Origin of the sequence: Aeromonas sp. R5-3, assembly GCF_040908225.1 — a bacterium.
Taxonomy (GTDB): Bacteria; Pseudomonadota; Gammaproteobacteria; order Enterobacterales; family Aeromonadaceae; genus Aeromonas; species Aeromonas dhakensis.
In genome coordinates, this window is the sequence record NZ_JBFODH010000029.1 from 1 (window position 1) to 112,213 (window position 112,213).

Annotated in this window: 103 protein-coding genes, 1 rRNA gene and 1 riboswitch (1 of these 105 cut by a window edge); of the genes, 55 read left to right on the forward strand and 49 right to left on the reverse strand. The window is 62.7% G+C overall.

Annotated elements, in window-relative coordinates:
* Positions 1 to 5: 5 nt before the first annotated feature.
* From rrf to AB5Y95_RS19330, 5 genes are all read left to right on the forward strand, one after another.
* Positions 6 to 120 (forward strand): 5S ribosomal RNA (gene rrf / locus AB5Y95_RS19310).
* Positions 121 to 407: 287 nt separating this feature from the next.
* A complete protein-coding gene (locus AB5Y95_RS19315; protein ID WP_005304399.1) occupies positions 408 to 857 on the forward strand; it encodes a pullulanase in 450 nt (149 codons plus the stop codon).
* 213 nt (positions 858 to 1,070) lie between these two features.
* A complete protein-coding gene (locus AB5Y95_RS19320) occupies positions 1,071 to 3,218 on the forward strand; it encodes an adenosylcobalamin-dependent ribonucleoside-diphosphate reductase (RefSeq protein WP_368161845.1) in 2,148 nt (715 codons plus the stop codon).
* A gap of 10 nt (positions 3,219 to 3,228) precedes the next feature.
* The gene (locus AB5Y95_RS19325) at positions 3,229 to 3,912 is read left to right on the forward strand and encodes an NrdJb (RefSeq protein WP_368161846.1); all 684 of its coding nucleotides are present in this window, start codon (positions 3,229 to 3,231) and stop codon (positions 3,910 to 3,912) included.
* 186 nt (positions 3,913 to 4,098) lie between these two features.
* Entirely contained in the window at positions 4,099 to 5,469 is a 1,371-nt protein-coding gene (locus AB5Y95_RS19330) for a PhoH family protein (protein WP_017763817.1), read from the forward strand.
* Between the two features lie 67 nt (positions 5,470 to 5,536).
* Here the strand turns inward: AB5Y95_RS19330 and AB5Y95_RS19335 are convergent, their stop codons facing one another.
* The 4 genes from AB5Y95_RS19335 to thiB form a co-directional block, all read right to left on the reverse strand.
* Complete coding sequence (locus AB5Y95_RS19335) at positions 5,537 to 5,713, reverse strand: hypothetical protein (RefSeq protein WP_211028098.1); 177 nt, start codon at positions 5,711 to 5,713, stop codon at positions 5,537 to 5,539.
* A 3-nt stretch (positions 5,714 to 5,716) separates the two neighbouring features.
* Positions 5,717 to 6,424: a thiamine ABC transporter ATP-binding protein gene (gene thiQ / locus AB5Y95_RS19340; protein WP_368161847.1), complete on the reverse strand. Its 708-nt coding sequence runs from the start codon at positions 6,422 to 6,424 to the stop codon at positions 5,717 to 5,719.
* Positions 6,425 to 6,496: 72 nt separating this feature from the next.
* Positions 6,497 to 8,119, reverse strand: a complete 1,623-nt coding sequence (gene thiP / locus AB5Y95_RS19345; RefSeq protein WP_368162110.1) for a thiamine/thiamine pyrophosphate ABC transporter permease — start codon at positions 8,117 to 8,119, stop codon at positions 6,497 to 6,499.
* Positions 8,116 to 9,096 (reverse strand): thiamine ABC transporter substrate binding subunit, encoded by a 981-nt coding sequence (thiB, locus tag AB5Y95_RS19350; protein WP_368161848.1) that lies wholly within the window; start codon positions 9,094 to 9,096, stop codon positions 8,116 to 8,118. The genes thiP and thiB overlap by 4 nt, the downstream gene beginning before the upstream one ends.
* A 52-nt stretch (positions 9,097 to 9,148) precedes the next feature.
* A riboswitch (TPP riboswitch) is annotated at positions 9,149 to 9,239 on the reverse strand.
* Between the two features lie 91 nt (positions 9,240 to 9,330).
* On the opposite strand from thiB, the gene AB5Y95_RS19355 reads away from it, so the two are divergent.
* Entirely contained in the window at positions 9,331 to 9,621 is a 291-nt protein-coding gene (locus tag AB5Y95_RS19355) for a PilZ domain-containing protein (RefSeq protein ID WP_005304376.1), read from the forward strand.
* A gap of 89 nt (positions 9,622 to 9,710) precedes the next feature.
* Here the strand turns inward: AB5Y95_RS19355 and AB5Y95_RS19360 are convergent, their stop codons facing one another.
* The 5 genes from AB5Y95_RS19360 to leuA form a co-directional block, all read right to left on the reverse strand.
* Positions 9,711 to 10,640, reverse strand: a complete 930-nt coding sequence (locus AB5Y95_RS19360) for a transglutaminase domain-containing protein (RefSeq protein WP_201892903.1) — start codon at positions 10,638 to 10,640, stop codon at positions 9,711 to 9,713.
* Positions 10,641 to 10,756: 116 nt separating this feature from the next.
* A complete protein-coding gene (gene leuD / locus AB5Y95_RS19365) occupies positions 10,757 to 11,356 on the reverse strand; it encodes a 3-isopropylmalate dehydratase small subunit (RefSeq protein ID WP_010634978.1) in 600 nt (199 codons plus the stop codon).
* 99 nt (positions 11,357 to 11,455) lie between these two features.
* Complete coding sequence (gene leuC, locus AB5Y95_RS19370) at positions 11,456 to 12,853, reverse strand: 3-isopropylmalate dehydratase large subunit (RefSeq protein ID WP_368161849.1); 1,398 nt, start codon at positions 12,851 to 12,853, stop codon at positions 11,456 to 11,458.
* Between the two features lie 32 nt (positions 12,854 to 12,885).
* The gene (gene leuB, locus AB5Y95_RS19375; RefSeq protein ID WP_017782132.1) at positions 12,886 to 13,971 is read right to left on the reverse strand and encodes a 3-isopropylmalate dehydrogenase; all 1,086 of its coding nucleotides are present in this window, start codon (positions 13,969 to 13,971) and stop codon (positions 12,886 to 12,888) included.
* A gap of 2 nt (positions 13,972 to 13,973) precedes the next feature.
* Complete coding sequence (gene leuA, locus AB5Y95_RS19380; RefSeq protein ID WP_268010248.1) at positions 13,974 to 15,548, reverse strand: 2-isopropylmalate synthase; 1,575 nt, start codon at positions 15,546 to 15,548, stop codon at positions 13,974 to 13,976.
* 407 nt (positions 15,549 to 15,955) lie between these two features.
* Between leuA and AB5Y95_RS19385 the strand changes: the two genes are divergently transcribed.
* From AB5Y95_RS19385 to ilvN, 6 genes are all read left to right on the forward strand, one after another.
* Positions 15,956 to 16,579, forward strand: coding sequence for a TetR/AcrR family transcriptional regulator (locus AB5Y95_RS19385; RefSeq protein WP_017787656.1), 624 nt, complete (start codon positions 15,956 to 15,958; stop codon positions 16,577 to 16,579).
* A gap of 125 nt (positions 16,580 to 16,704) precedes the next feature.
* Positions 16,705 to 17,208 (forward strand): phosphatase PAP2 family protein, encoded by a 504-nt coding sequence (locus tag AB5Y95_RS19390; RefSeq protein ID WP_010634973.1) that lies wholly within the window; start codon positions 16,705 to 16,707, stop codon positions 17,206 to 17,208.
* Positions 17,205 to 18,314 carry an MJ1255/VC2487 family glycosyltransferase gene (locus tag AB5Y95_RS19395; RefSeq protein WP_017782130.1) on the forward strand — a complete coding sequence of 370 codons (1,110 nt, stop codon included), beginning with the start codon at positions 17,205 to 17,207 and terminating at the stop codon, positions 18,312 to 18,314. Before AB5Y95_RS19390 ends, AB5Y95_RS19395 begins: the two co-directional genes overlap by 4 nt.
* Positions 18,315 to 18,350: 36 nt before the next feature.
* Entirely contained in the window at positions 18,351 to 18,503 is a 153-nt protein-coding gene (locus tag AB5Y95_RS19400; protein ID WP_005304348.1) for a hypothetical protein, read from the forward strand.
* A gap of 387 nt (positions 18,504 to 18,890) precedes the next feature.
* Complete coding sequence (locus tag AB5Y95_RS19405; RefSeq protein WP_368161850.1) at positions 18,891 to 20,609, forward strand: acetolactate synthase 3 large subunit; 1,719 nt, start codon at positions 18,891 to 18,893, stop codon at positions 20,607 to 20,609.
* Positions 20,609 to 21,103: an acetolactate synthase small subunit gene (gene ilvN, locus AB5Y95_RS19410; protein WP_005304342.1), complete on the forward strand. Its 495-nt coding sequence runs from the start codon at positions 20,609 to 20,611 to the stop codon at positions 21,101 to 21,103. The genes AB5Y95_RS19405 and ilvN overlap by 1 nt, the downstream gene beginning before the upstream one ends.
* Before the next feature lie 406 nt (positions 21,104 to 21,509).
* Here the strand turns inward: ilvN and pta are convergent, their stop codons facing one another.
* Positions 21,510 to 23,681: a phosphate acetyltransferase gene (gene pta, locus AB5Y95_RS19415; protein WP_017763828.1), complete on the reverse strand. Its 2,172-nt coding sequence runs from the start codon at positions 23,679 to 23,681 to the stop codon at positions 21,510 to 21,512.
* A 51-nt stretch (positions 23,682 to 23,732) separates the two neighbouring features.
* Entirely contained in the window at positions 23,733 to 24,935 is a 1,203-nt protein-coding gene (locus AB5Y95_RS19420; protein WP_024942264.1) for an acetate kinase, read from the reverse strand.
* 302 nt (positions 24,936 to 25,237) lie between these two features.
* Between AB5Y95_RS19420 and yfbV the strand changes: the two genes are divergently transcribed.
* Complete coding sequence (gene yfbV / locus AB5Y95_RS19425; RefSeq protein WP_017763829.1) at positions 25,238 to 25,678, forward strand: terminus macrodomain insulation protein YfbV; 441 nt, start codon at positions 25,238 to 25,240, stop codon at positions 25,676 to 25,678.
* A 62-nt stretch (positions 25,679 to 25,740) separates the two neighbouring features.
* On the opposite strand, the gene AB5Y95_RS19430 is transcribed toward yfbV, so the two are convergent.
* The 3 genes from AB5Y95_RS19430 to AB5Y95_RS19440 form a co-directional block, all read right to left on the reverse strand.
* Positions 25,741 to 26,241 carry a YfbU family protein gene (locus AB5Y95_RS19430; RefSeq protein WP_005304330.1) on the reverse strand — a complete coding sequence of 167 codons (501 nt, stop codon included), beginning with the start codon at positions 26,239 to 26,241 and terminating at the stop codon, positions 25,741 to 25,743.
* Between the two features lie 407 nt (positions 26,242 to 26,648).
* Positions 26,649 to 27,113 (reverse strand): thioredoxin-dependent thiol peroxidase, encoded by a 465-nt coding sequence (gene bcp, locus AB5Y95_RS19435; RefSeq protein WP_010634967.1) that lies wholly within the window; start codon positions 27,111 to 27,113, stop codon positions 26,649 to 26,651.
* 20 nt (positions 27,114 to 27,133) lie between these two features.
* Complete coding sequence (locus tag AB5Y95_RS19440; protein WP_005304323.1) at positions 27,134 to 27,667, reverse strand: glycine cleavage system protein R; 534 nt, start codon at positions 27,665 to 27,667, stop codon at positions 27,134 to 27,136.
* A 273-nt stretch (positions 27,668 to 27,940) separates the two neighbouring features.
* On the opposite strand from AB5Y95_RS19440, the gene dapA reads away from it, so the two are divergent.
* The 3 genes from dapA to AB5Y95_RS19455 all read left to right on the forward strand — a co-directional run bounded on the left by dapA (position 27,941) and on the right by AB5Y95_RS19455 (position 31,115).
* On the forward strand, positions 27,941 to 28,828 hold the full coding sequence (gene dapA, locus AB5Y95_RS19445; RefSeq protein WP_005304320.1) for a 4-hydroxy-tetrahydrodipicolinate synthase: 888 nt from the start codon (positions 27,941 to 27,943) through the stop codon (positions 28,826 to 28,828).
* A complete protein-coding gene (bamC, locus tag AB5Y95_RS19450) occupies positions 28,821 to 29,945 on the forward strand; it encodes an outer membrane protein assembly factor BamC (RefSeq protein ID WP_017779109.1) in 1,125 nt (374 codons plus the stop codon). The genes dapA and bamC overlap by 8 nt, the downstream gene beginning before the upstream one ends.
* A 66-nt stretch (positions 29,946 to 30,011) precedes the next feature.
* The gene (locus tag AB5Y95_RS19455) at positions 30,012 to 31,115 is read left to right on the forward strand and encodes a phosphoribosylaminoimidazolesuccinocarboxamide synthase (protein ID WP_368161851.1); all 1,104 of its coding nucleotides are present in this window, start codon (positions 30,012 to 30,014) and stop codon (positions 31,113 to 31,115) included.
* A gap of 131 nt (positions 31,116 to 31,246) precedes the next feature.
* On the opposite strand, the gene AB5Y95_RS19460 is transcribed toward AB5Y95_RS19455, so the two are convergent.
* The gene (locus tag AB5Y95_RS19460; protein WP_368161852.1) at positions 31,247 to 31,849 is read right to left on the reverse strand and encodes a short chain dehydrogenase; all 603 of its coding nucleotides are present in this window, start codon (positions 31,847 to 31,849) and stop codon (positions 31,247 to 31,249) included.
* Between the two features lie 97 nt (positions 31,850 to 31,946).
* On the opposite strand from AB5Y95_RS19460, the gene AB5Y95_RS19465 reads away from it, so the two are divergent.
* The 4 genes from AB5Y95_RS19465 (at position 31,947) to AB5Y95_RS19480 (ending at position 34,882) form a co-directional block, all read left to right on the forward strand.
* Positions 31,947 to 32,846, forward strand: coding sequence for a LysR family transcriptional regulator (locus AB5Y95_RS19465; protein WP_017782125.1), 900 nt, complete (start codon positions 31,947 to 31,949; stop codon positions 32,844 to 32,846).
* 72 nt (positions 32,847 to 32,918) lie between these two features.
* Entirely contained in the window at positions 32,919 to 33,575 is a 657-nt protein-coding gene (locus AB5Y95_RS19470) for a DUF2057 domain-containing protein (protein ID WP_368161853.1), read from the forward strand.
* 72 nt (positions 33,576 to 33,647) lie between these two features.
* Positions 33,648 to 34,085, forward strand: coding sequence for an HIT domain-containing protein (locus AB5Y95_RS19475; protein WP_368161854.1), 438 nt, complete (start codon positions 33,648 to 33,650; stop codon positions 34,083 to 34,085).
* Between the two features lie 98 nt (positions 34,086 to 34,183).
* Complete coding sequence (locus tag AB5Y95_RS19480; RefSeq protein ID WP_010634960.1) at positions 34,184 to 34,882, forward strand: DUF3334 family protein; 699 nt, start codon at positions 34,184 to 34,186, stop codon at positions 34,880 to 34,882.
* 68 nt (positions 34,883 to 34,950) lie between these two features.
* On the opposite strand, the gene AB5Y95_RS19485 is transcribed toward AB5Y95_RS19480, so the two are convergent.
* Positions 34,951 to 35,949, reverse strand: coding sequence for a DUF2860 family protein (locus tag AB5Y95_RS19485; RefSeq protein ID WP_368161855.1), 999 nt, complete (start codon positions 35,947 to 35,949; stop codon positions 34,951 to 34,953).
* A gap of 207 nt (positions 35,950 to 36,156) precedes the next feature.
* Here AB5Y95_RS19485 and arcB point away from each other — a divergent pair, with 207 nt between their 5' ends.
* The 6 genes from arcB to AB5Y95_RS19515 all read left to right on the forward strand — a co-directional run bounded on the left by arcB (position 36,157) and on the right by AB5Y95_RS19515 (position 48,031).
* The gene (arcB, locus tag AB5Y95_RS19490) at positions 36,157 to 38,469 is read left to right on the forward strand and encodes an aerobic respiration two-component sensor histidine kinase ArcB (RefSeq protein WP_368161856.1); all 2,313 of its coding nucleotides are present in this window, start codon (positions 36,157 to 36,159) and stop codon (positions 38,467 to 38,469) included.
* Positions 38,470 to 38,497: 28 nt separating this feature from the next.
* Positions 38,498 to 39,874, forward strand: coding sequence for a dGTPase (gene dgt, locus AB5Y95_RS19495; protein ID WP_368161857.1), 1,377 nt, complete (start codon positions 38,498 to 38,500; stop codon positions 39,872 to 39,874).
* Between the two features lie 320 nt (positions 39,875 to 40,194).
* On the forward strand, positions 40,195 to 40,398 hold the full coding sequence (locus tag AB5Y95_RS19500; RefSeq protein WP_208200492.1) for a hypothetical protein: 204 nt from the start codon (positions 40,195 to 40,197) through the stop codon (positions 40,396 to 40,398).
* A 148-nt stretch (positions 40,399 to 40,546) separates the two neighbouring features.
* Positions 40,547 to 44,824 carry a transporter substrate-binding domain-containing protein gene (locus AB5Y95_RS19505; RefSeq protein ID WP_368161858.1) on the forward strand — a complete coding sequence of 1,426 codons (4,278 nt, stop codon included), beginning with the start codon at positions 40,547 to 40,549 and terminating at the stop codon, positions 44,822 to 44,824.
* Positions 44,805 to 46,016 (forward strand): EAL domain-containing protein, encoded by a 1,212-nt coding sequence (locus AB5Y95_RS19510; RefSeq protein WP_368161859.1) that lies wholly within the window; start codon positions 44,805 to 44,807, stop codon positions 46,014 to 46,016. The genes AB5Y95_RS19505 and AB5Y95_RS19510 overlap by 20 nt, the downstream gene beginning before the upstream one ends.
* A gap of 38 nt (positions 46,017 to 46,054) precedes the next feature.
* Entirely contained in the window at positions 46,055 to 48,031 is a 1,977-nt protein-coding gene (locus AB5Y95_RS19515) for a methyl-accepting chemotaxis protein (RefSeq protein WP_368161860.1), read from the forward strand.
* An 84-nt stretch (positions 48,032 to 48,115) separates the two neighbouring features.
* Here the strand turns inward: AB5Y95_RS19515 and rfaH are convergent, their stop codons facing one another.
* The 4 genes from rfaH to metN all read right to left on the reverse strand — a co-directional run bounded on the left by rfaH (position 48,116) and on the right by metN (position 51,216).
* Complete coding sequence (gene rfaH / locus AB5Y95_RS19520; RefSeq protein WP_005304273.1) at positions 48,116 to 48,616, reverse strand: transcription/translation regulatory transformer protein RfaH; 501 nt, start codon at positions 48,614 to 48,616, stop codon at positions 48,116 to 48,118.
* A 96-nt stretch (positions 48,617 to 48,712) separates the two neighbouring features.
* Positions 48,713 to 49,513, reverse strand: coding sequence for a methionine ABC transporter substrate-binding lipoprotein MetQ (gene metQ, locus AB5Y95_RS19525; RefSeq protein ID WP_005304269.1), 801 nt, complete (start codon positions 49,511 to 49,513; stop codon positions 48,713 to 48,715).
* A 25-nt stretch (positions 49,514 to 49,538) separates the two neighbouring features.
* Entirely contained in the window at positions 49,539 to 50,192 is a 654-nt protein-coding gene (locus tag AB5Y95_RS19530) for a methionine ABC transporter permease (protein ID WP_011704854.1), read from the reverse strand.
* Entirely contained in the window at positions 50,173 to 51,216 is a 1,044-nt protein-coding gene (gene metN, locus AB5Y95_RS19535; protein WP_368161861.1) for a methionine ABC transporter ATP-binding protein MetN, read from the reverse strand. The genes AB5Y95_RS19530 and metN overlap by 20 nt, the downstream gene beginning before the upstream one ends.
* Positions 51,217 to 51,687: 471 nt before the next feature.
* Here metN and AB5Y95_RS19540 point away from each other — a divergent pair, with 471 nt between their 5' ends.
* Complete coding sequence (locus AB5Y95_RS19540) at positions 51,688 to 52,143, forward strand: hypothetical protein (RefSeq protein ID WP_026139000.1); 456 nt, start codon at positions 51,688 to 51,690, stop codon at positions 52,141 to 52,143.
* A 109-nt stretch (positions 52,144 to 52,252) separates the two neighbouring features.
* Here the strand turns inward: AB5Y95_RS19540 and ppgK are convergent, their stop codons facing one another.
* Positions 52,253 to 53,008: a polyphosphate--glucose phosphotransferase gene (ppgK, locus tag AB5Y95_RS19545; protein ID WP_005304254.1), complete on the reverse strand. Its 756-nt coding sequence runs from the start codon at positions 53,006 to 53,008 to the stop codon at positions 52,253 to 52,255.
* Between the two features lie 83 nt (positions 53,009 to 53,091).
* Positions 53,092 to 54,219: a tRNA epoxyqueuosine(34) reductase QueG gene (queG, locus tag AB5Y95_RS19550; RefSeq protein ID WP_368161862.1), complete on the reverse strand. Its 1,128-nt coding sequence runs from the start codon at positions 54,217 to 54,219 to the stop codon at positions 53,092 to 53,094.
* Positions 54,220 to 54,405: 186 nt separating this feature from the next.
* On the opposite strand from queG, the gene AB5Y95_RS19555 reads away from it, so the two are divergent.
* The 10 genes from AB5Y95_RS19555 (at position 54,406) to AB5Y95_RS19600 (ending at position 65,191) form a co-directional block, all read left to right on the forward strand.
* Positions 54,406 to 55,917, forward strand: a complete 1,512-nt coding sequence (locus AB5Y95_RS19555) for an NAD(P)H-hydrate dehydratase (protein WP_368161863.1) — start codon at positions 54,406 to 54,408, stop codon at positions 55,915 to 55,917.
* Positions 55,918 to 55,925: 8 nt separating this feature from the next.
* The gene (gene tsaE / locus AB5Y95_RS19560; protein WP_005304245.1) at positions 55,926 to 56,399 is read left to right on the forward strand and encodes a tRNA (adenosine(37)-N6)-threonylcarbamoyltransferase complex ATPase subunit type 1 TsaE; all 474 of its coding nucleotides are present in this window, start codon (positions 55,926 to 55,928) and stop codon (positions 56,397 to 56,399) included.
* Complete coding sequence (locus AB5Y95_RS19565; RefSeq protein WP_368161864.1) at positions 56,390 to 57,946, forward strand: N-acetylmuramoyl-L-alanine amidase; 1,557 nt, start codon at positions 56,390 to 56,392, stop codon at positions 57,944 to 57,946. The genes tsaE and AB5Y95_RS19565 overlap by 10 nt, the downstream gene beginning before the upstream one ends.
* 229 nt (positions 57,947 to 58,175) lie before the next feature.
* Positions 58,176 to 60,050, forward strand: coding sequence for a DNA mismatch repair endonuclease MutL (gene mutL, locus AB5Y95_RS19570; protein WP_368161865.1), 1,875 nt, complete (start codon positions 58,176 to 58,178; stop codon positions 60,048 to 60,050).
* Positions 60,051 to 60,141: 91 nt separating this feature from the next.
* The gene (miaA, locus tag AB5Y95_RS19575; RefSeq protein WP_368162112.1) at positions 60,142 to 61,059 is read left to right on the forward strand and encodes a tRNA (adenosine(37)-N6)-dimethylallyltransferase MiaA; all 918 of its coding nucleotides are present in this window, start codon (positions 60,142 to 60,144) and stop codon (positions 61,057 to 61,059) included.
* A 70-nt stretch (positions 61,060 to 61,129) separates the two neighbouring features.
* The gene (gene hfq / locus AB5Y95_RS19580) at positions 61,130 to 61,393 is read left to right on the forward strand and encodes an RNA chaperone Hfq (protein WP_005304228.1); all 264 of its coding nucleotides are present in this window, start codon (positions 61,130 to 61,132) and stop codon (positions 61,391 to 61,393) included.
* A gap of 63 nt (positions 61,394 to 61,456) precedes the next feature.
* Entirely contained in the window at positions 61,457 to 62,743 is a 1,287-nt protein-coding gene (hflX, locus tag AB5Y95_RS19585; RefSeq protein WP_005304225.1) for a ribosome rescue GTPase HflX, read from the forward strand.
* A gap of 91 nt (positions 62,744 to 62,834) precedes the next feature.
* Positions 62,835 to 63,986: an FtsH protease activity modulator HflK gene (gene hflK, locus AB5Y95_RS19590; RefSeq protein ID WP_005304223.1), complete on the forward strand. Its 1,152-nt coding sequence runs from the start codon at positions 62,835 to 62,837 to the stop codon at positions 63,984 to 63,986.
* A gap of 3 nt (positions 63,987 to 63,989) precedes the next feature.
* Complete coding sequence (gene hflC, locus AB5Y95_RS19595) at positions 63,990 to 64,874, forward strand: protease modulator HflC (RefSeq protein ID WP_005304220.1); 885 nt, start codon at positions 63,990 to 63,992, stop codon at positions 64,872 to 64,874.
* A 128-nt stretch (positions 64,875 to 65,002) separates the two neighbouring features.
* The gene (locus tag AB5Y95_RS19600; protein ID WP_005304217.1) at positions 65,003 to 65,191 is read left to right on the forward strand and encodes a DUF2065 family protein; all 189 of its coding nucleotides are present in this window, start codon (positions 65,003 to 65,005) and stop codon (positions 65,189 to 65,191) included.
* Between the two features lie 73 nt (positions 65,192 to 65,264).
* Here the strand turns inward: AB5Y95_RS19600 and ispB are convergent, their stop codons facing one another.
* Entirely contained in the window at positions 65,265 to 66,236 is a 972-nt protein-coding gene (ispB, locus tag AB5Y95_RS19605) for an octaprenyl diphosphate synthase (RefSeq protein ID WP_010634945.1), read from the reverse strand.
* A 242-nt stretch (positions 66,237 to 66,478) separates the two neighbouring features.
* Between ispB and rplU the strand changes: the two genes are divergently transcribed.
* The 5 genes from rplU (at position 66,479) to AB5Y95_RS19630 (ending at position 72,084) form a co-directional block, all read left to right on the forward strand.
* Positions 66,479 to 66,790: a 50S ribosomal protein L21 gene (gene rplU / locus AB5Y95_RS19610; RefSeq protein ID WP_005304210.1), complete on the forward strand. Its 312-nt coding sequence runs from the start codon at positions 66,479 to 66,481 to the stop codon at positions 66,788 to 66,790.
* Between the two features lie 17 nt (positions 66,791 to 66,807).
* Positions 66,808 to 67,065, forward strand: a complete 258-nt coding sequence (gene rpmA / locus AB5Y95_RS19615) for a 50S ribosomal protein L27 (RefSeq protein WP_005304202.1) — start codon at positions 66,808 to 66,810, stop codon at positions 67,063 to 67,065.
* A 188-nt stretch (positions 67,066 to 67,253) separates the two neighbouring features.
* On the forward strand, positions 67,254 to 68,456 hold the full coding sequence (cgtA, locus tag AB5Y95_RS19620) for an Obg family GTPase CgtA (protein ID WP_017763857.1): 1,203 nt from the start codon (positions 67,254 to 67,256) through the stop codon (positions 68,454 to 68,456).
* A 393-nt stretch (positions 68,457 to 68,849) separates the two neighbouring features.
* The gene (locus AB5Y95_RS19625) at positions 68,850 to 70,220 is read left to right on the forward strand and encodes a YjiH family protein (RefSeq protein WP_005304191.1); all 1,371 of its coding nucleotides are present in this window, start codon (positions 68,850 to 68,852) and stop codon (positions 70,218 to 70,220) included.
* A 169-nt stretch (positions 70,221 to 70,389) separates the two neighbouring features.
* A complete protein-coding gene (locus AB5Y95_RS19630) occupies positions 70,390 to 72,084 on the forward strand; it encodes an AMP-binding protein (RefSeq protein WP_368161866.1) in 1,695 nt (564 codons plus the stop codon).
* Between the two features lie 42 nt (positions 72,085 to 72,126).
* Here the strand turns inward: AB5Y95_RS19630 and AB5Y95_RS19635 are convergent, their stop codons facing one another.
* The 3 genes from AB5Y95_RS19635 to AB5Y95_RS19645 all read right to left on the reverse strand — a co-directional run bounded on the left by AB5Y95_RS19635 (position 72,127) and on the right by AB5Y95_RS19645 (position 76,022).
* The gene (locus tag AB5Y95_RS19635; RefSeq protein WP_005304185.1) at positions 72,127 to 72,480 is read right to left on the reverse strand and encodes a hypothetical protein; all 354 of its coding nucleotides are present in this window, start codon (positions 72,478 to 72,480) and stop codon (positions 72,127 to 72,129) included.
* A gap of 85 nt (positions 72,481 to 72,565) precedes the next feature.
* Positions 72,566 to 72,916: a hypothetical protein gene (locus AB5Y95_RS19640; protein ID WP_005304182.1), complete on the reverse strand. Its 351-nt coding sequence runs from the start codon at positions 72,914 to 72,916 to the stop codon at positions 72,566 to 72,568.
* Positions 72,917 to 73,049: 133 nt separating this feature from the next.
* A complete protein-coding gene (locus AB5Y95_RS19645) occupies positions 73,050 to 76,022 on the reverse strand; it encodes an HD domain-containing phosphohydrolase (protein WP_368161867.1) in 2,973 nt (990 codons plus the stop codon).
* A 155-nt stretch (positions 76,023 to 76,177) separates the two neighbouring features.
* On the opposite strand from AB5Y95_RS19645, the gene AB5Y95_RS19650 reads away from it, so the two are divergent.
* Positions 76,178 to 77,167, forward strand: a complete 990-nt coding sequence (locus AB5Y95_RS19650) for a luciferase-like monooxygenase (RefSeq protein ID WP_368161868.1) — start codon at positions 76,178 to 76,180, stop codon at positions 77,165 to 77,167.
* Positions 77,168 to 77,401: 234 nt separating this feature from the next.
* Positions 77,402 to 77,902, forward strand: a complete 501-nt coding sequence (locus AB5Y95_RS19655) for a 2TM domain-containing protein (protein ID WP_017763864.1) — start codon at positions 77,402 to 77,404, stop codon at positions 77,900 to 77,902.
* 249 nt (positions 77,903 to 78,151) lie between these two features.
* On the opposite strand, the gene AB5Y95_RS19660 is transcribed toward AB5Y95_RS19655, so the two are convergent.
* From AB5Y95_RS19660 to lptD, 6 genes are read right to left on the reverse strand one after another with little or no spacing between them, the layout of a single operon-like run.
* Positions 78,152 to 78,973, reverse strand: coding sequence for a symmetrical bis(5'-nucleosyl)-tetraphosphatase (locus AB5Y95_RS19660; RefSeq protein WP_005304169.1), 822 nt, complete (start codon positions 78,971 to 78,973; stop codon positions 78,152 to 78,154).
* Between the two features lie 6 nt (positions 78,974 to 78,979).
* Positions 78,980 to 79,342 (reverse strand): Co2+/Mg2+ efflux protein ApaG, encoded by a 363-nt coding sequence (gene apaG / locus AB5Y95_RS19665; RefSeq protein ID WP_005304166.1) that lies wholly within the window; start codon positions 79,340 to 79,342, stop codon positions 78,980 to 78,982.
* Between the two features lie 4 nt (positions 79,343 to 79,346).
* On the reverse strand, positions 79,347 to 80,159 hold the full coding sequence (rsmA, locus tag AB5Y95_RS19670) for a 16S rRNA (adenine(1518)-N(6)/adenine(1519)-N(6))-dimethyltransferase RsmA (protein ID WP_005304162.1): 813 nt from the start codon (positions 80,157 to 80,159) through the stop codon (positions 79,347 to 79,349).
* Positions 80,149 to 81,144, reverse strand: a complete 996-nt coding sequence (gene pdxA, locus AB5Y95_RS19675; RefSeq protein WP_368161869.1) for a 4-hydroxythreonine-4-phosphate dehydrogenase PdxA — start codon at positions 81,142 to 81,144, stop codon at positions 80,149 to 80,151. Before pdxA ends, rsmA begins: the two co-directional genes overlap by 11 nt.
* A complete protein-coding gene (gene surA, locus AB5Y95_RS19680; RefSeq protein ID WP_005304159.1) occupies positions 81,144 to 82,442 on the reverse strand; it encodes a peptidylprolyl isomerase SurA in 1,299 nt (432 codons plus the stop codon). Before surA ends, pdxA begins: the two co-directional genes overlap by 1 nt.
* 30 nt (positions 82,443 to 82,472) lie before the next feature.
* Positions 82,473 to 84,905 (reverse strand): LPS assembly protein LptD, encoded by a 2,433-nt coding sequence (gene lptD, locus AB5Y95_RS19685; RefSeq protein ID WP_095593351.1) that lies wholly within the window; start codon positions 84,903 to 84,905, stop codon positions 82,473 to 82,475.
* A 174-nt stretch (positions 84,906 to 85,079) separates the two neighbouring features.
* Between lptD and AB5Y95_RS19690 the strand changes: the two genes are divergently transcribed.
* Genes AB5Y95_RS19690 through djlA form a run of 3 tightly spaced genes read left to right on the forward strand, consistent with a single transcriptional unit; the run spans position 85,080 to position 87,605 of the window.
* On the forward strand, positions 85,080 to 86,090 hold the full coding sequence (locus AB5Y95_RS19690) for an aminoglycoside phosphotransferase family protein (RefSeq protein ID WP_252601848.1): 1,011 nt from the start codon (positions 85,080 to 85,082) through the stop codon (positions 86,088 to 86,090).
* The gene (murU, locus tag AB5Y95_RS19695) at positions 86,087 to 86,755 is read left to right on the forward strand and encodes an N-acetylmuramate alpha-1-phosphate uridylyltransferase MurU (RefSeq protein WP_279973602.1); all 669 of its coding nucleotides are present in this window, start codon (positions 86,087 to 86,089) and stop codon (positions 86,753 to 86,755) included. Before AB5Y95_RS19690 ends, murU begins: the two co-directional genes overlap by 4 nt.
* A gap of 19 nt (positions 86,756 to 86,774) precedes the next feature.
* Entirely contained in the window at positions 86,775 to 87,605 is an 831-nt protein-coding gene (gene djlA, locus AB5Y95_RS19700; RefSeq protein ID WP_117404721.1) for a co-chaperone DjlA, read from the forward strand.
* Between the two features lie 77 nt (positions 87,606 to 87,682).
* Here the strand turns inward: djlA and AB5Y95_RS19705 are convergent, their stop codons facing one another.
* The 3 genes from AB5Y95_RS19705 to ettA form a co-directional block, all read right to left on the reverse strand.
* Complete coding sequence (locus AB5Y95_RS19705) at positions 87,683 to 89,026, reverse strand: NCS2 family permease (protein WP_005304142.1); 1,344 nt, start codon at positions 89,024 to 89,026, stop codon at positions 87,683 to 87,685.
* A gap of 260 nt (positions 89,027 to 89,286) precedes the next feature.
* Positions 89,287 to 89,622, reverse strand: coding sequence for a hypothetical protein (locus tag AB5Y95_RS19710; protein WP_005304138.1), 336 nt, complete (start codon positions 89,620 to 89,622; stop codon positions 89,287 to 89,289).
* Between the two features lie 96 nt (positions 89,623 to 89,718).
* The gene (gene ettA / locus AB5Y95_RS19715) at positions 89,719 to 91,386 is read right to left on the reverse strand and encodes an energy-dependent translational throttle protein EttA (protein WP_010634931.1); all 1,668 of its coding nucleotides are present in this window, start codon (positions 91,384 to 91,386) and stop codon (positions 89,719 to 89,721) included.
* A gap of 241 nt (positions 91,387 to 91,627) precedes the next feature.
* Here ettA and AB5Y95_RS19720 point away from each other — a divergent pair, with 241 nt between their 5' ends.
* Both AB5Y95_RS19720 and AB5Y95_RS19725 read left to right on the forward strand, forming a co-directional pair.
* Positions 91,628 to 92,203: a Crp/Fnr family transcriptional regulator gene (locus AB5Y95_RS19720; protein WP_368161870.1), complete on the forward strand. Its 576-nt coding sequence runs from the start codon at positions 91,628 to 91,630 to the stop codon at positions 92,201 to 92,203.
* 57 nt (positions 92,204 to 92,260) lie between these two features.
* Positions 92,261 to 92,770 (forward strand): YgjV family protein, encoded by a 510-nt coding sequence (locus AB5Y95_RS19725; protein WP_368161871.1) that lies wholly within the window; start codon positions 92,261 to 92,263, stop codon positions 92,768 to 92,770.
* Between the two features lie 90 nt (positions 92,771 to 92,860).
* Here AB5Y95_RS19725 and mtnN read toward each other — a convergent pair whose 3' ends face one another.
* From mtnN to AB5Y95_RS19745, 4 genes are all read right to left on the reverse strand, one after another.
* The gene (gene mtnN / locus AB5Y95_RS19730; protein ID WP_368161872.1) at positions 92,861 to 93,697 is read right to left on the reverse strand and encodes a 5'-methylthioadenosine/S-adenosylhomocysteine nucleosidase; all 837 of its coding nucleotides are present in this window, start codon (positions 93,695 to 93,697) and stop codon (positions 92,861 to 92,863) included.
* A gap of 101 nt (positions 93,698 to 93,798) precedes the next feature.
* The gene (locus AB5Y95_RS19735; protein ID WP_005304122.1) at positions 93,799 to 94,653 is read right to left on the reverse strand and encodes a lytic transglycosylase domain-containing protein; all 855 of its coding nucleotides are present in this window, start codon (positions 94,651 to 94,653) and stop codon (positions 93,799 to 93,801) included.
* A gap of 208 nt (positions 94,654 to 94,861) precedes the next feature.
* Positions 94,862 to 95,050 carry a hypothetical protein gene (locus AB5Y95_RS19740; RefSeq protein WP_011704892.1) on the reverse strand — a complete coding sequence of 63 codons (189 nt, stop codon included), beginning with the start codon at positions 95,048 to 95,050 and terminating at the stop codon, positions 94,862 to 94,864.
* A gap of 220 nt (positions 95,051 to 95,270) precedes the next feature.
* Complete coding sequence (locus tag AB5Y95_RS19745) at positions 95,271 to 96,284, reverse strand: NAD-dependent epimerase (protein ID WP_324043800.1); 1,014 nt, start codon at positions 96,282 to 96,284, stop codon at positions 95,271 to 95,273.
* A 322-nt stretch (positions 96,285 to 96,606) separates the two neighbouring features.
* Here AB5Y95_RS19745 and AB5Y95_RS19750 point away from each other — a divergent pair, with 322 nt between their 5' ends.
* Entirely contained in the window at positions 96,607 to 97,233 is a 627-nt protein-coding gene (locus AB5Y95_RS19750; RefSeq protein WP_005304112.1) for a YitT family protein, read from the forward strand.
* Here AB5Y95_RS19750 and AB5Y95_RS19755 read toward each other — a convergent pair.
* From AB5Y95_RS19755 to AB5Y95_RS19770, 4 genes are read right to left on the reverse strand one after another with little or no spacing between them, the layout of a single operon-like run.
* Positions 97,221 to 98,036, reverse strand: coding sequence for a substrate-binding periplasmic protein (locus AB5Y95_RS19755; RefSeq protein ID WP_368161873.1), 816 nt, complete (start codon positions 98,034 to 98,036; stop codon positions 97,221 to 97,223). The genes AB5Y95_RS19750 and AB5Y95_RS19755 overlap by 13 nt on opposite strands.
* Before the next feature lie 50 nt (positions 98,037 to 98,086).
* Positions 98,087 to 98,875: a heme ABC transporter ATP-binding protein gene (locus AB5Y95_RS19760; RefSeq protein ID WP_368161874.1), complete on the reverse strand. Its 789-nt coding sequence runs from the start codon at positions 98,873 to 98,875 to the stop codon at positions 98,087 to 98,089.
* 14 nt (positions 98,876 to 98,889) lie between these two features.
* On the reverse strand, positions 98,890 to 99,921 hold the full coding sequence (locus AB5Y95_RS19765) for an iron ABC transporter permease (protein ID WP_005304101.1): 1,032 nt from the start codon (positions 99,919 to 99,921) through the stop codon (positions 98,890 to 98,892).
* Positions 99,918 to 100,757, reverse strand: a complete 840-nt coding sequence (locus AB5Y95_RS19770) for a hemin ABC transporter substrate-binding protein (RefSeq protein WP_139431511.1) — start codon at positions 100,755 to 100,757, stop codon at positions 99,918 to 99,920. Before AB5Y95_RS19770 ends, AB5Y95_RS19765 begins: the two co-directional genes overlap by 4 nt.
* Before the next feature lie 168 nt (positions 100,758 to 100,925).
* Here AB5Y95_RS19770 and hutX point away from each other — a divergent pair, with 168 nt between their 5' ends.
* On the forward strand, positions 100,926 to 101,438 hold the full coding sequence (gene hutX / locus AB5Y95_RS19775) for a heme utilization cystosolic carrier protein HutX (protein WP_005304096.1): 513 nt from the start codon (positions 100,926 to 100,928) through the stop codon (positions 101,436 to 101,438).
* A complete protein-coding gene (hutZ, locus tag AB5Y95_RS19780; protein WP_368161875.1) occupies positions 101,435 to 101,992 on the forward strand; it encodes a heme utilization protein HutZ in 558 nt (185 codons plus the stop codon). Before hutX ends, hutZ begins: the two co-directional genes overlap by 4 nt.
* 71 nt (positions 101,993 to 102,063) lie before the next feature.
* Here hutZ and AB5Y95_RS19785 read toward each other — a convergent pair whose 3' ends face one another.
* Genes AB5Y95_RS19785 through AB5Y95_RS19795 form a run of 3 tightly spaced genes read right to left on the reverse strand, consistent with a single transcriptional unit; the run spans position 102,064 to position 104,103 of the window.
* On the reverse strand, positions 102,064 to 102,468 hold the full coding sequence (locus AB5Y95_RS19785) for a hypothetical protein (protein WP_017779150.1): 405 nt from the start codon (positions 102,466 to 102,468) through the stop codon (positions 102,064 to 102,066).
* A gap of 39 nt (positions 102,469 to 102,507) precedes the next feature.
* Positions 102,508 to 103,059, reverse strand: a complete 552-nt coding sequence (locus AB5Y95_RS19790; protein WP_017784347.1) for a cysteine hydrolase family protein — start codon at positions 103,057 to 103,059, stop codon at positions 102,508 to 102,510.
* Between the two features lie 60 nt (positions 103,060 to 103,119).
* The gene (locus tag AB5Y95_RS19795; RefSeq protein WP_042009122.1) at positions 103,120 to 104,103 is read right to left on the reverse strand and encodes a ChaN family lipoprotein; all 984 of its coding nucleotides are present in this window, start codon (positions 104,101 to 104,103) and stop codon (positions 103,120 to 103,122) included.
* A gap of 188 nt (positions 104,104 to 104,291) precedes the next feature.
* Here AB5Y95_RS19795 and AB5Y95_RS19800 point away from each other — a divergent pair, with 188 nt between their 5' ends.
* Both AB5Y95_RS19800 and AB5Y95_RS19805 read left to right on the forward strand, forming a co-directional pair.
* Positions 104,292 to 106,385: a TonB-dependent hemoglobin/transferrin/lactoferrin family receptor gene (locus AB5Y95_RS19800; RefSeq protein WP_368161876.1), complete on the forward strand. Its 2,094-nt coding sequence runs from the start codon at positions 104,292 to 104,294 to the stop codon at positions 106,383 to 106,385.
* A gap of 289 nt (positions 106,386 to 106,674) precedes the next feature.
* The gene (locus AB5Y95_RS19805; protein ID WP_139431508.1) at positions 106,675 to 107,829 is read left to right on the forward strand and encodes a 3-phenylpropionate MFS transporter; all 1,155 of its coding nucleotides are present in this window, start codon (positions 106,675 to 106,677) and stop codon (positions 107,827 to 107,829) included.
* Between the two features lie 74 nt (positions 107,830 to 107,903).
* Here the strand turns inward: AB5Y95_RS19805 and AB5Y95_RS19810 are convergent, their stop codons facing one another.
* The 3 genes from AB5Y95_RS19810 to AB5Y95_RS19820 are packed head-to-tail and all read right to left on the reverse strand — an operon-like array spanning position 107,904 to position 109,947.
* The gene (locus AB5Y95_RS19810; RefSeq protein ID WP_368161877.1) at positions 107,904 to 109,112 is read right to left on the reverse strand and encodes a hypothetical protein; all 1,209 of its coding nucleotides are present in this window, start codon (positions 109,110 to 109,112) and stop codon (positions 107,904 to 107,906) included.
* A gap of 6 nt (positions 109,113 to 109,118) precedes the next feature.
* The gene (locus AB5Y95_RS19815) at positions 109,119 to 109,328 is read right to left on the reverse strand and encodes a helix-turn-helix transcriptional regulator (RefSeq protein ID WP_005304071.1); all 210 of its coding nucleotides are present in this window, start codon (positions 109,326 to 109,328) and stop codon (positions 109,119 to 109,121) included.
* A 7-nt stretch (positions 109,329 to 109,335) separates the two neighbouring features.
* On the reverse strand, positions 109,336 to 109,947 hold the full coding sequence (locus AB5Y95_RS19820) for a DUF2975 domain-containing protein (protein WP_211051815.1): 612 nt from the start codon (positions 109,945 to 109,947) through the stop codon (positions 109,336 to 109,338).
* A gap of 219 nt (positions 109,948 to 110,166) precedes the next feature.
* Here AB5Y95_RS19820 and AB5Y95_RS19825 point away from each other — a divergent pair, with 219 nt between their 5' ends.
* Positions 110,167 to 112,213, forward strand: partial view of a NahK/ErcS family hybrid sensor histidine kinase/response regulator gene (locus tag AB5Y95_RS19825; protein WP_368161878.1) — the 5' portion only. Its footprint extends 1,454 nt past the window's final position; the window shows 2,047 of its 3,501 coding nt (coding positions 1-2,047); it begins with the start codon at positions 110,167 to 110,169; its stop codon lies beyond the right edge, outside the window.

The window sequence follows — 112,213 nt, forward strand, 5'->3', positions numbered from 1 at the left end:
TTTTGCCTGGCGGCAATAGCGCAGTGGAACCACCTGACCCCATGCCGAACTCAGAAGTGAAACGCTGTAGCGCCGATGGTAGTGTGGCATTCGCCATGCGAGAGTAGGACACTGCCAGGCACCCAATTGAAGAAGCCCGCTCATCTGAGCGGGCTTTTTTATTGCCTGAAATTCAGTCATTTCTCCCCTAAGTGCAGTTCAGCTGTTCGATCTGCAACCACCTTACTCACATTGCTTCTTGTGCGGTTTGCCCATTACGGGGTTGATATTTGTCCATCAATTCAATTGTTGAGCAGAAAAAGCACGGAATGTGATGCCTCTACCTTTCTTGCGATGCCCGCTCTGCTTTAATTCGTCAGCCCACGTTCGATGGGCCAAGGAATCACAATAATCTGAGGAATGGACACATGTTCAAAAGAACAGTAACGATGATGCTGGCGGCGGGAACCCTGGTATTAGGCGGTTGCGCATCCAATGGCGGTGCAGAGCAGGCGGCGGACAACAGCGATTTCGGTGGCAAGTCCATCTACCTGCGCGGGGAGATGAACGACTGGATGGCAACCGACGCGAGCAAGGTGGTCAAGGTGGCCGACAAGCTCTATATGGCCAAGGGAACGCTCAAGAAAGAGTGGGCTCCTTACAAGTTCAAATTCGCCGACTCCGGCTGGAGCTGTGGCACCAACTTCGGCTACAAGAGCCCAAGCGATGGCGTTGCCGTGCTGGGTGGCGAAGCCGTACCGGTCAATCCCTGCTCCAAGTATGAGGACATGAAGTTCTCACCGGATGCGGATGGTGTCTATGAGTTCTATCTGAATATGGCTGGTGACACCCCGACCGTATACGTCAAGAAGCCCTGAGCTGCGACGGGAAGCAAGCTTCCCGGGCAATTAAATGACGCGATGTAATGCCCCGGACCAGTACCCTGCTGGCCGGGGCATTTGCTTGTGGCAGGCATGACCAGAAAGCGCAAATAATTACTATATATTGTGATTTTATCTTTCACGTTGGCTATATGTAGTAATGGCTGTTACTGTCATGAGGTCGCGGCATATCCAGGAGGTTGATTGAACATGGCTAAATCACATCCGGTGCGAGAGAGCGAAAGCGGCTTTCGTCAGATCCCTCTGCAGGAGACTTCCCTCGAGATCTGGGACAGCAAGTACCGGCTCAAGAGCAAGGACGGCACTCCCATCGATGGTGCCATCGATGACACCTACCGGCGGGTTGCCCGTGCTCTCGCCGCGCAGGAGCATGACTCTGATGCTTGGTATGAGCCCTTCCTGTGGGCCCTGCGCCATGGTGCCATTCCTGCTGGTCGCATCACCTCCAATGCCGGCGCATTCGAGCACAAGCCCGCTACCTCCACCATCAACTGCACCGTGTCCGGCACCATCGAGGATTCGATGGACGATATCCTCGGCAAGGTGCACGAGGCAGGGCTGACCCTGAAGGCCGGTTGCGGCATCGGCTATGACTTCTCGACCCTGCGCCCGCGCGGGGCCTTCGTCTCCGGCGCCGGGGCCCATACTTCTGGCCCGCTCTCCTTCATGGATATCTACGACAAGATGTGTTTCACCATCTCGTCGGCGGGAGGGCGTCGTGGCGCCCAGATGGGCACCATGGATATCCGTCACCCCGATGTGGTCGAGTTTATCCAGGCCAAACGAGAGGATGGCCGCCTGCGCCAGTTCAATCTCTCCCTGCTCATCACCGAAGAGTTCGTCAAGGCGGTGAAAGAGGATGCCTCCTGGCAGCTTATCTTCCCCTACACCGCCAGGGAGGTGGGGCAGGATGGTATTGCGCTGGATGATCCCGCTCAGGTGGTCTGGGCCGACTGGCCCAACAAGGAGGGGGTTGTCGTCAACGCCTTGGGACAGGTCGCCTGCAAGGTCTACAAGACCCTGCCGGCCCGCAGGCTCTGGAACGTCATCATGACTTCCACCTACGACTATGCGGAGCCCGGTTTCATCCTGATCGACAAGGTCAACGAGATGAACAACAACTGGTTCTGCGAGGAGATCCGGGCCACCAACCCCTGTGGCGAGCAACCGCTGCCTCCCTATGGGGCCTGCCTGCTGGGATCCGTCAACCTGACCCGCTTCGTGCGCGATCCTTTCACCGAACAGGCGGCCTTCGACTGGCCCACATTTTGCAAAGTGGTGGCCATTTTCACCCGCATGCTCGACAACGTGGTGGCGATCAACCAGCTGCCGCTGGCCAAGCAGCGCGAGGAGATCATCAGCAAACGCCGTCATGGCATGGGCTTTCTCGGCCTCGGCTCTGCCCTCACCATGCTGCGGATAAAATATGGCTCTGCTGCCGCAATCGCTTTTACCGAACAGGTATCCCAGGAGCTGGCCATGACCGGCTGGCGCGAGTCCCTGGCCTTGGCGAAGGAGAAGGGCCCGGCCCCCATCATGGAGCAGGAGTTCGAAGTGACCGGCAAGCTGCTGCGATTGCGCCCCGAGATGGCGGCGGATGGCATCAAGCCGGGCGACAAGGTAAAGGGCAAGGTGCTGCACGCGCGCTACAGCCGCTACATGCAGCAGGTGGCCGAGGTGGATCCTGCCCTGGTTGCCGAGCTGGCCGAAGTGGGGGGGCGTTTCACCCACCACAGCAGCATAGCGCCGACCGGCACTATCTCGCTCTCGCTCGCCAACAACGCCAGCAACGGTATCGAACCGAGCTTTGCCCACCACTACAGCCGCAACGTCATCAAGCCGGGCAAGAAGAGCAAAGAGAGCGTGGATGTCTACTCCTACGAGTTGCTTGCCTACCGCGAGCTGGTCAATCCGGCGGCCATGCCCTATGCCGAGGATGAGGCGACCCGGTTGCCGGACTACTTCATCACCGCCGACGACATCACGCCGGCGCAGCATGTGGACATTCAGGCGGCAGCTCAGCGCTGGATTGACTCATCCATCTCCAAGACCGCCAACGTGCCGACCGACTTTCCGTTCGAACAGTTCAAGGACATCTACCTCTACGCCTCGGATTCGGGGCTCAAGGGCTGCACCACCTTCCGATTCAATCCGGTAGCCTTCCAGGGCGTGCTGGTGAAGGAGCAGGATCTGGAGAAAACTCTGTACGAGTTCACTCTGGAGGATGGCTCCGTCATCACGGCGAAAGGGAATGAGGAGATCGAATACGATGGCGAGCTGCATACCGCCGCCAACCTCTACGACGCCTTGAAAGAAGGCTATTACGGCAAATTTTGAGGACGAGTTCATGGTCAAGAAGATCGACGGGAAAATCGTCGCCTACCGGGTGAAAACCCGGGACGAGCCGCAAGCAGAGCCGGCCCAGCAGGAAGCCGTGGTACAGATGCACGAGACCGTGCTGCGGCCGGAGCGGCTGATGGGCACCACCTACAAGCTGAAGACACCGGAGCATGTCTCCGAGCATTCTCTGTTCATCACCATCAACGACATAGTGCTCAATGAGGGGACGGTGCACGAGACCCGCCGGCCATTCGAGATCTTCATCAACTCCAAGAGCCTGGAACACTACCAGTGGATCGTGGCGCTGACCCGCATCATCTCGGCGGTGTTTCGCAAGGGGGGTGATGTCACCTTTCTGGTGGAGGAGTTGCGCTCCGTGTTCGATCCCAAGGGCGGCTACTGGAACAAGGGCAAGTACGTACCGTCCCTTATCGCCGAAATTGGCAACGTGATCGAGACCCACCTCACCGAGATCGGCATGCTCAAGGTGGCCGGGCTGGATGAGCACCAGCAGGCGTTTCTGGCCGGCAAGCAGGCGGAGATCCAAGCCGCGCAAGAAGCCGACGGGCAGCAGGCTGGGAGTGGTTTTCCCCCCGGTACGGCGCTCTGCTACAAGTGCCACAGCAAGGCGCTGGTGCAGAAAGATGGTTGCATGACCTGCCTCAACTGCGGCGACTCCAAGTGCGGCTGAGCCCTGGAGTGTCGGCAAAGGGCTACTGCTGTTTTTCTGCGCAAACAAGCGGGGTGCCCAAGTGATTTGTTGCGTGATGGTAAAATCGGGCGTAGCGTTGGAGGTAATAAAACTGTCACGGCCGTGTGGTTTCAATGACATCTGAGATTCACACACGTGGCACCTTCAGTGCCAAGGAGGATGCTTATGGACAATACGGACCGAAAGCTGTTTATCCTGGATACCAACGTTCTGCTTCACGAACCCCTCGCCATCTACTCCTTCAAAGAGCACGACGTGCTCATCCCCATGACGGTGCTGGAAGAGCTAGACAACATCAAGGATCGCCACAAGGATGTCAGCCGTGATGCGCGCATCGCCATCCGGGCGCTGGAGGACGTGTTCCGCGACGCGACACCCGAGCAGATAGTGCAGGGGGTGGCGCTGGCCGGCGAGGCGAGCGGCCACATCTCCATCTTCAGTGACCACCATCTGCCCCAGGATGCCGAGGTGTTCACCGACAAGGAGGCCGACAACCGCATCATCAACGCGGCCCTCTACCTGCAAAAGCATGAGCTGAAGCGGCAGGTGGTGCTGGTCACCAAAGACATCAACATGCGGCTCAAGGCCAAGGGGGCCGGGCTTGCCCACGTCGAGGATTATCGCAGCGACCAGCTGATCGATGACATCCGGCTGCTCGCCAAGGGCTTCCAGACGGTGCCAGGCAGCTTCTGGGAGCGGGTCGGCGAGTGTGACAGCGAGACCCATGGCCGCGATACCGTCCACGTCATCGATGCCAAGCTGCTGGAGGGGGTTCACGTCAACCAGTACCTGATCGATGAAGAGAACTTCTTCGCCGCCCGGGTGCTCAGCCACGACAACCAGAAGATCCGCATCAAGGATCTGGGGCGCGAGCGACTGATGTCCCGCAAGGCGTGGGGGGTTCATCCGAAGAACGTCTATCAGGGCATGGCGCTCGATGCGCTGCTCGACCCGCACATCGATCTGGTGATCCTGACCGGCCCGGCGGGCTGCGGCAAGACACTGCTGGCCATGGCCGCCGCCCTGGAGCTGGTGATCGAGAAGGGGATCTACGAGAAAGTCATCGTAACCCGTAATACTCCGGAAATTGCCGAGAGCATCGGCTTCCTGCCCGGCACCGAAGAAGAGAAGATGATGCCTTGGCTGGCTGCGGTCACCGACACCCTGGAGGTGCTGCACAAGCAGGACGAGAACATGAGCGGGTCGCTGAGCTACATCATGGAGAAGGCCAACATCCAGTTCAAATCGGTCAACTTCATGCGCGGGCGCAGCATCCAGAACACCTTCGTGCTGCTGGATGAGTGCCAGAACCTGACCGCGTCCCAGATCAAGACCATCATCACCCGCTGCGGCGAGGGCACCAAGATTGTCTGCTCCGGCAACCTGGCCCAGATCGACTCGAACTACCTGAGCCCGGTGACCTCGGGTCTGACCTACATAGTCGAGCGTTTCAAGGACTTCGACGGCAGTGCCAACATTTTCCTGAACGGGGTGGTGCGCAGCAAGCTCGCCTCCTTCGCCGAGGAAAATCTCTGATCTGACTATCCATCCTCATATGGAAAAGGGAAGCCGACCGGCTTCCCTTTTTTGATCCCGTTGCCGGTCACTGCTCCTTTGTGCGGCCAAGGTAGCGCAGCAGTCCGGGGTGATCGCTGTTTTGCAGTATGTCGGGTTTGCCTTGCAGGGCGATGCGCCCCTCGTCGACGAACAACACCTGGTCGGCGAAATCAGCAGGGCATCCTCCGGCCTGATAGTGGGAGACCATCAGTTTGTTAGCCATTCACTATGGCACTAGAGCGCGGCCAAGGTAGCGCAGCAGCCCGGGGTGATCGCTGTTTTGCAGTATGTCGGGTTTACCTTGCAGGGCGATGCGCCCCTCGTCGATGAACAATACCTGGTCGGCGATGAGCTGGGCATCTTCCGGGTTGTGAGAGACCATCAGCACGGTAATACCTTGCTCGCAGGCGAGCCTGGCCACCTCCGCCAGCATCTCCCGGCGCAGGGCCGGATCGAGCGCCGAGAAGGGCTCATCCAGCAGCAGCAGCGGCTTGCCGCGTACCAGGGCGCGGGCCAGCCCGACCCGTTGCTGCTGGCCACCGGAGAGCTGTTCCGGCAGGCGCGTGAGCATCTCGCCGAGGCCGACCCGGTTCGCGGCATCCTTCACCTGAGCCCGCTGAGCGGCGTTCAGGCGCAGGCCGGGGTGCAAGCCGATGGCGATATTGTCGAATACCGACAGGTGCAGGAACAGGTTGTGATCCTGAAACAGGGTAGTGACCGGCCGTGCGGCTGGGCCCTGCGGCAGCAGATCTTCACCATCGAAGCTGAGGGTGCCGGATTCTATCGGCACGAAACCGGCGATCATGCCGAGCAGGGTCGACTTGCCTGCCCCGCTCGGACCGATCAGCGCGGTGATCTCCCCCTTGGGCAGGATGGCGCTGAAGCTGACGCGCCAGTCCGGGTAGCTGGTCACCAGCGTATCAATGTTCAGCATGTTTTCCTCTCAAGGGGGGCGTTTGAGCGGCCAGCACAGCCGCCGAGACGGTAGCGCCGGGTCTTTTGTCTCTCAATGGTCGGCATGCTTTCCTCCAAGCCCCCGCTCTACCAGCCAGAACAAGGAGAAGCAGAGGGTGAGCAGCAGCAGGGCGGTGGCGGCCGCCTCGGTCAGCCGGTAGCTGCCGAGCTGCTGATAGAGCAGCCAGGGCAGGGTGGTGAGCTCCTGGCTGCCGAACATGGCGATGGCGCCGAGATCCCCGAGCGACAAGATCATGGCCAGCGCTGCTGCCTGGCCCAACGGACGGCGCAGCAGGGGCCACTCCACCAGTCGCAGGCGATGCAGGCCGTGTACCCCCAGGCTGTCGGCCAGCCGGTCGTACTGGCGCACCACCAGCTGCATGGGGGCGGAGAGGGTACGCAGCACATAGGGCAGCGCCATCAGGGCGTTGACCAGCACCACCAGCCAGGGGCCGAGGGCAAAGACATCGGCAAACGGCATGCACAGGATGAAGAGGCCGGTGGAGAGCACCACCGCCGGGATCATCAGGATCACCGAGCCACTGGTCTCCCACAGGGCGGCGGCCCGCCGCTTGTGCTCCCGAACCCGCAGATGGCGGCTGGTGAGCAGCAGGGCGCTGCCGAGCAGGGTGGCCAGGCTGCCCGCCGCCAGCGCAATCAGCAGCGACTGGCCGCTGGCCAGCCACAACTTGCCTGAGGTCAGGGCATCCGGCAGGCCGGGATTGAGGCCGGCCACCACGATGGCCAGCAAGGGGGGCAGGAATACCGCCAGCCCGATGGCAAGGGCGAGGGCGTCCACCAGGCCGCTGCCCGGCTGATGACGATCCGGTCGCAGACAGGGGCGATGAGAGGTGATCCGGCTGGCCGGGCTACTCTGCAGCTTGTGCTGCAGCATCAGCAGGGCGGCGGTCAGGATGAGCTGGACCAGCGCCAGTCCGCCGGCGGTGGCGAGATCGAAGTCAAAGCGCAGCGCCTGATAGACGGCCACCTCCAGGGTGGTGGACTTGGGGCCGCCCCCCAGCGCCAGCACGGTGGCGAAGCTGGTGAAGCAGAGCATGAAGATGAGGCTGGCCAGCCCTGGCAGCTGGGCCCGGATCAGCGGCCACTCCAGCAGCTGGAAGATATGGGAGGAGCGCATGCCGAGCTGGCTGGCGAGGCGCCAGGAGGATTCGGGGATTCTCTCCAGGCTCTGCAGCAAGAGACGCGCGGCCAGCGGCATGTTGAAGAAGACGTGGGCCAGCAGGATGCCGAACAGGCCGTAGAGGTAGTTGCCGGGAGCGAGCCCGAACCCGTGCAGCAGTTGCGGCAACCAGCCCTGCTTGCCATGCACCGCGACGATGCCGAAGACGGCGATGATGACCGGCAGTACCAGTGAGAGGCCGAACAGCTTGATGAGCAGGGTGCGCCCCGGAAAGCGGCGCCGCGCCAGGGCGCGGGCCACCGGAATGGCCAGTCCCAGGCTCAGCAGGGTGGAGAGCAGCGCCTGCCAGAGGCTGAAGCCCAGCACGTGGCGCAGGTAGGGATCGGCCAGCAGGGTGCGAGGTGCTAGCCCCCCGGCCTGCCACAACAGGGCCGCTAGCGGCCCCAGCGACAACAGCAGGATCAGGACGGTGGCGGCACTGCCCGGCAGCCACCAGAGCAGACGCGTCTCTGGTTTCACGAAGAGACGACTCACTGGGTAACGGCTTGCAGCCACTCGCGGATCCAGCCCTTGCGATTGGCTGCCACCTCGTCAGAGCTGAAGGCGAGCGGCTTAGCTACGGTGATCATCTGCTCGAAGCCCTTGGGCAGCGGCGTGTCGATCACCGGATACATCCAGTTGCCGGTCGCCATCTCGTTCTGGAAGGCGGGGCTTATCATGAACTGCAGGAACTGATCCGCCAGCTTGCCCTGCTTGGCATTTTTGATCTTGGCGGCCACTTCCACCTGACGGTAGTGCCCCTCTTCAAACGCCGCGGCCTGATACTGGGACTTGTGCTCGGCAATCAGGTGATAGGCGGGTGAGCTGGTGTAGGAGAGCACCATGTCCGCCTCGCCATCGAGGAACATGCCGTAGGCCTCTGACCACCCCTTGGTGACGGTGACCGTCTTTTTGGCCAGTTGCGCCCAGGCGGCGGGAGCCTGGTCACCGTAGACCGACTTCATCCACAGCATCAGCCCCTGGCCCGGGGTGGAGGTGCGGGGATCCTGATAGATGATCTTGAGGTCGGGCCGCGCTACCAGCTCTTTCAGGCTCTTGGGGGGCTGCTTGAGCTTCTCCTTGTCGTAGACGAAGGCGAAGTAGCCGTAGTCGTAGGGGACGAAGGTGTCATCCTGCCAGCCGCCGGGCACCTTGAGGCCATCCAGCTTGGTGGCGTGAGCGGCGAACAGGCCGCTCTGCTTGGCTTCACTGACGAGGGCATCGTCCAGCCCCAGCACCAGGTCGGCCTTGCTGTGTTTGCCCTCCAGTCGCAACCGGTTGAGGATGGCCACGCCATCTTCGAGCGGTACCAGATTGAGGGTGCAGCCGCACTCCTTCTCGAAGGCCTGTTTGATCTTGGGACCCGGGCCCCACTCGGCAGTGAAGGAGCTGTAGGTGTAGACGGTGAGGGTATCCGCCGCGAAGGCCTGAGCGGAGAGCAGGCCGGTGGCGACCAGCAGCAGGGTTTTCATGGGTGGCACTCCCTTTAGCAATGAGGTGCCAGCGGATGAGGGCGCATAAAATGAGCGCCATGCCTCAAATTCCTCCGCCAGCATTATCTGGATCAGGTTCACGGGTATAATCTCAGCGGTAGACCGCACCCCGTTTGAGAAACGCACCGCATTGTATTAACGTTCTTGGGGGGAGGCCAGCACAATTGTTTCTGCGGGCCAGCGAGACGGATCAGCTCAACAGAGGATGTTTGCGTGATCACCAGCACCAAGGAAAGACGCGCCTTCCAGCGCATGATAATCAATGCTCCCGTCACCATCTTCCAGCAGCAGCAGGTGCTGGAGGGGGTCTGTCGGGATCTCAGCGCCAACGGCATGGGCATCTCGGTGCCGGAGCACCAGCTCGATACGACCCAGCCCATCCGGGTGAGCCTGGCCACCAACAACAACCTGTTGCCCCCCTTCGAGGCGCAGGCCCGCATCATCAGGGTGCTGGAAGAGGAGGACGGGCTCTTGTTGGCCATCGAGTTCCAGTCCCTCGCCTGAGCCATCCACCTCCTTGCCTCCATCGACCAGCCCTGCGCTGGTCGCTTTCATTTTGGCCTGTCCCCCCTCGTTTTCATGACGTCCACCACCTATTTGTCGGCGCGAACCGGCTGCACGCTGAGCTGCTTGCTGTCGATGAAGGTCTTGCTGGTCGGCGCCAGCTGACCCATCGCCAGCTGGGCCGGGCCGGTGGGCTCCATCAGCAGGTAGGTTTCCCCTTCCCAGCTCAAGGTAGTCTCGCCCGGCTTGGCCGGCAGCGCCACTCCGAGCAGGGCGTGACCCGGTACGAACACCATGGCCTGTTTCAATTCGGGAAAGAGCTGGGCCAGCATGGCGGCCATCAGGGTCACCTTGCTGTCACAGTCGCCCTGATTTTGCTCCAGTACCTGGCGCGGGCTGAGAAAGCCCTTGCCCTGGCGGCCCGACTGGCTGTCGAGCAGTTGATAGGGGATGGCCTGAATGAAGCCGAGCATCTGGGCCGTGGTCTTCTGGCGCGCCTCGGTTTCCGTGCTGCCCTGCTGCTTGAGTTGTTCGGCCAGCGGTGCCAGTTCGCTGCGGCTCTCCAGCGCGATGCGCACGTGATCCTGCTTGATGGCGGCGGCACCGTCGGGGGCGGTGAACGGCTGAAAATAGTGCAGCTTGAGCCACGCAGCCTCCTGCTTGTCGCGCTCCCGGGTGAGCCAGCTCATGGCCTTGGCGACCTGTTCGGGCTGACGGCCCTTGAGCCTGAGCTCCATCTCGGGGCGGAAGAGGGAGAACTGCACGGCGGGGAACTCGGCCACTCCCTGCTGCAGCAGGCTCTGCAGCACGTCCTCCTGCATGCGGGCCGACCGATAGGCGATGAGCGGCGGCAGCTTGCCTGCTTCCAGCCGATAGGTGAGTTGCTGCACCTTGCCATCCTTGTCCTGCCAGCCGACGTTGAGCTGACCGCCACTGCTGTTGAAATAGGTCTGCCCGGCGCAGACCGGCAGCGCCAGCCAGAGGCCGCAGAGCAGGGGGAGGGCGAGTGTCATCTTCATCCAGGTGTCTCGTCGGGTATGCAGAAGTGGCGGGCCATGGTGTGCACCTAGGCCTGACAATAAAACAGGGAGCCAAGGCTCCCTGTTGATTCTACTCGTTTTTTGCAACTGGCTGATTAAATCCAGCTCGGCTGTTTCGCCTCGAAGGCGCTGATGGCGGCCTCGTGCTGCAGGGTCAGGCCGATGGCATCCAGCCCGTTGAGCAGGCAGTAGCGACGGAACTCATCGATCTCGAAGCCGAACGTGAGGCTGCCTGCCCGCACCTGATTGGCTTCCAGGTCCACTTCGATCTCGATGCCAGGCTGGGCGGCGACCAGCTGGAACAGGGCGTCGACCTCCTCCTCCTTCAGGCGTACCGGCACCATGCCGTTGTTGATGGCGTTGCCGTAGAAGATGTCTGCAAAGCTCGGGGCAATGATGGTCTTGAAGCCGTAATCCGCCAGCGCCCAGGGGGCGTGCTCGCGGCTCGAACCGCAGCCGAAGTTCTCGCGGGCCAGCAGGATGCTGGCGCCGGCGAACTGCGGCTGGTTGAGCACGAACTCGGGGTTGGGCTGCTCCCCCGCATCGTCCAGGAAGCGCCAGTCGTGGAACAGGTGCTTGCCAAAACCGATGCGATTGACCTTCTGCAGAAACTGCTTGGGAATGATGGCGTCGGTGTCGACGTTGGCACTGTCGAGGGGGACAACGATCCCTTTATGCTGTTTGAAACCTGTCATGTACGTTCCCTCTTACAGTGCACGAATGTCGGCGAAGATGATGTCGGTGACGGCGAAGGGCCATCCGTGTTGTTTGAATGCTTTCATCCTCAACCCCTCTTACAGCGCGCGAATGTCGGCGAAGCGGCCGGTGACGGCGGCGGCGGCGGCCATGGCCGGGCTCACCAGGTGGGTGCGGCCGGCGCGGCCCTGACGCCCTTCGAAGTTGCGGTTGCTGGTGGAGGCGCAGCGCTCCCCCGGTTGCAGCCGGTCGTTGTTCATGGCGAGACACATGGAGCAGCCGGGCAGACGCCACTCAAAGCCAGCCTCTATGAAGATCTTGTCGAGCCCCTCGGCCTCGGCCTGGGCCTTCACCTGCTCGGAGCCCGGCACCACCAGCGCCTGCACGCCAGCGGCGACCTTGCGACCGCGGGCGATGGCGGCGGCAGCGCGCAGGTCCTCGATGCGGCTGTTGGTGCAGGAACCGATAAACACCTTGTCGATGGCGACGTCGGAGAGCTTCTGACCCGGTTGCAGATCCATGTAGGCGAGGGCCTTGCGGGCGGATTGCTGCTCCATCAGATCGCTGAAGGATTCCGGCGCCGGAATGGGTTCATTGACGGCGATCACCTGACCCGGGTTCGTGCCCCAGGTGACCTGAGGGGCGATGTCGGCTGCGTCCAGCACCACTTCGGCATCGAATTTGGCATCGGCATCGCTCTTGAGGCTCTGCCAGTAGGTGATGGCCTGCTCCAGCACCTCGCCCTTGGGGGCGAACTCCTTGCCGCGGATGTAGTCGATGGTGGTCTGGTCGGGGGCGATCATGCCCGCCTTGGCACCAAGCTCGATGGCCATGTTGCACACCGTCATGCGCCCTTCCATGGTGAGCCCTTCGATGGCCTCGCCGGCGAACTCCACCACATAGCCGGTACCGCCGGCGTGGCCGACCTTGCCAATGATGGCCAGCACCACGTCTTTGGCGCTGATACCTTCAGCCAGTTTGCCGTTGACCGAAATGCGCATTGTCTTGGCACGGCCCTGTTTCAGGGTCTGGGTGGCCATCACATGCTCCACCTCGGAGGTACCGATGCCGAATGCGAGCGAGCCGAAGGCACCGTGGGTGGCGGTGTGGGAGTCACCGCAGACGATGGTGGTGCCGGGCAGGGTAATGCCGAGCTCGGGACCCATCACGTGGACGATACCCTGATACTTGTGGTTCAGGTCATAGAGGCGAACCCCGAACTCCTTGCAGTTATGAGCCAGCGTTTCCATCTGGATGCGGGCCATCTCGCCGGAGGCGGCGATGTCCTTGGTGGTGGTGGAGACATTGTGATCCATGGTGGCCCAGGTCAGATCCGGGCGACGCAGCTGGCGGTTCATGGCGCGCAGGCCGTCGAATGCCTGCGGACTGGTCACTTCATGCACCAGGTGGCGGTCGATGTAGATGAGGGGGGTTTCCCCTTCCACTTCCCGCACCACGTGGGCGTCGAATACTTTCTGATAGAGGGTCTTGGCCATTGCTCGGTTTCCTTGTTATCGATGCCGTGGGGTCAGATGCGCGCGGCGATCTGGCTGCCCATCTCGGCCGTGCTCTGCACCGGGTGCTTGGCGCTCGCCTGATGCAGGTCGGCGGTGAAGTAGCCTTCGGCCAGGGTCTGGGCCACGGCCTGCTCGATGGCCTGGGCGGCGGCTTCCTGGCCGAGGCTATAGCGCAGCATCAGGGCGGCGGAGAGGATCTGGGCGATGGGGTTCGCGATCCCCTTGCCGGCGATATCCGGCGCCGAGCCACCGGCCGGCTCGAACAGCCCGAAACCGGATTCGTTCAGGCTGGCGGAGGGGAGCAGCCCCATGGAGCCGGTGATCATGGCGCACTCGTCGGAGAGGATGTCGCCGAACAGGTTGGAGCAGAGCAGCACGTCGAACTGGGACGGATCCTTGATGAGCTGCATGGTGGCGTTGTCGATGTACATGTGATTCAGCGCCACGTCCGGATAGGACTTGGCGACTTGCGTCACCACTTCGCGCCACAGGATGGAGGAGGCGAGCACGTTGGCCTTGTCGATGGAGGTGACCTTGGCCTTGCGCACCCGGGCCGATTCAAACGCTATCTTGGCGATGCGCTCTATCTCGAAGCGGTGGTACACCTCGGTGTCGAATGCCTTCTCGGTGGGGCCTTCCCCTTCACGCCCCTTGGGCTGACCGAAGTAGATGCCGCCGGTCAGCTCGCGCACGCAGGCGATGTCAAAACCGCGATCCGAGATGTCGGCCCGCAGCGGTGAGAACTGCTCGAGGCCGGTGTAGATACGGGCCGGACGCAGGTTGCAGAACAGCTTGAAGTGGGCGCGCAGAGGCAGCAGGGCGCCGCGTTCCGGCTGATCGTTGGGGGGCAGGTGCTCCCACTTGGGGCCGCCCACCGAGCCGAACAGCACGGCGTCGGCCGCTTCACAGCCTGCAATGGTGCTCTGGGGCAGCGGGGTGCCGTGGTTGTCGATGGCGATACCTCCCACGTCATGGCGCTCGTAGTCGAGGGCGAAGCCGAATCTGGCCTGCACCTTTTCCAGCACCTTGACGGCCTCGGCCATCACTTCCGGGCCAATGCCGTCACCCGGCAATACTGCGATCCGATAACTGCTCATACTCACACGCTCTCCGTATTGATCTTGTCTGTTTTTGCAACGTTGCGTTCCATCTGTTCGGCCACCTGATCGGCGCGCCAGATGCTGTTGATCACGTGGATCAACGCCTGGGCGGAAGACTCTATGATATCGGTGGCCAGGCCCATGCCATGGAATTTGCGGCCCTTGTACTGTGCGACTATGTCGACCTGGCCGAGGGCGTTCTTGCCTTCCCCCTTGCCCTTGAGTTCGTACTTGTCGATGCTGATCTCGTAGCCGGTGATGCGGTTGATGCACTGGTAGACCGCGTCCACCGGGCCGTTGCCGGTGGCGGCTTCGCTGACGATCTCCTGGCCCACCTTCAATTTCACCGAGGCGGTGGCCATCACCGAGCTGCCGCTCTGCACGCCCAGGTACTCCAGCTTGAAGTGCTCCGGCTCTTCGTGGATCTGGCTGAAGAAGGCGAGCGCCTCCAGATCGTAATCGAACACCTGCCCCTTCTTGTCGGCCAGGGTGAGGAACTTGCCGTAGAGATCGTCGAGGTCGTAACTGCTCTCGGCGTAGCCCATGGACTCCATCCGGTGCTTGATGACGTGGCGGCCGGAGCGGGAGGTCATGTTGAGGTTGTTCTGGGTGAGGCCAATGCTCTCCGGGGTGATGATTTCGTAGGTATTTTTCGCCTTGAGTACTCCATCCTGGTGGATGCCGGAGCTGTGGGAGAAGGCGTTGGCACCGACGATCGCCTTGTTGGGCTGCACCGGCATGTTGCAGAGCTGGCTGACCAGGGCGCTGGTGCGGTGGATCTCGCTGTGGCGGATATTGGTGTGCACCCCGAGCAGGTCGGCGCGGGTTTTGAGGATCATCGCCACCTCTTCCAGCGAGCAGTTGCCGGCCCGCTCGCCGATGCCGTTGATGGTGCACTCGATCTGGCGGGCCCCCATCTGCACGGCGCCGATGGAGTTGGCCACCGAGAGCCCCAGATCGTCGTGGCAGTGCACCGAGATGATGGCCTGATCGATGTTGGGCACCCGGTTGAACAGGGTCTGGATTATGCCGGAGAACTCGGTCGGCACCGTGTAGCCCACGGTATCGGGAATATTGATGGTACGAGCGCCGGCCTTGATGGCGGCCTCCACCATGCGGCACAGGTTGTCTATTGGGGTGCGGCCTGCATCCTCGCAGGAGAACTCCACGTCGTCGGTATAGCGGCGGGCGTGCTTGATGGCGCTGACCCCCATCTCCAGCACGTCCCCGAAGCTCTTCTTCAGCTTGCTCTCGACGTGGATGGAGGAGGTGGAGATAAAGGTGTGGATTCGAAAGGCGTCGGCGACCCGCAGGGCCTCGCCGGCGGCGTCTATGTCCTTGGGCAGGGCGCGGGCGAGGGCACAGACCCGGCTCTGCTTGATGTGACGTGCAATGGTCTGCACCGATTGAAAGTCGCCGGGGGAGGAGACCGGGAACCCCACCTCCATGACGTCGACACCGAGCCGCTCCAGTGCCTGGGCGATCTGCAGCTTCTCCTTGACCGTCAAGCTGGCCGCCAGGGCCTGCTCACCATCGCGCAGGGTGGTGTCGAATATGATGACCCGATCTGACATGTGACTTCCCTCTTCCTAAGTTCGGTGACGTGCATCCTGCGTTGGCATAAAAAAACCCGTGCAGGGTGCACGGGTTTTTGTAAATTCCGGCTATGTCTGAGCCCGGCTACAAGGATCCCGCGCGAGAGGTCGCGATTAGGGAGATTAGTAGTAGCGGAGCGGCAATACGCATGATGAATCAATCCTTGCAGTCGATAACGCTTTTACCAATATCGAGATTTTTATGCTGTGTCAACCGTACGCACCCGGTTCATTTCGCTGGTTTATTTAATCGGATTGTAAAGGAGTGCAAATTTACTTGTCCCATATTCGGCCCTTGCCCGATTATCTGGTCATTCCTGCTGTACTCGATCATCTGTACAATCAGATCGACTTGTCAGTTTCTGCTGAATTATCCGAGGTATTAAATGGAAAAACGTAGACCTGGTCGTCCGGTCGGACGTTCTGACATTCGTGACAAGTTGCTCTGTGCCGCTCGCGAGCGTTTTCTGAACACCCCCTACAGCAAGGTGACGACCCGCGAGATCGCCGAGCTGGCTGGCTCCAATCTGGCCATGATCCACTACTATTTCGGCAGCAAAGAGGGCCTCTACAAGGCGGTGCTGGGGGATGTGGCCGAGCCGCTCGACCAGGCCTGGCACGACGAGACCGGCAACCGCAGCCTCAACGATCTGCTCAACACCTACTACCAGGTGATGGCGCCCAACAGCGAGCTGACCTCCGCCATCTCCAGCGCATTATCGACCGAGAAGAGTCCGGGTCGGGATTTTGTGCTGAACCGTCTGCTGGAACGCCAGCTGCCCCAGTTCGATGCCTTGCTGGAGTCCATGAAGAGCAACGGCGAGCTGGGTGACAACCTGGATCCCGAGATGCTGAAGATCTCCTTCCTCAGCATGATGTGGCAGCCCTTCGTGATGAAGGATCTCTACGAGCAGGTGTTCGGCCTGACCGTGGACGAGCACTTCATGGCTCGCCTGGCGGATCACAACTGCCGCCTGATGGAAAACGGCCTGCGCGGCACCCTGAACTGATCATTTGCCACGCTGGTAGCAAAAAGGGCCATTCGGCCCTTTTTTCATAAATCTGTTATTTGAACGTCAACCAAGTGTCACCCCACCGCCCTAGTCTGCTCTGAGACGCTAGGGAAGGAGGGGTTATGAACAAGATCCAGCAATGGGACCTGCAGGTGTGCCGCATCTGCCTGCTCCACGCCTACAACCGGCCACAGGCCAGGATCAGCCGGCTCATCTCCCGTACCGGTGACGGCCCGCTCTACGCCGTGCTGGCGGCCCTGCTCTGGTGGCAGGGGGAAGCCGAGCGCGAGCTGGTGAAGCTGGCACTGCTCGCCTTCGCCCTCGAGCTGCCGCTTTACCTGCTGCTCAAGAATGCCCTCAAACGCCAGCGCCCGGTGGGGCTGCCGGTCTTCATCACCCCCTCCGACCGCTACAGCCTGCCCTCGGGCCACACCGCCGCCGCCTTCCTGATGGCAACCGTGCTGGCGGCCAGCTTCCCGCTCTGGGCGCCGCTGCTGTTCGTCTGGGCCGCGCTGGTGGGGGCATCCCGTCTGCTGCTGGGGGTGCACTATCTAAGCGATCTGGTGGCCGGCGCCCTGCTCGGCGGTGGCTGTGCCCTGCTGGCGCTCATGTGGGGGCAGGGATGAAGATACTGTTCGGTGTGCAGGGAACCGGCAACGGCCACATCAGTCGCAGCCGTACCCTGGCGCGGGCCTTGCGGGCCCGTGGTCTCGCGGTGGACTATCTGTTCAGCGGCCGCCCTGCGGACGGCTACTTCGAGATGGCCGAATTCGGCGACTACCGCACCTTTCCCGGCATCACCTTCGTCAGCCATGAGGGGGCCATCTCGAACTGGCGAACCCTCAAGGGGCTCTCGCCCCTGCGCTTCTGGCGCGACATGCGAGCGCTCGATTGTCGCGACTACGACCTCGTCATCAGCGATTTCGAGCCTATCAGCGCCCATGCCGCTCGCCGCTGGGACAAGCCGAGCCTCACCATCAGCCATCAGGCGAGTTTCGACTGGCCCATTCCACGCTGGGGGGAGAGCGGCTTCAACCGCCAGCTGATGCGCCACTTCGCGCCGGTGCGCCAGTCGCTCGGGCTGCACTGGTTTCACTTCGGCCAGCCCCTGTTGCCGCCCATCATAGACCCCATCAGCCATGGGCCCGACAACCAGCAGATCCTGGTCTATCTGCCGTTCGAGCAGACCGAGGCGATCGCGGCCCTGTTGTCGCGCTTCAACCAGCAACGCTTCGTCTGCTTTCATCCGGCCATTCGCAGTGCCAGCCAGTGGCGCAACATCCGCTTCGAGCCGCAGGCCCGTGAGGCGTTCAAGCAGGTGCTGGCCGGCTGTCGCGGGGTCATCACCAACGGTGGTTTCGAGCTCGCCTCGGAGGCGCTCTCCCTTGGCAAAAAGCTGCTGGTCAAGCCGCTGGGAGGCCAGTTCGAGCAGCTGACCAACAGCAAGACCCTGGAACTGATGGGGCTGGCGCGGCTGATGGATGCGCTCGATGCCAACGCTGTGCGGGCCTGGCTGGATGCGACGGCCCCGGGCCAGATCTGCTACCCCGATGTGGCGGGGGAGCTGGCCGGCTGGCTCGCCGCCGGCGCCCAGGAGAGCGTGGCGGATCTCTCCCGCCGGCTGTGGGCCCGAACCCTGTTTCCGGAAGAGGTGTGCGATCGGCTGAGCGAGCTGGAGGAGGGAAGTGCCCTCAGCAGTTGCTGGTTATCGCAAGTCAGCGCCTTTGACTAGACTGAGAGGGATCCCACCAAGGAGAGGACGGACACCATGCGCTTTACCAATGAAAACGGCGACACCATGAACCTGGCGGACAATCTCACCCTGCACGAGCTGCTGGACATGGGGGTCAGCATCTCGGTCTGCGAAGAGACGGATCCGGATCAGCAGATCTGGCTGGCGGAGCCGGAACAGGATCACTGATCCGCAGCCTGCCACCAAGGCCCACCCTGGCGGTGGGCCATTTTTTCCGCTTTTGGCGGCTGTTGCAGCATGATCCGCTGGCTTGCCACCCATCTTCCCCGCATTGTTCCCACCCTTTCCAGCAAGTCACTGAATGTTAATAGCTGTTTGAAATTTATGACTGTTGTGGTCAGACAAAGCCGTGGACAACCGTTCACAAGCGGGTTAAGTTGGTTTTTCACCCGCTTTGCGGGTGAATGATGGAAAAAACCTATTTTTCTACTATCGACAGCGCCGAACTCGCCGGGTCCGTATTCAGACAACAACAACGCACGGGCCGGCGGTGCCGGGAAGCAGCGGACTGCCGATAGCTTTCGCTTAACGGAGCAAAGCCTGGAGGGCTTTATCATGGAGATGTTATCAGGCGCCCAGATGGTGGTTAGAGCGCTGGAAGATCAGGGAGTTGAGCACGTTTTCGGCTACCCTGGTGGCTCAGTGCTCGACATCTATGACGCTCTCTTTGAAAACGGCAAGATGGAGCATGTCCTGGTGCGGCACGAGCAGGCCGCGGTGCACATGGCGGACGGTTACGCCCGCTCCACCGGCAAGGTGGGCACAGTGCTGGTGACCTCGGGTCCCGGCGCCACCAACTGCATCACGGGGATCGCGACCGCCTACATGGACTCCATCCCCCTGGTGATCCTGTCCGGCCAGGTGCCGACCAGCATGATCGGGGAGGATGCGTTCCAGGAGACCGACATGATCGGCATCTCCCGCCCGGTGGTGAAGCACAGCTTCCTGTGCAAGAAAGCCAGCGACATTCCGGCCGCCATCAAGAAGGCCTACTACATTGCCGCCAGCGGCCGCCCGGGGCCGGTGGTGGTGGATCTGCCCAAAGACGTGCAGAACCCGAAAGAAAAATTCCCCTACGAGTACCCGGAGACGGTCTCCCTGCGCTCCTACAACCCGACCAAGTCGGGTCACAAGGGCCAGATCAAGCGTGCCGCCAAGCTGCTGGTGGAGGCGAGCCGGCCGGTGATGTATGTCGGTGGCGGTGCCATCAATGCCAATGCGGATCACCTGGTGACCAAGCTGGCCGAGCTGCTGAATCTGCCGGTGACCACCACCCTGATGGGGCTGGGGGCCTTCTCTGGCACCCATCCGCAGTTCATCGGCATGCTCGGCATGCACGGTACCTTCGAAGCGAACAAGAGCATGCACAACGCGGATCTCATCTTCGCCGTGGGTGCCCGTTTCGATGACCGCGTCACCAACAATGTGGCCAAGTTCTGTCCCAACGCCACCATAGTCCACATCGACATCGATCCCACCTCCATCTCCAAGACGGTGCAGGCCCATGTGCCCATCGTCGGCTCGGTGGAAACCGTGCTGGAGCAGATGCTGGAAGTGATCCGCGAGTGTGGCTTCGACAACGACAAGCAGGCGCTGGCGGACTGGTGGAGCCTGATCGGCCAGTGGCGTTCGCGCAACTGCCTGGCCTACGAGACCCACCCCACCCTGATCAAGCCGCAGCAGGTGATCGAGACCCTCTACAAAGTGACCAAGGGGGAGGCGTTCGTGGCCTCAGACGTGGGCCAGCACCAGATGTTTGCCGCCCTCTACTATCCGTTCGCCAAGCCGCGCCAGTGGATCAACTCCGGCGGCCTCGGCACCATGGGGTTCGGCATTCCGGCCGCCATGGGAGCCCAGTTTGCCAACCCGGATGCGGTGGTCTGCTGCGTCACCGGTGACGGCTCGGTGCAGATGAACATTCAGGAACTCTCTACCTGCATGCAGTACGGGGTGCCCATCAAGATCATCTCCATCAACAACCGCGCCCTTGGCATGGTCAAGCAGTGGCAGAAGATGTTCTACGGCGGTCGCCACAGCCACTCCTACATGGAATCCCTGCCTGACTTCGTCAAGCTGGCGGAAGCCTACGGCCACGTCGGCATCGCGGTGAGCGATCCGGCGGAGCTGGAGAGCGCCATGGAGAAGGCCTTCGCCATGAAGGATCGGCTGGTGTTCATGGACATTTCGGTCGACCCGGATGAGCACGTCTATCCCATGCAAATCAAATTTGGCGCCATGGACGAGATGTGGCTGAGCAAGACGGAGAGAACCTGATGAGACACATCATTTCAGTACTGCTGGAGAATGAATCTGGCGCCCTGAGCCGTGTGGTGGGCCTCTTCTCCCAGCGCGGCTACAACATCGAGACCCTAACGGTGGCCCCCACCGAGGATCCCACCCTGTCGCGCATGACCATCGTCACCATGGGTGACGAGCGAGTGCTGGAGCAGATCCAGAAGCAGCTGCACAAGCTGGTGGACGTGCTCAAGGTGTGTGATCTCAGCGAAGGGGAGCACATCGAGCGGGAGATCGCCCTGGTCAAGGCGCGCGCCGCTGGTGGTGGTCGCGACGAGCTGAAACGGCTGGCGGATATCTTCCGCGGCCAGATCGTCGACGTCACCCCCGAGCTCTACACGGTGCAGCTGGTGGGGACCAGTGAGAAGCTGGATGCCTTCATCAAGACCGCCGCCCAGACCAACGAGATTGTCGAAGTGGTGCGCTCCGGAGTGTGTGGCATCTCCCGCGCCGACAAGGCGCTGCGTCCCTGAGCCATCGCTTGGCAGCAGGCAGATTAAAGGGGCTCCTCGGAGCCCCTTTCTTGTGGGCGCTTGGTGGAATGGAGGGCTGGCACGAGTCTGTCATTTTCTTTCAAATGATCGGTAAACTATCCACAAAAGCTGTGGAAAACTCTGTAGATTAGCGGTGTGTCTGGCGTTAGTGTGCTGATCTTAAAAGGATATTTGGATCTGATCTGCGCTGGGGCGCAATTGTGCAATCGACTCTGGCGGGTGTGAGTGTTTGCTTATCCCGCCGCCCTTGTGGGACTGGCGCCTGTCGCCGAGCAGGTGATCCTGCCAGGATCCAGATTTGATCTTGCGGATCAACATTTCCCCAAATCAGCCATAAAAAAACCCGCCTTGCGGCGGGTTTTTCAGCAGGCAGAGCCTCGGACGATTACTCGGCCTGGGCTGCCTGAATACCGGTCAGGGCGATGGTGTAGACGATGTCGTCCACCAGGGCGCCACGGGACAGGTCGTTGACCGGCTTGCGCATGCCTTGCAGCATGGGGCCGATGGAGACCAGGTCAGCGGAGCGCTGTACCGCCTTGTAGGTGGTGTTGCCAGTGTTCAGATCCGGGAACACGAACACGGTGGCCTTGCCTGCTACCGGAGAGTTCGGGGCCTTGGACTTGGCCACGTTCTCCATGATGGCGGCATCGTACTGCAGCGGACCGTCGATGATGAGGTCGGGGCGCTTGGCCTTGGCCAGTTCGGTCGCTTCACGCACCTTCTCTACGTCTGCGCCGGCGCCGGAGGTGCCGGTGGAGTAGGAGATCATGGCGACACGCGGCTCGATGCCGAAGGCGGCAGCGGAGTCGGCGGACTGGATGGCGATCTCGGCCAGCTGCTCGGCAGTGGGATCCGGGTTGATCGCGCAGTCACCGTAGACCAGTACCTGATCCGGCAGCAGCATGAAGAAGATGGAGGAGATCAGGGAAGAGCCCGGGGCAGTCTTGATGATCTGCATCGGCGGACGGATGGTGTTGGCAGTGGTGTGCACCGCGCCGGATACCAGACCGTCGACCTCGTTGCGCTCCAGCATCATGGTACCCAGTACCACGTTGTCTTCCAGCTGTTCGCGGGCAACCACTTCGGTCATGCCCTTGTTCTTGCGCAGCTCGACCAGACGGGCCACATAGCGCTCGCGCACGGCAACCGGATCGATGATCTCGACGCGGTCGGTCAGTACCACGCCCTGCTGTTCGGCGACGCGACGGATCTCTTCCGGGTTGCCCAGCAGCACCGGACGGGCGATGCCACGCTCGGCACAGATGGCGGCAGCCTTGATGGTCCGCGGCTCTTCCCCTTCCGGCAGCACGACGCGCTTGTTGGCCTGACGGGCCAGCTCGGTCAGCTGGTAACGGAAGGCCGGCGGGCTCAGGCGACGGGAGCGGGTGGACTTGGCGGAGAGAGACTCGATCCAGTGCTTGTCGATGTGGCCAGCCACATAGTCCTGCACCAGCTCGATCCGCTCGCGGTCATCTTCCGGAATGTCGACGTTGAAGTTCTGCAGGCTGACGGCAGTCTGCCAGGTGTTGGTGCCGGTGATCATGATCGGCAGGCCGGTAGCCATGGCCTGTTGGCACAGCGCCATCACCTGGGGTTCCGGGTGATAGTTGCCGGTCAGCAGCAGGGCGCCCAGCTTGACACCGTTCATGGCGGAGAGGCAGGCGGAGACGATGACGTCGGAACGGTCGCCGGAGGTTACCAGCAGGCTGCCCGGACGGAAGTGCTCGATCATGTTGTGGATGGAGCGGGCGCAGAAGGTCACGGTCTGCAGACGGCGGCTGTCCAGCTCACCCTTGTGCAGGATCTTGGCAGCCAGGTGCTTGGCGAGATCCTTGGCGCGCGGGGCGATCAGCTGGGTGTTCCAGGGGATGCAGCCGAGGATGCGCAGCGGGCTCTTGCCGAATACCTGCAGTACTTCCAGGTTGTGAGCGGTGTCGGCGCCGTGGTGATGGGCTTCGAACATCTCGGTCAGGTCGGGGCGGGTCACGCCGTGCTCGTCAACCGGTGCACCCACCTTGTTGATGACGCAGCCCACGATGCGGGGGTTGCTGACGCCACCGAAGTTGGAGCAAGCAAGCTCGATGCGCTCTTTCAGCTTCTGGCTGGAGTCGTTGCCCGGGTGGGTCACGAACACCATGTCGGCGTCCAGCGCCTTGGCGACGTCGTAGTTCAGCTTGTTGGCAAACGGCTGCTTGTCGGTCGGCACCATGCCTTCGATGACCAGCACTTCGGCACCGCTGGCCTTCACGTGCTCTTCAAAGCGGGCCACGATCTCTTCCAGCAGGATGTCGGTGTTGCTGGAGGTGATCATGTTCTCGGCGTAGGAGAGGGCGAACGGCTCGGGCGGGTTGATGTTGGCTGCCGCGCGGATCACGGCGGTGGAACGCTCGGTACCGGTTTCACCCGGACGCGGCTGAGCGACCGGTTTGAAGAAGCTGACATTGACACCGTGACGCTCCATGGCGCGAACGACGCCAAGGCTCACGGAAGTTACGCCGACACCAGTGCCGACCGGGATAAGCATAATAGTGCGTGCCACTTTATACCCCTTGTTCATTTTTGGGATCAGGAAAAGGCCGCCCTTGGGCGGCCTTGCTCTACAGCGAAATTATGCGCCGACCAGTTCCAGCGCGTCGTGGGCGATGACCCACTCTTCGTTGGTCGGGATAACCAGGGCCTTGGTGGAGCCAGCCTTGGTGATCTCGCCACCCTTGCCGAAGCGAGCCTTCAGGTTGGCGTCGTGATCGACGTCGAAGCCCAGCAGACCCAGTTTGTTCAGGGTGATTTCACGGATCGGGGCGGAGTTTTCACCGATACCACCGGTGAAGACCACGGCGTCCAGACGACCGTCCATGGCGGCGGCGTAGGCGCCGATGTACTTGGCCAGGCGATAGCAGTAAACGTCCATGGCACGCTTGGCTTCTTCTTTGCTGTCGTAGTTGTCTTCAACGAAACGGCAGTCGGAAGTTACTTCGGTCAGACCCTGCAGGCCGGACTCTTTGGTCAGCATGGTGTTGATCTGATCAACGCTCATGCCCAGCTTGTCGTGCAGGAAGAAGATGATGGCCGGATCGATGTCGCCGGAACGGGTACCCATCACCAAGCCTTCCAGCGGGGTCAGACCCATGGAGGTGTCGACGGACTGGCCGTTCTTGATGGCGCAGACGGAGCCGCCATTGCCCAGGTGGCAGTTGATGATGTTCAGCTCTTCCACCGGCTTGTTCAGCTGCTTGGCAGCTTCCAGGCTGATGTAGTAGTGGCTGGTGCCGTGGGCGCCGTAGCGACGGATGCCGTTCTCTTTGTAGAGCTTGTACGGCAGGGCGTACAGGAAGGCTTCTTCCGGCATGGTCTGGTGGAAAGCGGTGTCGAACACGGCCACGTTCTTGTCGGCCAGCGCCGGGAACACGCGACGGGCTTCACGAATACCGATCAGGTGAGCCGGGTTGTGCAGCGGGGCGTACGGTACGGCGGCTTCGATGCCGGCGATCACGTCGTCGCAGATGCGCACGGAGGAGGTGAAGCGCTCGCCGCCGTGTACGACACGGTGGCCGATGGCGATCAGGTTCTTGGACAGCTCCGGGTTGAGCGGCAGGATCTTGTTGACGATGTAGTCCAGCGCTTCCTGGTGAGCGGCACCGGCGCCCAGATCGGCACTGCCTTTCTCGCCGTTCAGTTTCCACTTGATGCGGGCGTCGTCGAGGTTGAAGCACTCGGCCAGGCCGGACAGCAGGTCATCACCGGTGGTTGCGTCAATGACAGCAAACTTCAGGGAAGAGCTGCCACAGTTAAGAACAAGAACCAGCTTACTCATGAATAAATCCTATCGCAGATTGGGTTGTGTAGGAGGATGCGTTGGACGCGCTGTGTCCAAAAACTTTCAACTTATCCTTATGAGGGTTGGCAATCTGTTGCTTGCCCCTTGTATAGTGATACAAGACCCGAAATCCAGACGTCCCTGACGGCTCAACGGCAGGCCGTTGGCGCAAAAATTGGGCGTACAAAGGATAACCCGATTGTTGAAAAATAACAAAGTCATCCTCAACCTTTGTTATTGCGCATCAAATATTGTCGTGGTTTTGCCGTTAATACGTTCAAAAAGAGCTCGGAGGTAGCATGAGCATGAACATTTTTGGAACTAAGTTACAGCAAGGCCGTCATTATATGACCCTTTGGCCCCGCCGTCCCGAGCTTAATTCCATGTTCCCGGAGAATCGGGTGATCAAGGCCACCGAGTTCGCCCTCAAGGTGATTCCTGCGCTGGCAGTGCTCAGCGTCATGCTGCAGTTCCAGTTTGGTGAGCAGCACTACTGGCCTTCCGTCATGACCTCGGTGCTGTTTCTGCTCAGCCTGCCGCTGCAGGGCTACTACTGGCTTGGCCAGCGTGCCGATACCCGGTTGCCGCCTTCCCTTGCCAGCTGGTATCGCGAGATCAACGGCAAGATGAACGAACAGGGCGGTCGTCGCCAACTGGTGGCCCAGCCCAGATACGAAGAGCTGGCCGATACCCTCAATGCCGCCTTCAAGCAGCTGGACAAATCCTTCCTCTACGAGTGAGGCCCCACGGGCCTGCCAACCGGACAAAGGCGCCTCGCGGCGCCTTTTTAATGGCTGCCGGCTCAGGCCGCCAATACCTTGCGGATCTCCTGGATGGAGAGCTTGTACTGGCGCGGGCACTGGCGCCAGACCGCCAGCATGCGCTGGTACTTGTCACGCATGGCGATGTCGCTGGAGAGTTCATCGCATGGGCACTTGAGCTCGGGGAAGCGCTTGTCCACCTCCAGCAGGAAGCAGACGTAGTCGGCCAGCTCCCGCTCCTGGCTGCGGCTGTAGCCGTTGAACTCCAGTCGGCTGGCATTGATTTCGCCCTGATCGGCTGCGTCCAGGTTGCCCCAGGAGATGGCCAGCGCATGGTGCAGCTCTAGGGTGTCGATCACCTCCTGGCAGGTGGCGAGATCCAGATGACCGAAGCTCTTCTCCAGTTCGAGGATCTGCAGGCAGTAGCCGCGCTCGATGATAGTGCTGGCCCGTTGGTAAAACGCCGCCTTTTCCGGATTGAGTTTGGCCAGGATCTCGTACTGGTTGCTCAGGATCAGACGTTCGGTGTGGCTCATGTTCATGGGCTTTTCTCACTGGAAAATGAAACTGGGGTCACGTTAACCCATATATAGGATGAATTTTTTGATCTGGCAGGGGAGGTTGGCGAGATTGCGGGGCGCTAAATCAGCGCAGGCGCGGGTTGGTTAATTAAATGTAACGGCCGGCACCTTGCTTTCTGGCCCGTTGGCGCAACAATAAGGGCGTCATTTGGCATGTACCGAAAGACCCGTCACCAAGGCATCCCGTTATGGATGCACACTCCCCTGCCATGGAAAACAACAAGGCTGCCGCCCCTCATCCGGGCAGGTGACCGAATGGGGGAGATCGCGTGTCCCTCGTCTGCAATGCGGAAGGGCTGCGACATGCGAATAAAAAAGGGCCTGCGCTTGCAGGCCCTTTTCATATCAGCAGTACCGGTATCTGTGGTTCAGCCCTTGAGCAGATCGAGCACCACCTGATGGTGATCGCTGGTCTTGAACTTGTCGAAGCGGTGGGCAATCTTGCCCTCTTCGTCGATGAGGAAGCTGAGCCGGTGGATACCGTCATACTCCTTGCCCATGAACTTCTTCGGGCCCCAGACGCCAAACGCATCGGCCACCGCGTGATCTTCATCGGCCAGCAGGCGGAAGTTCAGGCTGTCGCGCTCCTCGAATTTTTTCAGCCGCTTGGCGCTATCCGGGCTGATGCCGAGCACCACCACATTGAGGGCGGCCAGTTCGGCGTTGACGTCGCGCAGGCCGCAGGCCTGGGTGGTGCAGCCCGGGGTCATCGCCTTGGGGTAGAAATAGACGAGCACTTTCTTGCCGCGCAGGTCGGCCAGGCGCACCTGGTTGCCGTCCTGGTCGGAGAGGGAAAAGTCGGGGGCCAGGCTGCCAGCGGATAAAGGTTGCATGGGATCTCCTTGATGAGCCGTCAGGCGTGTTTGTTGTTGACGATGAATTCGAACGATTCTGCGCCCAGTTCACGACAGAATCCGGCGAAGGCCGCCTGCGAGCCGGCCGCCTCTCCCTGCTTGGCCAGATTGAGCTGAAAGCTGGCCTTGAGCAGGTTGAACGGCTGCTGCTCCAGGGTGATGGTCTGCATGGCCTGGATGTCCCAGCCGTGATCGCTGAAGAACTGGGTGCACTGGCTTACGATGCCCGGCTGGTCCCGGATCAGGATCTCGGCGTTGGCGCTGATGTCGTATTGCAGCGACTGGTGGCGCTCGGTGCGTTTCATCATGGTGATGAGGTCCCACTCCTGACTGCGCAGGGGCAGGCTTATCTCGAGCTGCATCAGGCTGTTCCAGTCACCGGACAGCAGCATGATGAAGGTGAATTCATTGCCGAAGATGCCAAGACGGCTGTCGACAATGTTGCAGCCACAACCACTGACGTGGCGGGTGACCTCATTGACGATGCCAGGCCTGTCCGTGCCGATGGCCGTTACGACCAGGTAATGAGTCATAAATCTTCTCTCGTCCATTAGCGGGTGGCGAATGCGGGCGGCGGGCACGTCGACCGAAGGGATCTGGCCCGCGCGGCCGCGTGGCGACCCTGCTGAGAATCTCGTTGTGGCAAGCGTCCTGCCGGGGGGGGGGCGGCCCGGTTCAGGCGCCAGTTTCCGGCGCTTGCGCACGGCTGTTTGTGCCGGATGGTAACACGGCTTGGCCGTGGCCTCCCTTGTTTTTCCAAGGGGGCAGCTTTACCATAACGCCCCTGAAAATCGGGAGAAATATCCATGTTGCGCGGTAGTATTGTTGCCCTCGTTACCCCCATGCTGGCTTCAGGTGAAGTCGATTGGGCCAGTCTTGCCAATCTGGTCGAGTATCATGTCAGCGCCGGAACCAGCGCCATCGTCGCGGTGGGGACCACGGGGGAGTCGGTGACCCTGAGCGAGCAGGAGCACATTGCCGTCGTGGAGAAAACCGTGGCACTGGCCGCCGGACGCATCCCGGTCATCGCCGGCTGCGGCTCCAACAATACCGCCCATGCCGTCGCCCTGGCCAAGCGCTTCGCTGAAACCGGCGTGGTAGCGGGTCTCTCGGTCACACCCTATTACAACAAACCCACCCAGGAAGGTCTCTATCGTCACTATTGTGCGATCGCCGAGGCTAGTGGTCTGCCCCAAATTCTTTATAATGTGCCCGGTCGTACCGGTTGCGATCTCAAACCGGAAACGGTAGCCAGACTGGCCAGGGTGCCCGGCATCATAGGCCTGAAAGAGGCCACCGGGGATCTGAGCCGTACGCCGCTGCTGCGTGAGCTGTGTGGTGCGCAATTCGCACTTTATAGTGGCGATGATGCCAGTGGATGTGATTTTATGCTGCAAGGCGGTGACGGTGTCATTTCGGTCACCACCAATATTGCAGCGGCCCAGATGGCCGACATGTGTCGTGCTGCGCTGGCCGGCGATGCCGGGCGGGCGCATGACATCAACAATCGATTGATGCCGTTGCATCAGACTCTGTTCTGCGAACCGAGCCCCATCCCGGTGAAATGGGCCTGCGCCCAGCTGGGATTGATTGCGACGGCCACCTTGCGTCTGCCGCTCACCGACCTCACTGCCGAGGGCGAGCGGGCGATGGCGCGAGCACTGACGACTGCGGAGTTGATGGCGAGTGTTTAAAGCAAATGGAAAGGGAAATGCAGTGCGCCTGGTGCTGAGCGTGGCGACCGTTGCCGTGCTGGCAGCCTGTAGCTCACCCCAGGAACGCAAGATGGCCAACCGTGGTTTCGAGTACGAGGATGCCCGCCTTGAAGGCCGTGCTTTCCTGGTGCCGGCCGGGTTGAGTACCCCCGCCTTTAACAGCAGTTTCGACATTCCGCCCCTGCCAGAGAGCAGCCGTGACGGCGCTCTGGGGGCCAAGGTGGATGTGCGTCCGCCCGCCCAGCTGCTGACCGTGGTACCGGGCAGCCAGGTGGTAACCAATGCCGGTGAACCTACCATGGCCTTCTACGCTCTCAGCACCTCCCAGAGCGTGGAGCGCGATACCTGGGCCTTCCTGATGAACTTCCTCGCCCAGTACAAGGTCACCACCGAGAAGCTGGACCAGCAGGCCGGCGTACTGCAGACCGGCTGGTTTGACAACACCAAGGCGCTCGACGGCTGGAGCGAAGAGGACGACGACTTCGTCATTCGCCAGCGCTACCAGTTCACCCTGCGCAACGATCCCCAGCGCCACGCCGTCAACATGTCGGTCCGGGTGCTGGATCACGAGGAGACCATCGATGGCGAGACCAGCAAGGAGCTGACCCCGGCCGATGCCCAGCGCTACGCGACCCGGGCCCTCAACCAGTTCTCGCTCTACTACGACAAGCAGCTCAAGTCCCGCGAGCAGCACAAGGCCAACGATGGCATGGGGCTGGAGCTGGGTCTGGACAACAACGAGCTGAGCGCCTGGATCGTCGATGGCTCGTTTGACCAGGTGTGGCGTCGTCTCAATCAGGTGCTGCCGGCCTACGGCTTCACCATCAAGGATACCCAGCAGTCGCTGGGCTGGATCGACGTGGAGTACGACGAGCCGGGCAGCGAGTTCTGGAAGGCCAAGGGCAGCGAGCCGTTCAAGCTGGACGAAGACAAGTATCGCTTCCAGCTTGGCGAGATGGCGGGGGGCAAGACCTCCATCACCCTGTTCGACAAGGACAAGAAGCCCGTGTCGTCCGGTGTCATCTCCCAGATGTACATCAGCCTGTCCGAGGCGTTCGCCAAGGGCCTGGCTGACCAAGCTGCAAAAACAGAATAGAAACAGGGGCCTTGTGCCCCTGTTTTGTTATGTTAACCCCCCCACAAACAGGAAGTGTTATTAGCCATGAGTCTTGCAGACCAAGTATTGGCGGTGAACGATGATTTGCCGATCCGTACCGATAAACCCGTCCATTCCGGTAAAGTGCGCAGCGTCTACTGGCTGACCGCCGCAGACAGTGCCCGCCTCATCCGCGAGAAGGGTTACGACGTGCCGGCGGATGCGCCGCTTGCCATCATGGTGATCAGCGACCGGATCTCGGCCTTCGACTGCATCTGGCAGGGCGTGGACGGGCTCAACGGTGTGCCAGGCAAAGGGGCTGCGCTCAACGCCATCTCCAGCCACTGGTTCAAGCTGTTCAAGGAGAAGGGACTGGCCGACAGCCATATCCTGGACATCCCCCATCCCTTCGTCTGGATCGTGCAAAAAGCCCGTCCCGTGATGATCGAGGCGATTGCCCGTCAATACATCACCGGCTCCATGTGGCGTGCCTACAAGGATGGCGAGCGCGAGTTCTGCGGCATCACCCTGCCGGAAGGACTGAAAAAGGATCAGAAGCTGCCGGAGATCCTCATCACCCCCTCCACCAAGGGCGTGCTGAAAGGGCTTGACGGCGTGCCGGAAGCGGATGACGTCAACGTCTCCCGTGCCGACATCGAGCGCCACTACCAGGGCTTCAACTTCAGCAAGCCGGCCGACATCGACCGCTACGAAGTGCTGCTCAAAGAGGGCTTCAACGTCATCAGTGACGCGCTGGCCGAGCTGGATCAGGTCTTCGTCGACACCAAGTTCGAGTTTGGCTACGTCCAGGATGCCGCCGGCAACGAAAAGCTGATCTACATGGATGAAGTGGGCACCCCTGACAGCTCCCGCATCTGGGACGGCGCCGCCCTGCGCGACGGCCAGATCGTCGAGAAGTCGAAAGAGGGCTTCCGCCAGTGGCTGCTCAATCACTTCCCGGATCCGGACATCCTGCTCAACAAGCACCGCATGCAGGAGCGCTTCGCCCTGGCCCGCGACAACAAGTTGCCGACCGAGGTGATGATGGACATCTCCAACACCTACGTGGGGATTGCCGAGAAGATCATCGGTCAGCCGCTGGTTCGCAGTGCCAATCCGAAGCAGGAGATCATCGAGGTGCTGCGCGAGCAGTACGGGCTGATCGACTGAGGCGTACCGCCTTTTTTACTGTCGTAAAAACAAACGTTTGCCACCTGCCGGTACGGCAGCGGTCACGGAACGGGCCCCATCACGGGGCCCGTTTTTGTTGCCGTGCCGACTGGGCGGCAGAAGGGCGGCGATCAGCCGTTGACCTTGAACACCTGGCCGGTCTGCACCCCCAGTACCGATCTCTGGTAGGCCTGCGCCACCCTGGCGGCGGGCACGGGGACGAAGCCCGGGAAGAAGGCGGCGTATTTATCCATCGACTCCGCCAGCACGGTCGGGCTCACCACGTTGATGCGCAGGCCCCGAGGCAGCTCGCAGGCGGCCGCCTTGACGAAGTGCTCGACGGCGCCGTTGATGGTGGTGACGCTGGCGCCCCAGTTGATGGGCTCCTCGCTCAGAATACCGCTAATCAGGGTGATGGAGCCCTTGTCGTTGAGATGGGGGATGGCGGCGCGGGTCAGGTTGATCTGGCCCATCAGTTTGCTCTGGATCCCCAGCTGCCACTCTTCATCGGTCATCTCGGTCAGGGCGTTGAACGCGGCACTGCCGCTGGCCACCACCAGCGCATCGAACTGCCCCAGTTTGGCAAACAGCCCCTTGATGGAGGCGGGATCGCGCATGTCGACCCTGGCATCCCCCTGGCTGTGGCCGACCCGGATCACCTGGTGATCCTTGGCAAGCAAGTCGCTGACGGCAGAGCCTATGGTGCCGGAGGCACCCACAATCACAATCTTCATCTCAGTCACTCCTGGTTGGGATGTGTTGATTCTAGCGCGCTAAAAAAGGGGAAAAAGCGCGTAAAATAAACCCATTGTTTCCAAATTGGAGCTAATGATGGACATCGCCCATCTGGCCAGTTTTTACGAAGTGGTACAAAGGGGCAGTTTCTCCGCCGCCGCCGACGCGCTGGGGGTGAGCAAGGGGATGCTGAGCCGTCATGTCAGTGCGCTGGAGTCCTCCCTCAATGCCCAGTTGCTGCAACGCACTACCCGCCGGCTCAGCCTGACCGAGGCGGGCTCGACCCTCTATCTGCAGGCGGGGGAGATCTTCGCGCTGGCCCGTCAGGCGGAGCAGGATATCCAGGCCCTGACCGAAGAGGATGGCGGCCGGCTGCGCTTCACCTGCCCGATCAGCGCCGGCGATCGCATGGTGAGCGAGCTGCTGGCTCGCTTCGCCGAGCTCTGCCCCGGGGTTGCGGTCGAGCTCAACTTCACCAATCAGATGGTCGACATGAGTCAGGGTGAGCATGACATCGCCCTGCGCGCCATGAGCGAGGTGCCCGACAACCTGGTGGCCATGCCGCTGGGCCGGCTCAGGGATGTGGTGGTGGCGAGCCCCACACTGGTGGCACGGGAGGGCAAGCCGGCCACCCCTTATGAGCTCAGCGGGCGTGCCTGCCTGCTCATGGGGAGCAACCCGGCCTGGGAGCAGTGGCACTTCAGCCGGGAGGGGGAGGAGGCGCATATCCTGGTGCAGGGCAAGGTGCGGGCCAATCACTACAGCACGGCGCTGCAGCTGGCCCGGGCGGGGTTGGGCTATGCCAAGTGTCCGCTGGTTGCGGTGGATGCCCTGCTGGCGGCGGGGGAGCTGGTGACCGTGCTCGACGGCTGGCACAGCGGTCTGCACCCGCTTCATATCCTGCATGCCCAGCAGCGGCGGGTGCCGCGCAAGATCCGGCTGTTCAAGCAGGTGCTGGCCCAGTGGTTTGCCGAGCGGCCCCACTACCTGCTCTGAACTGCCGTTATTTTTCTGTCATCTTCGGCTGCTAGCCTGCGCCCATCAACGCGATCAGGAAGATGAACGAAGATGAAGGGTTGTCGATATCGAAATGGTGTGTCGCTGCTGTGCGCCGCACTGGGCATGAACATGATGTTGGGCACAGGCTCGGCGCACGCTGCGGTTGAGGTGACGGTGCCGGCGGATTTCCAGATCCTGGCGGTGAGCGCCGGCACCCTGCACGACGAACAGCACGCCACCCTGCCGGATGGGGAACAGCAGCTGCTGGTGCGTTATGAAGGGGTGATCCCGAGTCGCAGCAGCAGCGAGAATGACCGCCAGCTGTGCTCCGCGCCTCAGGTGCTGCGCTATCAGGCCAGCCAGCAACAACTACAGCTGGTCGCCGACTTGCCGAAGGATGAGCGGAGCATGGCGCAGTATGCCAAGTCTCCCGTGATGGGGCTGCAGGCCGATGGCAAGGTGATGGCGAGCGAGCAGGATGCGCTGGTGACCAACGGCATGCTGATCGGCATGGACTGGCGCGCCAAGCTGGCCGAATACAACCAGCGCGGTGGCAAGGCGGCGCTGACGGCGGCTTCTGGTTCTGCACTTCCTGCGGCCGTGGTCGCCAGCGAGATTGCGCCGGTAGCGGCCAGCGAGCTGGAGGGGCAGTTGCAGCAACTCTTCCTCAAGGCGGATCCGGCCCTTCGCAAGCGCTTTGTCAGCTGGGCCGTGCCGCGGCTTTAAGTTTGCCGTCCGTTGCAGTAACGTGGGGGTTCTCATCGTGTCTAGCGCCCATCTTATTGCAACGAGGTCTTCATGTTTGAATTGCACTGTCGCCTGCAGGCGGATACCCGCCTGCTCGGCGATCTGCCTCTATGCCGCGTCCTGCTGGCCAAGGACAGCCAGTATCCCTGGCTCATCCTGGTGCCGAGAGTGGCCAATCTACGGGAAATCCACCACCTGGCGCCTGCCCAGCAACAGCAGCTGATGCTGGAGTCCTGCGCGGTGGCGAGCCTGATGGAGCAGGCGCTGCGCCCGGACAAGATCAACGTGGCGGCGCTCGGCAACCTGGTGTCCCAGCTGCATTTGCACCACGTGGCCCGCTTCAGTACCGACAAGGCCTGGCCTGGCCCCATCTGGGGGGCTCATCCCTCCTTGCCCTATGATGAATCGACCCTGCTGCGGGAAGCCGCCGGCTGGCGACGCAAGCTGGCCAATCTGGCCGGATTCACTCCCCTTGAAACTGACAGTTGAATCAAGTGAGAGGCGGCTCGCTATTTCGAAGCCCGGGCCGCGCTATCTGTTAGAGTTATGGTATAGATAAGCCCATTTTCGATGTTCAGGAAGGTCCCATGATAGTGACAAGAGCCGACGATGATACCGTATTGACCACAGAGGACGTGCTGTTGAGCCTGTGCCATTCGGTGACGGATGTATTGAGTGCGGCAACCCAGAGCCAGGTGCGTTTCTCCGGCATGGTGCAGCGGATCAGCAAGACCTGCCTCAAGCCGGATATCGGCTGCTTCGTGCTGTTTGACGGCGGCTTCTCCGGCCTGGTGGTGATCAACTTCTCCGCCTCCGCCGCCATGGAGCTGTACGAGAGCTACATGCTCAGCATGGGGCTCTCCAAGGAAGATCTCGCCATTTCCCACACCTCGGACGAGGTGAGCAACGTCATGGGCGAGCTGATGAACCAGATCGTCGGCAGCTTCACCGTCAAGGTGGGCCGGGATCTGCAGACCCACATCACCCAGAACCAGCCCAAGATGCTGGCTCTCAACAAGCAGGTGATGCTGAGCGTCGATACCAACCTCGACAGCCCGGAGTCGCGCCGGGTCACCTTCTTCACCGCCCGCAACAACATCTTCTATCTGGAGCTGGCGATGGACAAGACCGAGTTCATCCGCATCCACAACGACGGCATGGATCAGGAAGAGCTGGATCCGGATGCCCTGATCGCCCAGACCAAGCGCGAGGCTGCCCAGCCAGCGCCGGCCGCCGCCCCGGTGGCCAACGATCACGACGATCTACTGGACTCCCTCGGGATCTGATTTTCCCGCTGTCCGCCAACAAACGAGGCCACCCATGGGGTGGCCTCGTTTGTTGGTGCTGATCGCCGTTAGAAGTTGTAGAGCAGACCCGTGCTGAAACGGGTGGACTGGCTGTCGTAGAAGTCGATGTCCGAGTCGGCATTGGAGTAGGCTGCGGTGAAGGTGGCGGCCAGGGCCTTGACGCCGAACAGGTTGTGCCAGAAGAAGGTACCGTTGACGGCGAATTCGTCCGCGTCGGCATGCTGGCCGAAGATGGGGTTCGCCTCGTCGTACTTGCGCTTGCCGGTGTAGATGTTGCTGACGAAGGACCACTGGGGGCCGCGCTTGGCGTAGGTCAGCTTCAGGCCGGTGTTCTTGAAGCTCTCGGCGCTGCCGTCCAGGCGAGCCTCCTTGTAGAGGATGGCCGGCTCCAGCAGCTGGTTGCCGTTGAAATGGAACTGGTAGGAGAGCTCCATGTCGTGCACCTTGCCGTTGCGATCCAGCATGCCGGCGTAGTGGGTGCCGTGGCTCTGATCATACTGCTGGCCGCTGCGCTCCTCATCCATGTCCACCTCTCGGGTGGTCAGGTTGCCGTAGAAGTTGCTGCCCCAGATCTTGTCCCAGGCGAAGCGGGCCCCTTTTGACTTCAGGTCGGTCGAGCTGCGGTCCACGCCGGTGGCGAAGGGATCGCTCCACAGCTCGACCGGCATGACGTTGAACACCAGCGAGGTGGCAACGATACCCTTGTCGCCCATCTCCTGGCGCAGGCCGAGCTGCTGGGTGAAGTCGAAACGCACCGCATCCTGGATTAGGTTGCCGAGGAAGATCTGGGTACGGGTATCGGCGAAGGTATAGCGGATGTCGGCGTTGAGCAGCGGCGTCAGGCCGCTCTCGCTGTCGGGCGAGCCGAGATCATTGATACGGCTGTGGTTGTCATCGCCCGCGTAGAAGTTGGACTGGTAGCTGACGGCGTTGACCCCGCCCAGCAGAAAGCCGGACCAGCCTGACTGCTTGGGGATCTCGCCCAGGTCGGCGTGGGCGGCATTGGCTGCCAGCAGGCCAAGACTCAGCAGGGTGAGATTGCGCATCGATGAGACTCCTGAATTATCAGTTGGTTGAATTGAACGGCCTGGCATTATAGCGAGCCAGGCTTAATCCGGGCTGACCGAATTGACTCCGGCATGCTACCCCAGCGGGCGGAGGAGGTTAATCGATAATTTATCGTGTGACGGCAGAAGAGTTCGGCGCGTCGTGCTGGTATTCTGTTCGGCGAATATCGGGGAGAAAACAATAAGATGAAACAAATAAAATCCTGGGCGCAATATTACGTCGACCTGATGACCAAGCTGGGGCTGGTGCGATTCAGCATGTTCCTGGCCACCGGCATCATAGTGCTGGCCGTCTCCATCCAGATGGGAGTCACCCTGTTTCTGCGCGGCACCGTGGACATCGTCGACCTGGTGCGTTCGGTCTTCTTTGGCCTGCTGGTCACCCCCTGGGCCGTCTATTTTCTCTCCATCGTGGTGGATCAGCTGGAGGATTCCCGCCAGCGGCTGACCCGCATGGTGCGCAAGCTGCAGGACATGCGCGAGCGGGATCTCGAGCTCAACAGCCAGTTGCAGGAGAACATCAGCCGTCTCAACGCCCAGATCGCCGAGACCAACCGGGCCGAGACCCTGCGCCAGCAGGCCATCGAGGATCTGGAGAACGAGGTATTCCAGCGCGAGAAGGCCCAGCTGCATCTGGGCGAGCGCACCGCCCTGCTGCGCTCCTTCATCGACTGCTCCCCCGATCTGGTCTACTACCGCAACGAAGACGAGCAGTTCTCCGGCTGCAACCGCGCCATGGAGGAGCTGACCGGCAAGGTGGAGGCCGAGCTCATCGGGCTGACTCCGTTCGACGTCTACAAACACGACATCGCCAGCAAGGTGGTGGAGACCGACAAGCAGGTCTTCGCCAGCAATGAGCCGCTCACCTATGAGCAGTGGCTGGAGTACCCAGATGGCCGCAAGGCCTACTTCGAGCTGCGCAAGGTGCCCTTCTTCGACCGCTTCGGCAAGCGACTCGGCCTGCTTGGCTTTGGCCGCGACATCACCGAGCGCAAGCAATACCAGGACAAGCTGGAGAAGGCGAGCCGCGACAAGACCACCTTCATCTCCACCATCAGCCACGAGTTGCGCACTCCGCTCAACGGCATCGTCGGCCTGAGCCGGATGCTGATGGATACGCCGCTCGATCCCAAACGGCATCAGCAGCTCAAGACCATTCACCTGAGCGCGGTGACGCTCGGCAACATCTTCAACGACATCATCGATCTGGACAAACTGGATCGGCGCCGGCTGGAGATTGCGCCGACCCGTATCGATCTGCCCGCCTTCCTCGACGAGCTGGAGACGCTGTCACGCATCCAGGCGGAGCAGAAGGGGCTCTATCTGCACTTCGATCGGGATGGCGAGGTGCCGCAGTTTGTGATGGCGGACGGCACCCGGCTGCGCCAGGTGCTGTGGAACCTGGTGGGCAATGCGGTGAAGTTCACCGACGAAGGCGGGGTGACGGTACGCTGCCTCGCCCATGCCGCCGACGCGCCGGGCAAGCTGGCGCTGCACTTCGAGGTGGAGGATACCGGCATCGGCATTCCACGGGCCCAGCAGGAGAAGATCTTCGCCATGTACTATCAGGTACAGGGCAAGAAGCACGCCACCGGCACTGGCATCGGCCTCGCGGTCTCCCGCCAGCTGGTGCAGGCGATGGGTGGCCAGCTCTACGTGGACAGCGATCCGGGCGAGGGTTCCTGCTTCACCGCTGAGCTGGAGGTGGAGTGTATCGAAGGAGAGATTGCCGCCCCTGAGCCCGAGATGCCGTCCCTCGACATCCTGCTGGTGGAGGATGTCGAGCTCAACGTGACCGTGGCCTGCGCCCTGCTGAGCAAGCTTGGCCATCAGGTCAAGGTGGCGCGCGATGGCGCCCAGGCGCTGGCCATGGCCAACCCGGATGATTTCGACTTGATCCTGCTCGACATCCAGCTGCCGGACATGACGGGGTTCGATGTGGCGGAACAGCTGCTCGCCCGCTACGGCGAAAGTTTGCCGCCCATGGTGGCACTCACCGCCAACGCCACCGGCGATCGCCAGTACTACCGGGATCACGGCATGCAGGATGTGATCAACAAGCCGCTCGGCTCGAAGGCGGTGCGGGAGGTGATTGGTCACTTGTTTGCCGATCTGGCCGGGGACGAGGCGGACGAGCAGGCCGACACCGTCAGCCAGGATGCGCTGCTGGACCTGCCCTTCCTCACCGATTATGCCGATACCGTGGGCAAGCCGGTGCTGCTCTCCAGCGTCGATCTGTTCGAGAAGATGATGCCCGACTACATGGCGGTGCTCGACTCCAACATGATTGCCCGGGATCAGGCCGGCGTGGTGGAGGAGGCGCACAAGATCAAGGGGGCGGCGGGCTCCATCGGTCTGCGCCGGCTGCAGCAGACGGCCCAGCTGATCCAGAGCCCGGATCATCCGGCCTGGTGGGAGAACGTGGAAGACTGGATTGAGACGCTGCGCCGGGAGTACCCGGGCGACATCGCCCGCTTGCGGCGCTGGTTGCTCTCATAAACGCGCTGCGCTGGCAAGGAGCTGGAACATGTATAGCCGTTTGATTACCCCCGAGCGGATCCACCCCTGGGGTGACGCAGAATTGCTGGAGGCGACCGAGCAGGATCGCGCCCGTATCGTGCAGGCGGCGCCGGTGCGCCGGCTGCAGCAGAAGACCCAGGTCTTCCCGCTCGACGTGAAGGCCTCGGTGCGCAGCCGACTGACCCACTCCCTGGAAGTACAGGAGACCGGTCGCCAGATCAGCCGCCGCGTTCTGGCGGCCCTGCCGGCAGGCGCTGTGTGCGAGGGGGCCTTTGTCAATCTGGTGGAGATGTCCTGCCTGCTGCACGACGTGGGCAACCCGCCGTTCGGCCACTTTGGCGAGCAGGTGATGAGCCAGTGGCTGGCGCAGGAGCTGGACGGCCTGTTTGCCGCTGCGCTGGGCAAGGCGCCCAGCCCGCAGTGGGCCGAGCTTCGTCAGGATCTGCTGGTGTTTGACGGCAATGCCCAGAGCCTGCGGCTGGTACACAGCCTGCACGAGTTGAATCTGACCCTGGGGCAGCTGGCGGCACTGTGCAAATATCCGCAGCAACCGCCGGCGGGCCGGCAGGCAACCCCCTACTATGGCCAGCATCATGGCTGGAGCAGCAAGCGCGGCATCTTCTTCAGCGAACAACCCCTCTACAGCGCCCTCGGCCAGAGCCTGGGGTTGGCCGCCGGCTGTCGTCACCCGCTGGTCTACATCATGGAGGCGGCGGACGACATCTCCTACTGCATCGCGGATCTGGAAGATGCGGTGGATCGACGCATCCTCGGCCTCGGCGAGCTGTTGCAGGCGCTGCGGGAGGCGGATGGCGGTGACTACATGGCGGCGTTGCTGAGTGCGGCCGTCGACTCGGATCGCGGCTTCTTTCCCCATTTCCGCCAACAGCTGACCCGGGATCTGGTGGCGCTGGCCGCCAGCACCTATGTGAGCGAGCACGCCCAGATCCTGAGCGGAGCCTATCCTCAGGCCCTGCTGCACGGCCAGGCGCCAGCGGCGCGGGTGCTCGACATCCTCAAACAAGTCGCTCGCGAGCTGGTGTTCATGCGGCCCGAGGTGGAGGCGCTGGAGCTGGAGGGTTATGCCGCCTTGCGCGGCGTGCTCTCCACCTATGCCTGCCTGCTGGCCCTGCCAGCCACCCAGTTCGAACGCCTGCTGGCGGGACAGGGGGGCAGCGAGCTGTTCTTTGCCCGCCGGCTTTACCATCGTCTGTCGGCCCGCCATCTCAAGGCCTACCGGCTGGCGGTGGCCAGCCGGGATCCTCGTTTTGCCGAGGAGGCGGAGCAGGAGTGGTATTACCGGGTGCGCCTGCTGCTGGATTACGTGAGCGGCATGACGGACACCTATGCGCTGGAGGAGTTTCGGCTGCTGTCCGGGATCTGAGCGGGACGGCGTCAGGCTCTCTGTTCCGGATGAGTATTGATAGATGGCTCACCTCCCCATATGGGGGTGAGGTTCTTGTATAAAATTCGGTCTTTTTTTAAACTGTGGCAACTTGTTCAACTTTCACACGGTAAGGAGACGGATATGCAACATTCAATGCTAAACGTTGCGTTCGACCGCTGCATCAGCAGCGCGAAGACTCGTGCTCTTTTTCTGCCGCGTGGAGGAAACAGGTAACACCTGCTTTTTTATCACCCGCGGTTGTCCCGCAGGGTGATCTCTTCTCTCCGGGGGAACCGCACGTTCAACTGGAGAATATTATGTCTATCGAACTGACCCTGCTGCGCACCGTCGAAACCTTGGTCCAGAAACGGATCACCCGGCTGGAACGCCGCACCCGTTATCTGCACCTGTCGCCCGCCCTGCTCAAAGACATAGGTCTGGAAGGGCAAAATGTGAAGATCGCCCACATCCGTGAGCAGGAGTATCAAACCGGCTTCCGGCTTGGGAACCGAATAACCTGATAAGGTGGGGCCTGGCCCCCTTCTTGCTAGAGAACGGCAGGCGTGAGCCTGCCGTTTTTCGTATCCGCACGAGTTCTGTTACGAATTTTTATTCACACATTTTGCCAAAATCCCTATGATCGCTCTCCGATCTGTTCAGGAGTCATCCATGCTGCGCCTCTGTTATCGCACCATTCTGTTGTGCTGGTTTGCTTGCTGGAGCCATGTGGCTGCGGCAGAAACCTCTCTGGACAAGGATCAGCTGGGACTGACTGAACGGTTGTGGCTCGCCTCGCGCAATGACCTGGTGGTGGGCATGCCCTCAATGGCCTGGCCCCCTTACATCTATACCAATGGCCGGGGCGGCTTCAACGGTCCGCTCGACGACTTTGCCAACCAGATTGCCGGCCGGCTGGGGCTGACCGTGCGCTACAAGACCTATCCCTACTATGCCGATGCTCAGCAGGCGCTGCTCGATGGGGAGGTGGACATGCTGATCGGCGTGACGCCCAGCCAGTCGCGTCAGGAGAAGATGCGCTTTACCTCGGATCTGATGACCCTGCCGCGCGCCGTCCTGCTGACGCGGGAGGAGGGGGAGCCGACCCTGGCCGCGGCACGCCAGTTGCGCTGGGTGTGCGAGCACGGCTTCAGCTCCTGCGAGGAGTTGACCCAGCTTGGAATGACCCAGCTGATCGAGGCGGACAGCAGCGACGAAGCCGTCTTCATGGTCAAGAAGGGGCTGGCGGATGCCTATCTCTCCGATCTGCCCTCGCTGATGCGACTGCAGCGCCTGCAGCCGCAGACAGGGCTCAGGGTGATTACCCCGGAGTGGGTGACGGATACCTCGCTGGCCATGGCGGTGAGGCTGGACAATCAGGGGCTGCGCGATCTGCTGGAGCTGGCCCTCAACGATATGTCGCTGGATGAGCGCCGCCGCATTCTGGAGACCGGCGGTATCGTCGACTATGAGCTGGCCAACGGCCCTCGCCAGATAGTGTTCAACCAGAGCGAACTGGACTGGCTAGCCCGGCACCCGACCCTGCGTTTCGGGGTGGCACCGGACTGGCCGTCGGTGAGCGAGATCGATGGCAATGGCCAGCTCAAGGGCTTCATCGCCGACCTGCTCAAGCTGGTGAGCCTGCGATCCGGCCTGCACTTCAGCCTGGTACCCACCAGCAGCTGGGCCGAAACCCAGAACCTGCTGCAGGCGCGCAAGCTGGATTTCATTCCGGCCATCACCCCGACTGCCGAGCGGCGCCAGTACGCCCTGTTTACCCCCGACTACGCCTTCATCCACCGGGTGATTGCCGCCAGGCAGGGGAGTGAAGAGCTGGCCAGTCTCAACGAACTCAAGGGGCGCCGGGTGGGGATCGTCGGCGGCTCGGTGGAGGAGCTGGTGCTCAAGGAGGTAGGCGCCAGCCCTGTGGCGGTGAGCAGCGATACCAAGCTGCTGCCCCTGCTGGACGGACACCAGGTCGACTATGTGCTGATGAGCATGACCACCCTGGAGCAGGCACTGCAGAAAGGGTTTAACAACCGCTACCAGGTGGTGTTTTCCGGCAACGAGCTGAGGGTGCCGGTCGCCATGGCGGTGCATCAACAGGATCCCATGTTGCAGCAGATCCTGACCAAGGTGCTGCTCTCCATCCGGCCGGAAGAGATGACCAAGCTGGAGCACAAGTGGCTGACTCTGACCATCCAGACCGGCATCAATCCGACCACGGTGGCGCTCTGGTCCGCCTTAGGGCTGGGGGCCTTCCTGCTCTGCGTGCTGCTGTTCATGGGCTGGAACCGGACCCTGCGTCGCCAGATAGTGCAGCGCCAGCTGGCCGAGCACAAATTGAACGAGCAGCTGACGTTTGTGCAGACCCTGCTCAACTCCCTGCCCAACATGGTGGTGCTGCGGGATAGCGAGCAGCGCATCACCCTCTGCAACCGGGCCTATCGGGATGCCTTCATCGGCGACCCGATGAAGGAGGGGGGCGACGATCTGGACCGCATGCCGGCCAGAGAGCGGGCGCGGGTACTGAAAGAGGAGCAGGAGGTGTGGCAGAGCGGCGCACAGTTGGAGGGTGCGGGCAACAGCCGCCGCCAGGATGGCGCCATGTTCCACGTCATCTATACCAAGCGCCCCTACACCTCCCCGGATGGAGACATGCTCGGTGTCTTGACCGTGCTGACCGACGTGACCCGTATCAAGGAGGCCGAGGCTCGGGCCCGCAAGGCGGAGACCCGCCTCACCCAGATCACCGACAGCATGCCAGGCATCGTCTATCAGTACCTCTGGATCGGACCCGGCAAGGGGCGCTTCCTCTATGCCTCGCAGGGGGCGAGCGAGATCCTGGGGGCCAGCCGGCAGGAGATGCTGTCGGCCGAGTCGGGGGGGGAGGTGTTCGGCTTTACCGAGGAGGCGCTGCAGGACTTCGTCAGCAAGGTGGCCAACCATGCTCAGACCCTGGCCCCTCTCGATCTCGAGGTAAAGGTGGAGCGGCCTGAGGGGGCGCGCTATCTGCAGGTGCGCGGCAGTTTCGTGCCGCAGGAGGAGGGGCACCTGATCCTCAACGGGGTGATCCAGGACATCACGGCCCTCAAGCGCCAGGAGCACGAGCTGAGGGAGGCGCGGGCCTATGCCGAGCAGGCGATGCAGGTGCGCAGCCGCTTCCTCGCCACCATGAGCCACGAGCTCAGAACCCCCATCTCCGGCATGCATGGCATGCTGGAGCTGCTGCAGATGAGCGAGCTGAACGAGGATCAGCGTTACCTGCTGCGCAACGTGGTGACCTCAACCAACAACCTGCTCTATCTGGTCAACGATGTGCTCGACTTCTCCAAGATAGAGGCGGGCCAGCTGCAGCTCCATTATCAGGAGTGCCGGCTTGCCTCCGTCATCTGTGACGTGATCCGCGGCCATGCCACCCTGGCCCATGGCAAGGGGCTCAGAGTGACGCTGGACTGGGGCACCGAGGTGCCGGATCAGGCCCGTATCGATGCGGTGCGGGTGGGTCAGGTGCTCTCCAACCTGCTCAACAATGCGGTCAAGTTCACCGAGCGGGGCGAGATCCGCATCCAGGTGGGCCTGCAGGCCGATCGACTGGCCATCACGGTCAGCGACACCGGCATCGGTATCGCCGAAGAGAAGCAGGATCGCCTGTTCACCCCGTTCGAGCAGGTAGAGTCCGACATAACCCGACGCTTCGGCGGCACCGGGCTGGGGCTGGCCATCTGCCACCAGCTGGCCCAGAAGATGGGGGGCACGCTGACGCTCGAGAGCAAACCGGGGCACGGCACCCGGCTCACCTTCGAGTTCCCGCTGAGCGAATGTCAGTGGGATGCCCCGCCGCTGGCCGGCCAGGATTGGTGGCTGTTTGGCGAAGATGTTGCCTTGCAGAGCGCCATGCAGCGGCTGGGGGCCAGGCTGCATCGTCTGGATCCACAGCAGTGGCAGCAGCCCCTCAACGGCCTGTTGCTGGCGGAGGAGAGCTGGCTCGAGCAGGCGCTCGGCAGCGACTGGCTGGGCCATTTGCAGCGATCGACCCTCAAGGGCATAGTGCTCTCCCCGCAGGAGGCCCTGCGCGGTCGCATGGGGTCGAGTGCCTGGTGGCGGCTGGGACAATCGCCGCTCTATCCCGACCTGCTGCTGGAGACCTGTCATCAGTTGCTGGGGGAGGCGGCGATCAGCCCGGTGGAAGCCAATGCGCCCAAGTTGCAGGGGCGGGTGCTGGTGGCCGACGATCACCCCATCAACCGCGCCCTGCTGGCCCGCCAGCTGGCCATTCTCGGTGTGGATGCCGAGGTGGTGGATGACGGCGACAAGGCCTTGCGCACCTGGCAGGGGCAGGGATTCGCCCTGCTGCTGACCGACTGCCACATGCCGGCGATGGATGGTTACAGCCTGACCCGGGTGCTGCGAGAGCAGGGGGTATCGGCCCCTGTCATCGGGGTGACGGCCGACACCTCCGAAGAGGCCGGCCTGCAGATGCAGGAGGCGGGCATGAACGACATGTTGTTCAAACCCTATACCCTGGATACGCTGCGGCAGGTGCTGATGCGCTGGCTGCCGGTGAACAGCCAGGGGCAGGAACCCAGCCAGGTCCCTGCCCCTGCCAGCGTGCAGGGGGAGCGCTGGCTCTCGCTGTTTGGCGATGAGGCGGTGGCGCGCAGCATGGCGCGGGAATACCTGGATTCCAATCGCCAGGACGGAGATGACATGATGCAGGCACTGGCCAGGCAGGATACCTATGTCCTGGTGGAGGCGGCGCATCGGATCAAGGGGGCTGCCCGCATGGTGGGGCAGCAGGCATTGGCGGAGGAGGCGGCCCGGCTCGAAGCGGCGGCCCGCCTCAAGCAGCTGGACGAGCTCAGCGAACTGAGCCAGACGGTGCTGGCGCTGATGAAGGCTATTACAGGTGAAATTGGATTATGGCTCGATGAACAAGACACAGCATGAGTTGGTGATCATGGTGGTGGAAGATCACGCCTTCCAGCGCAAGGCGTTGATGCACCAGATCCGCGGGCTCGGTTACGCTTCCCTGCTGGAGGCGCAGGACGGGGTGGAGGCGTTGGCCATGTGCCAGCGTCATCAGGTCGACATCCTGTTTTGCGATCTGCGCATGCCGGGCATGGATGGCATGGCGCTGCTGCGCCGCCTCTCCCTCGGCGGCTTTCGCGGCGGCATCATTCTCTCCAGCGCGCTGGAGGATGACGTGGTCGAGGCCGTGCTGCGCATGAGCGCCGCCTATGGCTTGCAGGTGCTGGGGCGCATCGAGAAGCCCTCCAGCCAGCAGCAGATCAGCCAGCTGATCGGGGCCTGGCGCCCGCAGCAGGAGCGAGCCCAGGAGGAAGATGGCCACCGTCTGACCCTGGATGAGCTGAGCCTGGCGCTGGAGCAGGACCAGCTGCTGCCCTGGTATCAGCCCAAGGTGAGCTTCGGCTCCGGCCAGTGGGTTGGCATGGAGGCGCTGGCCCGCTGGCAGCATCCGGAGTACGGCCTCATCTCGCCGGCCCGCTTCATTCCGCTGGCGGAGCACAACGGTCTCATCGATCGGCTGACCGAGGTGATCATCAGCAAATCGCTGCGAGACGGCCACCTGTGGGAGCAGACCGGGCTATCCCTCAACCTCTCGATGAACCTCTCCACCACCTCGCTGATCGAGGGGGATCTGTGCAACACCCTGATCAACCAGTGCCAGCGCTGGAGCATCAATCCCGAGCTCATCACCCTGGAGGTGACCGAGAGCGCGTTCGTGCAGGATCTGGGCAAGTCGCTGGAGGTGCTGACGCGCCTGCGCATGCACGGTTTCGGCCTCTCCATCGATGACTTCGGTACCGGCTACTCCTCCATGCAGCAGCTGGCCCTGCTGCCCTTCACCGAACTCAAGCTGGATCGCTCTTTCGTGGATCACTGCTTTGAGGACCCCTCTCGCTTGGCCATAATAGAGTCAAGCATCGAGCTGGCCCGCAAACTGGGGCTCAAGTCCGTCGCCGAAGGGGTGGAGGATGAACTCACCTGGCGGCTGCTGGCGCGGCTGGGGTGTGACGTGTGCCAGGGCTTCTTCTCTGCCCGGCCCATGCCGCGTGAGGAGTTGATGGGATGGCACGACTCCTGGCGTGAACGGCTACCGGAGCTGCTCGGGGAGTGAATATCGGGCAGGATGCCCGCAAAGAAACAAGGACGTTCATGAAAATTTCAAGCAAGCTGCTGCTCAGCTTCTGTTTTATCAATCTGCTGGTGATCCTCTCTTCCAGCCTGGTCTACCACCAGCTCGGCCGCATCGGACAGGCCGGCAGCGCTCTGATGGAGCAGGCCCTGCCCGCCCTGCAACGGGATGAGGCCAGCCAGAAGGCGCTGGTGGCGACCATATCCTCCCTGCGGGCCTATCTCATCCTGGGCAAGGATCCGGCGCAGGCCGACCGCCTCAAACAGGAGTGGGAGGGGGCCTGGCAGGTGATCGAGCATCAGCAGTTCACCGCCGAGCTTGCCCGCTCGCTCAAGGCCTTCAAGACCAGCCAACAGAAGGTGTGGGATATCGCCCAGACCGACGAAAATCTGCCCGCCCACACCCTGATGCTGCAGGAGGCGGGGCCGTTGGCAGAGTCTGCCCTCGATCAACTGCAGTCCTTTGCCAACGAAGAGGTGGCGACCCCGCAGGATCAGCTGCCCGGCGATCGTCGCCTGCTGCTCAAGCAGGTGGGGGATGCCTACAACGGCCTCTCCAATGCCCTCTCCGCCCTGCGTGACTTCCTCATCTCGGGGGATCCGGACTATCGCACCAAATACCAGGACTATTACCAGTTCCACCAGCAGCGAGTGGCCGAGCTGAAACAGCAAGAGGCCAACTTTACCGAGGCGCAGAAGGGGATCTGGTCGCTGTTCGAGGAGATGTCGGCCCCCTTTGCCGAGCTGGTGGGCCAGGTGATCGAGAAGCGTCAGTCCCCGGACTGGGATCAGGCCAATTACCTGATGGCGACCGAGATTGAGCCCGCCCTCGGCCAACTGGCGACCCAGCTGGCCGGCCAGGTGACCGAGACCCGTGCCGAGGTACAGAGCATGGGCCAGAAGATGACCAGCGCCGGTCAGGCCATCAATCGCACCCTGCTGCTGGCCACCCTGACCGTGATCGTGCTGGGTACCCTAGTGGCGCTGCTGTTCAGTCGCCGCCTGACCCGGGACATCGCCAGTCTGGTGCTGCGAGCCGATCAGGTGGCCAATGGCCGGCTGCCGGCTCGTCCCCTGCCGGTGCAGAGCCAGGATGAGCTGGGCGGGCTGACGGGCTCCATCAACCAGATGTCCGGCCAGCTGCGCCAGCTGGTGGGGGAGATCCAGGGGGCGGTGGGGCAGGTAGACGGGGCCTGCGGTGAGGTGAGCAGCACCACCCGCTCCATCGTCACCGATCTGGCGAGCCAGAATCAGCGGGTCGATACGGTGGCGGCGGCCATCGAGCAGATGTCGGTCAGCACCCGGGATGTGGCGGGCAATATCGCCGAAGCGGCGCGGGCCGCCCAGCAGGCCGAACAACAGACCCGCCAGGGAGGCCACGAGCTGGCCCGCATGACGGCCACCATGCAGCAGATTGCCGCCATGATTGCCCAGGCGAACGAGGCGATGGGCCAGCTCAGCAGCCAGAGCGAGCAGGTGGGACGCGTCACCGAGGTGATCGCCACCATCGCCGAGCAGACCAATCTGCTGGCGCTCAACGCCGCCATCGAGGCGGCGCGGGCTGGCGAGCAGGGGCGCGGTTTTGCGGTGGTGGCCGACGAGGTGCGCCTGCTGGCGAGCCGCACCAGCCAGTCCACCGAGGAGATCAGCCAGACCATCGCCAGCATCCAGCAGCAGACCCGCCAGACCGTCAACACGGTTGGCAGCGGTACCCGGCTGGTGGAGGAGGGGCGCGGCGCCGTCGATTCGGTGACCGCTACCCTGGACGCCATGCTGCAACTGGTGCAGGACTTGTCGGGTCAGCTGGGGGCGATCGCCACCGCGACCGAGCAGCAGTCGCGGGTGGCGCAGGAGGTGGCGGGCACGGTGGAGGAGATCGCCGGGCTCAGCCGGCAGTCGAGCCAGCGCAGCCAGCAGGGGGAGGTGATAGTGGCCAGGCTGGCGCAGGATACCGGCCGCTTGACGGCGGTGATCAGCCGCTTCGAACTGGATGCCTGAGGCGGACAAGGGCCATGAAAACGGGGCAGGCCGCTTGGCCTGCCCCGTTTCTTTTCAGCCAGGTGGTTGCTCTGGCCTGGCGGGTCACTCCAGCCGGCGGAAGGACTGGTTGTCGAAGCTGCTGCTGGTCTCCTGATTGAGCAGGCTCACCAGCAGGATCGCGCGTTTGTCGCCATCCGGCTCCAGATAGATGGCCTCGAAGCCGGCCAGCGGACCGGATTCTATCAATACCTTGTCGCCCTGGGTCGGCAGGTTGGCGTAGCTGGCGCGTGCCTCGTCGCTGTCGTCCCGGCTCATCAGCTGATAGACCAGCTGGCTGTTGATGGCGGTCCACTCCCGCCCGAAGTGGATGATGCGGCTGATGCCGCGGGTGGACTTCAGGGTGACCGGGGTGACCTCTTCCAGATCCACGTAGATGAACAGGTAGTTGGGGAACATGGGCTCCCGCACCGGGACTCGCTTGCCCCGCCGCAGTTTTTCAATTTCCACCATGGGATAGTAGGACTCGATCCCCTGGGCTTCGAGATGGGCGCGGGCGCGGGCCTCTTCTTTTGGCTTGCAGTAGGCCAGATACCATTTTTTCATGTGATGAATATGTTCGTGTTGCCGTGCTCGCCGATATGATAGCGGCAGCAATAAAAAAGGCCACGCATTGCGTGGCCTTTTTTGCCGAGTGAGTGATTACCAACCTTTCACCAGGCCGCCTTTGAACAGTTCCAGCCCTTTCTTGTAGACGTCATCGGTCTGGAAGGCCTGTACGAACTGTTTGACCTTCTCGTCGTCCTTGTTGTTGTCGCGGGCGACGATCAGGTTGACGTAGGGGGACTCCTTGTCCTCGACAAACAGGCCGTTCTCGGTCGGGGTCAGGCCGATCTGACCGGCGAAGGTGTTGTTGATGATGGCCAAGTCCACGTCTTCCAGCGAGCGCGGCAGCTGGGCAGCTTCCAGCTCGACGATCTTGAAGTTGCGCGGGTTGCTGGCGATGTCCAGCACGGTTGCTTCCAGACCGGCACCCTCTTTGAGCTTCAGCAGACCCTGCTTCTCCAGCAGGATCAGGGAGCGGCCCAGGTTGGTCGGATCGTTCGGCACCGCGATCTGGGCACCATCTTTCAGCTCGGAGAGGGCCTTGATCTTCTTGGAGTAACCGGCGATCGGGTAGACGAAGGTGTTGCCGACCGGCACCAGCTTGAAGCCGCGATCACGGATCTGGGCATCCAGATAGGGCTTGTGCTGGAAGGCGTTGACGTCAACGCTGCCATCGTTCAGGGCCACGTTCGGGGTGACGTAGTCGGAGAAGTTGACCACCTCGACGGTCAGACCGTATTTCTCCTTGGCCACTTTGGCGGCCACTTCAACCAGTTCGGTCTCGGGGCCGGCGATGGCGCCCACCTTCAGGGTCTTGTTCTCTTCTTTTTGACCGCAACCGGCCAGTACCAGGGTAGCCAGCAGGGCAGCCGCAACGGATTTGATGCCAAATTTCATGAAACCTCCTGTCAGAAATCGACGATTAACGATGATCACATTTGTTGACCAGGCGCTCACCCGCGCTCTGGATGAGTTGAACCAGCACTACCAGGATCACGACGGTGACCAGCATGACGGTTGGGTCAAAGCGTTGATAGCCGTAGCGAATACCCACATCGCCCAGTCCACCACCCCCGATGGCACCAGCCATGGCGGAGTAGTTCACCAGCGTGACGAGGGTGATGGTGACGCTGTTGAGGATGCCGGGCAGGGCCTCGGGCAGCAGTACCTTGGTGATGATTTGCAATGGCTTGGCGCCCATGGCCTTGGCCGCTTCCAGCAGGCCGTCCGGCACCTCCATCAGGGCCCCTTCCACCAGGCGGGCGATGAAGGGGATGCAACCGACGGTCAGCGGCACGATGGCGGCGATGGTGCCGATGCTGGTGCCGACGATCAGCCGGGTCAGCGGGATGATCGCGACCAGCAGGATAATGAAGGGCACCGAGCGACCGACATTGACCACCATGCCCAGAGTGCGGTTGAGCAGCGGGTTGGCCAGGATCTGGCCGGCCTTGGTCACGTGCAGCGCCACGCCGAGCGGCAGACCGAGCAGGCAGCCGAACAGGGCGGAGGCAAACACCATGATGAGGGTGTCGCCCAGGGCTGTGAACAGCAGATTAATCATTGCTTCGGACATAACCCATTACCTCCAGCTGAATATGGTTGTCGATGAAGAACTGTTGGGTGGCCTCGCACTGGGCCTCATCCCCGAACAGTTCCGCCAGCAGGAAGCCGAACTTGACGCCGCCGGCGTACTCGATGTCGGCGCTCAGAATGCTGATGTCGATGTTGAAGCGGCGGCTCGCTTCCGAGATGAGCGGCGTGTCGACCGTGCTGCCGGTAAAGCCGAGTTTCACCAGCGGATAGCTGGCAGGTACCCGGTCGCTACTCATCCGATCCTGATACTCCTGGGGTACTTCCAGGTGAATGGTGGAGTGGATGAAATCCCGTGCCAGCTGGGTCTTGGCATTGCTGAAGAACCAGGCCACTTCGCCCTGTTCGATCAGCCGGCCGTCGCTGATGATGGCCACTTCGTCGCAGATCCCCTTCACCACGTCCATCTCGTGGGTGATGAGCAGTATGGTGAGCCCCAGCTTGACGTTGATCTCCTTGAGCAGGGTCAGGATCGAGCGGGTGGTCTGTGGGTCGAGGGCCGAGGTAGCCTCGTCGCACAGCAACACCTTGGGGGCCGGGGCCAGCGCCCGGGCGATGGCGACCCGCTGCTTCTGACCGCCGGATAGCTCTGACGGATAGGCGTGGGCGCGGGCTTCCAGCCCGACCAGCGCCAGCAGCTCGGTGACCCGATTCTGGATCTTGTCCTTGCTCCAGCCCGCCAGCTCCAGCGGAAAGGCGACGTTGGCGGAGACGGTGCGGGAGGCCAGCAGGTTGAAGTGCTGGAAGATCATCCCGATCTGGCGGCGGGCCTGGGTTAGATCCCGCTCGCTCAGGGCGACCAGATCCTGGCCGTCGACGATGATCTGGCCATCCGTCGGGCGCTCCAGCAGGTTGACGCAGCGGATGAGGGTGCTCTTGCCGGCACCGGAGGCACCGATTACCCCGAAAATTTTGCCTTGCGGCACATGCAGGCTGACATCACGCAGGGCGTGCACGGCATCACTGCCTTTACCGTAGACTTTGTTGAGACCGATCAACTTAATCATGGATTCTTCCGTGCTAACAGCCTTAAAGCACAGGGCGCTACAGGCGGGTGAATTGGGCAGAGGTTTCACTGGGTTGCTCTGTCATCATGGAGGATGATGCTAAGATGTCTGGATGGCCATGTCAACGCGTGTTTATACATCTAGACGTCTAAAAAAGTGATAAGGATTGCCACTGGTTGACTAAGGCCGACGGTGATCCGGTTCACATCAATATTGTATTTGGCAGTGTAGTAGGATTGCCGAATATCAAATGGCAAATACACCATTATCACTTCCTTTATTAGTCGTGAGACGGATTCAGCTGCTCATCCTTTTACTCCCCCCGGGTTGGCACAAATCATTCCATTTTGTATCGATCGCTGCTTTCTTGGCCGGCTTCTTGATGCAGCACAACAAGGGCCGTGCTTTGGCTTGGCTTGCAATTGCCTGTTTTTTATACTGAATGGGCACGACATACAGGAGGGCAACCTGATGCGATTTCAACAAATCAAAGACTTGCTGCTCTATCTGGAGCAGGTGCATCACCAGCTTGGACTCTGTTACGGGCGCCTCATGACCCAGGTGGATGGCGAGCGCAGCCGGCTGCTGCTGGCCTATCTGCAGCAGCGGGAGGAGGCGGCTGGTACCCAGCTGGATGACTATTTGAGCGAACTTGGCGAAGGGGTGAAGGAGACCTGGCTGGAGCGGGGCTTCAGCGAGGATCTGCTGCCCGGGATCCGGCGCCTGAGCCTGCCTGCCACGGCCCAGACCCAGGACATAGTGCAGCTGGTGTGCCGGCAGGAGGAGAAACTCATCGGCGAGCTCAGCCATCTGGCCCGGGAGTGTCCGACCGAGGAGACGGTGCGGCTGCTGGGTGGCCTGGCCACGCAGGAGCAGACCCGCCTGACCCGGCTGGTGCACGGTGCCCATCGGCTCGACGATCTCTAGGGGATGGCTGTTGTCGGGTGAGGTGTGCGGCGCGTAGTGAAAAATGTGCGGGGAAAACAGCAGAGGCCCGGCAATGCCGGGCCTCTGCTGTTTGTTGTTCACGACGGGCTCATGCCGACTGGCGGGCGGCGGTCAGCTCGGCGGCGTGCAGAGCGGCGCCTATGATACCGGCCTGATTGAGGTTGGCGGCCGCTACCAGCGGGGCCCGGGTCTCAATCTTGTCGATGAACTTGTCGAGCTTGGCGGCGCTGCCGCCGCCCAGGATGAAGAGGTCGGGGGAGAACAGAAACTCGAGGCGAGCCAGGTACTTGTTGAAGCGCTTGCCCCAGCGGCCCCAGGAGAGATCCTCGCGCTTGCGCACCGCGTCCGAGCAGTAGTGCTCGGCCACCATCCCTTCCAGCATCAGGTGACCCAGCTCGGTGTTGGGCAGCAGTTGGCCGTTGACGAACACGGCGGTGCCGATGCCGGTGCCGACCGTGATGAGGATGATCACCCCCTGGCGATCCCGGCCGTTGCCGTAGCGCATCTCCGCCAGACCGGCCGCATCGGCGTCGTTCAGCACGTGGCAGGGCTGGCCGGTCACGTCGCCAAACAGATGGGCGACGTCGGTCTCAATCCAGCTCTTGTCGATGTTGGCCGCACTCTTGGCGATGCCGTTGTGGATGGTGGCGGGAAAGCCGCAGCCCACCGGGCCCTTCCAGTCGAAGTGTTCCACCAGCGCCTTGAGGGTATGCGCCACGGCGGCCGGGGTGGCCGGCTGCGGCGTCACCAGCCGGTGGCGTTCGCCAATCAGCTCGCCCGTTGCGGTGTCGACCAGGCATCCCTTGATCCCCGAACCACCGATATCCACTCCCAACATCTGCATCAGCTTGTTCCTTTTGTTGTGCCGACCATCGACCGTCGGCAGAGCATGAAAAAATGACCTGGATCCGGCAAGGGGCAGATCGTCTATGCGTGATCCGGCAGACCTTTTTCGATGCAGCGGATCAGCAAGCGGGTCTTTTTGTTGTCATCCTGCTGGCGCCGGGCCAGGGTCGCCAGCGCCCACTCGATATGTTCGGCCACCATGGGCTCGGCTTCAGCCAGCGCCTGCTGCAGGGCCACCATTACCTCCTGGCTGGCTGGGCCGTTGCCAAGGGCCACCGCCAGGTTGCGGCGCCAGCGCTGATAGCCGATGCGGCGAATGGGGCTGCCTTCCGTGTGCTTGAGAAACTCGCGCTCGCTCCAGCCCCACAAGGTCAAGAGGGGCGGGCGGTGCAGATTGGGGCGCGGGCTGAAGTCGGGCTCAGGGCTGGCATTGGCGTAGCGGTTCCAGGGGCAGATGAGCTGGCAGTCGTCACAGCCATAGATGCGGTTGCCCATCAGCGGCCGGAACTCTACGGGGATGGGGCCGTCGTTCTCGATGGTGAGGTAGGAGATGCAGCGGCGGCCATCCACCACGTAGGGGGCGACAATGGCGCCGGTGGGGCAGATGTTGATGCAGGCCACACACTTGCCGCACTGCTCTTGCTCCACCGGGGCATCCAGCGGCAGCGGCAGGCTGAGCAGCAGCTCCCCCAGAAAGAAGAAGGATCCCGCCGACTCGTTGAGCAGCAGCGAGTGTTTGCCCACCCAGCCGAGGCCGGCCTTGGCCGCCAGCGGCCGCTCCAGAATGGGGGCCGAGTCGACGAAGGGGCGCCAGCCCAGCGCCTCGCAGCGCTGCTCGATGCGCTCCCCCAGCTGCTTGAGCCGGCTGCGCAGCAGCTTGTGGTAGTCGCGACCCAGGGCATAGCGGCTGATGTAGCCGAGGGTGGGGTCGCGCAGGGTGGCGGCGAAGCCCGCCTCGAACGGGAGATAGTTCATCCGCACCGACAGCACCCGCAAGGTACCCGGCAGCAGCTCGTGGGGACGGGCCCGCATCATGCCGTGGCGCGCCATGTAGTCCATGCTGCCGTGATAGCCAGCGTCCAGCCAGGCTTGCAGCCTGGGCTCTTCGAGGGTGAGATCCGTGTCTGTGATGCCGGCCTGGTCGAATCCTAGCTCGCTCGCCCAGAGCTTGATATCTTGGGCCAGTTGATGGAGTTCGGCCGTGGTCATGGCGCTGCCGGTCCTGCTGGCGGGCGGCCTGAGCGTGCACCGGGATGGGAGTGTACTGTCATGCTGTATCGCATCTCTGGGGGCTTGCTGCCAAGGTTAACCGATGGGGGCGTTTGCCGCCGTCATACTGCATCATGAGCCCGGTGCCCGCCGGACCGGATCAATGGATGAGAGTCAGGAGCCGTCATGGAACAGGTCATCGGGGATGCTATCAGCGGGAAAGAGGGGCAGAGCTTACCACAATCACTGTGGCGGACTGAACAGATCCGTGCCCTGGAGCGGGAGTGGGCCGAACGCGAGGGGCTGAGCCTCTATGCCCTGATGGAGCGCGCCGGTGCTGCGCTGCGTACCTACGCCACCCACCACTGGCCGCACAGCCGGTGCTGGTGGATCTTTACCGGCCCCGGCAACAACGGTGGCGACGGCTACGTGCTGGCCCGCCTGGCGAGACAGCTTGGTCTTGAGCTTCAGGTGATTGCCGTGCGGGATCCCGCCGAGCTGACGGGGGATGCCAGGCGGGCCGCCGACGAGTGGCTGGCGATGGGGGGCACAGTGGTGTCGGCAGAGGCGGGTGATCTCGACCGGCTGCCGACCCCTGATCTGGTGATAGATGCACTGCTTGGCACCGGTGTCCATATCCGGCTGTCACCGCTCATGACAAGGATCGTCGCAACAATCAATGGCTTGCAGGTGCCCGTGTTGGCGGTGGATCTCCCCTCCGGCCTCAATGCCGATACCGGCTGCGCCATGGGGACCGTGGTGCGCGCCAGCCGTACCCTCACTTTCATCGGCATCAAGCAGGGCATGCTCACCGCCGACGGGGTGGATTGCGTCGGTCGACTCGACTGCGACACCCTCGGCGTCACCGCGCCGCCCGAGTGGCAGGCGGCCGCCGAGCGCGTCGATTATCCTTCTCTTCGCGCCAGGCTGACGCCGCGCCAGCGCTCGTCCCACAAGGGCTCCCACGGCAAGGTGTTGCTGGTGGGGGGCAATGCGGGGATGCAGGGGGCCATCGTGCTGGCAGCGCGCGCCTGCCTGCGGGCCGGTGCCGGTCTGGTGCGGGTGTGCCAGCATCCTGATCACCTGCCCGCCAGCCTCTACCAGGCCGAATTGATGGGCAGTCAGGCCGGGGGGGAGGAAAACTGGGCCTCGGTGCGGGTGGTGGGACCGGGTCTGGGTCAGGATGAGTGGGGTCGGTGCCATTTTGAGTCATTTGTTAACGAGCGGGTGCCACTGGTATTGGATGCCGATGGATTGAATTGGCTGGCGCAATGTCCCCGTCATCAGGATAATTGGGTGCTCACGCCCCATCCGGGCGAGGCGGCCCGCCTGCTGGGCTGCACCATTGCCGAGATCGCCGCGGATCGCTTTGCCGCGGTGCAGCGTCTGCAGCAGCGCTTCGGCGGTGTGGTGCTGCTCAAGGGGGCGGGGACGCTGATCCACGACGGCAAGGGGATGACGCTCTGCAACGAGGGCAATCCCGGCATGGCCAGTGGCGGCATGGGCGACCTGTTATCTGGTATAATCGCCGCCCTTTTGGCCCAGGGCTGGTCTGCCGCCGAGGCAGCCCGACTGGGCGCCGTGATCCACGGGGAAGCGGCCGATCTGGCCGCTGCAGACGGAGAGCGGGGCATGCTGGCATCAGACCTGCTGCCCTTTATCCGTCGACTGGTTAATCCCGACACCATAACAAGCTAAAGAAGAACATGGCAAAACAGTTGATGATGACACTGCCGGACGAGGCAGCAACCGTGGCACTGGGTGGCCGTCTGGCCCACGCCTGCCAGCAGGCGACCACTGTCTTCCTGCATGGGGCCCTGGGGGCCGGCAAGACCACCCTGACTCGGGGCTGGGTGCAGGGGCTGGGTCATGAGGGCAAGGTCAAGAGCCCGACCTACACCCTGGTGGAGCCCTACGAGCTGGCCGACTGGCAGCTCTATCACTTCGATCTCTATCGGCTGGCCGACCCGGAAGAGCTGGAGTTCATGGGGATCCGCGACTACTTCGGCGCCAACACCCTCTGTCTGGTGGAGTGGCCGGAAAAGGGCGACGGCTGGCTGCCTGCGCCGGATCTCGAGATCACCCTGAGTTATGCAAACGAGCAGCGCGAGGTGCAGATTGACGCCCGCACTGCTATTGGCGAAGCCATTCTGGAACGGTTGTCATCTACGTGCGCTTGATCCTTGTTATTGCCCTCTCCCTGCTGGCCTTACCCTCCTGGGCGAATCAGCTCAAGAGCGTGCGGGTGTGGCCATCGCCGGATAACACCCGGGTGGTGCTCGACATGAGCAGCGCCCCTAATTACAACTACTTCACCCTGACCGGCCCCGATCGGCTGGTGATCGACCTGAAAGGGGCGAGCAACGTCACCAACCTGGCCCGCATCGAGAACAAGAGCGAGCTGGTGCGCAAGATCCGCGAGAGTTCGCCGCTGGAAAAAGGCGGGCTGCGGCTGGTGCTGGACCTGAGTTCAGCCATCAAGCCGGTGGTCTTTCCGCTGGCACCGGCCGGCCCCTACGGCCACCGGCTGGTGATCGACCTGCCTTATGAAGAGAAGTCCTCCGCCACCGCTCAGGCGGCACCGGTGGGCGGCAAGGGCAAGGGGGTGGTGATCGCCATCGACCCGGGCCACGGCGGGGAAGACCCGGGCTCCATCGGTCCGCGCCGCACCTACGAGAAGCGGGTGACCCTGGCGGTTTCCCAGAAACTGGCCGCCCTCATCGACCGCGAACCCGGCATGCGCGCCGTGCTGACCCGGCGCGGCGACTACTTCGTCGATCTGAACAAGCGCTCCGAGATTGCCCGCAAGGCCAAGGCCGATCTGCTGGTGTCGGTGCACGCCGACAGCTTCCACAACTCGACCCCGCGCGGCGCCTCCGTCTGGGTGCTGTCGACCAACCGTGCCAACCGCGAGATGGGCAGCTGGCTGGAGAAGCAGGAGAAACAGGGCGAGCTGCTGGGGGGCGTAGGCAAGGTGTTGGCCGAATCCGATCCCAACCCTTACTTGGCGCAGACCTTCCTCGACCTCTCCATGGACAAGTCGCGGGCTGAGGGCTATGACGTCAGCCGCCAGATCCTGCGCTCGCTGGGCCGGGTGGCCCGATTGCACAAGAAGGCGCCGGAGCACGCCAGCCTGGCGGTGCTGAAGGCGCCGGACATTCCCTCCGTGCTGGTGGAGACGGGCTTTATCTCCAACCACGCCGAAGAGAAGCTGCTGGCGACCTCCAGCTATCAGGATCAACTGGCTCGCGCCATCTTCGAGGGGATCCGCAACTATTACCGGGCTCACCCGACCAAGGGCGCCATGCTCACCGGCAAGGGGCAGGCCAGCAACAAGCAGGCCGCGGTCAGCCGCCCCGCCCCTGCCAGCAAGCCGGTCGCCGTCAGCAAACCTGCAGCGCAGCCGGTGGTAACCAACCGGATGCCGGCCACCGAACCGAACCGCAGCAGCGACGGCGGGGCGCCGGTCAGCAGCGTCGGCGGCTCTTCGTCCGGCGCCGGGGTGATCAAGCCCTACGTGGTGGCGGCCAAGGAGCCGAGCGTGCCGGTGACCAGCGTGCAGAGCAACGACAAGGCCAACATGATCCGTCATGTGGTCACCCGCGGGCAGAGCCTCTCCCGGCTTGCCGAGAAATACGGGGTTAGCCAGGCGCGACTGGTGGAGATCAACAAGCTCAAGTCGCGGGACATCCAGATAGGGCAGGTGCTCTATATCCCGCAAAAATAGCGCTGGATGAGGCGCCGGGCCCGCCCCTGCCAGTGGCAAGGGCTGACCCGGCTAGTCCTCATCGCCCCCGCCGATTATCCGCACCTTCAACCAGCAGGAGCCAGCGATGCCGATCCGTTCTTTGTCCCCTGTTCTGGCCAGCCAGACGAGCGCGGGCGGTGATACGGCGGCGTGGCGCCCAGTCGGGGCGGTTGCCACAGCCATCCCGTTCAACCAGCAGGAGTAAGCGATGCCAATTCGTATATTGCCGCCGATTCTGGCCAACCAGATTGCTGCCGGTGAGGTGGTGGAGCGGCCCTCCTCCGTGGTCAAGGAGCTGGTGGAAAACAGCCTGGATGCAGGGGCCGACCGGGTCGAGATCGACATCGACAAGGGTGGTGCCAAGCTCATTCGCATTCGCGACAATGGCGGTGGCGTCGCCAAGGATGAGCTGGTGCTGGCGCTGTCGCGCCACGCCACATCCAAGGTGGCGACTCTCGACGATCTGGAAGGGATCAACAGCCTGGGCTTTCGCGGCGAGGCGCTCGCCTCCATCAGTTCGGTCTCCCGGCTCACCTTTACCTCCCGCACGGCGGAGCAGTCCGAGGCCTGGCAGGCCCAGGCCGAAGGGCGCGAGATGAGCGTCACCGTCAAGCCGGCGGCCCACCCGGTGGGCACCACGGTGGAGGTGGTGGACCTCTTCTTCAACACCCCGGCCCGGCGCAAGTTCATGCGCAGCGAAAAGACCGAGTTTGCCCACATCGACGAGCTGGTGCGCCGCATCGCGCTCTCCCGCTTCGATGTCACCCTGATCCTGCGCCACAACGGCAAGGTGGTGCGCCAGTACAAGGCTGCCAACACGGTGGCGGAGCAGGAGCGCCGGCTCGCCGCGGTGTGCGGCTCTCCCTTCATGCATCACGCGCTGGCGGTGGAGAGCGAGCACAGCGACGTGCGGCTGTGGGGCTGGCTGGCCACGCCCGCCGGCGGCAGACCGCAGAACGATCTGCAATACACCTATGTCAACGGCCGCATGATGCGCGACAAGCTGATCAACCACGCCATCCGCCAGGCCTATGACGAGCTGCTGCCGACCGATCGCTTCGCGGCCTACGTGCTCTACATCGAGCTGGATCCGCGTCAGGTGGACGTCAACGTCCATCCGGCCAAGCACGAGGTGCGTTTTCATCAGGCGCGCCTCATTCACGACTTCATCTTCCAGGCGCTCTTTACCGCCCTGCGCCAGCCAGGGGCGGCAAGCGACGAGAGCGACCAGCCTCTGGCCGAGACCCTGGTCGAGCTGCCGGTCAGTGCCCCCATCGAGTATCCGGGCCAGGCGCCCAGAGCCGAGTGGTATGGTGCCGAGCACAACTACCGTGCCCCGGCCCGGGAAGTGCGGGAAGGAAGTGGCGCCGGGCGACCCGGCCACTACCAGCCGCCCGAGCCCCCCAGCCGGGAGGCGATGCGCGGCATGGGAGCGCTGCTCACCACCCTGCCGACGGTGCAGGACACGCCGCTGGCAGAGGCTGAAACCGCGCCTGCCGCCGCCGTGGCTGCCAAGGCGGGGGCATGGCGGGCTTTGACCCTGGTGGAGCAGGCCTATCTGCTGCTGGAGCGAGACAACCGGCTGGCCCTGCTGTCGCTGGTACGGGCCGAGCGCCTGCTGCTGCGCCACTGGCTGCTGGAAACCTGGGGCCAGGGGCTGGCGGCCCAGCCGCTGCTGCTGCCGGTCTCTTTCAAGCTGCCGAAAAACCTGGTCGCGCTGGTGGAAATGCAGGAGCGTTTGCTCAAACGGATGGGGCTGGAGTTGAAAAGCGGTGGGCGCGACACCATGATCCTGACTCGGGTGCCGGCGCTGCTGCGCCAGACCGATCTGGTGCGCTTATTACCCGAATTGCTGCAACTGATCGAGAGCGGATCTGACAGTGATGCTGGCCAGCAGGCTGAAGTACTATGCCAATGGCTGGTGGAGCAGGGGATAAGTCGCGAAAAAGTATATGATTTTGCCACGGCCAACCGCTTGCTGACGGAACTTGTTGCCGATTTCAGTGACCAACTGGCAGACGTTCGCATGGTGCGCCCGCTGTCACTGGCGAGCGTGCTGGCCGAGTTCGCCGATGGCCATTGAGGGAAATGCCCTCTTGAACCCATAAACCAGTTTTTTGCAGGTGCGCCGCCAGGGTGGCGACCATGCAAGGGGAGTTTTTCACGTGGCTGACTTGCCGACTGCAATTTTTCTGATGGGGCCGACGGCCTCCGGCAAGACGGATCTCGCCATCGAACTGTGCCAGGCACTGCCCTGCGACATCATCAGCGTGGATTCCGCGCTCATCTATCGCGGCATGGATATCGGCACCGCCAAGCCTACGCCGGCCGAACTGGCGCAGGCGCCACACCGGCTGATCGACATCCTGGATCCCGCTATGAGCTATTCGGCGGCCGATTTTTGCCGTGATGCGCTGCGGGAGATGAAAGAGATCGCCGAGCGCGGCCGCATTCCGCTGCTGGTGGGCGGCACCATGCTCTATTTCAAGGCGCTGCTGGAGGGACTCTCTCCGTTGCCCTCCGCCGACCCCGCCATTCGGGCCGGCATCGAGGAAGAGGCCGCCCGCCTTGGCTGGCAGGCGCTGCACGATGAGCTGGTGCGCATCGACCCGGTGGCCGGGGTCCGTATCCATCCCAATGACCCGCAACGGCTCAGCCGGGCGCTCGAGGTCTACCGCATCAGCGGCAAGACCCTCACCGAGCTGACCCAGGTGCAGGGGGAAGGGCTGCCCTACCGGGTGCTGCAGTTTGCCATCGCACCGAGCGATCGCGCCGTGCTGCACCAGCGCATCGAGCTGCGCTTTGACAAGATGCTGCAGGGCGGCTTTGAACAGGAGGTCAGGGGCCTCTACCAACGGGGTGATCTCACCCCGGATCTTCCCTCCATCCGCTGTGTGGGATACCGCCAAATGTGGGACTACCTGGCGGGGGAAGTGGAGTATGATGAGATGCGCTATCGCGGAATTGTTGCCACCCGCCAGTTGGCCAAGCGTCAAATGACCTGGTTGCGCGGTTGGTCTGATGTGACCTGGTTGGAATCTGGTGAGTCTGGCAATCTGGCAAGGGTCGTCGCCCGTGCCGGAGTGGCTTGACACTCCTGTATAATCAGGTTGTTATATTGATATCCGGTGTTTAAAAACAACAAACTATAAGGAAAAGAAGATGGCTAAGGGGCAATCTCTCCAAGACCCGTTTTTGAATGCGCTGCGCCGTGAGCGGATTCCTGTTTCTATCTATTTGGTGAACGGCATCAAGCTGCAGGGTCAGATCGAATCGTTTGACCAGTTTGTCATTTTGCTGAAGAACACCGTGAGCCAGATGGTTTACAAGCACGCCATCTCCACCGTGGTGCCGGCCCGTGCCGTCAACCATCACCAGCACGCCCAGGGCGCGGCTGGCGAAGAGCAGGGTGAAGCCGAGGCGTGATATCCCGGGACGAGGCGACTCGTCAACCCAGATTCATCATGATTCCTGTCAAGGAGCAAGCGCTTGTTTGACCGTTATGAAGCCGGCGAACAGGCCGTTCTGGTACATGTCAACTTCAGTGATGAGGGTGAGCGGGAGGATCTGGAAGAGCTCAAGATGCTGGTGAGCTCGGCCGGGGTCAATGCGCTGGGGGTGATCACCACCAGCCGCAGTGCGCCCAGCGCCAAATTTTTTGTCGGCAGCGGCAAGGCTGAAGAGATCGCGTCCCAGGTCCAGATGCTGGACGCCGACGTCGTCATCTTCAACCATGCCCTGACCCCTGCCCAGGAGCGCAACCTGGAGCGCCTGTTCCAGTGCCGGGTAGTGGACAGGACCGGCCTGATCCTCGATATCTTCGCTCAGCGTGCCCGTACTCACGAAGGCAAGTTGCAGGTCGAACTGGCCCAGTTGCGCCATCTCTCTACTCGCCTGGTGCGAGGCTGGACCCACCTTGAACGTCAGAAGGGGGGGATCGGCCTGCGCGGCCCGGGTGAAACCCAGCTGGAAACCGACCGCCGCCTGTTGCGTGAACGCATCAAGGCGATTTTGCGCCGGCTCGACAAGGTGGCCAAGCAGCGGGAACAGGGACGTCGTGCCCGCAACCGCAACGAGGTGCCGACCGTTTCTCTGGTGGGTTACACCAACGCCGGAAAGTCCACTTTGTTCAACCAACTTACAGCTGCCAGCGTGTATGCTGCCGACCAATTGTTCGCAACCCTGGATCCGACCCTGCGCAAATTGGTGATCCGGGATGTGGGTGATGTGATTCTGGCGGATACAGTTGGATTTATTCGACACTTGCCCCATGATCTGGTCGCGGCCTTCAAGGCGACGCTGCAGGAGACCCGCGAAGCGGATCTGTTGCTGCACGTGGTGGACTGTGCCGACGAGCAGATGCAGGAGAATATCGAGTCGGTGCAGCAGGTGCTGGCCGAGATCGAAGCCGATGACCGGCCCCAGCTGATGATCTGCAACAAGATCGACAAGCTGGGTGAACACCCGGTCGGGCTGGAGCGGGACGAAGAGGGGCGCCCGGTGCGGGTCTGGCTGTCTGCCCAGACCGGCGAGGGGTGTGACGATCTGTTTGTTGCCCTGACCGAGCTGCTGGCCGGCTCCATGGTGCACCACACTCTGCAGTTGCCCCCTTCGGCCGCCAGATTGCGCAGTGCGCTCTATCGCCTCAAGGGCATCGAGCAGGAAGGTTTCAGCGAGGAGGGGGATTTTGTGTTGGAAGTCCGCCTGCAACTGGCTGACTGGAACCGCCTCGTGAAGCAAGAAGGTGAGAGTTTACAACGCTTTATCAGGCATTGATTCGTCGATGAGATGAATGTTTGCTGGCTTCATCAACGGTTGATGGCCCGATAGAGATGATATCCATCCGCATGTATTAATGGAGACGCTGATGGCTTGGAATGAGCCTGGTAATAACGGCAAAGACCGTGACCCCTGGGGGAACAACGGCAAGAATCAGGGACCCCCTGATCTGGACGAGATGCTGCGCAAGGTGAGCCGCCGTTTTGGTGGTCTGCTGGGTGGCGGTAAATCGGGTGGTGGTGACGTCGGCAAGTTCGGCCTCTCCATCGCGCTGGTGGTGGCGGTAGTGGTGTGGGTCGTCAGCGGCTTCTATACCATTCGCGAAGCCGAGCGTGGCGTGGTGCTGCGCTTTGGCGAGTACTCCCACAACGTGGATCCGGGCCTGCGCTGGAAACCGACCTTCATCGACCGGGTGATCCCGGTGGACGTGGAGTCGGTCCGTTCCCTGCCGGCCTCCGGCTTCATGCTGACCCAGGACGAGAACGTGGTGCGGGTCGAGATGGACGTGCAGTATCGCGTGGTCGATCCCGAGCAGTATCTATTCAGCGTCACCAACGCCGACGAAAGTCTGAGCCAGGCGACCGACAGTGCCCTGCGCTACGTGGTGGGTCACACCCGGATGGACGACGTGCTGACCACGGGTCGTGAGAAGGTGCGTCAGGAGACCTGGCAGGTGATCGACAGCATCATCGAGCCCTATCACATGGGTCTGCAGATCGTCGACGTCAACTTCCTGCCGGCGCGTCCGCCGGAAGAGGTGAAGGATGCGTTCGATGACGCCATCTCCGCTCAGGAAGATGAACAGCGCTTCATTCGTGAAGCCGAAGCCTATGCCCGTGAAGTGGAGCCGAAGGCCCGCGGCCAGGTCAAGCGCCTGGAGCAGGAGGCCGAAGCCTACAAGTCCCAGATCGTGCTGAAGGCCAAGGGTGAAGTCGCTCGCTTCAACGAGCTGCTGCCCCAGTATCAGGCTGCGCCCGAGCTGACCCGTGATCGTATCTACCTGGAAACCATGGAAGAGCTCTATCAGCAGGCCAACAAGGTGGTGGTCGACATGCCGGCTGGCAACAACAGCATGATCTACCTGCCGCTCGACAAGCTCTCCGGCAAGGCCAACGCGGTGCAACCGGCTCGTCCGGCAGGTGCGCCGGTGGTAGAACAAACCCCGCCGTCCAACGAAGGGGCCAACTCCACGCCGACCCCGCTGCGCAGCGGCGACCGTTTCAGCTCAGGGAGAAACTGATAGATGAAAAAGCTAGCTATTGGTGTCATCGCTGTGGCCGCCATGGTCTGCTTCTCTTCGGTCTTCATCGTCGATGAAGGTCAGAAGGGAATCGTGGTGCAGTTCGGCAAGGTGAAGCGGGTTGAATCCGGCGAGCCACGCCTGTACGAGCCGGGCCTGCACTTCAAGGTGCCGCTCATCGACCAGGTTCGCAAGATGGATGCCCGTATCCAGACCCTGGAAGGGCAGGCGGATCGCTTCGTCACCTCCGAGAAGAAGGACCTCATCATCGACTCCTACGTGAAGTGGAAGATCGAGGACTTCTCCAAGTACTACCTGGCGACCGGCGGTGGCAACAAGATCCAGGCCGAAGACCTGCTCAAGCGCAAGATCAACAACGGTCTGCGTTCCGAAATTGGTAATCGCACCATCAAGGACATCGTCTCTGGCGAGCGCAGTACCGTGATGGAAGATGCCCTGATGAAGATGGCGCGCTCCTCCGAGCTCGGCATCAAGGTGGTGGATGTGCGCATCAAGCAGATCAACCTGCCGGTGGAAGTCTCCAGCTCCATCTATCAGCGGATGCGTGCCGAGCGGACCGCGGTAGCCCGTGAGCATCGCTCCCAGGGCCGCGAGCAGGCCGAGATCCTGCGTGCCGACATCGACCGCAAGGTGACCGTCATGATCGCCGACGCCGAGAGTAACGCCCGTCAGCTGCGTGGTGAAGGGGATGCCGAGGCCGCCAAGATCTATGCCGACAGCTACAAGAAAGACCCCGAGTTTTTCAGCTTCGTGCGCAGCATGGAGGCCTATCGCAAGAGCTTCGCCGGTGGCAACGACCTGATGGTCCTCAAGCCGGACAGCGAGTTCTTCCGCTACCTCAAGTCGCCGCACGGCAGCAAGCAGTAAGTTCGTCGTGATTTGACCCAAGGGCCTGATGATTCAGGCCCTTTTGTTTGCCGGCTATCGGCTGGCAGCGGGGGGCTGTGTGTGAGGCGCTTGTGGTTGGGGCGCATTCAGACGAGAAAGGAGGTTGTATGCTGACATCCATCCTGATGGGGCTGGGATTGCTGCTGCTGTTCGAAGGGCTGGGGCCGCTCTTGATGCCGCGCGCCTGGCAGCAGATGTTGCGGCTGCTGAGCGATCAGCCGGCCGAGCAGTTGCGCCGTATCGGCGGCTGTCTGGTGGTGGCCGGGGCCGTTATCTTGTGGGCGCTGGCGCGTTAAAGGATGAGCCTGGCTGTGTTTGCCAGACAATAAAAAAGAGGCCAATGGCCTCTTTTTTATTTCCGGCTGAGCATCAGGCGCTGCGCTGCACCGCCATGTGGGCTAGGGTTTCCAGCGCCTGCTTGTGTCGGGAGTCCGGCAGGATGGCGAGGGCCGCGATGGCCTTGTCGGCCTCTTCCCTGGCCCGCATGCGGGAGTACTCCAGCGCACCGGTACGGTCGAGGATGGCCAGGATCCGGTCGAGGTGCTCCATGCCGTTGCGGTGCTCGATGGCGTCGCGCACCAGCTGGCGCTCTTCCGGGCTACCCACTTCCATGGCACGCAACAGCGGCAGGGTCGGCTTGCCTTCGGCCAGATCGTCGCCCACGTTCTTGCCCATCTCGTCGCTCTGGGAGCAGTAGTCCATCACGTCGTCGATGATCTGGAAGGCGGTGCCCAGATACTTGCCGTAGTCGGTCATCGCCTGCTCGATGGGCGCGGGCTGATGGGTCAGCACGGCGGCGAGACGGGTGGCTGCTTCGAACAGCTTGGCGGTCTTGCAATAGATGACCGTCATGTAGCTCTCTTCGGTGGTATCCGGGTCGTTGCAGTTCATCAGCTGCAGCACTTCCCCTTCGGCGATGGTGTTGGTGGCCTCGGAGAGGATCTCCATCACCCGCAGGTTGGAGAGCTCGCTCATCATCTGGAAGGAGCGGCTGTAGAGGTAGTCACCCACCAGTACGCTGGCGGCGTTGCCGAACATGGCGTTGGCGGTCTCCCGGCCGCGGCGCAGGTCGGATTCGTCGACCACGTCGTCGTGCAGCAGGGTGGAGGTGTGAATGAATTCGATGATGGCAGCCAGTTTCAGGTGATCCTCACCCTCATATCCCAGTGCGCGGGCGGCCATGACGGTCAGCATGGGGCGCATCCGTTTCCCGCCTGCACTGACAATATAGAAACCCAGCTGGTTGATCAGGCTGACATCGGACTGGAGTCGCGCCAGGATCAGTTCATTGACCGCCGTCATGTCGGCGGCACAGAGCGCACGGATAGTCTGTTGGTCCATAAGTCTCGTAACGTGACGGCAGTGATGACTGCGATTTTAGCAATGGCGGGGATTCTACACGATTTCACAATGGGTTACAGTTAAGCGTTTATTCACGGCGGCAGATATGCGCACAAAATAAACTTTTTGCTAAATTGGCCTTGCCTGAGCAAATCGATTTGCGTAGAATGCCCGCCCATTGTTATAGGTTTTTGCGCGTGTCTGGCCTTGAGCAAAAGACACGCCTTTACGGAGTTAATCAAATGTACGCGGTATTCCAAAGCGGCGGAAAACAACACCGTGTGGCCGAAGGTCAAATCGTTCGTCTGGAAAAGCTGAACGTTGAGACTGGCGCTACCATCGACTTCAACGAAGTGCTGATGGTTGCTGCAGGCGACACTTTTAAAGTAGGTGCTCCTTTCGTTGAAGGTGGCAAGGTTGTAGCTGAAGTTGTGGCTCACGGCCGTGGCGAGAAAGTGACTATCGTCAAGTTCCGTCGTCGTAAGCACCACCGTAAGCAAGCGGGCCACCGTCAGTGGTTCACTGAAGTCAAAATCACTGGCATCAGCGCTTAATTAGAGGAGTACGATAGATGGCACACAAAAAAGCTGGCGGTTCATCCCGCAACGGCCGCGATTCAGAAGCTAAACGCCTGGGCGTGAAGCGTTTCGGCGGCGAAACAGTTCTGGCTGGCAGCATCATCGTTCGTCAGCGCGGCACCAAGTTCCACGCTGGTGAGAACGTTGGTCTGGGCAAGGACCACACCCTGTTCGCTACCGCGAACGGCAAGGTGCAGTTCGAAGTCAAAGGTCCGCTGAACCGTAAGTACGTAAGCATCGTTGCTGAGTAATTACGGACCGCAAGGATCCGAAGCCCCGCCAACAGGCGGGGCTTTTGTTTTTCTGATGTAGTTGACGAAAAAACGGCACGCAGCCGACCCTGGCTCTGAAGGGGCGACTGGCAAGATGCGTATCGCCCGCAGGGGTCTGTACCACTATAATGGCGTATCGGTTTTTCGAATTAAGGTGACGGTTACCTATGAAGTTTGTTGATGAAGTCCAGATTCGAGTCGATGCCGGTGACGGTGGTAACGGTTGTGTGAGCTTTCGCCGGGAGAAATACATTCCGAACGGCGGCCCGGACGGCGGTGACGGCGGTGACGGTGGCGACGTGTATCTGGTTGCCGATGAAAACCTGAACACCCTGATCGACTACCGTTTCGAGCGTTTCCACGCCGCCGAGCGTGGCGAGAATGGCCAGAGCGCCAACTGTACCGGTCGTCGCGGCAAGGACAAGATCCTGCGCGTGCCGGTCGGTACCCGTGCGACCGATGAAGATACCGGCGAACTGCTGGGGGATCTGACCCACCACGAGCAGAAGCTGCTGGTTGCCAAGGGCGGTTTCCACGGTCTTGGCAATACCCGCTTCAAGAGCTCGGTCAACCGTGCGCCGCGCCAGAAGAGCAACGGCACCCCGGGTGAAGTACGTACCCTGAAGCTGGAGCTGCTGCTGCTGGCCGACGTCGGCATGCTGGGCCTGCCCAACGCCGGCAAGTCCACCTTCATCCGCGCCGTCTCTGCGGCCCGCCCGAAAGTGGCCGATTACCCCTTCACCACGCTGGTGCCGAACCTCGGCGTGGTGCGTGGCGAGAACTCCCGCTCCTTCGTCATTGCCGACATTCCGGGTCTGATTGAGGGTGCTGCCGAAGGCGCCGGCCTCGGTATCCGCTTCCTCAAGCACCTCGAGCGCTGCCGCGTGCTGGTCCATCTGGTGGATATCTGCCCGGTGGATGGTTCCGATCCTGCCGAGAATGCCGTGACCATAGTCCGCGAGCTGGAGAAGTACAGCCCGGAGCTGGCGAGCAAGCCGCGCTGGCTGGTGTTCAACAAGATGGACCTGATCCTGGAAGAAGAGGCAGGTGAAGTGATGGAGCGCGTGAAGGCCGCCCTGAACCACGAAGGGCCGGTTTACGCCATCACCGCCATCAGCAAGGAAGGGACCAAGAAGGTCTGCTACGACATCCTTGATCTGCTCGATACCATGCCCCGTCAGCTGGCGGAAGATGCCAAGGAAGCCATCGAGAAGGTGGAGTTCAAGTGGGATGACTACCACAAGAACCAGCTGGCCAAGGCCGAAGCGGATGCGCTGGCTGCCTCCAAGGCGTTTGACGAGTCGCTGGACGACGATGACTGGGACGACGAAGACGATGATGGCGTGGAAGTCATCTACGTGCGTGACTGACCCTCATCCTGCGGGTGAGCGCAGTGCCGCCACCCACTGCTGAAAAACCGGAGCCTTGCCAGGCTCCGGTTTTTTTATGGGGATCGACTGGATCACCATATAGATATATTTCTTATGTCACTTATTGCCAGCCAACCGCAACTGATTATACTGCGCTCCTGAATGTAACCTTAACGAAACAATGTGCTAACCATTTGTAATGAATTGATATGCGCATCTGTTTGGGTACATTCTTATGGAAGGTTTGCCTGTAAAAATATTTATGCTTGAAATGATCCATTAAAAGCTTGTTTGTGCATTTTTTTGGAGTATTCTTGCGCCCGTTTTGTCGGGTGAGAGCATGGGTATGCAGGTTCGCCTGGCTAAGGAAAAGTAACATTAAGGCTGTAAACCATGCTGGAAAAGACTCTGCAAGCACCTGCGCTCAATACCCGTCGCAACGTGCTGATGTTCCTGGTCCCGTCACTCATCGGGATCCTGCTGTTCATGACTCCCGTTCTCTATGACGGCAACGTCACCATCCCGGTAGCCGTACTGGCGAAGCTGGTACAGAGGGTGTTTGCCGACTATCTGGTGGCCATGGTCAGCGCCATCATCACCACCACCATGCTGATGACCCTGATCGCCTGGTTGTTCAAGCCGGCGATCCTGGTGAAGCGCCCCTTCCTCAACAGCCTGTTCAACGTCTCTCCCTTCTGGGCCTGCGTGCGGGTGCTTGGCGGTATCTTCGTGCTGCTGACCTTCTTCGAGGCCGGCCCCGAGGTGCTGCGTTCCGGTGCGACTGGTGGTCTGGTGCTGCACGATCTGCTGCCGGTGCTGTTCTCCGTCTTCATCTTCGCCGGCCTGCTGCTGCCGCTGCTGCTCGATTTTGGTCTGCTGGAGTTTGTCGGCACCATGATGACCCGCATCATGCGCCCCGTGTTCCGCCTGCCGGGCCGCTCTGCGGTGGACTGCTTCGCCTCCTGGCTCGGGGATGGCAGCGTCGGCATCCTGCTCACCAGCAAACAGTACGAAGGCAAGTTCTACACCCAGCGGGAAGCCGCCGTCATCGGCACCACCTTCTCTGCCGTTTCCATCACCTTCTGCCTGGTGGTGATCTCCCAGGTGAAGCTGGAGCACATGTTCGTGCCCTTCTACCTGACCGTCTGCCTGGCCGGGGTGGTGGCCGCCATCGTGGTGCCGCGCCTGCCGCCGCTCTCCTGGAAGAAGGATGTCTACAGCGACGGTACCCCCCTGTGCCGCAAGCAGGAGGCGATCCCCCATCAGCACAGCGTGCTGAGCTATGGCTATGAGCGGGCCCTGACCAAGGCCGACAGCATGACGGATCTCGGCGCCGTGGCGCGGGAAGGGGTGAAGAATGCCCTGGACATGGTGTTTGGCGTGCTGCCGGTGGTGATGGCGGTGGGTACCTGTGCCCTGATGCTGGCCGAGCACACCCCCATCTTCAACTGGCTGGGGGCCCCCTTCGTCCCCTTGCTGGAGCTGCTGCAACTGCCGGAGGCGGAAGCCGCTTCCAAGACCATCATGGTGGGCTTCGCCGACATGTTCATCCCGGCGGTGCTGGCCTCCACCATCGAGAGCGAGATGACCCGCTTCGTGATCGCCGCCATGTCGGTCACCCAGCTCATCTACATGTCGGAAGTGGGTGCCCTGCTGCTGGGCAGCAAGATCCCGGTCAAGCTGTGGGAGCTGTTCGTGATCTTCCTGTTGCGCACCCTGATCACCCTGCCGGTCATCGCCGGGGTGGCGCACCTGCTGTTCTGATCTGCCCCGCGTTTGTAAACGGTCAACTTCGGTTGGCCGTTTTTTTATGGTCGCTATTAGACCAAAGTGAGTCTTTTATGAGGCCTGAATTTACATTAATGTAACAAGCTGAAAAAACACGCCAGCCGAGCAGTAGGCAATTCCAACCTATGTGGCCAGGAGTCACCCCATGACCTCACTGCTCAGCTACCGGGCCGGTCCTTGCGATCAGCCGCTGCTTCACCAGACCATAGGCGCCTACCTGCAAGAGGTGGCGGAACGTTTCCCCGAGCGGCCCGCCGTGGTGGTGCGCCACCAGCAGATCCGCTGGAACTACCGGGAATACCTGACCCAGATAGACCGGCTGGCGCTGGGCCTGCTGGCGCTCGGGATCCGGCCAGGGGATCGGGTCGGCATCTGGTCGCCCAACAACATCGAGTGGTGCCTGGTGCAATTCGCTACGGCCCGTATCGGGGCCATCATGGTCTGCATCAACCCCGCTTACCGCAGCTACGAGCTCGCCTTTGCCATCAACAACGTGGGCTGTCGGGCCCTGATCTGCGCCAGCGCGTTCAAGGGCTGCGACTACCTCGCCATGCTGGGGGCGCTGGCCCCCGAGCTGGCGAGCTGTCCGCCAGGCCGCCTGACATCATCCCGGCTGCCGAGCCTGGAGATGGTGATCCGGCTCGGGGAGGAGCAAAGCGCCGGCACGCTCAACTTCCCCGAGGTGCTGGCACTGGGCGACCGGCAGGATCCGGCCTGGCTGGCCCGAGTGGCCGCCACCCTTAAACCCGATGACGCCATCAACATCCAGTTCACCTCGGGCACCACGGGCAACCCCAAGGGGGCCACCCTCAGTCACAGCAACATCCTCAACAACGGCCGCCAGGTGGCGCAAGGCATGGCGTTCAGCGAGCAGGATCGGCTCTGCATCCCGGTGCCGCTCTACCACTGTTTCGGCATGGTGCTCGGCAATCTGGTCTGCATCAGTGTGGGGGCCTGCGCCCTGTTTCCGGCCGAAGCCTTCGATCCGGCGGCCACCCTGCGGATGGTGAGCGAGGAGCGCTGCACCGCCCTGCACGGGGTGCCGACCATGTTCATCGCCGAGCTGGAGCTGGCGGAGTTTGATCAGTTCGATCTCTCCTCCCTGCGCACCGGCATCATGGCCGGTGCCATCTGCCCCGAGCCCTTGATGCGCAAGGTGCAGACCCTGATGCACATGACCGAGGTGACCATCGCCTACGGCCAGACCGAGTGCAGTCCCATCAATCACATGACCGCCATCGACGCGCCGCTGGACAAGCGGGTCACCACGGTCGGCCGCGCCATCGGTCACACCGAGATCAAGCTGGTCGACCCCAGCGGAGATATAGTGGCCATCGGCGAGCGGGGAGAGATCTGCTGTCGCAGCAACGGGGTGATGCAAGGGTACTGGCAGGATCCGGCCAAGACGGCGGATACCATAGATGAGGAAGGGTGGCTGCACTCGGGGGACATCGGCATCATGGATGAAGAGGGCTATGTACGGATCGTCGGGCGCAGCAAGGAGCTGATCATTCGCGGTGGCGAGAACATCTACCCGCGCGAGATCGAGGAGCGGCTCTATGATCATCCGGCGGTGCAGGATGCAGCCGTGTTCGGGGTCGACAGCGAGCGCTATGGCGAGGAGGTGTGCGCCTGGGTCAAGCTCAGGCCCCGGCAGGAGGCCAGCGAGGAGGAGCTGAAGCAGTTCCTGTCGGCCCGCATCGCCTACTTCAAGGTGCCAAGATACATCCGTTTCGTGGAGGAGTACCCCATGACGGTAACCGGCAAGCTGCAAAAATTCAGGATGCGGGAACTGATGAGCGACGAGCTGGCCCGCCAGCACGCCGAGGCGATGCGCTGAGCGTGGCGACATCGGAAAAAAGGGCCTGCGGGCCCTTTTTTGTCAGCGTCCCAGCGGGTGAGGCTGTGCCGGCTTGCGGGGGCACTGCACCAGCAGGGTATGGGTGGTGAAGGTGCTGCTCTGGGGGAAGCTTGGGCGAAACCCCGTCATCGGATCGGCGGCCCCCATGCTCATCTGATGGGAAGTGAAGGTGCGCTGGCGGCGATCGGTCTCCTGATAGCCGAGCGGGCAGCTCAGCGTCGCCTGCTGCTGGCACTCCTCCAGTGCGGCGCACTCGATCTGGAAGCGTTGCAGTGCGGGATTAGCTGAAGCGAGTTCGGTGACGGTGGCGGGCGCCGGCAGCAGGGCGCAGCCGGACAGCAAGAGGCTGCCCAGCAGGAAAATTCGGGGTGACATAAGAGAGTGGTGCTCGATGAAACAAGAAAAGGGTGGGTAGCGGCCGGCCGGGGCCATCTGCCTCGTGCCGGCCGCAAAGCGCGGATCAGCGCGGCGTGATGCCCATATCGACCGGACACTGGATGGTCAGAGAGTGCACCGTGTTGGCCATGCGATAGGGTTTGCCAGCCTTGTAGACCTTCTTCTCGTCGTCATAGCTGCCCGCCGTGTACTGGGTGCTGTAGAGCGTCTGCTGACGGCGATCCGTCTCCTGGTAGCCCTGCGGGCAGGTCTGGTTGGCCTGCTGGAAGCAGGCCGTCATGCTGCTGCACTCGATGTAGAAGCCGCGCTGGCTGGCATCGGCCAGGTGTACCGGGGTGACGGTGGGGGCGGGGGGAGACAACAGGGAGCAGCCGGACAGCGTCAGCGCGCCCAGCATGATGAGATGTTTTGACATAGATAACCTGAACAGTGTGGTGTGACAAAGAGTGAGGGGGAGTCTATTGCTCCCCCTTCGCTATAGGGGCACCGTTATAACCAGCCGGGGGTGTTCAGGCCAGCCCGCAAATGTAAGAAAATATGACCCGGCCCTAGGCCAGCCCGGCCAGCAAGGCGCTTTCATCCACCTGATCCAGCTGCTCGGGGGCAAGGAATCTCCCGGCGTAATCGCGCCAGATGCCGCTGCTGACGAACAGGGCAAACAGGGCGGGATCGATGTGCTGCTCGCGCACCATGCTCTGCATGATGGCCAGCGACTGGGAGACCGTCTTGCCCGATTTGTAGGGGCGATCGCTGGCGGTCAGCGCCTCGAAGATGTCGGCGATGGCCATGATGCGGGCGGGGATGCTCATCTGGCTGCCCAGCAGCTGGCGCGGGTAGCCCTTGCCGTCCATCCGCTCGTGATGGCCGCCGGCAATCTCGGGCACGCTGCGCAGATGGCGGGGGAAGGGGAGGCGTTCGAGCATGCGAATGGTCTGGATGATGTGCTCGTTGATCTTGTAGCGCTCCTCCTCGGTGAGGGTGCCGCGGCCGATGGCGAGGTTGTAGCGCTCGCCGCGGTTGTAGAGGTGAGTGGGCACCCGCACCTTGAAGCCCCAGGGATTGCGCTCGTCCAGCTGATCGTGGACGGGGCGGGGGATGAGGTGGGCGGCCTTGTCCGCCAGCAGGGGCTCGACGCAGGGCAGCGGTGCGGCCGGCTCCCCCTGGCGCAGCTTGAGCTCCTCCCGGCTGATGCCGAGCCGATCGTCCAGGGTGCGCAGCCAGGTGCGGCTGGCGATGGCATCCAGCCTGGTCAGCTTCTCCGGTGCCATCCATTCGCCGCCCAGGTTGCACTCGGCGACGAAGGCGAACTCCTCGTCCAGGGTGCTCCAGAGCGGCGCCACCGCCGCCCTGGCCGCTTCCCGCTCCGACGCCGGCAGGCGGGCCGCCAGCGCCTCTATGTAGCCGTCGCGCTTGAGCACCTCGAAGCGGGTACGGATCTCGTGGATCCGATCGTACAGGGTCTCCAGTTTGGTGGCCTTGTCCACCACGAACTCGGGGGTGGTCACCTTGCCGCAGTCGTGCAGCCAGCTGGCGATATGGATGGCCTCCCACTCCTCCTCGTTGAGCCGGAACTCGGCGAACGGCCCCTGCTGCTGGGCACAGGCGGCTTCGGTCAGCATCCGGGTCAGCTCCGGCACCCGCTGGCAATGGCCGCCGGTGTAGGGGCTCTTGGCGTCGATCGCGCCGGCCATCAGCTCGATGAAGGACTCCAGCAGCTGTTTCTGCTCCTCCAGCAGGCGCTGATTCTCGATGGCGGAGGCCGAGGTGCCCGCCAGCGCCTCGATCAGACTGATGCGCGAGGCCAGTTCACGGGCCGAGCAGTCAGGCAGGATCAGCAGCAGGCAGCCGATCAGCTCCTGGCGATGGTTGCGCAGGGGCTCGGCCACCAGTTGGCAGGGGCCGGGGAAGGGGCCCCAGTCGGCCAGATGCTGCTGCCAGCCCTGCTGGTCGATGGCGAGGCTGAGCCGCTCGCCCCGGACCAGCTCGCCAAACAGGGCCTGTTGCCAGCGGATCTGCCCGGCCGGCAGCGGCGCTTTGCGCCACAGTGCCTGTACCGCCACCATCCCCTGCTCCTGAGCCAGGTAGAGACAACCCCCTTCGGCCTGCACCGCGGCGATGGTTTCGTGCAGGATGCGGCTGAGCAGGGAGTCGAAGCGGTGTTCGGCCGCCAGCGCCCGTCCCATGTTCATGAAGTTGCCGAGGGTCAGCCGCATGCCTGACATGGTATGGGCCAGATCGTCGATCTCGCGGATGGCAGACTCGGGGACCCGGCTCTCGCCAAAATCGAAGTGCTGGATCCGCTCCGCCTCCTTGGTGAGCGCCAGCAGCGGGGTGGCGGTACGCCGCGAGACCAGCCAGATCACCGGCAGCAGCAGCAGCAGGCCCGCCAGCGCCCAGCCCAGATTGACCAGGGCCTCGTCTCTGGCCTGCTGATAGAGCAGGTCGGCCGACACCAGCAGGGCGATATGGAAGGGGGAGTCGCTCCCGAGGGGGGAGAGGTTGACCAGCCAGTCGCTGCCATCGGCGGCAGTCAGGTTGAGCTCGGCCGGGTCGCTCAGCAAGGTGGGCTGGCTGATGATCCGTTGTTGCAGGTCCGCCAGGGCCGGGTGGGGCAGGCTGGCCAGCATGGGCAGCTGGCTCAGCTGCTCGAAGCTGGGCAGGTGCCTGGGATCGGCGGCCAGCAGGGTGGCGTACTCATCGAACAGGATCACCTGGCTCTGGGCAGGCAGCTGCAGCTTGCCGATCAGGGCTGACAGTCCCTCGACGCTGGTGTCGAGCCCGATCACGGCGCGTCTGTCGTCGCTCTCCACCGCCAGCGTCATGCCTGGCTCCTTGGTGGTGAAGAAGAGGTAGGGGTTGGTGGTGGCGATCCCCGCTCGCCAGCGGGCCTGCTTGTACCAGTCGCGGCTGCGGGGATCGTAGCGGTAGTTCGGCATGGGGCGCCGCTCGAGCAGGCTCAGCCGCTGATCGAAATAGAGAAACTCCCCCTTGCCCTGGCTGAGGCTCTGCACCAGCAGGCTGCTGGCGGCCGGCACGCCCCCCAGCTGGGTCTTGGCCCGCTCGGTCAGTTTGCGCACCAGAAAAAAGTCGCCATCCTCGTAGCCGGCATAGACGGCCCCATAGCTGGGGCTGTTGGCCAGCACCTCCGCCAGTTGCGGCAGGTAGGCCAGACGGTCGGTCAGGTTGGTCATGGCCGCCAGCTGGCCGCTGCGCAGCAGGCTCAGCGACATGCGGGCCGGCCGCTCGTTCAGCTGCAGGGCGAGGGCCAGCTGCTGGCGATACTGCAGAAAGTTCTGTCGCTCGTGCTCCAGCCCCTGGCGGGCCCCTTGCTGGAACTGCAAGGCGATGAGGGCGCTGCCGAGCAGGGTAAACAGCAGGATGAAGAGGGTGGCGATATGCACATAGAAGGGTTTACGACCTGGCCTGGCAGTTGTCATGGACACATCCTTGTCACACGGGCGATTGCAGAGACGATCAACCTGCAGTGTGCCTGCAGGATGACAATAAACACAATAACCCATTCAGAGAGATCGGGATGTGACAGAGAGAAACTACCCCTGCTGGCGCTCCCGGAACCCGTGTCCGTCAATTTTGCCGGCCGATCAGGTGATTCATTCAGGTATCCCGTGCTACATTGCCCCCCTTGTTACTGGTCTGTGAATCAATGGAGTGACCCATGTCTGCCATCCCCTATTCCGTGCTCGATCTGGTGCCCGTTGCCGAAGGCTCCCAGCCGGCCGAGTCGTTTCGCCGCTCGCTGGATCTGGCTCGCCATGCCGAGCGCTGGGGTTACAACCGCTACTGGCTGGCCGAGCACCACAACATGCCGGGCATCGCCAGTGCCGCCACCTCTGTGCTGATCGGCCACCTGGCCGGCGGCACCAATACCCTGCGCATCGGCGCCGGCGGCATCATGCTGCCGAACCACTCGCCGCTGGTCATTGCCGAGCAGTTCGGCACCCTGGCGTCACTCTATCCGGATCGCATCGATCTCGGCCTTGGCCGCGCGCCGGGCACCGATCAGCGCACCATGCGGGCGCTCAGACGCCAGCGCAGCGCCGAGGTGGATGACTTCCCGGCGGATGTGCGCGAACTGATGGACTACTTTGGCGACGAGGTGGGCGCGGTGCAGGCGGTGCCGGGCCAGGGGCTGCATCTGCCCATCTGGTTGCTGGGGTCCAGCCTCTACAGCGCCCAGCTGGCGGCGGCCATGGGGCTGCCGTTCGGCTTTGCCTCCCACTTCGCCCCCGCCATGCTGCTGCAGGCGCTGGAAATTTACCGCGCCCAGTATCGCCCCTCCGCCCGCTGGCCCAAGCCCCATGCGGTGGTCTGCATCAACATGATCGCCGCCGACAGCGAGCGGGAGGCGCGCTTCCAGTTCACTACCCTGCAGCAGCAGTTCCTGCGCCTGCATCGCGGTAACGCGGGCAAGTTGCCGGCGCCCGTCGTCGAACTGAGCGAGGAGTGGTCCGAACGCGAGCTGGTGGCGATGGAGCAGACCCTGGCCCGCTCGCTGGTGGGCAACCCGGATCAGGTACGCCATGGCCTCAAGGCGCTGCTGGCGGAAACCCGGGCCGACGAGCTGATGTTCAACGGTCCCATCGTCGATCATCAGGCGCGGCTGCGCTCCTTTGAAATTGCCGCCGAGCTGATGCAGGCGCTATAAGCTCGACTCCCCGAAGAGCAGGGCGCTATCTTGCTAGAAGCGCCTCTGTCGCCCTGCTGTCAGGTCATCGAGAGGGGGGCGTTGTGGGGAGGAAAGATGGGATTTCTGCTCCCTCTATTTTATCTAATACACTGAATTAAAAGGAAAGTCAGGTTGGTGTCAGGCTGCTGTCGTGTCGCATGCCACCCTCCGGCCCCTATGCTGGCCCCGTCAATCAACCACAAGGAGTTCGAGATGATCGTCAGGAAGTTGAGATTGCAGCGGGGCTGGTCACAGGAGCAGTTGGCCGCCTTTACCGGCCTGAGCGTTCGCACCATTCAGCGGATCGAGCAGGGTCAGCAGCCCGGACTGGAATCCCTCAAGGCCCTGGCCGCCGTCTTTGAGCTCGAGGTGGCGCAACTTGACGGTACAAGCCAACAGGAGCATGAGATGAGAGGGAGTGACACGATGGAACGGGATCAGATTCGGGTATCGGTAGAGGAGCGGGCCGCCATGCGTTATGTGGAGGGGCTCAAGGGCTTCTATTACCACATCGCCAGCTACCTGCTGGTAATATGCGGGCTGTTTGTCATCAACTATCTGAGCAACCCGGGCTATATCTGGGCCTGGTGGCCGGCGCTGGGCTGGGGGCTGGGACTGATCTCCCATGCCATCAACCTGTTCCAGCCGTTCAAGCTGTTTGGCCCCGAGTGGGAGCGACAGCAGATCGAGAAACGACTGGGGCGCAAGCTCTAGGGTGAGCGATGCACCATAAAAAACGGGCCCGGCAATACCGGGCCCGTTTTGTTTTATTGTCTGCAGCCTACTTGGCGTTGGCGGGACTGTGAGTGGCGATCAGGGCATCATCTTCATGGCACCACAGGGTTGCTCAGGTTCAGCCGCTTATCGTCACTTGGCGTAAGTGGGACAGGGAGTGTCGATCAGGGCGTCATCTTCATAACGCCACAGAGTGAGGCTCTTATTGTCCAGACGCTCGCCTCACCATTACTTGGCGTAGGTAGGGCAGGGGGTCGCGATCAGGGCATCATCTTCATAACGCCACAGGGTGAGGCTGTTGCCCCAGACACAGCCGGTGTCGAGCGCCTTGATGTCCTGCTTGCCGGTGTTGCCCATCAGGGCCGCCCAATGGCCGAACACCAGAATGGGGTCGTCCACATGGTGTTCGCGCTGCTCGAACCAGGGGCGCAGGCCCGGGGTTGACTCGGTGGGGCCCTTCTTGCATTTGAAGTCGAGCCGGCCGTCGAAATAGCAGAAGCGCATCCGGGTGAAGGTGTTGATGATGTAGCGATAACGCTCGATCCCGACCAGATCGTCCTGCCAGCCATCGGGCTGATCGCCATACATGTTGTGCAGCAGCCACTGGTACTGATCACCGCGCAGCAGGCTTTCCACCTCGCGGGCACAGTTGCGGGCGGTGCGGGCGTCCCACGCCGGGGAGATGCCGGCATGCACCATCATGATGGGCAGGTCGGGGTGCTCCGCCAGCAGCGGGCGGTGGCGCAGCCACTCCAACAGCTCGTCCCGATCCGGGGCGTCCATCAGCTCCTGCAGTCTGTCTTTCTTCTTGAGCGGGGCGACCCCATCGGCGACCGCCAGCAGGTGCAGGTCGTGGTTGCCGAGCACGGTGACGGCACGGTTGCCCAGCCCTTTGACGAAGCGCAGGGTGTTGAGGGAGTCCGGGCCGCGGGCGACCAGATCGCCGCACAGCCAGAGTACGTCGTTAGCGGGATCGAACTCGGCCAGATCCAGCAGACGGCGCAAGTCGTCGTAACAGCCCTGGATATCGCCAACAAAACAGTTCGCCATGAAACCTCAATTGATAATGTGGGGGACGGCCAGCGTAAAGGGTGCGATGGGCACCTCGAATTGCTGCCCCGACTCGTCTTGCAGGGTATAACTCCCTTCCATCACGCCGAGCGGGGTGGCCAGCGGCACGCCGCTCTGATAGCGGAAGGTCTCGCCGGGGGCGATGACCGGCTGCTCGCCGACCACGCCGGGGCCTTCGACTTCCAGCATCTTGCCATTGGCATCTGTGATGAGCCAGCGCCGGCGCAGCAGTTGCGCCGGGCCGGGCCCCAGGTTCTCGATCTCGATGAGATAGTGGAACTGGTAAGGGTCTTTGCTATCCGCCACATACGAGGGGTATGGGCGGACCAGGATGTGCGGGGTTGCCACGGGATCAGGCCTTTGGCTGATCCGCCAGCCAGTTGGCGATCATGACGAACTGCTCGAGGGAGAGGTTCTCCGGGCGCAGGTTGCCATCGATGCCAAGTTCGGTCAGCTGGGCGTCCGTGATGAAGTTGGAGAAGCTGTTGCGAATGGTCTTGCGACGCTGGCCGAAGCCCTCGGTGCAGACCCGGTTCAGGCAACGAATGTCTTTCGCGACTATGGTCGGGTTCTTGTGCGGGATCAGACGGACCACGGCAGAATCCACCTTGGGCGCCGGCTTGAAGGCGCCAGGGCCCACTTCCAGCACAGGCACTACCTGGCAGTAGTACTGGGTCATCACGCTCAGACGGCCATAGGCCTTGCTGCCCGGGCCGGCGGCCAGACGCAGCACCACTTCCTTTTGCAGCATGAAGTGCATGTCTTCTACCCGATCGGCGAACTCGCACAGGTGGAAGATGAGCGGGGTGGAGATGTTGTAGGGCAGGTTGCCGAAAATGCGCAGCGGCCCCTTGCCTTCCCCCATCAGGGTGCTGAAGTCAAAACGCATGGCATCGGCTTCGATGACGGTGAGCTTGTCCTTCAGGGTCGGGTGCTCGCGCAGGCGCGCCGCCAGATCCCGGTCCAGCTCGACCACTGTCATCTTGTCCATCTGGGCGGCGACCGGCTCGGTCAGCGCGGCCAGACCCGGGCCTATCTCCACCAGGTTCTGACCCGGCTGCGGATTGATGGCGGCCACGATCTGGTCGATCACGTAGCGATCGTGCAAGAAGTTCTGACCGAAACGCTTACGGGCCGTGTGGCCCATGTGCACCTTACTGCTCATATCTTTTTTTCTCTACCATCTTGATGGCGTGGTTGATCGCGGTGATCAGGCTGCCGGAGTCGGCCAGGCCCTTGCCTGCCAGATCCAGTGCAGTGCCGTGATCCACCGAAGTGCGGATGAAAGGGAGTCCAAGGGTGATATTGACCGAACTGCCGAAGCCCTTGTATTTGAGCACGGGCAGCCCCTGGTCGTGGTACATGGCGAGTACCGCATCCGCATCCTTGAGGTATTTATCCTGGAACAGGGTATCGGCCGGCAGCGGGCCGACCAGATCGATCCCCTCCTGGCGCAGGCCGGCCAGGGCGGGTTCGATCACGTCAATCTCTTCACGGCCGAGGTGGCCGCCTTCCCCGGCGTGGGGGTTGAGGCCGCAGACGTAAATGCGGGGCCTGGCGATGCCAAACTTGGCTTTGAGATCCGCATCCAGGATGCGGATCACCTTGCCGAGGCGATCCTCGGTGATGGCCATCGCCACATAGGCCAGCGGAATGTGGGTGGTCGCCAGCGCGACCCGCAGCCCTTCGGTCGCCAGCAGCATCACCACGTCGGCGGTGTTGGATTGCTGGGCGAAGAACTCGGTGTGACCGCTGAACGAGACGCCAGCCTGGTTGATGATCCCCTTGTGCACCGGCCCGGTCACCACGGCGGCAAATTCGCCGCTCATGTTGCCGTCGCAGGCGCGCTGCAGGGTGGCCAGTACGTAGGCGCCATTGCATTCGTCCAGCTTGCCCGGTATCACGGCGGCGCCGAGGGGAACCGGACAGACGGTCAGGGTGCCCACCCGCTGCGGTTGTGCCGGCTGACCGGCATCATAGGGCAGCAGCTCGACGGGCAGCCCCAGCAGGGCGGCCCGTTCGCGCAGCAGCGCCGGATCGGCGATCACCACCAGCTGGTGCGGCCAATCCTGCTGGGCAATCTGCAGCACCAAATCCGGGCCGATCCCGGCCGGTTCACCCGGGGTAATGGCGAGGCGACGACAGGTCATCAGCTGCCGGCGCCTTCGATCTGGATGTAGGCCTCGTCACGCAGCTCGTCCAGCCAGGCCTGGGACTCTTCGGTGAAGCGGCGGTTGTAGATCAGCTGATAGGCGCGCTGCTCCTGGGCCTTGGTGGTGGCATCCTGGCTGCGGCGCTCTTCCAGCTGGACGATGTGCCAGCCGTGGGTTGTGCGGAAGGGTTCGCTGATCTGGCCCGGTTGCAGGCGGTTGACCATGTCGCGGAACTCCGGCACGTAGACGTTGGGATCGGACCAGCCCAGTTCGCCACCCTGCACCGCGGAGCCCGGATCCTCGGAGTACTTCTCCGCCAGGCTGGCGAAGCTCGCCTTGCCGCTCTTGATGTCGTGCAGGATGCCATCCAGCATCCCCTTGGCTTTCTCTTCGCTCAGGATTATGGAGGGCTTGATCAGGATGTGGCGGGCGCGCACTTCGGTCTGCACCACCTGCTGCTGGCCCTTGCTGTCGAACACCTTGATGATGTGCAGACCGGCACCGGAGCGCAGCGGGCCGACGATGTCGCCCTTCTTGGCACCTTGCACGGCCTCGGCCATCAGGGTCGGCATCTCTTGCGGGCTCATCCAGCCCCAGTCACCCCCTTCCAGCGCCTTGGGTCCGCTGCTCTCGGCAATGGCCATCTTGCGGAAGTCGGCGCCCTGCTTGAGGGCGGCCAGGATGCGTTCAATCTTGCTCTTGGCGGCATTGAGCTGCTCGGCGCTCGGGTTGTCCGGCAGGGCAACCTGGATGTGGCCGACATGGTACTGCTGTTGCTGCTGACCCTGCTTGGCCAGGATATCCACCACCTGCTTCACCTCCTGCTCGGAGATGTTGATGCGGCGGCGCACCTGATTGCGGCGTACCTCGTTCATCAGGATCTCGCGGCGCACCTCTTCCCGATACTGGGCATAGGTCAGCCCCTCGCGATCCAGCTGGGCACGCAGCTGATCCAGGGTCATCTTGTTGTCGGCGGCGATGCTCTGGATCGCTTGCTCCAGCTGGGTATCGCTGATCTTGAGGCCCTGGCGCTCGGCCAGTTGCAACTGCAGGCTCTCCTGGATCAGGCGGTCCAGCGCCTGTTTGCGCAGGGTGGCGTCATCGGGCAGGGACTGGCCGTTTTCCTGGGCGGAGATCTTGACCTTCTGGACCAGGGCCTCCTGCTGGCTGGCCAGCACCACGTCCTTGTTGACCACGGCAAGCACCTTGTCCATCAGCTCGGGGGCGGCGAAGGCACCCTGGCTCATGGCTCCGAACAGGCCTGCAGTCAGCAGGGAAATCAACGTCTTCTTCATATCCATCTCTCAAGGCGTTTGCCAGACCGCTTATTGGTCTCGCAGGTTAAACGGACGAATGTAAGGCAGTGCTTCGGTGTCAAGGGAGGTGCCCTTGGTGCCGGTACCCACGCTACCCAATCCTTTCATTTCAAACTGAATGCCCAGGCTGCGCTCCGAGGTCGGACGCAGGGTCACGTTGTCTGGAGTGTTGACCCACTCCAGGTTGAAGTTGATGCTCCAGCAGCAGGAGTCGTACTTCAGGCCCACCTTGCGATCAGACTTCACGCTCTGGTTGAGCTCCTGGTAGTAGCCTCCGTACAGGTGCCACTGATCGTTGAGCGGCGTGGTCAACAGCAGGCCGATCTGGTTGAGGTCGGTGACCTGTCCCCGGTTTTCGAGATCGTAGTTGGCGTCGCGCACGAAACGGTGGTTCAACTGGCTGATCAGCTTCTCGTGGCGATATTCGAGGGCGCTGTTGGCGGAGCTGAGCCGGCTCTGGTCCATATCATATTGCGCGCCGGCATGGGCAAACCACTGCTCGTTGATCTTGGCATCCCCCTCGAAGGAGAGCGGGGAGCGGGTGTTGGTGGTCAGGGTCTCGCTGGGATAGAGCTTGACCCTGGGCGCAACGAAATCGAAAGCTTGGGCAACGGCCAGCCGAATTCGTTCATCGCCGACCTCATCATATACCCGGCTGGTGAGGCCGATGGAGATCCTGTTGGAGTCGCTGATGCGATCCAGGCCGGCGTAGCGGCGATCGCTGAACAGGCTGTAGTAGTCCTGGCGCATGGTGGTGGAGTCATAGACGCCTATGTTGTCCTGATCCTTGTAGGGCACATAGAGGTACTGGAACTCCGGCTCCAGGGTCTGGTTGGCATCGCCGCCGAACCAGTTCTGGTTGCGCTCGAAGGTCATGCCGCCTTTGAGGCGGAACGAGGGCAGGGTGCGGGTGATTATCCCTTCGTCCAGCGTAACCCCGTTGGCGCCTGCAGGGGTGAAGCGGCTGACGAAGGTCTGGCTCATGTTGTTCGGCACTTCCTGATCGTAACGGGTGTACATCAGCTTGTACTGGCTGTCGAGGTAGTAGCCTGCCTCGTTGATCAGCGGCATGGTCAGGGTCGGGGCCGTGTAGACCCGGGTGCCGGTGTAGGCGCCGCCCTGGTTCTGGGCGATGGCCTGGGCATTGTTGTAGCCGAACTTGGTGATCTCGGTGTTCCAGGCCAGATCGTACCAGCTGCCCTGCTGGTAGTAGTTGTGGTCGATGCGCGGCATCAGCTCGTGGGGCTGCTGCGCGCTGGCCAGCAGGATCTGGTAGGTGCGCACCTCGGTGTTGATGTTCCAGTTGGGCTGGAAGTAACCGGCCATCAGGGACTGCTGCAACTGGTTCTCGACCTGGGTACCCACCTTGGGAGAGAAGTCGTTGAAGTAGTTGTAATCCCGATCCCGCACCTTGGTGTAGTCGAGCGACACCCTCATGGCGTTGTCGGCAAACAGCGAGGTGTGGTTGGCGTTGAGCAGGTAACGGTGACCGTCGGACATGGCCTGATTGAGGCTCGGGGTCTCGTCGTACTGCTTGTCGTTGGCCAGGTTCTCGAAATAGAGGCTGCCCACGTGAGCCGGATCCGGCATGTAGCGGAACTGCACCTGCTCCATCAGGCCCCGTCTGTCCATGAAACGGGAGGTGATGGTGGCATCGTAGTTGGGGGCTATGTTCCAGTAGAACGGCTGGGTGATGTCCATGCCGTTCTTGGAGCTCTGGGTGTAACCCGGGTAGAGCAGACCCGTCTTGCGCTCATCCTTGATGGGGAAGTTGATGTACGGGAAGTAGAACACCGGATAGTCGTAGAGCCAGAGGCTGGCGTTCCAGGCCTCCCCGAACACCTCGGTCTGATCGATGTCGATGCTGCCCGCCTTCAGGGTCCACACTTCCTGGCCCGGTGGGCAGGTGGTGTACTGGGCCCCTTCCAGGGTGATGTTCTGGTTGTTGTTGGTCATGGTGACCCGGTCGGCGGAGCCGCGCACCGGCGAGCCATGCACCTGATACTTGCCCTCTTCCAGCTCGGAATTCTTGGTATCCAGGTTGGATTTCAGGGTCTTGTCGCTGGTGACCGTGATCTGGCCGTCGTTGTAATAGATGTTGCCGATGGCGATGACGTCCCGGCTCTTCTGATCGAGCTCGGCGTAGTCGGAATCGAACTTGCGCACGCCCTGGCGCACCTTGACGTCGCCCTGATAGACGGCGGTGCCGCCCTGCTTGGCTTCGAGGCGATCGGCATCCACCTCCACGGGCTGGGCATTGGCGTCGGTGCCGGGCGCCAGTTTTTCAATCTTGGGGACATAGTCATAGCAGAGCCCGTCCAGGATCCCGGTGGCGGGAGGCGGCGTCAGCGGCGCTGCCTGCACGATGGCAGGGGTCAGGGCAGGAACAAGGCTGATGGTCAGGGCGATGGGATAGGAGTATCCCAGTGTCCGTTTTGTCATGTGAAAGACTCGCGCAATCCGTGGTAGCTACGGCTGATTCAAGACATGCATTTTACGACAGGATTCATCGAGTTGACATTGCATGTCATTGCTTTATGTTAGCCGGCAATGATAAAGCATTATTGCGGCCAGGGCTAACAGCCAAGTGCTGCTTTCCAATTTGGTCCCCGACTTATGCACGATCGCGATTCCCTCTTGCTGCACTGGGCGCGCCGGATTTCCGGTGATGCCAGCCTGCAGTTGACCCTCATTTCCGGTGACGCCAGTTTTCGCCGCTACCACCGTGGCGGTGGCCTGATCTGGGTGGATGCCAACCCTAAAACCGAAAAGAATCATGAGTTTGTCCGTAATGCTTCGGCCCTGCACGCCGGCGGCCTGCTGGCCCCCGAGGTGCGGGCGGTGGACTACGAGCAGGGGCTGCTGGCGGTGACCGACCTGGGGGATACCCAGCTTATCGGCTGCCTGAACGCAGACAATGTGCAGGCCTGGTACGGCAAGGCCATCGCGCTGCTGCCCCGTCTCGGCGCCGTTGAGCTGGACCTTGAGCCTTTTGATTCCGCCTTCATGGCGCGGGAGAACAGCATCTTTCCCGAGTGGCTGCTGGGTCAGCATCTACAACTGACCCTGAGCGATGAAGAGCAGCAACTGCTGGCCGAGACCTTCGCCTGCCTCACCGAGAACAACCTGGCCCAGCCGCAGGGGGTGATGCACCGTGATTTTCACAGCCGCAACCTGATGGTGTGCGGTGGCGAGACGCCGGATGAGAGCGAGCTGGCGGTCATCGACTTCCAGGACATGGTCATCGGGCCGCTCAGCTATGACCTGGTCTCGCTGCTGAAAGACTGCTACGTGCGCTGGCCGGACGCGGTGATCGAGCAGGGCATGGCACTCGGGTTTGACACTTTGCAGCAGGCCAATCTGCTGGGCGGGCTCGATTACGCCGCGTTTCGTCGCGCCGCCGACCTCACCGGCATGCAGCGCCACCTCAAGGCAGCGGGCATCTTCACCCGGCTCTACCACCGCGACGGCAAGTCCGGCTACCTCAAGGATATTCCCCGCACCCTGGGCTACGTGGTGGATGTCTGCCGCAGCCATGGCGCCGCCTATCCGGTGCTGGCCCGCTTCGGCCAGTGGCTGGAGCAGGTGGTGCTGCCCGGGCTGGCCCGCAGCGGAGTGGCGTCATGAAGGCGATGATTCTGGCCGCCGGGCGCGGCGAGCGGATGCGCCCGCTCACCGACAGCCTGCCCAAGCCGCTGCTGGCGGTGGGGGGCAAGCCGCTCATCGTGCACCATATCGACAAACTCAAGGCGGCCGGCGTGACCGACCTGGTCATCAATCACGCCTGGCTTGGTCACAAGCTGGTGGAAGCGCTCGGCGATGGCCGTGCGCTCGGGGTCTCCATCCACTGGTCGGCCGAGGAGAGCGCGCTGGAGACTGCCGGCGGCATCGTACAGGCGCTGCCGCTGCTGGGCAGCGATCCTTTTCTGGTGATCAACGGCGATACCTGGCTCGACCTGGACTATCGCACCCTGGTGAGCCAGCCCCTTGGCGACCAGCTGGCCCACCTCTGGCTGGTGCCCAACCCGCCGCAGCATCCGGCGGGGGATTTTGCGCTGCAGGCGGGCAAGGTGGTTGATACCCCGGCGCTGACTTTCAGCGGCGTCGGGCTCTATGATCCCGCCGCCTTTGCCGGATTGGCGGCGGGGGCACGCAAGCTGGCGCCCCTGCTGCGGGAGTGGATGACGAAAGGCAGGGTGGGCGGCAGCCTGCTGGCCGGCGAGTGGCGCGACATAGGGACGGCCCAGCGGCTGCACGAGCTGGACGATCAGTTGCAAGGACGCACTCATTAATTTCACGAGGTCTTGAACCATGCGTATTTGGGGTAAGGTGCTTGGCGCCTTCTTCGGTTTTCTGCTCGGCAACATCTTTGGTGCCCTGCTTGGCCTCTGGATCGGCCACCGCTTCGATCGGGGCATGGGCTTGAATTTTCGCCGCGCCCCCACCCAGCAACAACAGGCGGTCTTCTTCCACGCCACCTTCGCCGTCATGGGCCACATCGCCAAGGCGAGCGGCCAGGTGACCGAGCAGGAGATCCGGGTTGCCTCCAACCTGATGGACCGGATGCGGCTGGCAGGGGAGCAGCGGGCTCGCGCTCAGGAGTCGTTCCGCCAGGGCAAGGAGGCGGACTTCCCGCTGCGGGAGACCCTGGCCGAGTTTCGCCAGGCCAGCCAGGGCCAGCGCGATATCCTGCGCTTCTTCCTCGAGGTACAGCTGCAGGCCGCCTTCGCCGATGGCAAGGTCGAGGCCAGCGAGCGCGCCATCCTGCACACCATCGCCGACGAACTGGGCTTTAGCCGCATCGAGCTGGCCCGCATCCTGGCGATGGCCGAGGCGCAGATGAACTTCTTCAATCGGGCCCACGGCGGTCAGTATCAGGATGGCGGGCAGGGTGGTCAGCAGTATCGGCAGGAGGCTCCCTCCCGTGACAGGCTCAAGGATGCCTATCAGCTGCTGGGAGTGAGCGAGAGCGACAGCGATCAGGAGATCAAGCGCGCCTACCGCAAGGAGATGAGCAAGCATCACCCGGACAAGCTGGCCGCCAAGGGCTTGCCGCCCGAAATGATGGAGATGGCCAAGGAGAAGACCCAGGAGATCCAGCAGGCCTGGGAGTGGATCCGCGAGGCGCGCGGCATTCGCTGAACGCCCCTTCATCAGCCATAAAAAAATGCCCGTCGCTGACGGGCATTTTTGTTTGCGCAGTATTTGTGCGTCGCAACTTAGTGGCTGTCGACCCAGACAAACTTGAGCACGAACAGCAGGGCCACCACCAGCACGCAGGGGTTGATCTCGCGCCAGCGGCCGGTGCCCGCCTTCATCACGCAGTAGGAGATGAAGCCCACGGCGATCCCCTCGGTGATGGAGAAGCTGAACGGCATCATGACGGCGGTCATGAAGGCCGGTACCGCTTCGGTCAGATCTTCCCACTTCACCCGGGTCAGCTCGGAGCACATCAGCACACCCACGTAGATGAGGGCGCCGGCGGCGGCGTAGGCTGGCACCATGGCGGCAACCGGGGAGAAGAAGATGGCCAGCAGGAACAGCAGGCCGACCACGATGGCGGTCAGACCGGTACGACCGCCGACGGCGACGCCGGAGCTGCTCTCGATGAAGGCGGTGACCGAGGAGGTGCCCATGAAGGCGCCGCCGACGGAGCTGGCGCTATCCACCAGCAGGGCCTGCTTCATGCGCGGGAAGTGCCCCTTGTCATCGGCCAGCTTGGCACGGTTGGTGACGCCGATCAGGGTGCCGGAGGAGTCGAACAGGTTGACCAGCATAAAGGAGAAGATGATCCCGGCCAGGCTGATGTCAAGCGACCCCATCAGATCCAGCTGGCCGAACACCGGCTCTATGCTCGGAGGCATGGAGACGAAGCCCTTGAAGGTGACGTCGCCAAACAGCCAGCCCAGGGTGGTGGTCACCACGATGGCGATCAGCACGGCGGAGTGGACGCCTCGGGCGGAGAAGATGCAGATCAGGAAGAAGCCGAGCAGCCCCAGCAGGCAGGGCAGGGAGGTGAGATTGCCCACCGTCACCATGGTCGCGGGGCTGGCCACCACGATGCCGGCGTTGTGCAGGCCGAGCAGGGCGATCAAGAGGCCGATGCCGGCGGTGATGCCGACCCGCAGGGTGAGCGGAATATTGGCGATGAGCCAGTAGCGCACCCGCAGCAGGGTGAGGATCAGCAGGCCCATGGCGCCCCAGAAGATGGTGCCCATGCCCACTTGCCAGGAGTAACCCATGCCGGCCACCACCACGAAGGCGAAGAAGGCGTTGAGGCCCATGGCGGGAGCCAGCGCTATGGGCAGGTTGGCCAAGAGGCCCATCAGGATGCTGCCGATGCCGGCGATGAGGCAGGTGGTGACGAACACGGCCTGGGTGTCCATGCCGGCCGCAGAGAGGATCTGCGGGTTGACGAAGACGATGTAGACCATGGTCAGGAAGGTGGTGATGCCGGCGATCACTTCGGTGCGGGCGTTGGTGCCATGGCCCTTCAGGGCAAACAGACGCTCAAGCAATCCTTGCCCGGCGGCCTGTGCGGGGGCCTGGTGTGGTTGATTCATGTTGGATTCCAATAGGTGACGTGAAATAAGCAGCAGGAGAGGGGCATCCTCCATGGAGGAGTGACGCCCGCTTTCTGGTGGTTAAACAACCAGACTCGTCCTGATACCGTGACAGCGCGCACATTTTTACACAGGCGGCGCCGTTTACAAACCCCGGATCTGCGAGGCGGATCAATGAATAGAGCAAAAATTCAAACGTTTTCCCGACCGAAAATAAAAAAGGTTCTCGCTGGAGAACCTTTTGAGGGGCAGGGGTCGGGTCAGAGGGTCTTGAAGTAACGCTCCACCAGCTGGGCCAGCACGGAGTCGAGCTTGTCCTGCACCTCTCCCAGTTCCCGCCCCAGGCGGCGCAGGAAGAGGCTGGCCTGCTCCTCGCTCAGCTTGCGGCCGTCGATGAAGAACTCCTGTTCCGGCAGCTGCTTGTCATAGCGGGGCAGCAGGGTCCAGTTCACCAGCTCTGGCTCCACGGCGGCGAAGATCCTGGCGGCGGCGGCACAGAAGGTCTCGATGTGCGCCTTGCCGTCCGGCCCGAGGCAGCCCGGTTCGACCCGGATCTGGATGGTCAGTTTCTTCTCTGTGGTGGGCTGGGTCGTCATCTTGCTACATCCATGCATAAAAGGTATCCGTCTTGGATTGTAAGCCATCGGGCACAAGAAAGGGGAGCCTGGGCTCCCCTTGTCGCATTTGCCGGTTTACTTGGCGATGCGCTTGTATTTCGCGCGGTGTGGCTGGACCGCCTCGGCGCCGTAGGTCTTCTTCTTCCACTCTTCGTATTCGGTGAAGTTGCCTTCGAAGAATTCGATCTTGCCCTCGTCCTGATAGTCCAGGATGTGGGTGGCGATGCGGTCGAGGAACCAGCGGTCGTGGGAGATGACCATGGCGCAACCCGGGAACTCCAGCAGGGCGTTCTCGAGGGCGCGCAGGGTTTCGATGTCCAGATCGTTGGTCGGTTCATCGAGCAGCAGCACGTTGCCGCCGGTCTGCAGCAGCTTGGCCAGGTGCAGACGGCCGCGTTCACCACCGGAGAGCTCGCCGACCCGCTTCTGCTGATCGGCGCCCTTGAAGTTGAAGCGGCCGATGTAGGCCCGGCTCGGGAACTCGTAGTTGCCGATACGCAGGATGTCCTGGCCGTCGGCGACTTCCTCGAACACCGTCTTCTTGTCGTCCATGCTGTCGCGGAACTGATCGACAGAGGCCAGCACCACGGTCTCACCCAGGGTGATGGCGCCGGAATCCGGCTGCTCCTGACCCGACATCATGCGGAACAGGGTCGATTTACCGGCACCGTTCGGGCCTATGATGCCGACGATGGCCCCCTTGGGAATGGCAAACGACAGATCGTCGATCAGCACCCGGTCACCGTAGGACTTGCGCAGGTTGGCCACTTCCACCACCTTGTCGCCGAGGCGCGGTCCGGGCGGAATGAACAGCTCGTTGGTCTCGTTGCGCTTCTGGTAGTCGTTGGTGTTGAGCTCTTCGAAGCGGGCCATACGGGCTTTGGATTTGGCCTGACGGCCTTTCGGGTTCTGGCGAACCCACTCCAGCTCTTTCTCGATGGACTTGCGACGAGCCGCTTCCGTGCTGGCCTCTTGTGCCAGACGGGCATCTTTTTGCTCCAGCCAGGAGGAGTAGTTGCCCTCCCACGGGATACCTTCGCCGCGGTCCAGCTCCAGGATCCAGCCGGCCACGTTGTCGAGGAAGTAACGGTCGTGGGTGATGGCCACGACGGTGCCCTCGTAGTCGTGCAGGAAGCGCTCCAGCCAGGCCACGGACTCGGCGTCCAGGTGGTTGGTCGGTTCGTCCAAGAGCAGCATGTCCGGCTTTTCCAGCAGCAGGCGGCACAGGGCCACACGGCGGCGCTCACCACCGGAGAGGTGTTTGATCTTGGCATCCCAGGCCGGCAGGCGCAGGGCATCGGCCGCACGCTCCAGCTGGTTTTCCATGTTGTGGCCGCCCTGGGCCTGGATGATGGCTTCCAGCTCGCCCTGTTCGCGGGCCAGCTTGTCGAAATCCGCATCCGGGTCGGCGTAGGCCGCATAGACCTCGTCCAGCCGGGCCATGGCGCGCTTCACCTCGCCGACCGCCTCTTCGACCGCTTCACGCACGGTCTGCTCCGGATCCAGCTTCGGCTCCTGCGGCAGGTAGCCGATCTTGATGCCGGGTTGCGGACGGGCTTCCCCTTCGATCTCGGTGTCGATGCCTGCCATGATGCGCAGCAGGGTCGATTTACCGGCGCCGTTCAGACCCAGCACGCCGATCTTGGCGCCCGGGAAGAAGGAGAGGGAGATGTTCTTGAGAATATGACGCTTGGGCGGCACTACCTTGCCGACCCTGTTCATGGTGTAAATAAATTGAGCCATTGGCTAATTCTCTTCCTTTTCAGCAGGTTAATGTCATGGCACTAACAGACTGATGTCGTGGTGGGGCCAGGTCGGCGGGTCGCCAACCGGGTTCCAAAAAACCCGTCGATTGTAAACCAATGGGCGAGGGGGGGCAAAGGTGGCACCCGGTCGGCCATCCCCTTTGCCGGGGCCATCACAGCCTGCTGCAACGGGCCGTCAAACTTGGCATGATGAAGGTCCAGTTTGCCCCGGAGTTTGCATGACCAGCCTGCCCTCTGCCCCGCCTCTGGCGGCCACCCTCGCCGCCATGGGGCTGGCACCCGCCATCGGTGAGCCGCTTGCCGGCCACCTGCCCCGTTTGACCTTGCAGCCGGGTCAGCCGCTGCTGGCTCAGGGGGCGATGCAGGAGTCGGCTTTCTACCTCGAGCGAGGCATCGCCCGCGCCTGCCACTACGCCCGGGACGGGCAGGAGCGCTGCAAGGAGTTCTACTTCGAAGGGGAGCTCTGCCTGCTCTACGACAGCTGGCTCACCGGGTCGCCTGCCCGCTACCAGCTGGAGGCCGTCACGGCGCTGCAACTGGTGCGGGTGCCGCTCGCCCTGCTGGACGAGCCCGCCTGGCAACCGGTTTGCATGGCCCTGCTGCGCCAACAGCTGTGTTACAAGGAGCGCAAGGAGGCCTTCTTGCTGCTCCACTCCCCCGAAGAGCGCTACCGGGAGCTCTGCCGCACCTTCCCCCACTGGTCGGCGCGGCTCACCCAGGTGCAGCTCGCCAACTATATCGGCATCAGCCCGGTCACCCTGTCGCGGATCCGCCGGCGCATTAACACGGGTTAATGCCGCGCCTCGCCCATCCCCGCCATGCTGGGCCCCTCGAACAAGCCTGGAGTGGGGATGATGTCGCTGTTTTTGTGGTCACAACTGGTGGTGAGCCTGGCGCTGCTGCTGGATCTGCTGTCGTTTCAGCTGCGGGCGCGCCGGGCCATTCTGGCCTGCCTGGCGCTCTCCTGCGCCCTCAATGGCGCCCATTTTGCGCTGCTGGGACAGTGGTCGGCCGCCCTGCTGCTCTGGCTGGCGAGTCTGCGCTTCGTGGTCAGCATGCTGGCCACACGCCGCCTCTTGATGTGGCTCTTTATGGGGTTGTCCTGCCTCGCGGTGCTCGCCACCTATCAGGGGCCGCTCGTCCTGCTGGGGTTGCTGGCCAGTCTGCTGCAGACCCGGGCTGCGTTTTGCCCGGATGATCGCCTGCTGCGGCGCTGGATGCTGCTGGGCACCCTCTGCTGGCTGGTCAACAACCTGCTGGTGGGGTCGCCTGTGGCGGCGCTGATGGAGGGGCTGTTTCTGGTCAGCAATCTGGTGGGCTACTACCGCCACTATGGGCGCAGGGCATGTCCGGGGAGTTGATATCGGCTGCGGGAGAAACCGTGGGGCAAGTCCTGCCTGATAGGGATTACCAAGCAGAGAGGCCGCCATAGTGGCGGCCTCTTTGGCATGTCAGGCTTTGTTGAAGCCGTTGATGAGCGCCTTTGCGTAATCGATGACGAACTGCTGGCAGTGGATGGCGGTTTGCGGATCGAACTCCTCGCCGTGCAGATCGCTGTTGGAGAGTACCCGGATACCGACGAAGGGCACCTTGTAGGCCTCTGCCACCAGGGCGGCGGAGGAGGTTTCCATCTCTTCCGCGGCGGTCTGGTAGGTCTGGTGCAGCCAGTTGATGCGGGCGACCTGGCGGTTCCACTCGTCGGCGGTGCCTATGATGCCGGGGACCACCCGACCATGACGATAACGGTCAGCCATGCCGAGGGCGCGACCAACCAGCTCGGGATCGCCGGCAAAGGAGGAGTGTTCTACCAGCTTGCCGTTGTCACGCAGGCGCATGGTGACCTCGAAGTTGTGCCATCTGCTCGGATCGACCCCCTGCTCGGCGGGGGTCAGATCACTGCGATAGGCTCCCATGTTGAAGCTCTTGGTGCCGATGACGATGTCGCCCCGGTGCAGTGCCGGATCGTGGCCGCCCGCCGTGCCTTGGTTGATGACGAGGCGCGGCCGGAAGCGCTCCATGGCGAGGGTGGTGGCCGCGGCGGCATTGGCCAGTCCCACCTCGGTGCGGGATATGACCACCGGATAACCCGAGAGGGTGCCCTGCCAGTAGGTCCAGGCGCCCACGGTCAGCTCCTGCTTCTCCTTGAGGGCGGCCACCAGGGTTTCGACTTCGACGTCCATTGCCCCCTGGATCAGGATGGGGGCGGGGGCCGGATTGGCCGCCACGACGGCGGAGGAGAAGAGGGCAAGCAGGGTGAGCAGGCGCGAGCAGCGTTTGATGAAATTCATGGATTACCTGTAAAACGTGCGAGAAAGCGCCGGATCCTATCGAAAGGCAAACGATTGCGCAAATGGGGGGTTGTCAATAGCAGGCCGGCAGGAAGTCGGGTTCAGGGCTGCTTGTGGCCGGCGAAGTAGAGCACCCGCCGCACATATTGCTGGGTCTCCTGATAGGGGGGGATGCCGCCATACTGCTCCACCGATTTTTCGCCGGCGTTGTAGGCCGCCGACATCAGGGTCCAGTTGCCATCGAAATGGGTGTGCAGCCACTTGAGATAGGCCACGCCCCCCTTGATGTTCTGCTCCGGATCGAAGGGGCGGGTCACCCCGAAGCGCTGCTGGGTCTCGGGAATGAGCTGCATCAGCCCCTGGGCATTTTTGGGGGAGACGGCGCGGCTGTCGAGGTTGGATTCGGCGATGGCGATGGCCAGCACCAGCCGTTCGTCGATGCGGTGGCGCTTGGCGGCGTGGCGCAGCATATTGGCCAGCTTCTGCTTGGCGGGCGACTGGCGGGCCAGATAGGCCTCCAGATTGAAGGGGGTGGTAGGGATGGCGGCGAAGTAACCGCCGGATCCGCCGACGCCGCTGCCGCACTGATCCCCCATCACGGCATTGCCGACCCGGCTGTTGTAGTAACGGATGGCCTGCTGGTTGCCAAGACGGATCGCCATGGCCAGGTAGGCGTTGGCCATGCGGGGGTTGCGAACCGAGCCCGGGCCGGTGGCGAGCAGGCGGCCGATGCGAAAATACCCTTCCGGGTTACCCGTAGTGGCGGCGGCGCAGTAGAAGTGGATGGCCTGGGTCAGGTTGCCCTGACTCTGTGCCTGTTGACCTTGCTTCAGTGCGCTGAGCGCCTTGGGTGCCTGTCTGAAATCCCTGCTTTGCGCCGCTGCCTGCACGTTACCGGCCAGCAACAGCGATAAAAAAAGCAGCAAAAACAGCCTGTTTTCGCTGAGGCTCGACATGGATTCTCTCCTGTTGGGGTACAGAAGATATAGGGGAACATGGCCCGTTCTGCCATTAATCCAGTGGATCCTGTTGTTATGGATCCGGGTATCCAGAGATCAAAACGATATGGAACCAATGGCCGATGCAGTCCTATCAGGGGCTGGCCGTACATCCAGGTGGTCGGTGGCGATAAAGAGGTGGCTAAATCAGTTGCCCCTGGCCCCCTCAGACGTCGAGGTGATAGGGCTGCTCGTCCGGCTCGGCGGCGGGCAGCTGGCGATACATCAGGCGAATTTCGCTCGCCACCCAGAGCGAGAGCAGGCCGAGCAGGCTCAGCAGCGGCGCCAGGGTGTGGCTCTGTTGCAGTCCGTAGGCAGACAAGGCGGCGCCCAGCAACAGCAGAATACGGATCATGAGGTGACTCCTTCTCATCATGGTGAGGGGGCGGATGCGTGCCCGTGTGGCACCAAGTGCGGCCAGTATACCTCAGCCGGTGCCCGGCAAACCGCCATCCGCTTCACATCCCCATCCTAAGGGGGGAGGTGGTGCGGCGCCATTCCATTAACTCATCAAACAATTTTCAGCCGGCCGTAGCAGGGCGCACCCAGTGTCCGGTCGGGATGGCCACTCCAGCTCAGCGGGCGGGCTGGTAGTAGTCGAGATACCAGCGCACGAACGCGGCGACCCCTTCCTCGATGGAGGTGGCGGGGCGCAGGCCGGTGAGGGTGTGAAGGGGCTCGCTGTCGGCCCAGGTGGCGTGCATGTCGCCCGCCTGCATCGGCAGCATCCGCTTGATGGCGGGCTTGTCCAGTGCCTGTTCCAGCGCCTCGATGAAGTCGAGCAGCCGCACCGGCTGGCCATGACCGATGTTGAGGATGCGGTAGGGGGCGGCGCTCTCGGCCGGGCTCTGCTCGCCGGCGTGCCAGTGAGGGTTGGGGCGGGGTGGCAGCTCGGCGACAGCGAGGATCCCCTCGACGATGTCGTCGATGAAGGTGAAGTCGCGGCTGAGATCGCCCTGGTTGTAGACGTCGATGGGCTCGCCCGCCAGGATGGCGCGGGTGAACCTGGCGATGGCCATGTCCGGTCGGCCCCAGGGACCGTAGACGGTGAAGAAGCGCAGCCCTGTGGTGGGCAGGCCGTAGAGCGCCGAGTAGGCGTGGGCCATCAGCTCGCCGCTCTTCTTGGTGGCGGCATAGAGGGAAACCGGGTGGTCCACCTGCTGATCGGCACTGAACGGCAGCTGCTCGCCCATGCCATAGACCGAGCTGGAGGAGGCGTAGATCAGATGCCGGATGTCGTGCTGGCGGCACCCCTCCAGCACCGTCAGCATGCCGGTGAGGTTGCTCTCGCTGTAGGCAAAGGGGTTTTCCAGCGAGTGGCGCACCCCCGCCTGGGCACCCAGGTGGATCACCCGCTCGAACTGCCCCTCGGCAAACAGGGCGGCCATGCCGGCCCGGTCCGCCAGCTCGCCCTCTACGAAGCGAAAATGGGGGAAGGGGGTCAGCATCGACAGGCGAGCCTCTTTGAGGCTCACCTCGTAGTAGTCGTTGAGGTTGTCCAGCCCCACCACCTGATGACCCGCCTCACACAGCCGTCTGGCGACGTGAAAACCGATAAAGCCGGCGGCGCCGGTGACCAGATACTTCATGGCTGGGGTCCTGTGCAGATCATGGGGTTCCTGATGGTGATGCGAAAAGGGGGCTGCGCGCTTTGTAGCAGAGCCGGCGCGTCTGTGCCATGGCAAACCGCCCTTTTCGTCAAGGTGGGGGCGGCTCAGGCGCGGCATGCTGCATCTTGGTGCAGCGGCTGTCAATGGAGAATGACAGGCACCAAAACGGGGCGTGGGCGGTGACTATTGTGATCATGGTCGCAAAAAATAGACTGAATCCCATAACGAAGCCCTGTGGACAGGGCTCGCGCCCGCTCTGCGGGCAACAGACACTCTTTTACTTCGCTATTGGATACCGGTTATGGACAACACCCCCGTCTCGGCGCAGTCCGCTCGTACTGCGCACCCCCTCTATGAAGACATCATCGCCCTGCTGACCGCCGCCGGCTTCGTCTCTCTCGGCATCTTTCTGTTTCATCAGGTGGGCCTGCTCACCGGCGGCACCGCTGGGCTGGCACTGCTGCTGCAGCAGGTGACCGGGCTGAGTTTCGGCTTGCTGTTCTTCGGCATGAACCTGCCCTTCTATGCTCTGGCCTGGCTCAGGATGGGGCCGCGCTTCACCCTCAACACCTTCGTCTCGGTGGCGACCGTCTCCTTTATGACGGATCACCTCAATGCAGTGCTGCAGATAGGCAAGATTGAGCCGGTCTACGCGGCGCTCATCGGTGGCACCCTGATCGGCATGGGGCTGCTCATCATGTTCCGCCACAAATCGAGCCTGGGCGGCTTCAACATCCTGGCGCTGTTTATCCAGGATCGCTTCGGCATCCGCGCAGGCAAGTTGCAAATGGGGCTGGATTGCACCATCGTCATCGCCTCCTTCTTCGTGGTGCAGCCCTGGATCCTGGCCCTCTCCGTGGTGGCGGCCATCATCTGTAACCTGGTGTTGACACTCAACCACAAGCCGGGTCGCTATCAGTTGGCGTGAGGCCTCTGTGAGCCGGGTGGAAAAAGGGTGTGCAGCCGATGATCGGGCAGCGGTGAGGAGAGGCCCCAGTGCACCCTGTGCCGCAGCAGATTGCCCTGGGCTTCCAGCCGGATCAGGATCTGGTTGAAGGCTACCAGCTGCGCCTCGCTCATGCGTTGGCGGTTGAAGGCGATGTAGTAGTTCGCCTCGTGACTCTTCTGCCATAGCCTGATCTTCGAGGCGCCACTGAGGTTGAGTCGATAGAGGGCCACATCCAGGTTGGAGAAGTAGAGGTTGTAGCGCCCCTGTCGCTCTATCTTGAGCAGGTTCGCATAATCATCGTTGACGTTGAGTTCCAGCTGCATCGGGGGGATCCCCTGCTGGTGCAGGGTGTCGTCCAGCTGGCGCAGCAAGGTCTCGCTGAACGAGCCTCTGGTCACCCCGATCCGTGCGTGACCAAGGCGAGTCAGAGTCAGCGGCGCATCAATTTCGTCGACGTGGGCAAAGATGCCCCAGCTCGCCTTGCACAGCGGTACCGAGTAGCTCAGCGTCTTTGCCCTGGCATCGCTCCAGGCGAGCGGAAACATGCCGTCCACTTCCCCCAGATCCAGCTCTTTTCTGGCCCGCAGATTGGGGCGCAGCGTGATCTGGCACCCCTCAGGCCAGTAACTGCACGCCTCTTTGACCATGTCCACCATGGCGCCGGTCGGCTGGTTGTCACTGCCCATGAAGCTGTAGGGAGCAAACTCCTGGACGACCAGACGCAGGGGGGCGGCAACGCAGAGAGGGGAGAGGAGCCAGAGCAACAGCAGACGAGCAGGCATGGGGCAAGCATCCGTGATTGACACCCTTGCAGTATGAGCGAGAAATCGCCCTACAGGACGACGGTATACATCCCCTGCGGGTCTGTGATCACCCGGGCCGGGTAGTCGTAGAGCCGGTCGATGAGATCAGGCCTCAGCACCTCGCGCGGGGTGCCGTCGGCCATCACTCTGCCCTGCTCCAGCATTACCAGCCGGTCGGCGTAACGGGCCGCCAGATTGAGGTCGTGCAGCACCACCAGCACGGCGGTATGACGGGCGGCGAGGGCGCGCGCCATGGTAAGCAGCTGGTGCTGGTACTTGAGATCGAGCGCCGAGGTGGGCTCGTCCAGCAGCAGCAGCCGCGCTTGTTGCGGTTCCTCCGGGGCCTGCCAGATCTGGGCCAGAACCCGGGCGAACTGCACCCGCTGGCGCTCCCCGCCGGAGAGGCCGGGATAGAGGCGGCCGGCCAGATGATCGACCCCGGCATGGGTCATGGCGGCCCGCACTATCTCGTCGCGCCGGCTGGCCGGCTCGCTGTGGGGCAGTCGGCCCATGGCCACCACCTCTTCGCACAGGAAAGGGAAGTTCAGGGATGAGCTCTGCGGCAACACGCCGACACGGTGGGCCAGCTCGTTGCCGGCCCACTCCCGCCGCTCCCGGCCAAACAGATCTATCTCCCCCTCATGTTCCAGCTCGCCGGTGAGGCATTTGAGCAGCGAACTCTTGCCGGCGCCGTTGGGGCCGAGCAGGGCGGTGAGGCTGCCCGCCTGCAGGCTGAGGTCGAGCCTGTCCAGGATGGGGCGGCCGCCCCGGCTGAGGCTGAGCTGGCGACAGTGCAGCAGGGTCGATGAAGCTGACAAGATGAGTCCTCCGGTTAAAGGGTGCGGCGGCCCTTGACCAGCAGCCAGATGAAGAAGGGGGCGCCCAGCAGGGCGGTGATGATGCCGACCGGCATCTCGGCCGGTGCCAGCAGAGTGCGGGCCAGCATGTCGGCGCCCAGCAGCAGGGCGGCCCCGAGCAGGGCGGAGAGCGGCAGCAGCCGGACATGGTTGGGGCCAGCCAGCAGCCGCACCAGGTGCGGCACCACCAGGCCGACGAAACCTATCATGCCGGCCACTGCCACCGCCACGCCGACCCCTGCGGCGGTGAGCAGGATCAGCCGCCGCTTGAGGGACTGTACCTGGATGCCGAGGTGGCGAGCCTCCCCTTCACCCAGCAGCAGGGCGTTGAGGGGGTTGGCATCGCGCATGAACAGGATGAGCAGGGCAACCAGGGTCAGCAGCGCCAGCGCCACGTCCACCGGCTTGCCCGCCGCCAGCGACCCCATCTGCCACAGGCTCAGGTTGCGCAGCATCTGATCGTCGGCGAGATAGGTGAGCAGGCCGATCACGGCGCCGGACAAGGCAGTGACGGCCACCCCGGCCAGCAGCATGACGGTGACCGAAGTGCCCCCCTCCCGGGTGCCGAGCAGGTAGACGAGGGTGGTGGTCAGCGCGCCGCCGAGAAAGGCGAGCAGGGGCAGCAGGCCGATGCCGAGCAGGCTCTGCCACTGCTGGCCGAGGGGGGCCAGCAGCACGATGGCCAGCGCCGCGCCGAGCGCCGCCCCGCCGGAGACCCCGATGATGCCGGGGTCGGCCAGGGGGTTGCGAAACAGCCCCTGCATCACGGCGCCGCAGAGGCCGAGAATCCCCCCTACGGCGATGCAGAGCAGGGTGCGTGGCAGGCGGATCTCCTGCACGATCAGCAACTTGTGGGCCTCAATCCCGCTCCCTTGGCCGGCGAACAGGGCGCGCAGGCTCTCGCCAAAGGAGAGGGCCATGGGACCGGTGGCCAGCGACCCGACCAGCAACAGAGCCAGTGCGCCGCCGGTGAGGCACAGCAGCCAGGGCAGTGGCAGACGCATCATGAACCCAGCTTGATCCACTTGGCGATCTGGCTGGCCTGCTGCAGCGAGGTGAGGCTGAGCCCCCCTTGCAGGGCGTGACCATCGATGGCATGGATGGCCCTGTTCTTGCCGGCCGGGGTGGCGGAAAGGGCGGGCACCTGGCTCAGCACGGTTTCAGGATCCTGATATTGCTGCCAGTCGCGGCCGCTCACCAGCACCAGATCGGGCTGCAGTTCGATCAGGGATTCGGTGGAGACGGGCTTGTAGTCTTGCAGCTGGGCCACCGGGTTGATGCCGCCGGCCAGGGTGAGCAGGGCGCTGGCGGTGGTGTTGCCGCCGGCGATGCTGGTGGGTTGGCCCTTGTGCAGTAGCAGGAAGACCACCTTGAGCGGCTTGTTCTGCTTCGCCTGGGCGGCCAACTGCTCGCTCTGGGTCTGGATTTCGGCCTTCAGACGGGTGCCGGCGGCCGGGTCCTTGAGCAGGGCGGCCAGGGTATCGATGCGCTGATTGAGGTTGGCGAGGGTGGGGGCGGTGGGCAGCACGTCCACCTCGACCCCGGCCCGGCGCAGCTGCTCCAGGGCGGGCAGCGGCCCCATCTCGTCGCTGCCGACCAGCCGGGTCGGCGCCAGGCTCAGAATCCCTTCGGCGGCGAGGGCGCGGTGATAGCCGACCCGCGGCAGGCTCTTCGGCTCCGGGCTGCTGATGTCGGTGGCGATGAGGCTCTGCTCGCCCCCGAGTGCCAGAATGAGTTCAGTGGTGGCCGGGCCTATGCTGACGATACGTTCCTGCGCCAGAGTGGGCAGGGACAGGGCTGAGCAGCCGAGCAGGCTGAGTGCGAGGGCAAAACGACGGCCCATGCTAACCTCCGAAGGGTGAATGAAGTGGGATTGCCGCCGAGAATATCAAGCCGTCGAAAAAAATGCACTGAGAATGAAAGCGATTATCAATTGCATTGGTTTGGGGCCTTCATTACAGTATCCGCCATGACAGAACAGGGATGCCGCAGGCATCCCAAGGGAGAACCGATGAGCATTGCACAACGCATTCATGGGCTGCTGGCACAAGATCCCGGCGCTCACCCGTCCACCATCGCCGCCGAGCTGGCCGTCAGCGAATGGGAGGTGGTGCGCCACCTGCCGGCCGAGCTGGTTACCCTGGTGCCCGCCGAGCAGGCAGAAGCCCTGCTGGCGGACCTGGCCGACTGGGGCCAGGTGACCACCATCGTCGAATCCGACGGCTCCATCTTCGAGGTGAAGGCCCCCTTCCCCCGCGGCAAGAGCGCCCGTGGCTACTACAACCTGATGGGGCGTGACGGCGAGATGCACGGCCACCTCAAGCTCGACAACGTGGTCGGCATCGCCCTGGTCAGCAAGCTGTTCATGGGCAAGGAGGGGCACTCCTTCCAGTTCTTCGGCCACAGCGGTCGCTGCATTTTCAAGGTCTATCTGGGGCGTGACGAGCAGCGTCAGCTGCTGCCGGCCCAGGTGGAACGCTTCATGGCCCTGCGCCACCAGTATCAAGAGGAAGTCAAAGCATGAGTGAACGTCAGGAGCGTCTGCAGAACCGCCTGCAACCGGAGATCCGCGAGTTCCGCGACGGTTGCCGCACCCTGCAGCTGGCGACGGTGGACAGTGAAGGCAACCCCAATGCCAGCTATGCACCCTTCGTGCTGCAGGAAGATGGCTACTATGTGCTCATCTCCGAGATCGCCCGCCACGCCCGCAACCTGCAACAGGTGCCCAAGGTGTCGCTGATGCTGATCGAGGACGAGAACGGGGCCCGCGAACTGTTTGCCCGCAAGCGCCTTACCTTCGATGCGGTGGCCGAAGTGGTGGCCCGCGATGACGTGCGCTGGGAAAAGGCCATCGCCGCCCTGGAAGGGCGCTTCGGCGAGATAGTCAAAGGGCTCTCCAACCTCAAGGACTTCGTGCTGTTTCGTCTCAAGCCCGAGCAGGGTCTGTTCGTCAAGGGCTTCGGCCAGGCGTTCCGGGTCTCCGGCGACGAGCTGGTGGACTTCGTCCACCTGGTGGAAGGGCACAAGCGCATCGACAATGGCGCCGAGCTGACCAGCCCGGCCGATGCACCGGTCTGAGCCGCACGGATCGCCAAGATGACAAAACGGGCAGCCCTGGGGCTGCCCGTTTTTTTATGGACGGTTTTCCCTCAATCCTGCCAGGAGGCCTTGTTGGGAAAGGCGTCGCGGTCGGCCCGGGTGGCGGTCTCGTTGCATTCACCCCGGATCTTCCAGGAGGTCTGGCTGAGCACTATGTAGCCTTCGCGGCAGTATTTGCGCTCGGTCAGTGCCTGGGTGAGCTGGGCATCCTGCAGTGCTTCGCGCCGCTCCAGCAGGCTCTTGTTCCTGCTCAGCCTGCTGCCGTCATCGTTCTGGAGGCGGGTGGGCAGGGTATCGAGCGGGGCGGCCTCGAAGGTGAAGCGCTTGCTTCCCTCCTCGTTGATGTGGGTCCTGAACAGAGGGGCCGGGCCATCCGGCTGGCGTCCCGGCAAGCCGGAGCAGGCGGTGATTGCCGGTAACAGCAGCGTGAAGGCAACGGCAGAGAGTAGACGCACACAAGACTCCAATCGGGTGATCGCTTCAAAGCGGGCAGATTAACATGCCGGCTCGGGTTGGGTGGCGCCGAGCAGCTCATCCGTCGTGAGCAGGGTCACGCTTCTGCCTTTTGGCAGGCTGAGGTGACGCCACATCCAGTGATGGTGCTCGATGATCTGCTCCGCGCTCAGGTGGGGCCGGTCCGCCGTGGTGTGGGCGTCGGTCACCGCCACCACCTCGAAACCGCGGGCGGCGGCGCTGCGCAGGGTAGTGTCGACGCAAAAATCGGTGGCACAGCCGCAGACGAGCAGCCTGTCTACCGGCTGCTCCGCCAGCAGGAAACCGAGCTCGGTGTCGAGAAAGCTGTCGCAGGCGGTCTTGCGCACCCGGCTGTCATGCCCCTCTGGGGCGAGATCGGCGTGCAGCTGCCAGCCCGGACTGGCGGGATCCACTTCGGAACCGGGGGCATCGTGCTGCACATAGATGACACGACCCTGTTCTGCCCGCACGCGCTCGGCCAATCGATTGATATTGGCGATGACCTGGGCGTCCTGATGGCGAGGCTGAGTGAACAGCCCCTGTTGCATGTCGATGACCAGTAACACATCCATATGAAATCCTTGGGCAATTGTTTGTCAGGGTGGCAGCCACTGGGCTCCTCAGACGCAAGGTCAGGGTTGCAGCCACTGGCTGCAGTCACGACTGCGGGATTGATGCAGTGCGCCCATATCTTGCTTCATTTCATCGGCATTTAGCCAGCGTTCCGGCAGGGGGGCGATGCCGACCCGCACGTCGGCCACCCGGCCGGCTGCCGCCGCTTGCTCCTTGCCCGCTTGCGGCGCCGTCAGCTCAGGCACGACCAGCGCCACCTTGAGGGCCGGGTTGCGGCTGGCGATGCGGCTGGCCAGCCCCAGTCCCCCCTCCACGTGGAAGTTGCCGGCGATGTGCATGATGCGCCGGCCCGGGTGGCTGCGCAGGTAATCCACCATGCTCTCGGCCATGGTGTCGTCCCAGCTGGTCTGGGCGGCAAAGCGGCGGGCGTTGCCGTCGGCATCCCCATGATGGAGCGAGGCCATGAATTTCTGGCGATAGGGATCATCGCCGAGGGTGAGGGTGCGGGCCAGCTGGCTGCGGCGGCTGGCGGGCAGCTGATCCAGCCAGGCCGGCCCCTCCTGGCCGACACAGCTCACCAGCGGTTTGGGGGCATTGGCGGCGATGACTGGCAGGTGGCGCGCCTTGGCGAACTCCACCAGCGGGCGATAGTCGCTCGGGTAGTTGGGCCAGGCGTTGCCGTCGCGAATGAGGGCCGCCTCGCCGATGCGACCGGCCAGGTAGGCATCCAGCACCGGCTGATCGGCGCGGCTGAACTGTTCCATGGAGAGCACCAGGGGGCGGCCGTCTGCCTGCGCCGTGTCGGCCAGGCCCGCCAGCATTCTTGCCTGCAGCAGGTGCACCGCCGGGTGGGTGTGCAGCTCGCCCACCAGCACTATGTCGGCATCCGCCACTCGGGTCAGGGCCTGCTCCAGGGTCAGCGCATCCCCCTGGGTGGCCTTGAGCTGATAGTGATAGAGGGTGCCGGCATCGTTGACGGGGGCCGTCGTGGCACAGGCGGCCAGCAGCAGGGGCAGGGTGAGCAGGGGCAGAAGTCGGGTCATGGGTGTCTCGCAGCGATGAGGTGCCTGCACCATACAATGGCAGCATGGCGGGCGGGAAAACAGAGGGGCGTAGTGTAGAACCTAATTACGACAAAAGAAAATGAGAATGATTCCGTTTATTATTGATCTTTGTTGAGAGGTGAGTAAGATGCCTGCTGTTTGATAACAGTTCTCAATAAGGATTTGCAGTGGCCCATAACAACACCCTATCGCTGGTCGCCCTTGCCGTGGCGGCCGGCCTCGCTTCCCCGGTTTTTGCGGCGGACAAGAAAGCAGATGACGTCATGGTGGTCAGTGGCTCCCGGATGGAGCAGAAACTGGAAGATGTCTCCGGTCCCATCTCGGTCATTACCGCCGAACAGATTGAAGAGCAGGTGGTGAGCAACGTCGCCGACCTGTTCCGTTACGAGCCGGGCGTCACCGCCCTCGGCGGCGCCGGCGATGCCCAGACCTTCGTCATTCGCGGCATGGGCGAGAACCGGGTCAAGATAGTGCGCGACGGCGTGCGCCAGAACGATGCCTACAAGGACGGCGGGGTGGGCCAAAGCTATTTCGACACCGACATGATCAAGCAGGTCGAGGTGGTCAAGGGACCCGCCTCGGCAGCTTACGGCTCCGATGCGCTGGGTGGCGTCATCGCCATCACCACCAAGGATGCGGCTGATTTCCTCGAGGGTCGCGACAGCTACCTGGATGCCACCACCGGCTATGCCTCCAGCAGTCATCAGAAGATGGCCGGCGTCACTGGAGCCCTGCGCGCCGGCGCGTTCGAGAACCTGCTGCGCTACACCTGGCGTGACGGCGGGGTGACCCAGAACTACGACGGCGACAAGAACGAGTTCGACATCGTCAGCCAGGCCGTGCTGTTCAAGAGTCAGTGGAACCTGAGCGATGCCCAGTTCCTCAAGCTGACTGTCGACTACTTCAATGAGGGGCAGGACCCCGATACCGTCGACCTCACCAAGGCGGGCTTGGTCTTCAACCAGCCGATCACCGACAAGGAGACCGACAACCTGTCGCTGGTGCTGGATCACGGCATCGCCCTACAGGCGCCCTGGGTCGATCGCATCGACAGCAAGCTCTACTATGCCCGTACCAAGCAGACTCTAGACAAGTACGCCGCCTCCAAATATCCGGTCAACCCACGTAACCCCTACGTATTCAAAACCTCCTTTGATAATGACGGGTTTGAACAAGAGAGCTTGGGAGTTCAAGTGAAGCTCAGTAAGGCACTGGCCAACCAGCGGCTGGCCTGGGGCCTGGAGTATGAGCACACCGACAACGAGCGGACCCGCTTCAAGGCGCCGACCGTGCCGGGGGATTTCGTCGGCTACAACGAGCTGAGCTTCCCCTCCACCACCACCGAGCACGGCGCCCTGTGGGCGTTCGACGAGCTGAAGTTCGGCGAGCGCTGGGTGCTGACGCCGGGTGTCCGCTACGACTACTACCGGATGAACCCGGAGGAGGATCCCGCCTACACCGGCGAGAACCTCAAGCGCTTCTCCGAAGGGGAGTTCTCGCCCAAGCTGGGGCTGGTGTTCAAGGCGCACGAGGCGGCCAACTTGTTTGTCCAGTACAGCCACGGCTACAAGACCCCCATGTATGACGACGCCTTCTCCACTCTGAACCATCAGGCTTACAATTACCGTATTGAGCCAAACCCAAACCTCAAATCCGAGAGTAGCGACGGCATCGATTTGGGGGTGCGCGGCAGCGCCGGTGGCTTCAGCTATGAAGTGGCCACCTTCTACAACAAGTTTGACGACTTCATCGAGTGGGTTCCGGTGGGCAAAGAAGGCTCTACCACTGTTTATCAGTATCAGAACCTGGACAAGGCGACCACCAAGGGGGCCGAGGCCAAGGCGGACTACTGGCTGAACGATCTGGTCAACGTCTGGGGCAACCTCTCCTACATCGAGGGCAAGGATGGCGACGGCAATTACATCAACAGCCTGAGCCCGCTCAAGGGGACCCTGGGTGTTCGACTGGAGCAGGCCAACTGGAACATCAACACCGCCCTGCGCTTTGCCGACGACATGAGCAAGGTGGGCAAGGATGCCAAGGGCAACGACAACATCAAGAGCGCGGGCTGGGGCGTGGTGGACATCTATGCCCAGTTCAAGCCGGTGAAGGATCTGCAGTTCAACGTGGGCGTCTTCAACTTGTTCGACAAGGAGTACGTAAACTACGAGAGCATCACCGGCCAGAGCGCCAGTGCCAGCACCAGTCGCCAGACCGAGCCGGGTCGCAACCTGAGTGCACGGGTCAAGTACGTGTTCTGATGAATGCACACCACGACAAGGGGCCTGCGGGCCCCTTTTTCATGGCTGGAACCGGGCCCCTGATGGCGGACAAAAAGGCGGCCAAAAAGAAACCCGCCGAAGGCGGGTGGAAGGATTGCAACACTAACCAGGAGGAGGTGTTACTCAATAGACACCTGACTTGCGCCAATAGTTCAATTTTATTGATGTTTTTCATTATTATCTGCGGGGTGTCCCACCCGGGATCACAGGATCCCCACCGGCAAATCGGTTATCATTTGTGCCCCATCTTTCCCCTTGCCGAGGATCTATGCCCGCCTTCTCCTGGTTAGCCCTGTTTTTTGGTGCTTTCTACTTCGTCTACGGTGCCTATCTGCCGTTCTGGTCGCTCTGGCTGGAGGGGATCGGGGTGAGCGCCGAGATGATAGGCCTGCTGCTTGGCGCGGGCATGGCGATCCGCTTTGCCGGCAACCTGATGGTGATGGGGCAGATCAAGGGGGCGGGGCACCTGCTGCCGGTCACCCGCCTGCTCTGCCTGCTCAGTCTGCTGGCCTTCCTCGGCTTTTATCTCAGCCACAATCTCTGGTGGCTGGTGGGACTGACCCTGGTGGCGAACTTCATCTACCCGACCCTGATGCCGGTAGGGGAGGCGCTGGCCACCCGCATGGTGGTGCAGGCGCACCTCGACTACGGCAAGGTGCGCCTGTGCGGCTCCTTTGCCTTCATCGTCGCCTCGACCCTGGTGGGGGCCCTGGTGGGGAATTTTGGCAGCGAGTGGGTGCTGCACACCATGGTGGCCGGGCTGCTGTTGATGCTGCTGCTCAGCTGGCTGCCGCTGCACCCGGCGCCGCGGGACATCCAGGGCGAGCGGGCCAAGGCCTCCCTGCTCGATACCCTCAAGTCCCCCCAGGTACGCCGTTTCCTGCTGATCTCGGCCCTGCTGCAGGGCAGTCACGCCGCCTACTACGGCTTCAGCGCCATTCACTGGAAGGCGGCGGGCTACAGCGGCACCACCATCGGCTATCTGTGGGCGCTGGGGGTGGTGGCGGAGATCGGCATGTTCGCCGCCGACAAGCGCTTCCTCAACCGCTTCGGCGCCCAGACCCTGTTTCTGGTGGGGGCGCTGGGCTGCGTGGTGCGCTGGATCCTGCTTGGAGCCTCCACCGAGATCCTGGTGCTGGTGGCGGGCCAGCTGCTGCATGCGGTCACCTTCTGCGTCAGCCACCTCGGCGCCGTGCGCTTCATGACCCGCCAGCTGCCGGCCGAGCAGCTGATCCCGACCCAGGCGCTCTATGCGGCGCTGGGGCTCGGCATGACGGTGGCCGCCCTGATGACCCTGTGCGGTCTGCTCTACGAACCGCTGGGGGGCAGCATCTTCTTCCTGATGGTGCTGGTGGTGCTGCCGGTGTTCGTGCTGCGGCTGCGCCCAGTTACGCCGTCTGGGCAGGGGCATGTTCCGGTCTGATACCGACCCGTCTGAATCATCACACAGCAAAAGGGAGAGCCATGGCTCTCCCTTTTTCGTTGCGGCGTGCGGCGTTACCGCGCTTCGCCAAGATAGTGGCGGCTCAGACGGCGCCAGGTATCCGAGCCTATGGTGCCAGCAAGCAGCTCATTGGATGCGGTATCAAAGCGACCATCCGCCAGCCAGCCCAGCTGAGGCAGCAGCCGGGCCAGGGTGGCGTCATTGTGTTGCAGCTCCCTGTCCAGGGTTTCCCAGAAGGCGCTCCCCTTGACGTAAAAGAGCGGGTAGTAGGATCGATCCCCTGCCATCACCTCGCGGGCTGCCCGATAGAGGCCGCTCTCGCCATGGGGCAACTGCTTGCCCCGTTCGGCCAGCTCGTTGACCGCCGTGACCTGATGCAGCCGAAAGCGGCGCAGCGCCTTGAGGGCAAGGTACTCGGCAAGGCTCTCGTTGACCCAGGTGGGCTGTGGCGCGGTGCTGAGGATGTGCACCGCCTCGTGGGCGGAGGTGCGCAGCAGACGCAGTGGCGCCTGTGGCGTCGGCTTGCCATCCCTGGTGGGGTAGTTGGCGACAAACACCTGATCCCCGGCGGCGCCGCCGAGGGAGCGGGTCGCCACATCCCGCCCCAGCCACACCAGCCGCCACGGGTGAGTGGGCGGGGTGACATCGAGCTGGAAGGCCAGATAGTCGATGATCTCGTTCATTTGTTGCTGCAGGGCCGGCAGATCGAGCCGATTGGCCGTCTCGTCATGGCTCAGCAGCAGCCTGGGATCCCGTTCGGTGACGGGCACTGTGGCCAGACCAAATGGCAGGATCAGCGGCGGCTGGTTGAGGTCCGGCAGCGGCTGGCAACTGCCATCCGGCAGACAGACTTCCCCTCGGTGACTCCCTCGCTGGCGCACCAGATTGCCCCATTCGGTCAATAGCCACCGATTGGGGGCAAACAGCAGCGATGCCTGGGCCGAGGCATCGGCCCCCAGGGCTGGCGCCGGAGTGAGGGTTACCTGCCAGCCGACCTCTTGGCAGGAGAAGGGCTGGTTGAGGGCCACCGGCTGGCTGTCTGCAAGACAGACCAGCTTGGGTGAAACCGGCGCGGTGCTGCCCGGCAACTGACGAGGGGGGAGCAGGGTAAAAGGGGGATTGCCCTGCATCGTGAGGCGTACCTGCAACTCATTGGCACGGCTGCCCTGCTCAATGTGGTAGCGGGGGCCGCTGGTGTCATCGGCGGCGCAGGCCCACAGCGGCAGCAACCACAGGGCACACAGGGTGAGATGGCGACTCATAGGGGATCAACGCTCCTCCTCGAAGGCCAGCAGATCCCCGGGCTGGCAGCCCAGTTCGCGGCAGATCGCCTCCAGGGTGGAGAAGCGAACCGCCTTGGCATGGCCGTTTTTCAGGATGGAGAGGTTGGCCTCTGTGATGTTGACCCGCAGGGCCAGCTCGCGGGCGGTCATCTTGCGTTCGGCCAGCAGGGCATCGAGTCGGATGATGATGGGCATGGGATCCTCACACCGTCAGTTGTTGTTCATCGGCCAGCAGTTTGGCCTCGCGCATCACCAGGGCCAGTGCCGAGACGATCAGCCCGGCCAGCAGCAGCTGGAAGTCCGACGAGCTGATGTTGATCTTGCCGTGCAGCTCGGGTCCCGGCAGGGTGAGCACTATGTCCAGCAGCGGCGTCGTGCCTATCTTGGTGACGAAGCTGACGCAGAGCAGCAGGCCGATCCACTGGTAGCGACGGATCTGGCTGAAGGTGAACAGCATGGCCTGCCGGTAGCCGCGAAACAGCTGGAGCAGCTGCCACAGCATCAGCATGAACACCAGATCCGGCAGCAGCATCACCAGGGTGCCCAGCAGGCGGGTTCCCAAAGTGAGGGGATAGTCGGCAACGGCGGGCTGGGTGCTGGCCTGCGGGAGCGACTCCGTGGTCAGGGGCACCTTGCCGAGCACCGAACTATCTTCCACATTCAGCGCTTCTTGCAGTTCCTGCTGCAGGTAGTCGCTGCCGCCGATCAGGTGTGACCAGACCCCCATGACCGTCAGGACGGGGGTGGCCAGCAGAGTAGCCAGCAGGATCCATTCGATCAGGCTGCTCATGCGTTCGAGCTTGTTCTGTTTCATCGCTTACCTCTTTGAGTGAAAGGGTGGGCCACGCGTAGCGCCGAGTTATCGTTTATCAATAAACACAGCCAGATGTTTATCGTTTTTCGATATTTATTCAACCGTTTTTTATTGAAAAACGATAAATTCTCGCCGCAATAAGGAGATGACATTTTCCGGGCAGCTCTCTAGACTGGCTGCTGCTGCGCTTGAATCTTCAACACGGACAAGAGGTTACAGATGCACCAGGGATGGTTGCTGATCGGATTGTCGCTCTCCTATCTGGGGCTGCTGTTTCTGATCGCCTACGTGGCGGACAAGAACAAACGGCGTCGCCTGCAGGGCCAGCCCCTGCTCTACAGCCTGTCGCTGGCGGTCTACTGCACCTCCTGGACCTTCTTCGGCACCGTGGGCCAGGCCAGCGAGTCGCCCTGGTCGCCGGTGCCCATCTACCTGGGGCCCATGCTGGTGTTCCTGTTCGGCTGGCGACTGCTGGCCCGCCTCATCCTGGTGGCCAAGCGCGAACACATCACCTCCATCGCCGACTTCATCGCCGCCCGTTACGGCAAGTCCCAGCGCCTGGCCATGGTGATCGCGCTGATCGCCATCATGGGCATACTTCCGTACCTGGTGCTGCAGCTCAAAGCCATCGTCACCGGGCTGGATCTGCTGATGGCCAACCCGGTGCCCGCCGGCCCCACCGGCAATACCGCCGGGCTGGCCCTCGGGGTGGCCCTGCTGCTGGCCCTGTTCAGCATACTGTTCGGCACCCGCCACCTGGATGCCACCGAGCACCACCGCGGCATGGTGGTGGCCATCGCCTTCGAATCCGTGGTCAAGCTGCTCGCCTTCATGGCGGTGGGGAGCTTCGCGCTCTGGCTCATCCTCAGCAAGCCGAGCCAGGCCCGCACCCTGGTGGCCAGCGATTTTCTCGATGCGGTGGTGGCGGTGACGCCGGGCAGCCTGCTGGAGCTCGCCATCTACACCCTGGTGGCCATGTGCGCCGTCATCTGCCTGCCGCGCCAGTTTCACGTGACCGTGGTGGAGAACAACCAGGGCCAGGATCTGCATTGGGCGCGCTGGTTGTTCCCGCTCTACCTGTTCATGATGGGACTCTTCATCTGGCCGCTGGCGCTGGCGGGCAAGCAGTGGGTGGGGGCCGGCATGGCCTCGGATACCTATGTGATCAGCCTCCCCATGTCGCTCGGGTTCGACGGCATGGCGCTGCTGGCGTTTCTCGGCGGCACCTCGGCGGCCACCGGCATGGTGATCGTCTGCACCATAGCGCTGGCCATCATGGTCAGCAACGATCTGGTGCTGCCGGTACTGCTGCGCCGCTTCTGGCAGCAGGGGCGCGACGAGCGGCTGGTCCGCCTGCTGCTGCAGGTGCGCCGCGGCGCCATCCTGCTGATCCTGCTGGCGGCCTGGGGGCTCTACCTCTGGCTCGGGGATCTCACCAGCCTGTCGCGCATCGGCTACCTGTCGTTCGGTGCGGTGGCCCAGTTCGCGCCGGCCCTGCTGCTCGGCCTCTACTGGCGGCACGGCAATCGCAAGGGGGTCTATCTCGGCCTCGCCCTCGGGGTCAGCCTCTGGTTCGCCACCCTGCTGGCGGAGAGCGGCCTGCTGGCCGGCTCGCCGCTGGCGACCCTGCTGGCGCCGCCCGACTGGCCTGCGGTGCGTGACCTGAGCCTGGGGGCCTGGTGCATCTTCCTCAGCCTGTTGCTCAACCTGGTCGGCTATGTGGCGGGCTCCCTGCTCTCCCGTCCGGCGGTGAGCGAGCGGTTGCAGGCGGCCAACTTCGTCGGCAAGCCGAGCCGCGACACCACGGCGCTCTATCAGGCGCGGGTCTCGGTCAAGGAGCTGGAGATGCTGGCGGCCCGCTTCGTCGGCTCGAGCCGGGTCAAGCGCGCCTTCGGCCGCTTCGCCGGCGAGCGGGGCGGTACCCTGGCGCCCCAGATGCAGGCCTCCGCCGAGCTCATCGCCCACACTGAGCGGCTGCTGGCAGGGGTGTTCGGCACCTCCTCCGCGCGGCTGGTGCTGGCCTCGGCCCTGCAGGGGCGCAACATGCAGCTGGAAGAGATCGCCACCATAGTGGACGAGGCCTCCGACGTGTTTCGCTTCAACCGCGGCCTGCTGCAGGGGGCCATCGAACACATGGGGCAGGGGATCTCGGTGGTGGACCGGGAGCTCAAGCTGGTGGCCTGGAACCGGCGCTACATCGAGCTGTTCCACTATCCCCCCGGCCTCATCCAGGTGGGTCGCCCCATCGAGGAGATCATCCGCTACA

Coding starts and splice junctions, on each gene's coding strand:
- AB5Y95_RS19315 (WP_005304399.1), top strand. CDS start 408: ATGTTCAAAAGAACAGTAACGATGATGCTGGCGGCGGGAACCCTGGTA.
- AB5Y95_RS19320 (WP_368161845.1), top strand. CDS start 1,071: ATGGCTAAATCACATCCGGTGCGAGAGAGCGAAAGCGGCTTTCGTCAG.
- AB5Y95_RS19325 (WP_368161846.1), top strand. CDS start 3,229: ATGGTCAAGAAGATCGACGGGAAAATCGTCGCCTACCGGGTGAAAACC.
- AB5Y95_RS19330 (WP_017763817.1), top strand. CDS start 4,099: ATGGACAATACGGACCGAAAGCTGTTTATCCTGGATACCAACGTTCTG.
- AB5Y95_RS19335 (WP_211028098.1), bottom strand. CDS start 5,713: ATGGCTAACAAACTGATGGTCTCCCACTATCAGGCCGGAGGATGCCCT.
- thiQ (WP_368161847.1), bottom strand. CDS start 6,424: ATGCTGAACATTGATACGCTGGTGACCAGCTACCCGGACTGGCGCGTC.
- thiB (WP_368161848.1), bottom strand. CDS start 9,096: ATGAAAACCCTGCTGCTGGTCGCCACCGGCCTGCTCTCCGCTCAGGCC.
- AB5Y95_RS19360 (WP_201892903.1), bottom strand. CDS start 10,640: ATGAAGATGACACTCGCCCTCCCCCTGCTCTGCGGCCTCTGGCTGGCG.
- leuD (WP_010634978.1), bottom strand. CDS start 11,356: ATGACAGGTTTCAAACAGCATAAAGGGATCGTTGTCCCCCTCGACAGT.
- leuC (WP_368161849.1), bottom strand. CDS start 12,853: ATGGCCAAGACCCTCTATCAGAAAGTATTCGACGCCCACGTGGTGCGG.
- leuB (WP_017782132.1), bottom strand. CDS start 13,971: ATGAGCAGTTATCGGATCGCAGTATTGCCGGGTGACGGCATTGGCCCG.
- leuA (WP_268010248.1), bottom strand. CDS start 15,548: ATGTCAGATCGGGTCATCATATTCGACACCACCCTGCGCGATGGTGAG.
- AB5Y95_RS19385 (WP_017787656.1), top strand. CDS start 15,956: ATGGAAAAACGTAGACCTGGTCGTCCGGTCGGACGTTCTGACATTCGT.
- AB5Y95_RS19390 (WP_010634973.1), top strand. CDS start 16,705: ATGAACAAGATCCAGCAATGGGACCTGCAGGTGTGCCGCATCTGCCTG.
- AB5Y95_RS19395 (WP_017782130.1), top strand. CDS start 17,205: ATGAAGATACTGTTCGGTGTGCAGGGAACCGGCAACGGCCACATCAGT.
- AB5Y95_RS19400 (WP_005304348.1), top strand. CDS start 18,351: ATGCGCTTTACCAATGAAAACGGCGACACCATGAACCTGGCGGACAAT.
- AB5Y95_RS19405 (WP_368161850.1), top strand. CDS start 18,891: ATGGAGATGTTATCAGGCGCCCAGATGGTGGTTAGAGCGCTGGAAGAT.
- ilvN (WP_005304342.1), top strand. CDS start 20,609: ATGAGACACATCATTTCAGTACTGCTGGAGAATGAATCTGGCGCCCTG.
- pta (WP_017763828.1), bottom strand. CDS start 23,681: ATGAACAAGGGGTATAAAGTGGCACGCACTATTATGCTTATCCCGGTC.
- AB5Y95_RS19420 (WP_024942264.1), bottom strand. CDS start 24,935: ATGAGTAAGCTGGTTCTTGTTCTTAACTGTGGCAGCTCTTCCCTGAAG.
- yfbV (WP_017763829.1), top strand. CDS start 25,238: ATGAGCATGAACATTTTTGGAACTAAGTTACAGCAAGGCCGTCATTAT.
- AB5Y95_RS19430 (WP_005304330.1), bottom strand. CDS start 26,241: ATGAACATGAGCCACACCGAACGTCTGATCCTGAGCAACCAGTACGAG.
- bcp (WP_010634967.1), bottom strand. CDS start 27,113: ATGCAACCTTTATCCGCTGGCAGCCTGGCCCCCGACTTTTCCCTCTCC.
- AB5Y95_RS19440 (WP_005304323.1), bottom strand. CDS start 27,667: ATGACTCATTACCTGGTCGTAACGGCCATCGGCACGGACAGGCCTGGC.
- dapA (WP_005304320.1), top strand. CDS start 27,941: ATGTTGCGCGGTAGTATTGTTGCCCTCGTTACCCCCATGCTGGCTTCA.
- AB5Y95_RS19455 (WP_368161851.1), top strand. CDS start 30,012: ATGAGTCTTGCAGACCAAGTATTGGCGGTGAACGATGATTTGCCGATC.
- AB5Y95_RS19460 (WP_368161852.1), bottom strand. CDS start 31,849: ATGAAGATTGTGATTGTGGGTGCCTCCGGCACCATAGGCTCTGCCGTC.
- AB5Y95_RS19465 (WP_017782125.1), top strand. CDS start 31,947: ATGGACATCGCCCATCTGGCCAGTTTTTACGAAGTGGTACAAAGGGGC.
- AB5Y95_RS19470 (WP_368161853.1), top strand. CDS start 32,919: ATGAAGGGTTGTCGATATCGAAATGGTGTGTCGCTGCTGTGCGCCGCA.
- AB5Y95_RS19475 (WP_368161854.1), top strand. CDS start 33,648: ATGTTTGAATTGCACTGTCGCCTGCAGGCGGATACCCGCCTGCTCGGC.
- AB5Y95_RS19480 (WP_010634960.1), top strand. CDS start 34,184: ATGATAGTGACAAGAGCCGACGATGATACCGTATTGACCACAGAGGAC.
- AB5Y95_RS19485 (WP_368161855.1), bottom strand. CDS start 35,949: ATGCGCAATCTCACCCTGCTGAGTCTTGGCCTGCTGGCAGCCAATGCC.
- arcB (WP_368161856.1), top strand. CDS start 36,157: ATGAAACAAATAAAATCCTGGGCGCAATATTACGTCGACCTGATGACC.
- dgt (WP_368161857.1), top strand. CDS start 38,498: ATGTATAGCCGTTTGATTACCCCCGAGCGGATCCACCCCTGGGGTGAC.
- AB5Y95_RS19500 (WP_208200492.1), top strand. CDS start 40,195: ATGTCTATCGAACTGACCCTGCTGCGCACCGTCGAAACCTTGGTCCAG.
- AB5Y95_RS19505 (WP_368161858.1), top strand. CDS start 40,547: ATGCTGCGCCTCTGTTATCGCACCATTCTGTTGTGCTGGTTTGCTTGC.
- AB5Y95_RS19510 (WP_368161859.1), top strand. CDS start 44,805: ATGAACAAGACACAGCATGAGTTGGTGATCATGGTGGTGGAAGATCAC.
- AB5Y95_RS19515 (WP_368161860.1), top strand. CDS start 46,055: ATGAAAATTTCAAGCAAGCTGCTGCTCAGCTTCTGTTTTATCAATCTG.
- rfaH (WP_005304273.1), bottom strand. CDS start 48,616: ATGAAAAAATGGTATCTGGCCTACTGCAAGCCAAAAGAAGAGGCCCGC.
- metQ (WP_005304269.1), bottom strand. CDS start 49,513: ATGAAATTTGGCATCAAATCCGTTGCGGCTGCCCTGCTGGCTACCCTG.
- AB5Y95_RS19530 (WP_011704854.1), bottom strand. CDS start 50,192: ATGTCCGAAGCAATGATTAATCTGCTGTTCACAGCCCTGGGCGACACC.
- metN (WP_368161861.1), bottom strand. CDS start 51,216: ATGATTAAGTTGATCGGTCTCAACAAAGTCTACGGTAAAGGCAGTGAT.
- AB5Y95_RS19540 (WP_026139000.1), top strand. CDS start 51,688: ATGCGATTTCAACAAATCAAAGACTTGCTGCTCTATCTGGAGCAGGTG.
- ppgK (WP_005304254.1), bottom strand. CDS start 53,008: ATGCAGATGTTGGGAGTGGATATCGGTGGTTCGGGGATCAAGGGATGC.
- queG (WP_368161862.1), bottom strand. CDS start 54,219: ATGACCACGGCCGAACTCCATCAACTGGCCCAAGATATCAAGCTCTGG.
- AB5Y95_RS19555 (WP_368161863.1), top strand. CDS start 54,406: ATGGAACAGGTCATCGGGGATGCTATCAGCGGGAAAGAGGGGCAGAGC.
- tsaE (WP_005304245.1), top strand. CDS start 55,926: ATGGCAAAACAGTTGATGATGACACTGCCGGACGAGGCAGCAACCGTG.
- mutL (WP_368161865.1), top strand. CDS start 58,176: ATGCCAATTCGTATATTGCCGCCGATTCTGGCCAACCAGATTGCTGCC.
- hfq (WP_005304228.1), top strand. CDS start 61,130: ATGGCTAAGGGGCAATCTCTCCAAGACCCGTTTTTGAATGCGCTGCGC.
- hflK (WP_005304223.1), top strand. CDS start 62,835: ATGGCTTGGAATGAGCCTGGTAATAACGGCAAAGACCGTGACCCCTGG.
- hflC (WP_005304220.1), top strand. CDS start 63,990: ATGAAAAAGCTAGCTATTGGTGTCATCGCTGTGGCCGCCATGGTCTGC.
- AB5Y95_RS19600 (WP_005304217.1), top strand. CDS start 65,003: ATGCTGACATCCATCCTGATGGGGCTGGGATTGCTGCTGCTGTTCGAA.
- ispB (WP_010634945.1), bottom strand. CDS start 66,236: ATGGACCAACAGACTATCCGTGCGCTCTGTGCCGCCGACATGACGGCG.
- rplU (WP_005304210.1), top strand. CDS start 66,479: ATGTACGCGGTATTCCAAAGCGGCGGAAAACAACACCGTGTGGCCGAA.
- rpmA (WP_005304202.1), top strand. CDS start 66,808: ATGGCACACAAAAAAGCTGGCGGTTCATCCCGCAACGGCCGCGATTCA.
- cgtA (WP_017763857.1), top strand. CDS start 67,254: ATGAAGTTTGTTGATGAAGTCCAGATTCGAGTCGATGCCGGTGACGGT.
- AB5Y95_RS19625 (WP_005304191.1), top strand. CDS start 68,850: ATGCTGGAAAAGACTCTGCAAGCACCTGCGCTCAATACCCGTCGCAAC.
- AB5Y95_RS19630 (WP_368161866.1), top strand. CDS start 70,390: ATGACCTCACTGCTCAGCTACCGGGCCGGTCCTTGCGATCAGCCGCTG.
- AB5Y95_RS19635 (WP_005304185.1), bottom strand. CDS start 72,480: ATGTCACCCCGAATTTTCCTGCTGGGCAGCCTCTTGCTGTCCGGCTGC.
- AB5Y95_RS19640 (WP_005304182.1), bottom strand. CDS start 72,916: ATGTCAAAACATCTCATCATGCTGGGCGCGCTGACGCTGTCCGGCTGC.
- AB5Y95_RS19645 (WP_368161867.1), bottom strand. CDS start 76,022: ATGGGTTATTGTGTTTATTGTCATCCTGCAGGCACACTGCAGGTTGAT.
- AB5Y95_RS19650 (WP_368161868.1), top strand. CDS start 76,178: ATGTCTGCCATCCCCTATTCCGTGCTCGATCTGGTGCCCGTTGCCGAA.
- AB5Y95_RS19655 (WP_017763864.1), top strand. CDS start 77,402: ATGATCGTCAGGAAGTTGAGATTGCAGCGGGGCTGGTCACAGGAGCAG.
- AB5Y95_RS19660 (WP_005304169.1), bottom strand. CDS start 78,973: ATGGCGAACTGTTTTGTTGGCGATATCCAGGGCTGTTACGACGACTTG.
- rsmA (WP_005304162.1), bottom strand. CDS start 80,159: ATGAGCAGTAAGGTGCACATGGGCCACACGGCCCGTAAGCGTTTCGGT.
- pdxA (WP_368161869.1), bottom strand. CDS start 81,144: ATGACCTGTCGTCGCCTCGCCATTACCCCGGGTGAACCGGCCGGGATC.
- surA (WP_005304159.1), bottom strand. CDS start 82,442: ATGAAGAAGACGTTGATTTCCCTGCTGACTGCAGGCCTGTTCGGAGCC.
- lptD (WP_095593351.1), bottom strand. CDS start 84,905: ATGACAAAACGGACACTGGGATACTCCTATCCCATCGCCCTGACCATC.
- AB5Y95_RS19690 (WP_252601848.1), top strand. CDS start 85,080: ATGCACGATCGCGATTCCCTCTTGCTGCACTGGGCGCGCCGGATTTCC.
- murU (WP_279973602.1), top strand. CDS start 86,087: ATGAAGGCGATGATTCTGGCCGCCGGGCGCGGCGAGCGGATGCGCCCG.
- djlA (WP_117404721.1), top strand. CDS start 86,775: ATGCGTATTTGGGGTAAGGTGCTTGGCGCCTTCTTCGGTTTTCTGCTC.
- AB5Y95_RS19705 (WP_005304142.1), bottom strand. CDS start 89,026: ATGAATCAACCACACCAGGCCCCCGCACAGGCCGCCGGGCAAGGATTG.
- AB5Y95_RS19710 (WP_005304138.1), bottom strand. CDS start 89,622: ATGACGACCCAGCCCACCACAGAGAAGAAACTGACCATCCAGATCCGG.
- ettA (WP_010634931.1), bottom strand. CDS start 91,386: ATGGCTCAATTTATTTACACCATGAACAGGGTCGGCAAGGTAGTGCCG.
- AB5Y95_RS19720 (WP_368161870.1), top strand. CDS start 91,628: ATGACCAGCCTGCCCTCTGCCCCGCCTCTGGCGGCCACCCTCGCCGCC.
- AB5Y95_RS19725 (WP_368161871.1), top strand. CDS start 92,261: ATGATGTCGCTGTTTTTGTGGTCACAACTGGTGGTGAGCCTGGCGCTG.
- mtnN (WP_368161872.1), bottom strand. CDS start 93,697: ATGAATTTCATCAAACGCTGCTCGCGCCTGCTCACCCTGCTTGCCCTC.
- AB5Y95_RS19735 (WP_005304122.1), bottom strand. CDS start 94,653: ATGTCGAGCCTCAGCGAAAACAGGCTGTTTTTGCTGCTTTTTTTATCG.
- AB5Y95_RS19740 (WP_011704892.1), bottom strand. CDS start 95,050: ATGATCCGTATTCTGCTGTTGCTGGGCGCCGCCTTGTCTGCCTACGGA.
- AB5Y95_RS19745 (WP_324043800.1), bottom strand. CDS start 96,284: ATGAAGTATCTGGTCACCGGCGCCGCCGGCTTTATCGGTTTTCACGTC.
- AB5Y95_RS19750 (WP_005304112.1), top strand. CDS start 96,607: ATGGACAACACCCCCGTCTCGGCGCAGTCCGCTCGTACTGCGCACCCC.
- AB5Y95_RS19755 (WP_368161873.1), bottom strand. CDS start 98,036: ATGCCTGCTCGTCTGCTGTTGCTCTGGCTCCTCTCCCCTCTCTGCGTT.
- AB5Y95_RS19765 (WP_005304101.1), bottom strand. CDS start 99,921: ATGATGCGTCTGCCACTGCCCTGGCTGCTGTGCCTCACCGGCGGCGCA.
- AB5Y95_RS19770 (WP_139431511.1), bottom strand. CDS start 100,757: ATGGGCCGTCGTTTTGCCCTCGCACTCAGCCTGCTCGGCTGCTCAGCC.
- hutX (WP_005304096.1), top strand. CDS start 100,926: ATGAGCATTGCACAACGCATTCATGGGCTGCTGGCACAAGATCCCGGC.
- hutZ (WP_368161875.1), top strand. CDS start 101,435: ATGAGTGAACGTCAGGAGCGTCTGCAGAACCGCCTGCAACCGGAGATC.
- AB5Y95_RS19790 (WP_017784347.1), bottom strand. CDS start 103,059: ATGGATGTGTTACTGGTCATCGACATGCAACAGGGGCTGTTCACTCAG.
- AB5Y95_RS19795 (WP_042009122.1), bottom strand. CDS start 104,103: ATGACCCGACTTCTGCCCCTGCTCACCCTGCCCCTGCTGCTGGCCGCC.
- AB5Y95_RS19805 (WP_139431508.1), top strand. CDS start 106,675: ATGCCCGCCTTCTCCTGGTTAGCCCTGTTTTTTGGTGCTTTCTACTTC.
- AB5Y95_RS19810 (WP_368161877.1), bottom strand. CDS start 109,112: ATGAGTCGCCATCTCACCCTGTGTGCCCTGTGGTTGCTGCCGCTGTGG.
- AB5Y95_RS19815 (WP_005304071.1), bottom strand. CDS start 109,328: ATGCCCATCATCATCCGACTCGATGCCCTGCTGGCCGAACGCAAGATG.
- AB5Y95_RS19820 (WP_211051815.1), bottom strand. CDS start 109,947: ATGAAACAGAACAAGCTCGAACGCATGAGCAGCCTGATCGAATGGATC.